Raw genomic sequence first — 110,953 nt, 5'->3', positions numbered from 1 at the left:
GTCGGGCCCCGGAATGATGTGGGGCCGGCGGTCGTTACACATGGTCCGCCGCCACGACGAGCCCTACGGGGGTTCGGGTGGCTGGCAGGAACCGGTGTGTGGGTCGCGATGAGCCCTCAGGGTCCGCGACCGCCCCCCAGACTTTCCCCTGGATCTCTTCGAGCGCCTGACGGTGCTTGCGCGTCGCCTGACCCCTATCGGGTGCCGCGCCAACCCCCGAATGGAGCTTCCCCATGAACTCGATGCTGCGTAAGAGTGTGCTGGGTATCGCTGGTCTGGCTTTCGCCGGTGGGATGGCCGCCGGTCCGCTCAATCACGCCGACACCACCCCCACCACCGCCCTGACCCCGGCCGCCGCCGTCCAGGCCGACAAGCCGGGCGTGGATGCCAAGGCGCTGATCCCGCACGGCGTGCAGGGCACCCAGTCGCACATCGACCTGAACGACGAGCAGACCGGCAACGCCAAGGCGATCATCGCCGCCACGAAGAAGGCCGGTCTCCCGGAGCGGGCCGCGGTGATCTCGATCGCGACGAGCCTGCAGGAGTCGAAGCTGGAGAACCTCGGCCACCTCGGCGACCGCAACGACCATGACTCGCTGGGTCTGTTCCAGCAGCGCCCGTCCTCGGGTTGGGGTTCGCCGGAGCAGATCACCGACCCCGCCTACTCCACCACCGCCTTCCTGAAGGGCCTCAAGCAGGTCGACGGGTGGCAGGACATGCCCCTGACCGATGCCGCGCAGACCGTGCAGGTCTCGGCCTACCCGGACGCCTACGCCCAGTGGGAGCAGCAGGCCGCCGACCTGGTCGCCCAGCACTGGAACAACTGACGCGTGAACGAACGCTGGCCGGCACCCTTGACGGGTGCCGGCCAGCGGCATGTCCCCGGTCAGAGACTCGCCGCACGCCGGGCCCCGGAAACGGCCCACGCGGGCGTACCCGGAAGATGCGCGACCGACGGACGGCAGCCCGACCACACGACGGGCTCGGGGGCGAGCGTCCCCGGCGCAGGGATCAAGCCTGACCGCCCGGAGCCGGGGACGCTCGCCCCCGAGCCCCCGACCGAAACACACGATCACCCCCAGATGGCCGCAGCCCACTCCGGATGATCGACGAACGGATTCCGGTTCCCCTGCCACCGCTCGTAGATCCGCTGGTTGCGCCGCTGCTCGAACGCGTCCGGCGGGTCGAGCCTGTTCCAGGACAGCAGCACCGAAAGCCGGCCCAGGTACGGCGCGGTGCCGTTGGTGACGGAGTCGTTCATCTCCAGGTCGGGCCAGCCGTCCTCACCCTCGTAGCGGACCGCCATATACATGATCATGCGAGCCACGTCGCCCTTGACGGCGTTGCGCGGTTCGAAGGAGTCCGCGTCGGTGTAGCAGCCGGGCGCCTCGGCCACCGCGCTGCCGCCGGCGTCGAAGTCCTTGTTGCCGCGCAGCGAGTTGACCGAGACGTCCTCGGGGCGCAGATGGTGCACGTCTGTGCCGGGGCCGGTGGTGGTGCCGAAGTCACCGTGCGACTTGGCCCAGACGTGCTCGCGGTTCCAGTCGTCCACGCCGCCGCCGTTGAGCGTCTTGCTCTGTGAGCGTCCGGTGTAGAGCAGGATGACGTTGTTGGCGTTGGCCGGGTCCTGGTCGGTGTCCTTGAGCGCCTCCCAGACCTGGTCGTAGCTGAGCTTCGTCTGGGTCCGGATGATCGCGTGCAGTGAGCTGCGCAGGGCGGTGCCGGTCTTGCCGACCGCCGTGGCGTAGTACGTCGAGTCGTACGGGCCGCTCGTCGAGGGCGCGGTGGGGGTGGGCGAGGGTGAGGTGCCGCCGCCGAGGCTCATCGCGGTGGGTGTCTTCAGGCCGCCGTGGCTGAAGTACGCGGTCAGCGTCCCGGTGGCGGTGACCTGCCTGCCGCGCAGCGTCGGGTTGGTGAGCAGGCCGAAGTCGGCCCGGTACGCGGTGGTGACCTGGAGGTAGAGCATCCGGGTGGTGCTGGTCTCGGCCGCGGTGTCGGCGATGGCGATCGCGGTGTCGGCGGTGTAGTTGCTCGTGATCACCGTGGTCGAGGCGGTCGGCTGGCCGATGACGTAGCCGGTGACCGTGGCGGTCCGGCCGTCCTGGGCGGCGAGGGCCTGCGCCACGGTCAGCGTGGTCGCCGCCGACGCCTGGCTGGCCACCGCGACGGGGGTGGTGACGGTGACGGCCAGCACGAACGCCGTGATCAGCCGCCCGGGTCGCGAGCGGGTGACGCTCTTCATATTCATGGATGGCGATGTTAGTCGGGTCGGGGTGAACTCCGGGAGATCACCGGGGCAACTCTTCGCCCTGCCCGGCCTCGAAGAGCACCGGCCACGGCCGCGCGGCGGACGCCAGCGGCGCCGGCCCGGGCGCCTCGGTGACGGCCAGGACCTCCGCCGCGAGCTGCGCGAACATCGGCGCCGCCGGATGCGCCGACCGGTCCGGCCAGGCCGCCGAGGTTCGCTTCACCAGCCGTACGCCGGCCAGCGGTCGCCAGGTCAGCCGGGGCTCCCGCCGGGCGAGGGTCTCCGGCTCGACGGCCACCCCGCCGCCGGCCAGCAGCAGCCCGAACAGGAACTCGGGGTTGCGCGCCGGCCGGACCCGTCCGGGGGTGAAGCCGTGTTCCCCGCACACCCGCAGCAGATGGTCGTGCCAGCCCGGCGCGGTCGCCCGGGGCGCGGTGACCAGGTCCAGCCCGGCCAGTCCGGCCAGGCTCACCTCGCGTTCGCGGGCCAGTGGTGACACCCGAGGCAGCAGTACGCCCAGCGGCACCTCCACCGCCGGGCCGAGGCGCAAGCCCGTGCCGTCCACCGGATGGTGCAGCAGCCCCACGTCGAGCCGTCCCTCGCCGAGCATCCGCACCTGCTCGGCGCTGGTCAGCTCGTGCAGGTCCACGTCGAGGCCGGGGGCCCGCGCGGTGAGCCGATCCAGCAGCGTCCGTAGGGTCACCGCCGGGGTCTCCGGCGGTACGCCCGCCCGGAGCACCCCCAGCCGACCGTCGCGTACCTGCCGGATCAGGTTGCGCAGCCGGCGTTCGGCGGCGAGCAGCTCGTCGGCCTCGCCGAGCAGGAGCTGTCCCGCGGTGGTCAGCCGCACCTGCCGGCGGGACCTGTCGAACAGCTCGACTCCCAGTTCCCGCTCCAGTCGTTGGATCGACTGGCTCAGCGGAGGCTGCGCCATGCCCAGGCATTCGGCGGCCCGCCCGAAGTGCAGCTCCCGGGCCACCGCCACGAAGTGCCCCAGGTGCCGCAGCAGATCCACCCCCCGACCCTACGGCGGGCCGGGATTAGCGTGAGGCCATGGACGTCGGGGAGCGGGTCGAGGAGATCTACGGGCGGGCGGGGATCAGCGGGGCCCTGCACGTGGTGGACGTCGACGCGCCGGCGCGGGAGGTCGCCGTCCGGGCCGACCAGCAGATCGTCATCGCGTCCGTGTTCAAGATCCTGCTGGTGCTGGAGTTCGCCCGGCAGGCCGTCGCCGGGCAGCTCGACCCGACCGAACGGGTGCTGGTGCGGGCCGTGGACCGGCTCGGCGGTTGGGGTGTGGCCGGTTGCGCCGACGACGTCGAGATCTCCCTGCGTGACCTCGCGTACTTCACCATGTCGGTCAGTGACAACACCGCCGCCGACCTGCTGCTGCGCCGGGTCGGGTCGGACGTGCCGGCGATGCTCGCCGCGGAGCTGGGGCTGCCCCGGACCCGGATCGTGGGTGGCCCCCGGCAACTGGTCGAGGTGATGCTCGCCGACGTGGGCGCCCGTGACGAGGCCGAGTTCGCCCGGATCTTCCCCACCCTCGACGCCGACCGGGTGCGTGCCATGCGGGTGTTCGACCCGGAGTGCGCCACGTCCAGCACCGCCCGGGAGATCACCCGACTGCTCGGGCTGATCTGGCGCGACGAGGCCGGGCCGCCGGCTGCCTGCGCGATGGTCCGCGAGCTGATGGGCCGTCAGCTGTTCTGGACCCGGCTCGCCGCCGCCTTCCCGCCCGGCGTCCGGGTCGCCGGCAAGACCGGCAATCTGCCCGGCCTGCACCTGGAGGCCGGCGTCGCCGAGTACCCGGACGGTCGCCGGTACGCGATCCTGGTGCACGCCCGCACCGAGCGGCTGAGCGTGCGGCGCATCGACGTGGACCTGGCGATGGGGACGGCGGCCCGGGTCGCGGTGGAGTCACTGCGCTGAATCAGCGCCGGTCCGGCGGGCGGGGCACCCTGCGTGACCTGCGGTGATATCCGGTCCGATATCGACCGTGCCACTGATCGATCTTGGACATGGTCGGCGGGCCGGTGGTGGGGTGGACGCACCGATCACCCAACCAACCGGGGGAGGACCCACCATGCTCGAAAACCGGCCGTACGGCCGTCGCCGTCTCCTGCGCGACGCCGCGCTCGGCGCCGCCGCCGTCTCGACCGCCGGCCTCGGCGCCACCGCCGCGTCCACACCGGCGCAGGCCGCGCCGCCGGCCGGCGCCACCCCTCGCCGCTCCGGCGCGGTCAGCTTCCGCTGGTGGGGTACGTCCGGCTGGCGCATCGACATCGGCGACCGGACCGTCCTGATCGACCCGTACCTGAGCCGCTACGACACCGGGCTGTTCACGGGTGCGTTCCACCAGGACGCGCCGTTGAGGGTGGCCACCGACGTGATCGACCCGCTGGTCGACCGGGCCGAGAACATCTTCGTCACGCACACCCACTGGGATCACTTCAACGACGTGCCGTACATCGCCGGGCGCACCGGTGCCCGGGTCTTCGGCACCCTGACCGCCTACCACCTGGGGTTGTCCTACGGGCTGCCGGTCGGGAAGCTCGCCCCGGTCAGGGGCGGGGAGGTGCTCGACTTCGGTGACTACACCGTCGAGGTGGTGGACACGCTGCACAGCCGCAACAGCTCCTGGTCGATGGCCTTCCCCGGCGTACGGGTCACCCCGCCGCCGAGGCCGGAGAAGATCTCCGACCTGCCCGAGGGGGACACCCTGGCCTTCCAGCTCCGGGTGGACGGCGGCCCGTCGGTGTTCTTCATGGGGGCGAGCGACCTCAACGAGCGCAACCTGACCGGGCTGGCCCCGGACGTGGCGATGGTCGCCACGGCGGCCACCACCTCGACCGCCGACTACGTGCCGCGGCTGATGGCGGCGCTGGACCATCCGAAGGTCGTGGTGCCGGTGCACTGGGACAACTTCGAGACCTCGTTGACCAACCCGCCGCGGGTGGAACCGAACGACCGCAGGCGCCTGGACGCACTGATCGAGGAGGTGCGGCGGGTTTCGCCGCGCAGCCGGGTGCTGCTGCCGGAGTACCACACCGCGTACCACTTCTGAGTGGCCCGGGAGCGGGGCCGGCCGGGCCGGCCCCGCGCGCGCTCAGCCGGCGGCCAGCTCCGCCAGCGTCCGTACGCTCTTCCAGTTGCGGGTGGTGCCCACCACGCCCAGCTGCTTCTCCAGGTGGGCGTTGGTGAACTTCGACCGGCCGTACCCGCCGTCGGGGAAGTGCTGGTAGACCTCCCGGCCGGCGATGGTGAACTCCACGTTCTCGGTGCCGGGCACGGCCAGCGCCGCCGCCTTCGCCTTCGCCGGCTGCTCCGCGAGGAACGCCACCAACAGCCGGGTCGGGTCGTCCTGGTCCGGGTACGGGTTGACCTCGACCACGGCCGTCAGCTCCGCGGCGGTACGGATCAGCACCGGCACGGTCAGTCCGAGCTGGTCGGCGATCGCCTTCTCGATGCCCCGGGCCAGCTTCGCCGGGTCGCGGGTCGGGCTGGCGAGGATCACGTTGCCGGACTGGAGGTGGGTCCTCACGTCCTCGTGTCCGAGGTCGGTGACCACCCGGCGCAGGTCGGCCATGGCGATCCGGGTGCTGGCGCCGACGTTGATCCCGCGCAGCAGGGCGACGTACCTGTCCATGCCGCCCAGCCTAGGCAGCCTTCCGCCGCCTTGCGCGCGGCCCACGCCGGTTCGCCGGCCGGTCGCGCCGGCCCCGACCGGCTACCGTCGTGGGCATGCGCGCTCACCCGCGGTACGCCACCGGCCTGGCCCTCGCCGGACTCGCCGCCGTCTGGTGGGCGGTCGGCGTGACCGAGCTGCAACCGCTGACCGAACCGCTCGGCCCGTGGTCGGAGCGGCTGCTCGGCGGCCACCCCTACTGGGCCCGGGAGCTGCGGTTCAGCACGATCTTCCTGGCCGCCCTGGCGCTGGTGCTGGCCGCCGGCGGGGACCATCGGTGGAGCCGGGCCGCCGTGCTGCTGGGCGGGGTATGGGTGGCCGCCGACATCGTCGTCGACCGGGTCGACCCGCAGGGCGTTCCGGCGACCGTGCTGCTGGTGGGCGCGGCGTGGGCGGGGACCGCGCTGGTCGTACTCCTGGGTGGGCGGAGGTGGGGGCGGCCCGGCGCGGTCGGCGGCTGGCGGGAGCGGCGGACCCTGACCGGCGCCGCCTGCGTGGCGGCGGTCCTGCTGGCCACCGTGGCCTGGCTGACCGCGCCGACCGGCCGGGAGCAGGCGCTGGACCCGGCGGCGTACGGCACCGGGGTGCTGGCCCTGGCCGTGACCCTGGGCTGCGCGCTCGCCGCCGCCCCCGCCGCCGGTCGGGCCCGCACCGGGATCGCGGCCGGTGCGGGCGTGGTCGCGCTGGTCCTGCTCTGGCTGGCCCGCACCCGGGTCTACGATCCGGGAGAGGTCCAGTTCGGACAGGGTGAGGCGCCGGACCGGCCGCTGATCGCCCTGGTCCTCGCTTTTCTGGCCCTGGCGGTCGTGCCGCTGCTGGCCTGGGACTGGCCGGGCGGTCGGCCGCACTGGCGATGGCACCTGCTGGCCGCCGGCGGCGTGCTGCTCGGCCTGCCCGCGGTGGCCGGGCTGGCCGGTGCCGCGGTCAGCGGACTGAGGCTGGGGGCGCTGGCCACCGCGCTGGCCGGCAACGTGGTGGTCAGCGGCCCGGACGGCACCGGTGACGTGCTCTTCTCCGTCGTCGGGCTGCTCACCGGACTGGTCCTCGCGCTGCTGCTGGCCTGGCCGAACGCCCTCGGCTACCGCCCGCCCGCCGGGGCTGCTGCGCCGGCGGGACCCACCGGCCCGCCACCGTCGACCGACGCCCTCGGGTGACCCTGGTGGATGTGGCTCACCACGCCGACCGGCGGCGGTAGCCGGCGACCACCACCAGCGCCGCGCCGAACGCCAGGGCGGCCCCGCCGGTGCCGGTGAGCAGGTGCAGCGACGTGATCGACGGGCCGGTACGCGGCAACTGCGGCCGGCCATGCCCGCCCCACTGGCCGTAGGCGCCGCCGGGACCGGTGCCCTGGCCGTACGCGGCACCCGGGCCGGTGCCCTGGCCGTACGCCTCGCCGGGGCTGGTGCCCTGGCCGATCTCGTCCGGTTCGGCCGTGCCGCGGCCGGGGCCCCGGGTCGCCCCGTCGGGGCGCATCGGGTCCACCTGGTCCGGGTCGACCGGCTGGCTGCTCTCCACCAGTTCGGTGAGCGCCGGTACGGCGTTCTGGCCGGCCTCCTCGGGGGCGGCGACGGCGGCCGGCGGGTTGGTCAGGGACAGGCACAGGCCGACGGTCGCGGCGGCCAGGTACAGGGTGCGGTTGCGGTTCGGGTTCATCAGCGGGTTCCTCGGACGGGGGACGACGTGGTCCCCACCATTCAAGAAGTTTCGCGTCGATTGTCCCTTTCGTTCCAGGGAATCGGTCGGGTCGTTCACCCGATCGGGTTGCCCGGTCGACCCGTCACTGGGCGACCGGCAGCACCACCTCGTTGCGGCGCAGGAACCACGGCTTCCACGGCGGGTCGAAGCGGGCGTAGCGCACCGCGCCGGTGGGGCTCAGGCCGGCGGCGGTGACCGCCCGCCCCAACGCCCGGGCCTGCTCGTCGAACCGCCGGGCCGACCAGCGGCCGGAGAACCGGGCCGCCGCGGCGAGCAGCTCGGGCACCTCGCGGACGGTGATCCGCGGGTCCTCCGGCTCGGGTGCGGTCGCGGCGGTCAGCTCGGCCGGCAGCACGAACCGCACCAGCCAGCAGTCGGGTTGGTCGCCCTCCTCCTGCACCACCGGGGCGGTCATCGCGATCTTCTCGGAGCCGCCGGGCTCCTGGACCACCGGGGCGGTCATCGCGATCGACCGGCGGGACCGGTTGGCGCCCCCGATGTAGCCGGCGAGCGGCCGGAACGCCTCGTTGCCGGCCTGCTCGAACGCGCCCTGCACCCGGACCTCGGCCACCAGGTGCGCCGGGTAGCGGCGCAGCTCGAATCCGGGGTGCTGGGTGAGCACCTGGTACGGCTGCTGTTCGGTCATCGGCATGCTCCCGGGCGTTCGGTCCTGGCTCCTGACGCTACCGCCCGCCGGGGGATTCCTCGCCGGGAAGCCGAAGCCACGACGACGACGGCCACGGCGAACCCTGCACCAGTCGCCGGCACCGGCGCGCAGCCCGGCGGGGGTGGTCAGCGCCGAGCCGGTGCCGGTGGCCGGGCAGCCGGGTCACCGCGTGCCCGGCTGCCCGGCGCACGGCTCAGGAGACCTCGCGCCGCAGCGCGCGCCACAGGCCGGCGGCGAGCGGCACGGCCACCCACACCAGCAGTGACACCGCCAGCCGACCCCACTGCAGGGCGGTCACCTCGCTGGTCACCAGCGGTTGCATGGTGGACGAGGTGTCCAGCCAGCGCGCCGGCTCGCGCAGTGCCCTGATCAGACCGGACAGGATGGTCCACACCGTCGGCAGCAGCAGGTAGGTCACGATCGCCAGCGGCGTGTTGAGCAACAGCAGGCCGAACCCGGCCCCCATCAGCACGCTGGCGATCTGGAACACCGCCGCGTGCGGCACGCTCGCCCACTCGAGGTCCCAACCGCCGGCCCCGCCGGTGGCGCGGGCGAGGAGCGTGAAGACGGCGGCCACCGCCAGGCTGACCAGCACGGAGGCCAGCGCGGCCAGCAGCACCGCGCCGAGCTTGGCCAGGATCACCCGTTCCCGCCGGGGGGTGAGCGTGAAGGTGGTCAGCGCGGTGCGCTGCGACCACTCCGCGGTGATCGACAGGATGCCGAGCACCGGCAGCAGCAGCGAGATCGGCAGCAGCGAGGGGTCGAAGAAGTTCTGGAAGGTCTGCTGGACGTCGTCCAGCACGAACAGCTGCACCACGGCGAGGGCCACCGCGATCAGGCCGATGGTGATCAGCAGCCAGCGGCCCGCCCGGGTGTCGACGAGCTTGCGCAGCTCCACCCCGGTCAGCCGGGCCAGGGACGGCGCCGTCACCGGGCTCGGGGTCACGACCCTGGGTTCGGTGGTGGTGGTCATCGGACGGCCTCCTTGGTCGACGCGCCGGCGGTGAGGGTGAGGAACAGCTGCTCGAGACCGCCGCTGCCGGCGGGTCGCAGCTCGGTGAGGACCAGACCGGCGTCCGCGGCGGCCTGCCCGACCGCGCCGGCCTCGGCGCGGACCACGAAACCGCCGTCGGTTCCGGCGGTGGCGTCCAGGCCGGCCCGGTCCAGGGTCAGCCGCAGCGCGTGCTGGTCGCGGGCCCGGACCAGGGTGCCGGTGCCGGCGAGCAGCTCGTCCTTGCCGCCCTGGGCGACGATCCGGCCGCCACCGATCACCACCAGCCGGTCGGCGACCGCTTCGACCTCGCGCAGCAGGTGCGAGGAGAGCAGCACGGTGCCGCCCCGGTCGGCGAAGTCGCGCAGCAGGCCGCGCATCCAGTAGATGCCCTCCGGGTCGAGGCCGTTGGCCGGCTCGTCGAGGATCAGCACCCGGGGATCGCCCAGCAGCGCCAGCGCCAGGCCGAGCCGCTGCCGCATCCCCAACGAGTACGCCCCGACCCGCCGCCTGGCGGCCACCGCGTTCAACCCGACCAGGTCGAGCACCGCGGCCACCCGGTCGGAGTCGACGCCCTGGGTGCGGGCGGCCAGGGTCAGCGCCTCCCGCCCGGTCCGGCCGGCGTGCTGCGCCGAGGCGTCGAGCAGTACGCCGATCTCCCGACCGGGATTGGGCAGCTGGCGGAAGGGCCGGCCGGCGACGGTGGCGGTGCCCGAGGTGGGCGGGGTGAGCCCGCAGATCATCCGCATGGTGGTGGATTTGCCGGCGCCGTTCGGGCCGAGGAAGCCGGTGACGGTGCCCGGTTCGCACCGGAAGGAGACGTCTTCGACGACGGCGTGCGGGCCGTACCGCTTGGTGAGGTGGTCGACTGCGATCATGGGAACGAGCCTGCCGGGGCCACCCGGCCATCCGCTGCGGCCGGCGGTCGAGAGCCGGGCCGACCTTGGTAGGCCCGTCGCGTCGACTTTCGTAGCTGGGAGCGCGCGGAACGGGTTCCTACCATGGGTGGGTGACCAGTGCCGCCGTACCCGACCACCCCTGGCTGCTGCCGGGCGCCCTGAGCCGCGGCGCGGCCGTGGCCCGGCGGACGCCGCGGGACTGGTTCGTCGACGTGCTCTGCTTCCTGCTGGCCCTGGGCTGGGCGGTGCTCGCCTGGCGCGACTCGGTACGGCCGGAGCCGGATTTCGCGCTGAACGCCGGCCCGGCGTGGCTCAACGAGGTCGACTTCCTGCTCAGCCTGCTGCTCTGCGCGGCGCTGTGGTTCCGCCGGCGCTGGCCGGTCGGGCTCGCCCTGGTCAGCCTGCCGCTCGCGTTCTTCTCGGTCAGCTCGGCGGCGGCCCTGATGATCATCCTGTTCACGGTGACCGTGCACCGGCCGCTGCCGGTGGCCGCGTCGATGATCGGGCTGAGCCTGCTCACCGTGCCGGTCTACGCCCGGCTGCGCCCCGACCCGACCCTGCCGCTCTGGCAGAACCTGGCCTGGACGGCGGTGTTCACCTTCGCGGTGCTGGCCTGGGGGATGTTCGTGCGGGCCCGCCGGCAGCTGGTGGCGTCGCTGCGCGAACGCGCCGAACGCGCCGAGGCCGAGCAGCAGCTGCGGCTCGCGCAGGCCCGGCAGCTGGAGCGCACCCGGATCGCCCGGGAGATGCACGACGTGCTGGCCCACCGGATCTCGCTGCTCAGCCTGCACGCCGGGGCGCTGGAGTTCCGGCCCGACGCGCCACCGGCGGAGGTCGCGAAGGCGGCCGGGGTGATCCGGGCCAGCGCGCACGCCGCGCTGCAGGACCTGCGCGAGGTGATCGGGGTGTTGCGCGCCGAACCGGCCGCGGCGGACAGCGGCGCGCCGGAGCGGCCGCAGCCCACCCTGGCCGACGTGCCGGCGCTGATCGACGAGTCCCGGGCCGCCGGAGTGCGGGTCGGGCTGGCCGAACGGGTCACCGCGGCGGCGACGCTGCCGGCGGGGGTCGGGCGCAGCGCGTACCGGATCGTGCAGGAAGGGCTGACCAACGCCCGCAAGCACGCGCCGGGAGCGGTGGTGCAGGTGCGGCTCGACGGGCGGCCCGGCGACGGGCTGACCGTGGAGATCCGCAACCCCTGGCCGGCCGGTGCGAGCGCCGCGACCACCCTGCCGGGGGCCGGCACCGGCCTGGTCGGCATCGCCGAACGGGTCACCCTGGCCGGCGGCCGGCTGGAGCACGGCCGGGACGCCACCGGCTCGTTCCGGCTGGCGGCGTGGCTGCCGTGGCCGGCATGAGCGGCGACACCGGGCCGGTCCGGGTGCTGATCGTCGACGACGACCCGCTGGTCCGGGCCGGCCTGTCGATGATCCTCGGCGGGGCGCCGGAGCTGGTCGTGGTGGGCGAGGCGGCGGACGGGTCGGAGGTGCCCGCCGCGGTCGCCGCCCATGCCCCGCACGTGGTGCTGATGGACATCCGGATGCCGCGGGTCGACGGTCTCACCGCCACCGAGGCGCTGCGATCGTCGCCCGCCCCGCCCGAGGTGCTGGTGCTGACCACCTTCGACGCGGACGACCAGGTCCTGCGGGCGCTCCGGGCCGGGGCCGCCGGTTTCCTGCTCAAGGACACGCCGCCCGCGGAGATCGTCCAGGCGATCCGGAGGGTGGCCGCGGGGGAGGCCGCGCTGTCACCCACGGTGACCCGGCAGCTGATCAGTCACGTCACCACCGGGCCGACCCCGGGTCCGGACCCGCGCCGGGAGCGTGCGCTGCGGCTGCTGGCCGCGCTGACCGAGCGGGAACGGGACGTCGCGGTCGCGCTCGGGCAGGGCCGGACGAACGCGGAGATCTCCGCGGAGCTGTTCATGAGCGTGGCCACCGTGAAGGCGTACGTCTCCCGGCTGCTGACCAAGCTCGACCTGAACAACCGGGTGCAGGTGGCGTTGCTGGTGCACGACGCGGGTCTGGTCTGAGCCGGTCCGTCACGGGCCGGATTGAACCGCCGACCGTCACGGTCCGTACCACTGGCCGAGGATGCGGGACGGCGGGTCAGCCGTCACCGCTGCCGAGCTGCGGGAGGCCTGCCGTGCGAGTTGGTGAGCAGTCTACGGATCCCATCGACCTGATCCTGGGTGAGGTGCCGGTGCCGGCGCCGCTGACCCCCGAGGACGTCCGGCTGGCGGTGCGGGCGGTGGTCGTGCACGCCGCCGAGGAGTGGCCGAACGGGCCGCTCTGCCGCAACGACGGCGCCGCCTACCCGTGCCGCCTGCACCGCTGGGGCCGGCGGGTGCTGGAGAACCACGGGCTCAACGAGCGTCAGATCGAGGCGCTGATCCGGCACGGCAACCCGTTCGTGCACGTACCCTTCCCGTTCGTCCTCACCGGTCCGGCGCCCGTGCGCACGGACCGTCCCGTTCCCCCCAGCCTGCGCGGCCAGGCCGGCCGGGGCGCCGCACCAGGGGTGCGGCCCGCCATCCGGCCCGGCGGTCCCGGACGGCCGGTGGCGCCCCCCGCCACCACGCCGCGCTGGCCCCGGGCGAGCTGACGACCGCGCCGGATCGCGCCGCAGCGGCAACCTCGGGGGTACGCCCGAGAGCTCGCCCGGGCCGACGCCGGCCCGACCCGGGAGCCCCCACCCCGGGCCGGGCCGGCGTCCCCGGTTCACCTGCCGCGGATGCCGCACCGCGACGCCGACCAGCTGGTCGTGTTCGAGGAACGGTCGGCGTCGTTCTCCCGACGGGAGTCGACGTGCACGTGGTCGTCGTGGTTCGGGTAGCCGGGGCCGTAGAGCCCGCTGAAGCCGTGGTTGCGGGCCTCCCGCGCGATCCGGCAGAGCGACGCGCCGCGGGAGGTCACGTCGGCGGCGTTGCCGTAGAGGTGCTGGCTGTCCCGGACGCCTCCGGTCCGGCCGTTGCAGGACGTGCTGCGGAAGCCGCTGATCACCCGCAGCGGCTGGTCGCCCAGGCTGCGGCGCAGCGCCTCCAGCTTCCACATGGTGCGCAGGGCGTTGGCCCGGGTGCGGGCGGTGGAGACCGGCCCGCCGTCGAAGCCGCTGCCGCCGCAGCCGTCGTCCAGCTCGCCGTAGGCGAAGTGCCGCGGCGTGCAGTCGTCGTCCTGGAGCTCGTAGAGCTTGCCGAACGTCCGCGGTCCGGCGATCCCGTCGACCCGCAGGCCGTACGCGGCCTGGAACCGCCGGACGGCGGCGACGGTCGTCGGCCCGTACCGGCCGTTGGTCTCCACGACGTTCCGGTAGCCCGCCCAGCCGGCGACCCGGATCTGGAGCTGACGGACGTCGTCGCCGGATCGCCCCTGCGACAGGGTGCGTTTCCAGGTGTAGCAGCCGTCCGCGTGGGCGGCCGGCGCCCCGACCACGGTGGCGATCGCGGCCCCCGGCAGGGCCAGGGCGAACGCGACGGCGACACGCTTGCAGATGCTGACGCGCACAGGAGTCCTCCTGGACGAAAGAGCGTGGACGGGGTGTCGGGCGGCCTGGACCGGCCTGTCCCGTCCCTCCACCATCGCAAGCACTTCGCGTCGTTGGCGGCGAATACCGGAATAGTCCTCATAATCTGCGGTTCCGGGGCGTTCGCCGGCAATTGCCGCCCTACGCCGGCCCGTCGGCGCCCCGGAGTAACCTCACCGGCGGGCCCACGGACGCGCGGAGGTGACGGTGGCTCGGGGAGGCGTCTTCTGCGTCGAGGGCCAGTGGCACCGCGACCTCAACGAACGCGGCTCGGTGCTGCCCACCCTCGAACTGCTGGAACGCCTCGGCCGGATCCGGTTCATCCACAAGGACGCCGCCACCCGCGACGAGCTCTTCTACTTCCTCGACCGGTGGCTGCTCAAGCAGTACGCCGACTACCGGGTCGGGTTCTTCGCCATGCACGGCGAGCCCAGCCGGCTCTGCCTCACCGACTGGGACTCCGTCGACCTGACCGACGTCGCCGAGCGGATGGCCGGCCGCTGCGACGGCCGCCGGCTCTACTTCGGCAGCTGCTCGGTGCTGCGCGCCCCCGACGCGGTGCTGCGCGACTTCCTCGACGTCACCGGCGCCGCGCTGATCTGCGGCTTCACCCGCGAGGTCGACTGGGTGGAGTCCGCGGCCTTCGAGACCGTGCTGCTCGACGTGCTCGCCAACGGCCAGCGGCACAACGCCGCCGAGCTGCGGATGGGCTCGGCGCACTGGGCGCCGCTCGCGTCGTACCTCGGCTTCCGGGTGATCTACGCCAACGGCCGGGCCTGGCGGCCCACCGTGCGCCCGCGGGTGCCGGCCCAGCCGACCGCGCGCCGCGCCGCCGGCCGCCCACGCTGACCGCCCTCGGCGCGGCGGCTCCCCGCCCGGCCTGGTAGAACCGGTGGCATGGCACGCAGCATCGCGACCAACACCAAGGTCGACCGGGACGCCCTCACCGAGTTCCTCCGCCCCCGGCACAAGGTCATCCTGATGACCACCCGCGCCGACGGCCGCCCCCAGTCCTCGCCGGTCTCCTGCGGCGTGGACGCCGAGGGCCGGCTGGTGATCTCCACCTACCCGGAGCGGGCCAAGGTGACCAACATCCGGCGCAACCCGCAGGTCTCGGCGTGCGTGCTCTCCGACGACTGGAACGGCCCCTGGGTGCAGGTCGACGGCACCGCCGAGGTGCTCGACCTGCCCGACGCCCTGGACCCGCTGGTCGAGTACTTCCGCAGCATCTCCGGCGAGCACCCCGACTGGGACGAGTACCGGGCGGCCATGGTCCGGCAGGGCAAGTCGCTGATCCGGGTCACCGTGGAGAACTGGGGGCCGATCGCCACCGGCGGCTTCCCCGCCCGCCTCGCCGACTGAGCCGGCTCAGTACGCGGCGGTGAACCGCATGTTCTCGAAGCGCGGGTTCTCGATCTCGTCGACCACCGCCACCGCCAGGTCCTCGTAAGTCAGCACCGACCGGCCCTGCGCGTCGGTCACCGGCTCCTCGGTGCCCGTCCGGTAGTGGCCGGTGCGCTCGCCGGGATGGAACTCCAGCGGCGGCGGGGAGAGGTAGGTCCAGGTCACCCCGTCGGCGCAGGTGCGGTACCAGGCCAGCGCGTCGGCCTGCCCCAACGCCGACTCCCGGTACTCCGCCGGGAAGTCCGGCTCGTCCAGGACCGGCGTGCCCTTCGGCGTGAGCAGGGTCGACCCGCCGCCGACGTGGATGATCCGGGGCGCCGCCGGGACGTCGCGCAGCACGGTGGTGAGGTTCTGCGCGGCGTCCCGCCACAACGCCCGGTCGCCGCCGCCCACCGCCACCACCATGACGTCCGCGTCCGGGGCCAGCTCCCGGACGCTGCGCGCCGAGGTGACGTCGCCGGTGACCACGCGTACGCCGGCCGGCAGGTAGCTGGTCGCCTCCGGGCGACGGACCGCGGCGATCACCCGGTGCCCCCGGTCGAACGCCTCCGCCGTGATCCGGGACCCCGCGGTGCCCCCGGCACCGAACACCACCACGTTGCTCATGGCTCCCACGTTAGGGAGACCGACGGCGGCGGCGGGCGGTAACGGCTCAGTCGACCAGCGCGGAGTAGACCAGCTGGCGCAGCTGCGAGCGCAGCGGGTACGTGCTCGACGGCATCAGCTGGGTGAACAGCAGGGCGGTGACCTCCTCCACCGGGTCCACCCAGAACGCCGTCGAGGCCAGCCCACCCCAGTAGTACTCGCCGACGCTGCTCGGCACCCGGGCCGGCACCGGGTCCTGGACCACGGCGAAGCCCAGCCCGAAGCCGATCCCGTCCAGCACCGTCTCGGCGAACCCGGCCGGCTCGAAGGAGGCCAGGTCGCCGCCGCCGGGCAGGTGGTTGCGGGTCATGAAGCGCACCGTGCGCGGGGAGAGCAGCCGGACGCCGTCCAGCTCACCGCCGCGCAGCAGCATCTGGGTGAACCGGTGGTAGTCCGCCGCCGTGGAGATCAACCCGCCGCCGCCGGAGCGGAAGAGCGGCTCGGTCAGCGCCGCCCGGCCGATCCCGTCGGCCCGGATCAGGCGCCCGGTGGCCGGGTGCGGGGTGTAGAGGGCGGCCAGCCGCTTCGCGTCGCCCTCCTCCACCCACCAGCGGGTGTCCGGCATGCCCAGCGGGCGCAGGATCCGCTCGCCGAAGAACCGGTCCAGGGACTGCCCGGAGACCACCTCGACCAGCCGGCCCAGCACGTCGGTGGCGACGCTGTAGTTCCAGCCGGTGCCCGGCTGGAACAGCAGCGGCAGCTTCGCCAACCCCACCGAGGCCGCCGCCAGGTCCTGACCCGGCGGCACCCACAGGTCGTAGCCGGCCGCCCGGTAGAGGCCGTCGACAAGCGTGGTCTGCGCGAAACCGTAGGTCAGGCCGGCGGTGTGGGTGAGCAGGTGCCAGACCCGGATCGGCTCGGTCGCCGGCACCGTGTACGGCTTGAGCAGCGAACCCTTGTCGTAGACCCGGACGTCGGCGAACTCCGGCAACCACCTGCTGATCGGGTCGGTCAGCTCGAACCGGCCCTCCTCCCACAGCATCATCGCCGCGACCGAGGTGATCGGCTTGGTCATCGAGTAGATCCGCCACAGGGTGTCCGGCTCCACCGGGGTGCCGGCCTCCACGTCCCGCTGGCCGTACGTGCTGGCGTGCGCGATCTCGCCGCGCCGGGTCACCACCACCTGCCAGCCGGCCAGCTTGCCGTCGTCGACGTACCGGCCGAAGTGCTCGTCGATCCGCGCCAGCCGCGCGGGGTCGAAGCCGATCCGGTCCGGGTCGATGGTTCGTGCCACAGTCACCCGCCGAACCTACCGGCCGGTACGCCGCCGCGGGAAGGGCGTCGGTGCTCCCCGCTAGCCTGGGCCGATGCCGGAGCTGACCGAGGACGCCACCTTCCACGACGAGGACTGGTATTCCGAGGAGCTGGTCGACCGGCACTTCGTCCGCTGCTCCTTCCAGCGGGTCGACCTGACCGAGGCGCTGACCCGGGGCGCGGTCTTCACCGAGTGCGACTTCGGCAACGTGAAGTTCAACGCCTCCCGGCACGTCGACTCGGCCTTCACCCGCTGCACCTTCCGGCGGTGCAACTTCTTCGACACCGAGTTCACCGGCTGCAAGCTGGTCGGCAGCGCCTTCACCGACTGCGACCTGCGCCCGCTGCGGGTCGACGGCGGCGACTGGTCGTTCACCACGCTGATCCGCGCCGACCTGCGCGACGCGGTGCTGACCGGCGTACGCATGCGCGAGACGGACCTGACCGGCGCCGACCTGACCGACGCCACGGTCACCCGGGTGGACCTCTCCGGCGCGCAGTTCGACGGGGCCCGGCTGACCGGTGCCGACCTGCGCGGCAGCGACCTGAGCGCGCTGGACCCGACGACGGTCCAGCGGGCCGGCGCGCTGGTCGACGCGGAGCAGGCGGTGGTGCTGGCCCAGGCGCTCGGCTTCCGGATCGGCTGACCCGCCCCGAACGACCGTCGGGGTGGCCGGCCAGGACCTAACGTCGGGCAGGTGGGAGACGCCGAGACGACGGACCGCTACCGGCGGCTGCGCTGGTTCAACGTGGTGGTCGGCCTCCTGCTGGCCGCCGAGGGGCTGTTCATGTGGGCGGCGAGCAACGACCTCGCCCTGCCGGTCACCGCGTCCTACCTGACCGCCGACCCGGTGACGTTGCGCGACGGCACCCTGCCGGAGACGGTGTTCCGGATCGCGATCGGACCGGCGGTCGCCGTGTTCCTGCTGCTGGCCGCCGTCGACCACTTCGCGGTGGCCGCGCCCGGGGTGCGCCGCTGGTACGAGCGGCGACTGGACCGCCGGGCCAACTACGCCCGGTGGATCGAGTACTCGGTCAGCGCGTCGATCATGATCGTGCTGATCGGGCTCTTCGTCGGGATCCGCGACCTGGCCGCGGTGATCGGGCTCTTCACCGCCAACACCGCCATGATCCTGTTCGGGCTGCTGATGGAGCGGCAGCAGCAGCCGGGCCGGACCGACTGGAGCGCCTTCTGGTTCGGTTCGCTGGTCGGGGCGGCGCCGTGGCTGGCGATCGCCATCTACATCGCCCAGCCGCCCGAGGTGCCGACCTTCGTGTACGCGATCACGGTGGTGCAGTTCGTGCTCTTCGCCGGCTTCGCGGTCACCATGGCCCTCCAGTACGCGCGGGTCGGGCGGTGGCGCGACTACCGGGTCGGCGAGGTGACCTACATCCTGCTCAGCCTGGGCGCGAAGTCGGCGCTGGCCTGGCTGATCTTCGCCAACGTGCTGCGGACCTGAGTAGGACGACCGTTCCCGCTTGGTAACGAACAGGACACGGCCACCGCCCGATCTGTGGCGAACCGGGCGATCCGGTGACAACGTGAGACGGCTCGAGGCGTCCTCGCGACCGCGGGACGGGCCGGCGGCGTGGCGGAGGTGCGGGTGGTCGAGGGGGAGCGCAACGGGTCCGGCGTACGACGGGTGGCCGGGGGCCGGCGGCGCCCGGCGGTGACGCCCCGGGCCGCGTCGCCGGCGTCGCACCGGTCCGTGGGGGCGACGCCGGGGCGCGGCCCGCACCGCCGGTCCGGCACCCATCTGCTGGTCGGGTTCCTGGTCCTCGGCTGCCTGGTCGCCCTGGTCTCCTACCTGGGCGCGGCCCGGGTCCCGGAGCCGGCCGGCACCGACCCGGCCGGTCCCGGCGTCGGCGGGGAGCGTCCCGGCGCCGCCTTCCCCGGCAACCCGACGATCGGCGTCGCGGCCCCCGCGTCGCCGGGGCTGCGCCCGCGCCAGCGACCCACCCGGCCACCGACCCCCACGCCGCGGCCCACCCCGACGGCCGCCCCCACCTCCCCGGCGATCACCGTGGTCGGGGCCGACGTGCCGGCGACGGTGGACCTGACCGCCGTCGGCGGCACCGACTGGGTGCACTGGGGACCGGTCGACGGGGTGGACGTCGTCCGCCGCCGCGGCGGCTCGGGGGAGATCGTCGACGAGGGCGGCCCCGGGCAGCGCGGCGGCTACGACGCCAACCCGGAGGGGTTCGGCTGGCGCGACGGCGACCCGGTGCAGCGGGTGGACTCCACCATGGCCGGGGCCAACTCCTGCGGCGTCGGCAACGGCTTCCGTCTCGCGGTCGCCGGCAACGGCGCGGAGCGCACGGTGCTGCTCTACGCCGGCGTGTGGATGGCGCGCGGGCGGCTGGACCTGCGCCTCTCCAGCGGCGGACCCACCACCAGCCTGCGGCTGGAGGACCCGCACACCAGCCACACCGCGCAGTTCACGGTCCGGTTCCGGGCCGCCGCGGGCGTGCGGCTGCAGATCGGCTGGACCGTCGAGGAATCCTTCACCGACTGCGGCAACGTGGGCCTTCAGGCGGTCGCGCTGCGCTGATCGGCGCCCCGTGGCCGGTCGGTCGCGGGTAGCGTGAACCGGACGAGCAGGCCAGATCCGGGAGGCGACGATGACGTCGAGCGAGCAGGTGCTGGACAGCCCCGAGGGCTGGGTGGCCGACCACATCCGGCGGTACGTCGAGACCGGCGGCGCGGAGGGGCACGAGTGGCGGCCGGGCGTCTTCACCCTGCTGCTGACCACCCGGGGCCGGCGCAGCGGCAAGCTGCGCCGCACGGCCCTGATCTACGGCCGCGACGGCGACGCCTACCTGGTGGTCGCCTCGCAGGGCGGCGCCCCGCAGCACCCGGCGTGGTATTTGAACCTGCTCGCCGACCCGCAGGCCGAGGTGCAGGTCGGCGCCGAGACGTTCCCGGTCCGGGCGCGCACCGCCGGCCCGGAGGAGAAGCCGCGGATGTGGTCCACGATGACCTCGACCTGGCCGGCGTACGACGAGTACCAGACCAAGACCGACCGGGAGATCCCGGTGGTGGTGCTGGAGCGCGCCTGACCCCCGCCCGGGGGAGCGGTCACCCCCGCCGGCGGGAGGGGCCGGCCGCCGGCCGCCGCGAGGCTGGACGGCATGCGACTCACCCGTCCCGTCCCCGCTGTCCTGCCGTCCGCCGTCCCGCCGCCCGCGGTCCTGCCCTACGCCGTGCTGGCCTGGGCCGTCGGCTACGGCGCGCTGCGGCTGTGGTGGGCGGCCACCGGCGGGCAGCACCACCCGCCGTTCGGCTCCGACCTGGTGTTGTTCACCGGCTGGTGGTCGGTCGGGCTGTGCGCCGCCGCCGGGCTGGTCGGCATCGGGCTGGCCGCTGCGCGTAGCTGGCGCCCCGCGCTGGCGGTGGCAGGGTGGGCGGTGTGCGGCGCGGTCGTGGTCGCCTGCGTGCTGCTTCTGCTCGACCTGGTCGGGCTGCTGATCCTGCACCCCACGCCGGCGTTCACGGTGGGTGGTTTCCTCGGCCGGCTGGGCTGCCTGACCGGCGGGCTGCTGCTGCACGCGGCCGTGCTGGACCATCGCCGCCGGTACCGGGGCGGCTGCCCCGAGTGCGGTCGGACCGGGCCGGCCCGGTCCGACCGGTCCCGGGTGCCCGGCTGGGCCCGGGCCGGGGCGTGGGCGGCCGTCGGCGGCTGCCTGCTGCGGCTGGCCGCCCAGGTCGCGGTGGGCTTCGACGGCGTGCCGCTGGCCCAGGGCGCCTCGATGCTGGCCTTCGAGGTCGGTTTCCTGCTGGCCGGGGTGCTGCTGCCGCTGGCGCTGGTGCACCGGTGGGGCCGGATCTGGCCGGGCTGGGTGCCGCTGCTGGCCGGCCGCCGGATCCCACCGGCACTGCTGCTGGTCCCGGCGACGGTCTTCGCCGTGGGGCTGGTCGGCTACTTCGGCGTGGGCCTGGTCGACCTGGCCGTAGAGACCGCAACCGGCACCTTCGACCCGGGCGACGGCCGCTTTCCACTGGCGTTCTTCTGGGTGGCCGAGCCGGCGTACTGGGTGTGGGGGTGGGGACTGGGCGTGGCGGCGGTGAGCTTCCGCACCCGCACCCGGCCGGTGTGCCCGAGGTGCGGGGGTTGAGCGGACCGCCGGGACAGTTTGTCCGTCGCGGCGCGTCGAGCGGGCCGTAACTTTCTGCTGTCGACATCCCGACGATCCCCTGTGGAGGCTCGTTCCGATGACCAGCAGTGCCGTCCGACCCGTTGCATCGACCGCCGGTCACGAGGTGCTCCGGGAGATCCCGTTGCCGCCGCACGTGACCGTCGAGGACGTCCAGTTCGCCGTCCGGGCGGTGGTGGTGCACGCGCCACGGCGCTGGTCCGGGGGCACGATCTGCCGCAACGACGCCCACCCGTTCCCCTGCCGGCTGCACCGGTGGGGGCGGCGGGTGCTGACGCTGCGCGGGCTGCGCCCGGCGGAGATCGACGCGCTGGTCGAGCGGGGCGACCCGGGCGCGGTGGTGGCGGCGCCCCGCCCCACCCGGCCGGTGGCCTGACGCCGGCCCGCCGGTGCCCCGTCCCGCCGACGGGGCACCGGCGGGAGCTCTCAGCAGGCGATCGGCTTCACCCAGGAGCACTCCAGGCCCTCCGGCACCCGCGGCGCGTCGGGCACCGCCGCCGGCGCCACCCGCGCCGTGGTCCCGCTCCGCTCCGAGTACGACGCCAGCGCGATCGCGATCTGGTCCTCCAGCCCCTTGACCGACGAGGCCAGATAGCTGTTCAGCACGATCGAGAAGGCCAGCACGTGCCCGTCGGCGTCGGTGGCGTAGCCGGAGAGGCTGGACGCGCCGGTCAGGCTGCCGGTCTTCGCGTGCACGTTGTCCGCCGCCACGGTTCCCCGCATCCGGCTGCGCAGCGTGCCGCCGACGAACCGTTCGGCGTTGCCGGCGACGGGCAGGGCCGCGTACCAGGTGGGGAACCAGGGCTCGGTGCGGACCGCGGCGAGCAGGTCGACGAACTCCGCCGGGGGGATCAGGTTGCGTCGGGACAGGCCGGAGCCGTCGCGCTGGCGCAGGGTGCCGGTGTCCATCCCGGCGTCGGCGACGTACTCGCTGATCGCGGCGAGACCGGTCGACCAGCTACCGGCGCCGGAGATGATCCGTCCGATCTCCTTGGTGAGCACCTCGGCGTGGCCGTTGTTGGAGAGCTTGAGGAACGGCGTCATCAGCTCGGCGAGGGTCATCGAGTCGTGTCGGGCGACCGGGGTGGCTTCGGCGGGGGTGGCCCGGCCGAGGACGGTCGACCCGAGCACCCTCACGCCGTGCCGGCGCAGCGCCGCCCGGAAGACGTCGGCGGCGTACCCGGTGGGCTCCCAGACCGTCATCCACTCGTCGACCGGGTCGTCACCGGCGGCGATCTGGCCGGTCACCACGATGGTGTTGGTGCCGTGCCGCCGCTCGATGGTGAGGTCGGTGCCGCCCCCGGCCACGGTCCGGGCCCGGTTGTCGATCCTCAGGTAGCCGTTGGGCGGGGTCATCGTCACGGCCGGCCGGTCGCCGACGGCGCCGCCCGGGGCGGCGTGCACGATCACGGTGCCGGCGTCGTAGTCGGTGTCCGGCGCCACGGTCAGCGCGGAGACCTGCGCCGCGTAGTAGTACGACTCGTCGTCCCAGGTCCAGTCCGGTCCGAGTCGGCTGTCGTCGTAGCGGGTGTCGTCGGCGACCAGGTTGCCGGTGACCACCCGTACGCCGTCCGCGGCGACCTGGGCGGCCAGCGCGTCGTAGTCGGCGGCGAGCATCGTGGGGTCGCCGCCGCCGCGCAGGTAGAGGTCGCCGGCGACCAGGCCGGCCCGCCGGCTGCCGGTGCTGCGCACGTCGGTGGTGAACCGGTGCCCGGGGCCGAGCAGGGCCAGGGCGGCGGTGGAGGTGAGCAGCTTGGTGTTGGAGGCGGGCACCAGCCGCCGGTCACCGTTGCGGTCGTAGAGGGTCTGCCCGGTGCTGGTGTCGACCACCACCACGCCGGCCTGCGCCCCGTCGAGCCGGGGGTCGGCGAGGACCGTGTCGATGGTGGCGTGCAACCGCGTCTGCGCGGGGCTGGGGGAGTCGGCGGTGGCGGGTACGCCGGTGGTGGCCGTGGCGAGCAGCAGCGCGGTCAGCGCCAACCCCCGCCCGTAGTGACGACGATGCATGCGTCGATGGTCGCACGGAGATTTCCGCCGGTGAACCCTCCGCGATGGAACTTTCTTACCGAGCGGCTCAGATGGTCTGCGGTGTCCGCCCGGGCGGCTCCTCCGGTTCCGCCCGGTAGTGCGTGTTCGCGCTGGTGAACAGGGGCGCCACCAGAGCGGCGAGCGCCCCGCCGAGCAGCGGGAAGACGATGAACACCCAGAGCTGGCGCAGCGCGGTCCCGCCCTCGAACACCGCCGGGCCGAACGACCGGGCCGGGTTGACCGAGGTGCCGTCCAGGGTGATGGCCACCAGGTGCGCGGCGGCCAGCGCCAGCCCGATCGCCAGGCCGGCGACGCCGGCGCGTTCCGCCCGACTGGTCACCACCAGCACCACCAGGACGAACAGGAACGTCAGGATCGTCTCCAGCACGGCCGCGCCGCCGCCATTGATGTGCCGGCCGTAGCCGTTGCTGCCCAACGCCCCGGTCTGGTCGACCACGTCACCCCATCGGGTCAGCGCCCAGATCAGGAAGCTGGCCACGGTGGCCCCGGCGAACTGGGCGATCCAGTACGCGACCGCGCCGATCGGCGAGATCTTCCGCGAGAGCAGCACCCCGAGGGTCACCGCGGGATTGATGTGGCTGCCGGAGAGCGGGCCGATCGTGTAGACCAGCGCCAGCATGGTGAAGCCGAACGCCAGGGCGACCACCACCACCCCGCCCTCCGCCCGGGCGAAGACGGCGCTGCCGACGCCGAAGAAGACCAGCAGCAGGGTGCCGAGGAACTCGGCGGCATAGCGACGGGCTGCGTCCATGGGCCGAGCATATGGATAAAAACGACAACCCGGGGTAGGAATGCCGAGCCGTCCGACCAGGTCGTACGGCCGCTGACCGCAACCGACGAGGAGTTCCGCGCATGCTCACCATGACCGACAACGCCGTGCTCGTGATCCGCGACCTCGCCGCGCAGCAGGACGTCGCCCAGTCCGGTGGGCTGCGCATCGCCGCCGACACCGAGGCCGGTTCGCTCACCATCGAGCTGGTGCCCGAGCCGGTGCAGGGCGACCAGGTGGTCGACAACCAGGGCGCCCGCATCTTCCTCGACTCCGACGCGGCCGAACTGCTCGGCGACACCTCGGTCGACGCCGAGGTGGACGACGAGGGCGTCGTCCAGTTCGGGTTCACCGAGAAGGAGTGATCCGCCGGGCGGCCCGCCCCCGGTCGGCGTCGCGGCCCGTCCGCCACGGCCCGGGGCTCTCGTCGGCCTCCGGGTCCGCCAGCGCACCCAGCACGTACGCCAGGTGGTGCGAGGTGCTCCACGCCGTCCAGTTCGCCGGGGAGCCGGCGCCGGCTCCCCGGCGGGCCCGGCGCAGCAGCTCGTGGTCGCCCCAGGAGAAGGCGGCTCCGGTGGTCGGCCAGTACGACGCCGACACCAGCTCCCGGCACAGGTCGGCGAAGCGCTCGTCGCCGCGCCCGCCGCGCCGCGCCCACCGGTGGACCCACCACTCCCCGTCGCCGGTGTACGGCACCGTGGGCAGCCGGTCACCCGACGGCTCGGCCCCCGGCACCGCGCTGCCCACCCCGTAGTCGCCGTACCCGACGCCCAGCTCGGACAGGCGCTGCCAGAGCAGCCAGTCCCAGCGGGGCAGCCGGACCGGCTCGTCGGTGGGCAGCCGGGACAGCGTCGGCGGCATCCCGCCCGCCGCCACGGTCACCGAGCGCCAGGCATGCCGGCGGGCCCAGTCCAGCAGTCGACGGACCCGGGGCTCGGCCTGCCGGACGTCCGCCGCACAGCACACGTCGCCCGCGTCGACCAGCAGGTCGCACTGCTCCGGCACCAGGCCGGTGCGCCGCCAGATCCGTTCCACGGCCGTCGTGGTGGCGTCCGGGCCGGCCCGGACCTGCTCGGTACGCAGCCGGACCACCGCCCGCCGGGCGTACGCCCGGGCGGCCACGCCGTGGGCCGACAGCGCCCGGTCGCCGCAGTCGGGGCCGATCACCGGCACCACGGGTACGCCCCAACCGGCAACCGCCCCGGCGGCGACCTCCGGCAGCAGGTCCACGTCGACCGCCGGGAGCAGCCCCTCGGGCAGCCGGCGCAGAGCATCCACAACGGACGTGTCCACGGTCGACAGTTCGACGATCGGGGCGAGCAGCGCGGCGGCGGCCCGGTCGAGGTGACCGAGCGCCTCCAGTTCGCCCCGACGTCCGGGGAGGATGGGGCGGTAGACCGGTTCCGCCGCCCGGCCCCCGTGGGCGGGCACCATACCTCAATGTAGCCAGGTGGTGGCGTTCGGCACAGGGCCTTCCGGTCCGAAACCCCTTCGGCGGCGGTGGATCCGGGCTCGGCCGGACAGCGGTGGGACCGGGTTTGACAGCGATCGACTCCGGTGATGGCATGTGCGGGCGGGCACTGCCGGGCATGGATGGGCACCCATGACCAGTCGACTCGGTCGACCCTGCCCGAAAGGCACCCCATGACCTCCCCGCGCAAGCGCGCCGGCCTCGTCGCGGCGCTCGCCGCCGCCGCCGTGGCCCTCCTGCTCACCGGCCAGCTTCCGGCCCAGGCGCTGGTCCCCGGCGACCCGCCCGCCCCGGTCACCGGCAACGCCACCCACTTCGACGGCCTCGGCGCCCCGTACGGCGGCTGTGGGCTGCCCCAGTCCGAGCTCGACTCGCCGCACTTCGTCGCCCTCAACGTCTACGACCTGCCCGGTGACTACACGTCGTACCCGGTCCGGCCGATCCCGCCGGGCCAGGCCGCGAAGATCGGGCTGTGGAACAACGGCCTCAACTGCGGCCGGTACGTCCGCGTCTCGATCGGCGACCACTGCACCGGCCTCAACGACGGCGCCCCCGGCCAGCCGTTCTGCCGCAACGGCTCCTGGGTCGCCGACGCCTACAACGGGGCCACCCTCACCATGCTGGTCGCCGACAGCTGCGGCGACGGCAACGCCTGGTGCCGGGACGACCCGTACCACCTGGACCTGGCGACCGCCTCGCTCAACCAGTTCACCCGTAACGGCACCGCCGTGGGGGACATGTACCCGAACCACTGGGGCAACCGGCACGTCTCCTGGTCCTTCGTGCCCGCCCCGAACTACTCCGGCGACATCCGGATCGGCTTCCTCCAGGGCGCCCAGCGGTACTGGCCGGCGATCGCCGTGTCGCACCTCGCCAACGGCATCCACGGGGTGGAGTACCTGGCCGACGGGGTGTGGCGGCGCGCCACGATGAACAGCGACATGGGGCAGTCGTACCTGCTCGGGGCCACCGCCTCCGGCGGGACGGACTTCCAGATCCGGGTCCGCGACGCGGCCGACACGCTGATCAACAACGGCCGGGTCTACAAGTTCTCGCTGCCCGGCTCGTGCGGTGGCAGCTGCTCCGCGGCGTACACCCAGGTCGCGTACACCACCTCGGACGGCACCGGCCCCACGGCGAACCCCAGCCCGACGACCAGCCCCAGCCCGACCACGAGCCCCAGCCCCACGACGAGCCCCAGCCCCACGACGAGCCCCAGCCCGACCACGAGCCCCAGCCCGACCGGCGGCACCGGCCAGGGTTGCACCGCGAGCTACCGGGTCACCTCGTCGTGGACCGGCGGTTTCCAGGCCGAGGTGACCGTCCGCAACACCGGTACGGTGCCGCTGACCGGCTGGACCACCGACTTCACCTGGCCGGGGTCGCAGAAGCTGTCCGGCTCGTGGAACGCCACGGCGAGCCAGTCCGGGCAGCAGGTCACCGGCACGAACGTGAGCTACAACGGGGGTGTCGCGCCCGGCGGCACCGCCAGTTGGGGACTCACCGTCAACGGCGACAACGCCGCGCCGTCCACCCCGCGCTGCACCGCCCGCTGAACCCGTCGGCCCGCCCGGTCACCGCACCGGGCGGACCGACGTCTTCCCAGGTCACAGCGTTGTCCGCTGTCCTAGATCGGACAGCGTCGGTAGTGGTCGGTCACCGGACCCGCGCAATAACTTCGATGACGTAGGGGCCCGATCACCGCCGATCGCCCCGGCTCACACGCAGGACCTCGGCCGGTCCGGGCCACGGCCGGCGGAGAAGGGACCAGCATGTCCAGCACCAGATCCAGGCGGGGGCCCGGCCAGCCCCGAGCGGACGCCGAGGAAACGCACCGGGCCGACTCCGAGGTGACCACCTGCGGGACGACCGGGATGCCGCCGAGCGCCCGGGTGCTCTTCGCCGTCGTCGGGGCCGACGGCACCCTCGTCCGCGGGCTCGGGGCCGCCTCGTCGGCCCGGCTCGCCACCGGGATGTACCAGGTCACCTTCGACCAGGACGTGACCCGGGCCGGCTACCTCGGCACCCTCGGCCGGGTCGACAACCTCGGCGTCTCCCGGGTCGGGGACATCGCCGTGGCCGGTCGGACCGGCATCCCCAACGGGGTGTTCGTCGAGACCTTCGCCGAGGACGGCAACCGCGCCGACCGGGCCTTCCACCTGGCCGTGCTGGCCTGACCCGGGTCGCCGGTCGCCGCACCGGCGGGCCTCCGCGGGCCAGCGCGGCGCCGGGCGGCCGTGGCAGCGTCGCGCTGCTGCTCGCCACGGCCCACCTGACTTGTCCGGTGTTCGGCGCGCCGGTCCTGCCGGCCGTGGAGACGAGCGCACGGCGCCGCCGGACCGGAATCCTAACGTCGCCGCGCTCGGCCGTCTCCCACCACCGCAGCCCCGACGGCGGTACGTCAGCGGGGACCTGGCACCGACCCGCGCGTTGACCCCGCGCCGGTCTGGAGGGCAGATGCCCGTCCTGACGCGGGGCAAACCTTGCCAGCGTGGGGAATTCCACCATTTGCCACTCCCGGCGTGATCGTCCGCCACACCGGGTATGAGCGCGCCATGGAGCATTACACGATCGCGACAGTGGCCGAGAAGAGCCCGGACTTCCGGCGGGTGCTGTGGACCGGCACCAACACCCAGCTGGTGGTCATGACCATCCCACCCGGCGGCGAGATCGGCGAGGAGGTCCACGAGGGCATCGACCAGATCCTGACCTTCGTCAGCGGCGCCGGCGAGGCCCGGGTGGGCGGCGAGAAGAAGGAGGTCGTCGCGGGCGACCTGGTGGTCGTACCGGCCGGCACGAAGCACAACTTCGTCAACACCGGGCCGAACCCGCTGGTGCTCTACACCGTCTACGGGCCGCCGGAGCACGCCGACCAGGTGGTGCACCGCACCAAGGAGGAGGCCGACGCGGCCGAGGCGGCCGGCGAGGACGAGCCGCCCACCGCCTGACCACCACCCGCCGGGACCGGCCCGCGTGATCCGGGCCGGCCCGGGTATCCCGACGGGCGTGGGGCAACCAGCGATCTCCGACTACGCCTTCCTCTCCGACTGCCGCTCCGGCGCACTCGTCGGCCGGGACGGCTCGATCGACTGGTGGTGTCCCGACCGGTTCGACAGCCCGTCGGTCTTCGGTCGGCTCCTCGACCCGGAGGCGGGCTACTGGCGCCTCGCGCCGCTGACCACCGGCCGGGTGGAGCGGGCGTACCGGCCGGACACGCTGGTGCTGCGCACCGTGCACCACACCCCGCAGGGCAGCGTCGCGGTCACCGACGCCCTCGCCGCCGAACTGGGCGCCCGCGGCCACGAGCTGGGGATGAACTCACCGGCCGTGCTGGTGCGGGTGGTCGAGGGGCTCAGCGGCCGGGTGCCGATGGAGCTCGACTTCGCCCCCCGACCCGAGTACGGCCTGCTCACCCCGTACCTGCACGAGCTGGACGACGGCGGGGTGCTGGCCGACGCCGGGCCCGTCGCGCTGACCCTGCGCGGTGGCGTCGGGCCGCTGTGCCCGGACCGGGACCGGGTCCGGCACACCTTCGAGATCGACGCCGGCCAGGTGGTCGGCTTCGACCTGGCGTACGCGCCGGCACACGGCCGTCCGGCCGTCCGCCTCGACCCGGTCACCGCCCTGAACGACACCGTCGCGGCCTGGGAGGCGTACCGGGAGACCCACGGCTACGACGGCCGGTACGCCGACCAGGTCCGGCACAGCGCGGTCGTCCTCACCGGCCTGACGTACGCCCGCAGCGGCGCGGTGGCCGCCGCGCTCACCACCTCGCTGCCCGAGCGGGTGGGCGGCGACCGCAACTACGACTACCGCTACGCGTGGCTGCGCGACTTCTCGATGACCATGCGAGCCTTCTGGGTGGCGGCCTGCCCCGACGAGGCCAACCGGCTCTTCGCCTGGGCGGCCCGCTCCATCGGCCGGATGGGGGACCGGCCGGTGCCGGTGCTGTTCGGCCTGGAGGGGGAGCGGGACATCTCCGAGCACGAGCTCGACCACCTGGCCGGCTGGGCGGGGAGCCGGCCGGTCCGGGTCGGCAACGACGCGTGGCGGCAACGGCAGCTCGACGTCCCCGGCGAGGTGATCTCGGCGGTGTGGCGGCTGCACGACTATCTCGGCGAGACGTTCGACGAGGAGCTGCGGGAGATGGTGGTCGGGCTGGCCGAACAGGTCGCCGCCACCTGGCGGCTGCCGGACCGGGGGATGTGGGAGACCCGGGACACCGAGCGGCACTACCTGTCGTCCAAGGTGCTCTGCTGGGTGGCCCTGGACCGGGCGGTGGAGCTGGCCCCCCGGCTCGGCGAGCGGGCCGACCCGCGCCGGTGGGCCGCGATCCGCGACGAGATCCGGGCCACCGTGCTGCGTGAGGGCTGGAACGACCGGATCGGGGCGTACACCGGGGCGTTCGGCTCGGCGGAGCTGGACGCGTCCGCGCTCTTCCTGCCGGTGCTGCACTTCCTCGACGCCCGCGACCCGCGGATGCGCTCCACCATCGAGGTGGTGGAACGGGAGCTGGGCACCGACGACGGGCTGGTCCGGCGCTGGGCCACCGACCCGGCCGGGTTCGTGCTCTGTTCGTTCTGGCTGGTCGAGTGCCTGGTGATGATGGGGGAGCAGAAGCGTGCCCGGGCGCTCTTCGAGAAGGTGCTCGGGCACGCCAACGACGTCGGGCTCTTCGCCGAGCAGATCGACCTGCGCACCGGCGTGCAGCTCGGCAACACCCCGCAGGCGCTGTCGCACATCGGGCTGATCAACGCCGCCTGGCGGCTCACCGAACCGACCACCGCCTGAGGGCCAGGTGTTAAGCGGGGGCCCCTGCTATACCGGAGGCGTTAAGAAGGGGCCCTTCCTTGCACGACCGGAACGGCGGAGACGTCGATCGTCTCCGGATACTTCAACCCGGCGCCGGTGTTGAGCACCAGCACCCGCTCGTCGGCCCGGATCCAACCGCCGGCCCGTAGGTGCTTCGCCGCGGTCAGGCAGGCCGCCCCCTCCGGGCAGAGCAGCAGCCCCTCCCGGGCCGCGAAGCCCCGCAGGTCGGCCAGGAGCTCGACGTCGTCGACCGCGACGGCGGTGCCGGAGCTCTCCCGCAGCGCGGTCAGGATCAGCTCGTCGCCCAGCGGCGCTGGCACGGTGATCCCGAACGCGACGGTGTGCGCGTCCTCCCACGGCGTGGCCCGCTGCTCACCGGCGGCGAACGCCCGCACGATCGGCGCGCAGCCGGTGGACTGCACCGCCACCAGCCGGGGCAGCTTGTCCCCGATCCAGCCCAGCTCGCGCAGCTCGTGCATGGCCTTGTGGATGGCGATCAGCCCGACCCCGCCACCGGTCGGATAGATGATCACGTCGGGCACCTGCCAGCCGAGCTGCTCGGCGATCTCGTAGCCCATGGTCTTCTTGCCCTCGAGCCGGTACGGCTCGCGCAGCGTGCCGGCGTCGAAGATGCCGCCCGCCGACTCGGCCACCAGCCCGGCCACGTGCCGGCCGGCGTCGCTGATCAGCCCGTCGATCAGCCGCAGGTCCGCCCCCGCGGCCACGCACTCCCGCCGGCAGATGGTCGGGGCGGACAGCGGCATGACGATGGTCGCGCCCAGCCCGGCCCGGGCCGCGTACGTCGCCCACGCCGCGCCCGCGTTGCCGTTGGTCGGCATGGCGATCCGCTGCACGCCCAGCTCCCGGGCCCGGCTCACCCCGACCGCCGCCCCGCGGGCCTTGAACGAGCCGGTCGGGATCAGCCCCTCGTCCTTGACGATCAGGTCCGCGATGCCGATCTCCGCCCCGTACGCCGGCGCCCGCAGCAGCGGCGTCCAGCCCTCGCCCAGCGTGGTGACGTGCCGGGGGTCGGCCACCGGCAGCAGCTCGCGGTAGCGCCACAGGTCGGCCGGGCGCAGCGCGAACCGCTCCGGGGTGACCGCCGCGCCGACCGCGCCGAGGTCGTAGCGGGCCAGCAGCGGTGAGCCGCAGCCGCAGAGGTTCACCAGCTCGTCCGCCGGATGTCCCGTGCCGCAGCGCGGGCACTCCAGGTGGGTCAGGTACACGTCGCTCCTCGGAAGTCTCAGCTCGCGTCGATGGTGCGCCAGTCGCGGCTGCTCCGACCCGGCTGGTAGGCCGAGTCCAGGCGTTTCGCCACCACCCCGGGCAGGCCCTGCTCCCGGGCTGCCCGCAGGGCGTCCGCCCCGCCGCCGGGGAACCACGGCGGAGTCTGCCAGTGCGGGCCGGCCAGCGCCAGACCGTCGAGCAGCTCCCGGCGTTGCGCGTACGGCAGGTCGACCGTGTCGGCGCCCTCCAGCCAGAGCAGGTCGACCAGCAGGAACTGGGCGTCCGGCGCGGCCCGCCGGGCGCTGCCCCGCGCCGGTCGTCCCCCGCCGGCGGGTCGGACCCGGCCGGCGGCGTCGATCCGGACCAGCACACCGTCCAGGACCGCCTCGACGGGCGCCAGCTCCTCGGCCAGCTCCCGCAGCCACGGGTACGCCGGGGTGACGTCCTCGCCGTCCGCCGAGCGCAGCAGCAGCCGGCCGCCGGAGACGTGGGCGACCGCGCGTACGCCGTCCCAGCGCAGCTCGTACCCCCAGGCGGCGTCGTCGGTCGGCAGTCGGCGGGCCGGCGTGGCGTGCATCGGCGCGACCCGCTCCGGCATGCTCGTCCAGCCCGGCGGCGGCGGGTCGGTGCGCCGGATCATCCAGTCCCGGCCACCGGTGGCGAAGAGCGCGTACCGGCCCCGGGTGCGGTCACCGGCGAGGACCACGATCACCTCGTCGTCGCGCCACTTCTCGGTGCGGTACGTCCCGGTGTCGTGGACGGTCATCCGACCGCCGCCGTACTCACCGGCCGGGATCTCGCCGTGGAAGGTGAGGTATTCCATCGGGTGGTCCTCGGTGTGCACGGCGAGGTGGTTGCGTCCGGTGTCCCGGGGCAGGCCGCGCGGCACCGCCCAGGAGACCAGCACGCCGTCGCGCTCCAGTCGCAGGTCCCAGTGCAGCCGGCGGGCGTGGTGCTGCTGGATGACGAACCGGGCCTCGCCGGCCCGCCGGGGCCGGCGAGGCGGGCGCGGCGGGACCGGCTCCGGCGTGCGCGCCGCGTCCCGCCGGCGGCGGTACTCCTCCAGCGGGTCGGCCACCTCCGCATTCTCCGCCCACCCGGGCATGCCCGCCGGGATGCCGGGTAGAACAGCCGCCATGACCAGCGCTGAACAGCCCACCGCCGCGCTCCCCGGCGAGGTCCGGATGCCCCTGCTCGGCTTCGGCACCTGGCAGGCCACCGGCGAGGCCGGGTACGACGCCGTGCTCGCCGCCATCGACGCCGGCTACCGGCACATCGACACGGCCACCATGTACGGCAACGAGAAGGAGGTGGGTCGGGCGGTCCGGGAGAGCGGCCTGCGCCGGGAGGACCTCTTCATCACCACCAAGCTGCCGCCGGACCGGGTGGGCCGGGAACGCGAGACCATCGAGGCGAGCCTCGCCGCCCTGGACACCGACCACGTCGACCTGTGGCTGATCCACTGGCCGCCGTCCGCGCCGGGCGACAGCATCCCGGTGTGGCGGGAGCTGCTCGCCGCCCGCGACGAGGGGCTGACCCGCGCGGTCGGGGTGAGCAACTACTCGGTCAGCCAGATCGACGAGCTGATCCAGTCCACCGAGGAGACCCCGGCGGTCAACCAGATCCGCTGGAGCCCGTCGCTGTACGACCGGCAGACGTACGCCGCGCACCGCGACCGGGGGGTGGTGCTGGAGGGCTACAGCCCGTTCAAGACCAGCGACCTGGCCGACCCGGTGCTGGTACGCATCGCCGCAGCGCACGACATCTCCCCGGCGCAGGTGGTGCTCCGCTGGCACATCGACCACGAGATCGTGGTGATCCCCAAGTCGGTCACCCCGGAGCGGATCCGGGCCAACGCCGACGTGTTCCGGTTCTCGCTGACCGCCGAGGAGATGCGCGACATCGACGCCCTCGGCGGCTGAGTGCCGCCGTACGCGCACGGGGCGCGGCCCGCAGGTGGCGGACCGCGCCCCGTTGGGCGTCGGTGAGGGTCAGACCTTGGCGCAGTTCACGCCGTTGAGGGCGAACGCGCTCGGCGCGGTGAACGCGCCACTGAGCGTGCCCTGGTAGCCGAAGGTCGTCGAGGCGCCCGGGGCGAGGGTGCCGTTGTAGTCCACGTTGCGGGCGCTGACCGCGCTGCCGCTCTGCGTCACCGTGGCGCTCCAGGAGTTGGTCACCTGCTGCCCGGCGGGCAGGTTGTAGGTGAGGTTCCAGCCGTTGATCGTGCTGGAGCCCTTGTTGGTGATCGCCACGTCGACCGTGTAGCCGTTGTTCCACACGCTGGTCGGGGTGTACTTCACCGTGCACGCGGTGCCGGCCGGCGGCGGGGTGCTGGTGGTCGGCGAGGGCGTCGGGTTGCCGGTCGGCGAGGTCGTCGGCGACGGGGTCGGCGACGGGTTGGTGCCGCCGGTGCGGACGTCCTGCGAGAAGGAGGTCACCGCGAGGCCGACGCCGCCCTGCCACGGCTCGAAACCGGCCTGGATGCTGGTCAGGTACCAGTCGTTGGTGATCGCGCCCCGGTTGCGGGTGTCGTTGATGAACTCCAGGGCGTCGAAGCTCATGCTCGGGATCGGCGACGACGCGACGTACGAGATCACGTTGTTCTGGCCGTTGCTGCCCCGCCAGACCTCCCAGCTGCGGCCGGCGAGGGTGGTGTTGCCGACCGGCGAGCCGATCGGCTGGATGGTGCCCTGACGGTTCATCCAGATCATGATCTCCATCTGGTTCACCCCGTCCTTCTTGGGCGTGGGGTCGAGCCAGATGTCGTACGCGGCGTCGTAGGTCGCGCCGCTGACGTAGTTCCAGCTGATGCTGGCCGGCGCGCTGCTGATGCTCTTGACCTGGATCGGCATGTTGGTGCCGGGGGAGCAGTTGGTGTAGTGGCAGCCGGCGAAGATCGACGGGTACGACACCGGGGCGCCGTTGGTCGGCGACACGCCGTCCTGGCGGGTGATCGAGAAGCCGGTCGCGGTCGCGTTGATGCACTGGGTGGCGGTGGTGCCCCAGCGGTTGTTCTGCACCACGTACTTGTTGCCGATGACCGTCGAACCGAACTGGTCACAGATCTGGGTGTCGGCCGAGGCGTTGCCGCCGAGGGCGACGGCGACGATCGTGCCGGCGGCCAGCAGGCCGGCGGCGGCGATGGCCCGGAGTGGACGTCTCATGATGCTCCTTGGCTACGGCGTGGGGGCGCCGGACGTGTCGGGAGATACGAGCGGGAGCGCTCCCAGGTTCAGCCGACACATTTACATGCCTGAAACAGTTGCGCAACTGTACCGGTTAAGTAATTTCATCTTCGCGGCGTCCGCGGCCCCTGATCGACGGGATGCCGAAGGCAGATGTCCTGGTCACCGGCGGCGGAGCGACGCGTCCACCCGGCCGAACGGCCCTGGCGTGCCCCGATTGCTCCGAGTAGTGTCTTGCCTCCAGCGCGTTCCGACCCCTCCGGAGGCGTACACCGCAATGCGTGGTTCAGCCCTGCGCGTCCTCGTCGTCGGCGCGGGCATCGCCGGTCTCGCCGTGGCCCGGGCCCTGCGGATGGCCGGCCTCCGACCCGACGTCACCGAGAAGCTCCCCCCGACGGAGCGCGGAGACGCCGGCCTCTACCTGCCCGGCAACGCCGAGCGGGCGCTGCGCCGCCTCGACCTCGACGGCCCCGTCGGCCGGCTCGGCCAGGTCATCCACCGGCAGCGCTTCCTCGACGCCACGGGGGCGCCGCTGTGCGAGGTGGACCTCGACGCGCTCTGGGCCGGCGTCGGCTCGTGCCGGGCCCTGCCCCGCCGGGAGCTGCACCGGGTGCTGCTGACCGGCGCCGGCGGCGCCGTCCGGCACGGCGCCGAGGTCAGCTCCGTCGAACCGCTGCCGGCCGGCGTCGGCGTCACCTTCACCGACGGCACCACCGGCGAGTACGACCTGGTCGTCGGCGCCGACGGCCCCCGCTCGTCGGTCCGCGCGCTGGCCGCCCTCGGCGGCCCGCCCCGCCCCGCCGGGCAGGTGGTCTACCGGGGCGTCGTCCGCGACGGGCCGCCCGTGCGGGACTGGACCGCCCTGCTCGGGCAGCGCTCCGGCTTCCTGGTGGTGCCGATCGGCGCGGGACGGCTGCACTGCTATGCCGACGAGGCCGGCGACACCCTCCCCGCCGACCCGCTCGGCCGGCTGCGCGAGCTCTTCGCCGGGTACGGCGGGCCGGTGCCCGAGGTGCTCGCCGCCCTCGACCAGGTCGACGTGGGGCTCACCGACGAGGTCGAGCTGGGCCGCTGGTTCCACGGCCGGGTGCTGCTGGTCGGTGACGCGGCACACGCCACCGCGCCCTCGCTCTCCCAGGGCGCCGCCATGGCCCTGGAGGACGCCGTGGTGCTCGCCGAGTCGCTGACCGCGGCCGGCGACGTCGACTCCGCGCTGCTGGCGTACGAGAGCCGCCGGCGCCCGCGTACCCGCTGGGTGCGGGACCGGACCCGGGACCGCAACCGGACCCGCGACGTGCCGCCGGCGCTGCGTGACCCGCTGCTGCGCGGGCGCGGCGGGCGGATCTTCGGCGAGCACTACCGACTGCTGGTCGGCCCGCTGTGAGCACGCACCGCACGCGGCGATCGTCCCACGCCACCCCGATCAGCGGTGCCACCTGCCGGGGACTATCCTCCTTGCGGATGACGGCTCGCAGATAACCACCGCGCGCCGAGCGGGACAACCAGAACCGGAGGCCATTCGTGACCACCGTCGCACCCAAGCCGGTCGTGACCCGGCCCTGGCCGGTCCGAGAGCCGGTCAAGGGGTCGGCCATCGCGCGGCTGCTGCGCACCACGGACGCGAAGCAGATCGGGATCATGTACATGGTCACCGCGTTCGTGTTCTTCATGGTCGGCGGCCTGATGGCGCTGATCATGCGTGCCGAGCTGGCCCGGCCGGGCCTGCAGTTCCTCTCGGCCGAGCAGTACAACCAGCTCTTCACCATGCACGGCACGATCATGCTGCTGTTCTTCGCGACGCCGATCGTGTTCGCCTTCGCGAACTACGTGGTGCCGCTGCAGATCGGGGCACCGGACGTCTCCTTCCCCCGACTCAACGCCTTCGCGTACTGGCTGTACCTGTTCGGCGGCACCATGGCGACCGCCGGCTTCATCAGCCCCGGTGGCGCGGCCGACTTCGGCTGGACGGCGTACACCCCGCTGAGCACGATCGAGCACTCGCCGGGCGTCGGCGCCAACATGTGGGTGGTCGGCCTGGCCATCTCCGGTCTGGGCACGATCCTCGGCGCGGTGAACCTGATCACCACGATCATCACCCTGCGCGCGCCCGGCATGACCATGTTCCGGATGCCGATCTTCACCTGGAACATGCTGGTCACCAGCCTGCTGGCGATCCTGGTGTTCCCGCTGCTGGCCGCCGCGCTCTTCGCGCTCGCCGCGGACCGCCTGCTCGGCGCCCACGTGTACGACCCCGCGACCGGCGGGCCGATGCTCTGGCAGCACCTGTTCTGGTTCTTCGGTCACCCCGAGGTCTACATCATCGCGCTGCCGTTCTTCGGCATCATCACCGAGATCATCCCGGTCTTCTCCCGCAAGCCGGTCTTCGGCTACAAGGGCCTGGTGGCCGCGACGATCTCCATCGCCGCCCTGTCGATGAGCGTGTGGGCGCACCACATGTTCGCCACCGGCCAGGTGCTGCTGCCGTTCTTCAGCTTCCTGAGCTACCTGATCGCGGTCCCGACCGGTATGAAGTTCTTCAACTGGATCGGCACCATGTGGCGGGGCCAGATCAGCTTCGAGACGCCGATGCTCTTCGCGGTCGGCTTCCTGGTCACCTTCCTCTTCGGTGGCCTGACCGGTGTGCTGCTGGCCAGCCCGCCGCTCGACTTCCACCTGCACGACTCGTACTTCGTGGTGGCGCACTTCCACTACGTGCTCTTCGGCACGATCGTGTTCGCGGTCTTCGGCGGCATCTACTTCTGGTTCCCGAAGATGTTCGGCCGGATGCTCGACGAGCGGCTCGGCAAGATCCACTTCTGGCTGACCATGATCGGCTTCCACACCACCTTCCTGGTGCAGCACTGGCTCGGCGCCGAGGGCATGCCCCGCCGGTACGCCGACTACCTGCCGGGCGACGGCTTCACCACGCTGAACACGATCTCCACGATCGGCGCGTTCATCACCGGTATCTCGACCCTGCCGTTCATCTGGAACTGCTGGAAGTCGTACAAGACCGGCCCGGTGGTCGAGGTCGACGACCCGTGGGGTCACGGCAACTCGCTGGAGTGGGCGACCAGCTCGCCGCCCCCGCTGCGCAACTTCGACCGGATGCCCCGGATCCGCTCCGAGCGGCCGGCCTTCGACGCGAAGTTCCCGGAGCTGGCCGCCGGCCAGAGCATCGCCGGGCCGCCGGAGGGTGGCGCCAAGCCGCTCACCAGCGAGTCCAACGGTGGCGCCAGCTACCAGGAGGACACCTCCAGCACCATCGACCGGAGCTGACGCTCCCGACGATCGTCCGACGGGCGCCGCACCCCTCCCCGGGGTACGGCGCCCGTCGCCGTTCCCCCCTCCGCCGCCCGGTCACGCCGATGTGTGGCACGTAGGGCCGTCGGCGGGGTTGGGTCGGCTCGGAGGCTGGGTTCCACGGGACTGCTGGGTTCCACGGGACTGGTGGATGCCGGCGAGCGTGATACCTGAGAGGAATAGATATGACTCTGAGGTATCACGCTCGAAAGCGGCGTCGCCTCCGGTCTGAGCCCCTTTAGCGATCGGGCACCCCGGCCGCGGTGCGGGTCCACCGGGCATGTCGCGCCGGTGGACGGAGCCGGCCGGCGCTGGACGAGGTCAGGCGGCGGTGGGGGAGGCCAGCTCGGCGGGACGGTCGGCGGGCGCGTCCGCCACCGGGGCCGGGGACTCGCCGGCGGTGCGGCGGCGGCGCAGCTCGACCGGGAGCACCAGCAGGGTGACCAGCAGCCCCACCGCGCCGGTGACCACGAAGCCCCAGAACGGCGCCGAGGCGTCGATCACCACCCCGGCCAGTGGCGCCCCGACCGCGATGCCGACCGTGACGGCCGAGCCGTGCAGCCCCATCGCCATGCCGCGTACGGCGGGCGGGGCGAGCCGGCTGACGGCGTCCGAGGTGGCGGCCAGGGTGGGCGCGCAGAGCGCGCCCGCGGGAATCAACGTCAGACAGAGCAGCCACCAGTGGCCACCGCCCAGGCCGACCGGGATGGTGCACAGGCTCAGCGCGGCGGCCAGCATCAGCGGCGAGAAGGAACGGCTGACCGCGCCGTACGCGAAGCCACCGACCAGCGACGCGACCGCCCACATGGCGAGCACGGCGCCGGTCCAGCCGACCTCGCCGTCGGCGCGCAGCACGGCGACCACCGCGACGTCGGTGCCGCCGAGGACCAGGGTCGCGCCGGCGCTGACCGCCAGCACGGCGAGCAGCCGCGGGGTCAGCCACTCCCGCCGGGGGATCCGGGGCAGCGGTCCGGCCGCCTCGTCGACGCCGCGGGTCGGTGGGTTCAGCACCACCAGCGCGATGCCGGAGGCGACGATGCCGGCGCCCACCGCCCAGAGCGTGCCGCGCGGGGACACGGCGGTGGCCAGGGCGACGGCGAGCGCCGGGCCCACCATGAACGACAGCTCCACCGACATCGAGTCCAACGCGTACGCCGGGCGGCGCTGGCTCTCCGGCACCAGCGCGGCGATGGACTGGCGGATCACCGAGAAGACCGGCAGGGCCAGCAGCCCGGCGAGGAACGCGGCGGGCAGCAGCAGCGCGTAGTCCAGCATCGGCGCGGTGGCCCAGAAGACCGCCTCGGCGGCGGTGGTCACCAGCAGCACCGGCCGCAGGCCGTACCGGTCGACCAGCCGGCCGAGCAGCGGTGAGCCGAGCGCGTTGCCGACGGTCAGCGCGGCGCCGACCAGGCCGGCGGCGCCGTAGCCGCGGCCCAGGTCGAGCACCACGAAGAAGGTGAGGGTCACCCCGGTCGCGGTGAGCGGGACACGGGCCAGCACCGACACCAGCAGCAACGACCGCAGACCGGGCAGGGCGAGGGCACGCCGGTAAGGCGTCAGGTTCATGATGGTCCGTACCTCCGGCCGTTCATCCTCGGCCGGGGGTACGACATCGGCAAGCGATTACCGGGTCAAGCGGCCCTGATCACAGGCTCCCCGCGCATGGTCACCCCGGCGCCGTCGAGCGCCCGCAGCGCCACGTCGAGGGTGGCCGGGGCGACCGCCGCGGTCAGGTCCAGCAGCACGGTGGTGGCGAAGCCCGCCCGGGCGGCGTCCAGCGCGGTGGCCCGCACGCAGTGGTCGGTGGCGATGCCGACCACGTCGACCCGGTCGACGTCGCGCCGGCGCAGCCAGTCGGCCAGACCCTCGCCGTCGTCGGCGTGCCCCTCGAAGCCGGAGTACGCGGCCGCGTGCTCGCCCTTGTGGAAGATCGCCTCCACCCGGCCCGTCTCCAGCTCGGGGTGGAACTCGGAGCCGGGGGTGCCCACCACGCAGTGCGCCGGCCAGGAGTCGACGTAGTCCGGCGGATCGCCGAAGTGCGCCCCCGGGTCGACGTGGTAGTCCTTCGTGGCGACGACGTGGTCCCACCGGCCCGGCTCCGTGGCGAGCAGCCGGGAGATCCCGGCCGCCACCCCGGCGCCGCCGGCCACGGCGAGGGAGCCGCCCTCGCAGAAGTCGTTCTGTACGTCGACGATGATCAGCGCGTTCGCCATCGGTGCGTCCCTTCCTCAGCTGGCCGGTACGACGGTGACCGGGACGGCCGGGTCGCCGCCGGAGAGCTTCAGCCCCTCCCACGGGATGGAGATCAGGCACTCCCGCAGGTGTTCCCGGGACTCGTCGAGCGAGGGCAGCGACACCGGCTCACCGTCGACCACGAACGAGCGCTGGAGCATCCGGTCGTTGGGCTTCCGGTCCGGTACGCCCTGCGGCACGATCACCTCTTCGGTGGCTGTGCCGGTGGGCTTGTGCCGGCGTACGGCCACCTTGCGCCCGCCGATCGTCGCCTTGTGCTCCGAGCGCTTGACCACCGGGCGCCCCTCCACCTCGACCAGCTTGTAGACCAGCCCGGCGGTGGGCGCGCCGGAGCCGGTGACCACGGCGGTGCCGGCGCCGTACATGTCGACCGGCTCGGCGGCGAGCGAGGCGATCGCGTACTCGTCGAGGTCACCCGAGACGATGATCTTCGTCTCGGTGGCGCCGAGCGAGTCGAGCAGCTCCCGGGACTGCTGGGCGATCACCGCCAGGTCGCCGGAGTCGATCCGGACCGCCCGCAGCTCCGGCCCGGCCACCTCGATCGCGTTGCGGATGCCCTGGCTGATGTCGTACGTGTCGACCAGCAGCGTGGTGTCCTTGCCCAGCGTGGCGACCTGCGAGGCGAACGCGGTCTTCTCGTCGTCGTGCAACAGGGTGAACGCGTGCGCGGCGGTGCCGGCGGTGGGGATGCCGTAGCGCTGCCCGGCGGCCAGGTTGGAGGTGAACCGGAAGCCGGCGAGGTAAGCCGCCCGGGCCGCGGCCACGGCGGCCTCCTCGTGCGCCCGGCGCGACCCCATCTCGATCAACGCCCGGCCACGGGCGGCGGTCACCATCCGGGCGGCGGCCGCGGCCACCGCGCAGTCGTGGTTGAGCACGGAGAGCACCAGCGTCTCCAGCACCACGCACTCGGCGAAACCGCCGGTGACGGTGAGGATCGGCGAGCCGGGGAAGAAGAGCTCACCCTCGGCGTACCCGTCGATGTCGCCGGTGAAGCGGTAGTCGGCCAGCCACCGGGCGCCCGCGTCGTCGACCACCCCGGTGCGGCGGAGGAAGTCCACCTCCGCCTCGTCGAACCGGAAGTCGCGGATCAGGTCGATCAGCCGCCCGGTCCCGGCGACCACCCCGTAGCGGCGGCCGGCGGGCAGCCGCCGGCTGAACACCTCGAAGGCGCAGCGGCGGTCGGCGGTGCCGTCGCGCAGGGCGGCGCTGACCATGGTCAGCTCGTAGTGGTCGGTCAGCAGCGCGGGGCGAAGGGTGCTCACCCGTCCCAGCCTAGAGTTCACTCCGGTTCCGCGCCGGTCCGGCCCGCGATCGCGCGCAGCGCGGCCGGCAGCTCCGCGCGCCCGCTGACTCCGAGCTTGCTGTAGACCCGTTGCAGGTGGTTCTCCACGGTGCGGCTGGACAGGTAGAGCCGCTCGGCGATGACCCGGCTGCTGGCCCCCTCGGCGGCCAGCCCGGCGATCTCCCGCTCCCGGCCGGTGAGGGTCGGCCGGACCAGCCGCAGCGCCGGGGTGTCCAGCCGGTCGCAGCCGGCGAGCAGGGCACCCAGCCGCTGGTGCGCCGCGCCGGCCGCCCCGGACCGGCTGCGCCGCAACCGGTGCAGCGCCATCGCGGTGGCCTCCGCCGCGTACACCGGCAGCCCCAGCCCGGCGAAGTCCTCGGCGACCGCCAGCAGGTCGGCGGGGGAGTCCTCGACGCAGGCCCGGGCCTGCCGGGCCAGCAACGGCGCCAGCGGGCCGTCGACCCGTTCGCTGAGCTCGGCGAGGCGCTGGGCGACGCTGCGCCGACCGCCGTCGGTGCAGGTCGGGCCGACCGGCGCGGCCGACCGGTCGTACCGGACGAGATCGTGCAGCACCAGCACCTCGTGCCCGGCCAGCCCGTCGGCGCGGAGCCGGTCGGCGAGCCCGGTCAGCTGGGCGGTGGCCGCGGCCAGGTCACCGGCGGCGGCCAAGGTCGCCCCGCGGGCCTGCTCCAGCCACGGGTAGAGCACGGCCATGCCGGGGGCGTGCGTGCGGTCCGCCTCGGCCATCGCCTCGGCGGCGTGCCCGGCGTCGCCGCGCAGCGCCGCCGCCTGGGCTCGCTCGGCCTGGGCGAGGCCGGCGTAGACGCGGCTGGTGGCGAGCACGGCGCAGGCCCCCAGGCTGGTCCTGAGCGCGTCGTCGCTGCGTCCGCGCAGCCGCTCCGCGTACGCCCGCAGGACGGCCAGGTAGCCGGTGCCGAGCCGGAAGTCGCCCGCCCCGGCCAGGTCGGCGAACTCGTCGGCCACGATCGCGTCGATGCCGGCCAGGTCGCCGGCGAGGGCCAGCCGGGTGCCCCGGGCCAGTTCCATGGCGAGTTGCAGGTAGGGCATGTCGTTGCGCCAGGCCGGCGCCTCGGCCGCCACCCGGGCCACCGCCTCCGCGCTGCGCCGGAAGTGGCCCTGCGCGGCCTGGAGGTGCGCGATCGTGCAGCGGGCCAGCTCCCGCGCGGCCACGCTGGCGGCGGGGCGGTCCAGGACGCCGCGGCCGAGCCGCAGCGCCGTCTCGGTGTCCATCCGGTGCAGCCGCATGATCGCCTCGAAGGCGCGGACCCGGGCCAGGTCGCCGGGGTCGGTCAGCTCGTCGGCCCGGGCGGCGATCTCCTCCACCGTGGACTCCTGACTGAGCCCCCAGTAGTTGACCATTCCCCGTACGGTCAGCCAGCGGGCCCTGCGGCGGTCACAGCCCAGGTCGTCGGCGACCGCGTCGAGCACCCGCAGCGCCTCAGTGGGCCGGTCGGCGAACATCAGGATGGTGGCGAGCAGCTCGGCCGCGTCGTACCCGCCGTCGGCGTCCAGCGCGGCCCGGGCCAGCCGGGTGGCCAGCGGCACGTCGTAGCGGGTGAACGCCTGCACGGCCGCGTCCAGCAGCAGCGCCGGGTCCTGCACGGTGCCCGAGTCCAGCCGCCACACCGCCACCCGGAGCAGGTCGTCGCGGCGCCGTTTGCCGGCCTTCTCGATCAGGTCGGCGAGTCGGGCGTGCAACCGGCGGGTCCGGCTGACCGGGCAGCGCCGGCGCATCACCTCGCCGTAGAGCGGGTGGGCCAGCCGTACGTTGACCCGGCGGTCGTGGCGGACCACGGTGATCAGGCCGCGTTCCTCGGCGGTCTCCACGTCGGTCGGCGCCACGGCCTCGTTGAGCAGTTGCAGCCCCAGGGGCTCGCCGAAGGCGACCAGCTCCACCACGGTACGGACGCCGGCGCTGAGCTGGCCGACGCGGGTGTCGATCAGCTCGGTCAGGTTGGGCGCCAGCTCGAGCCGCCCGGTCCAGCTCCACGCCCCGTACCTGCGGTGCAGTTCCCCGCCACCGGTGGCGGCGAGCACCAGCTCCCGCAGGAGCAGGGGGTTTCCCCCGGAGAGCCGCCACAGCCGCTCGGTGGAGCCGTCGTCCACCGGACCGTCCAGGATGGCCGCCAGCAGGGCGCCGGTCTCGGGGCGGCCGAGCGGGGTGAGCTCGGCCAGGTCGACCAGGTCGTCGGTCCAGAGGGCGCGGATCGGCAGCGGCAGCTGCTCGCCGTCGCGCAACGTGCCGACCACGGTGGTGTTCTCGGTGCGGGCCAGCAGGTGCACCAGCGCCGCGGACGGGGGGTCGAGCAGGTGCGCGTCGTCGATGGCCAGCACGACCGGCCGGCCGGCGGCCTGCTCCCGCAGGGCCTGCACCGCCCAGCGCAGCAGGCCGGCGGGGGAGAGTCCCTGGGGTTGTTCGGCGGGGAGCACCTGCACCAGGCCGCCGAACGGGAGCGCCGCGGTGGTGGCGCTGGCCGCGACGGTGAAGATGGCGTACCGGTCGGTGGGGAGGGTGACCAGTCCCTCGCGGAGCAGCCGGCTCTTGCCGATCCCGGCGCTGCCGTTGAAGAAGATGCCGCGCCGGTCCGCGTCGGCCACCGCCGACCGTAACCGGCCCAGTTCCACCGTTCGGCCGACGAAGCTCCACCGACTCATCCGAGCAGCATATCGATGCGATTCGGTACGCGCGGGCACCGTCACGCAGTGAAGTTGAGTAGTCTTGCCGTTACTGGTGAGTACCGGAGGTAATCGTCGCGGCGCGATCCCGCTCCGTAGGCTTTCGTCATCCGGTCCTCACCACCGGACATGTCCACGCGACCGCCCACGGCCGCCCCTCCCGGAGGGCACCGGATGAAGCCCCGTCCCCTTCCCACGGTCTACCGGTCGGAGACCGCCGCCGCCGCTGCCGTCGACGACGACGACGAGACGACGATCGAGCTGCCGCGCTGCGTACCGCTACCCGCCCGGCTCGGCGTGACGGCGCCCGGACCGGACGAGCCGCTCGCCGTGGTGACCGCCGGGCCGGCCGGCGCCCGCCGGCAGGAGGTGCTCGCCGCCCTGCTCGGCCAGCCGACCGGCATGCTCGCCGTCCCACCCGGCGCCTGCCTGGTGGTCCGGCACGCCCGGGAGGCCACCCGGGCGGCGTACGTGCCGGGCTACCGTCAGCCCCTGGGGTACGGCGCCGACCAGGTGGCGGCCGGTCCGGCGCTGGCCCGGCCGCCGCGACGGGTGGAGCTGGGGCTGCCGGTGCCGCTGCTGCGGCACTTCGCCGTGCTGGACACCCCGGACACCGGTTCGCTGGGCGTGGCCGGTGGTCGGCTGCTGCTCGACGCCACCGGCCGGGGTGGCGCGCTGCTCTTCGTGATCGCCGCCGACCAGGCGTTCAGCGCCGCCGAGCTGGACCTGCTGGCCGAGATCTCCCGCTCGGCGGTCGAGGTCTTCTTCGTGGTCACCCCCGGGGCGGCCGACTGGGAGCCGGGGCCGGACGGCGCGGCGACGGGGGACACGGGGGCGTCCGTCCCGCCGCCCGTCCGGCCCGTCGCCCCCACCGACGGGGTCGAGTTGAGCGCCGAGGCGCACCGGGCCGCCCTGCTCGCCGCGGTGCCGGCGCTGGCCGGCGCGCAGTGGTTCCCGGCCCGACGGCCGGATCTGCCCGCCCTCCAGCGGGCGCTGGTCGGCTGGTCGGCCGGCGAGGGGCTGCGCCGGGCCAGCGTCGAGCCGCCGGTGCTGGCCGGCGAGCACGGGCGGGTGCCGGTGGCATCGGAGGCGGCCCGCGGCGAATGGGCCGACCAGCTGGAGCGGCAGGCCCGCGCCTGCGCCCAGCGGATCCGCCAGGACCTCGCCCTGGAGCTGGCGAACGTGCACCTGCGAGTCGTGCAGGAGATCGTCTTCGGGGTGGGGTGCGCCGGCCTGCCGCAGCTGCTGGACCGCGAGATGGAGGCGCTGTCGGCGCTCGCCACCGCCCAGTGCGACCTGGCCGTACGCCGGTTGCTCGACGAGGCGGCGGGCCAGGTGCTCGGAGCGCCGCTGGCCGAGGGGGTGCGTCGGCGGATCGTCACCGCGGTGCGCTGGGAACTGGCCGACCACGTCGCCGGGCAGGAGCTGGACCGGGTGCTCCTGGTCACCAGCACCGCGGGGGTGGCCGGCCTGGCCGGTGCGGGCGCGATCGACGCGCTGGCCGGCTCACCCGGTGCCCCGCGTGCGGAGGCGCTGCCGCCGATCGCGGTGGCCCTCTCCGGCGGCTGCTGGCAGCACTGGCGCAGCCCGGTCAACGACGACCCGGGCGGCGCGCGGGCCTGGGCGCAGCGGGCGCTGCGCGAGGTCGAGCTGGAACTGACCCGCGAGGTCTCCCGCCGGTTCGAGGTGATCCGCCTCTCGATCTCCACGGTGCTCGCGGATGCGATCGACCACGGCATCCTGCTCGCCTGAGCGCGGCGCCGCCCACCCGGGCAGGGGGTCCGTTCCGGCCGCCCGGGGCGCCGATCCCGACCCACCCGGCGTTCCGGTTCATCGGTTCGCCGAGTCCGGTGGCACGATGGGGGGCATGGCGGCTCCGCAGGTTGCACCGGTCGAGACGCCGGACACCGAAGAGGTGCCGGTCTCCGACCGGCCATGGGTGACGATCGTGTGGGACGACCCGGTCAACCTGATGACGTACGTGACCTGGGTCTTCCAGAAATGCTTCGGCTACAGCCGGGAGAAGGCCGAGAAGCTCATGTTGGACGTGCACCACAAGGGGCGCGCGGTGGTCTCCACCGGCGCCCGGGAACGGATGGAGCACGACGCGTCGCAGCTGCACGCGTACGGGCTGTGGGCGACGGTGGACCGGTCGTGAGCGCGAGGAGTGAGCCGGTGTTGCGAGCCCCGCGGTCGCGATCAGGGGTGGCGCTGTGAGCATGTTCCACCGCCAGGGCGAGCGGTACGTCGCCAGCTTCGCCGTCGACGAGGTGCGGGTGCTGCGCAAGGTCGCCGGCGAGGTGGTCGGCCTGCTCACCGACGGCTTCGACCACGGGGACCCGGTGGTCGGCCGGCTCTTCCCGGAGGTCTACCCGGACGACTCCGCGGGTACGGCCGAGTTCCGCCGCTACACCGAGGGCGACCTGAAGACCGCCAAGATCGATCAGGCCGGGGCGATCCTCGCCGCGCTGCCCGACACGACCGACGCCGGTGGTGAGGTACGTCTCGACGCCGAGGCGGCCGAGGCGTGGCTGCGGGCGCTCAACGACGCCCGGCTGGCGATGGGGGTCCGGCTCGACATCTCCGACGGCACGGACCTCGGCGAGGAGCTCGACGAGGCGATGGCCCTCGACCCCACCTCGTCCCGGGTGTTCCAACTATCGGTCTACGCGTATCTCGGATATCTCCAGGAATCCCTGCTCAACGCCCTGGTCGACTGAGTGGTGAGGGTCGCCACCTCGCGGCCCGGGTGGCTCAGGCGCTAGGCTTGCCGACGTGCTGAGCATCGACCGGTCGATCGTCGACGCGATCGTCGCCCACGCCCGCCGGGACCATCCGGACGAGGCGTGCGGCGTGGTCGCCGGTCCCGTGGGCAGCGACACCCCCACCCGGCACATCCCGATGGAGAATTCCGCCCGCTCGATGACGTTCTACGAGTTCGACTCGATGGAGCACCTGCGGGTGTGGCGGGAGATGGACGACCGCGACGAGGAACCGGTCGTCATCTACCACTCGCACACCGCGACCGAGGCCTACCCGTCCCGGACGGACATCTCCTTCGCCGGTGAGCCGGGAGCGCACTACCTGCTCGTGTCGACCCGTGAGCCGGACACGGAGGAGATCCGCTCCTTCCGGATCGTCGACGGCGTGGTCACCGAGGAGCCGGTGCGGATCGTGGAGCCGGCCGTGGACCCGCACGCCGTCCAGTCCTACATGTTCGGGCAGAGCCCGGCGACGGTCGACTACGAGTGTTCCGGCCGCTGACCTCCAGCGCCCGTTCACCCTCTTCCTTCCCGTCACCGCGGCACACCCGTTCCAGGAGGACGTCACCATGGCCATCGAAGTTCGCATCCCCACCATCCTGCGCAGCTACACCGGCGGCGCGAAGGTCGTCGAGGGCGCCGGGGACACCCTCGGTGACCTGCTCACCGACCTCGACTCCCGGCACGCCGGGCTGAAGGGCCGGCTGGTCACCGAGGCCGGCGCGCTGCACCGCTTCGTCAACGTCTACGTCAACGACGAGGACGTCCGCTTCCTCGGCGCGCTGGACGCCAAGCTCAACGACGGTGACAGCGTCACCATCCTGCCGGCCGTCGCCGGTGGCGCGTTCGGCTTCGCCGCCGCCGCGGCGATCAGCCAGCACCGTGCCGCGGCGGCCGCGATCAGCCAGCACCGTGCGGCGACCGTCGCCGCCCGCGACGCGGCCGTCGCCGCCCGCTGAGGGCGGTCACCATGGCGCGGTACGAAAGCCTGCTCGACGCGTGTGGCGGCACCCCGTTGGTGGGGTTGCCGCGGCTCTCGCCGACGGTGCCCGAGGGGGCCCCGCCGGTGCGGCTCTGGGCGAAGCTGGAGGACCGGAACCCGACCGGCAGCATCAAGGACCGGGCGGCCCTGTTCATGGTCCGCGCGGCGGAGGAGGGCGGCCGGCTCCGGCCGGGTGACACCATCCTGGAGCCGACCAGCGGCAACACCGGCATCTCGCTGGCCATGGTGGCCAAGCTGCGGGGTTACCGGCTGGTCTGCGTGATGCCGGAGAACGTCTCCACCGAGCGGGTCCAGCTGCTCCGGATGTACGGCGCGGAGATCATCTTCTCGCCGGCGGCCGGCGGTTCGAACCAGGCGGTCGCCACCGCGAAGCAGATCTCGGCGGAGCACCCGGACTGGGTGATGCTCTACCAGTACGGAAACGAGGCCAACGCCCGGGCGCACTACGAGACCACCGGTCCCGAGCTGCTGCACGACCTGCCCACGATCACCCACTTCGTGGCCGGACTGGGCACCACCGGCACCCTGATGGGCACCGGACGCTACCTGCGGGAAAAGGTCGACGGCATCCAGATCGTCGCCGCCGAGCCCCGCTACGGCGAGCTGGTCTACGGCCTGCGCAACATCGACGAGGGGTACGTCCCCGAGCTCTACGACGCGACCGTGCTGAACCGCCGGTTCTCGGTGGGCACCCGGGACGCCGTGCTGCGTACCCGTCAGCTGGTCGACGTGGAGGGGATCTTCGCCGGCTTCTCCACCGGCGCGATCCTGCACGCCGCGCTCGCCGTGGCACACGAGGCGGTGCGGGACGGCCGGGCCGCCGACGTCGCCTTCGTGGTCTGCGACGGCGGCTGGAAATACCTTTCCACCGGCGCGTACGGCGGCACCCTCGCCGACGCCGAGGACGCGTTGGAAGGCCAGCTCTGGGCCTGACCGGGCAGCGACGGGCCGGCCGGGCACGCCCGGCCGGCCCGCTGCGCTCCGGGCCGGGCCGGATACGCCCGGTGACCCCGACCCTGTGTCACCTTGATGACAACTTCGGCCAGATGATTCTGGCTGGCCGTCGACGGAGCGTAGGCTGCGCAGCGTGGCGTACGCGTCGGTAGAGATCATCGGCGGCACGAGGGCCGGGCTGGCGACTACGGCGCGTGACAATAGGGCGACCGGATGCGACTAACCGTCCTGGGCTGCGCCGGGAGCTTCCCGGGCCCCGAGTCCCCCTGCTCGGCCTACCTGATCGAGGCGGACGGCTTCCGGCTGCTGGTCGACTTCGGCCCCGGCTCGTTGTCCAACCTCCAGCGTTACGCCGGGCTGCACGCCCCCGACGCCATCCTCCTGTCCCACCTGCACTGCGACCACATCCTCGACGCGCTCAACTACGTGGTGGTCCGCCGGTACGCCCCGGACGGCCCGTATCCGCCGCTGCCGGTCTACGCCCCGTCCGGCGCGCCGGACCGGCTGACCACCGCGTACGGGCAGGAGGACAGCACGCTCGAGGACGTCTACCAGTTCTACGGCCTCCAGCCGGGCACCTTCCCGATCGGCCCGTTCACCGTCACCGTCGACCGGATGAACCACCCGGTGGAGACGTACGGGGTGCGGCTGGAGCACCAGGGTCGGGTGCTCTGCTACTCCGCCGACACCGCGCCCTGCGAGGCGCTGCTGCGGCTGGCCCAGGACGCCGACGTGTTCCTCTGCGAGGCCAGTTACCTCGACGGTGTGGACAACCCGCCCGACCTGCACCTGACCGGCCGGGAGGCCGGCGAGTTCGCCACCAAGGCGGGGGTGGGCCGGCTGCTGCTGACCCATCTGGTGGCGGCGTGGGGCAGCGAAGCGCACACGGTCGAGTCGGCCGCCGCCGCGTACGCCGGCCCGCTGGAGGTCGTCCGGCCCGGCGCCGGCTACGACGTCTGACCTCGGCGGACCCGACCGGAATCGCCGCCTACCGGGCTGATCCACCGCAGGCGGGGCACCCGGGCACCGGTCGATCATCGCACCGCATAGGGTGCAGGCATGGCGCGACCTGACGGGCGGCAACCCGACCAACTCCGACCGGTGACGCTGACCCGGGGCTGGAGCACCCACCCGGAGGGCTCGGTGCTCGTCGAGTTCGGCGGCACCCGGGTGCTCTGCACGGCGAGCGTGACCGAGGGGGTCCCCCGCTGGCGCAAGGGCTCCGGGCTCGGCTGGGTGACCGCCGAGTACGCGATGCTGCCCCGGGCCACGAACACCCGCTCGGACCGGGAGAGCGTGCGCGGCAAGATCGGCGGCCGGACCCACGAGATCTCCCGGCTGATCGGGCGCAGCCTGCGGGCCAGCATCGACCTCAAGGCGCTCGGCGAGAACTCGGTCGTGCTCGACTGCGACGTGCTCCAGGCCGACGGCGGCACCCGCACCGCGGCGATCACCGGCGCGTACGTGGCGCTGCACGACGCGGTGACCTGGCTGGCCGGGCGCAAGGCGCTGGCCGGCAGGGTGGACAAGGTGATGCACCGGTCGGTGTCCGCGGTGAGCGTCGGCATCATCGCCGGTGAGCCCCGGCTGGACCTCTGCTACACCGAGGACGTGGCCGCCGAGGTGGACATGAACGTGGTCTGCACCGGCGAGGGGGAGTTCGTCGAGGTGCAGGGCACCGGCGAGGACGGCGTCTTCTCCCGGGCCCAGCTCGACGCCCTGCTCGACGTGGCGACGTTGGGCTGCATGGAACTGGCCGAGGCGCAGCGGAAGGCACTCGCATCATGAACAAGGTCCTGCTCGCCACCCGTAACCGCAAGAAGCTCGTCGAGTTGCAGCGGATCCTCGACGGCGCGCTCGGCGCGCACCGGGTCGCCCTGATCGGCCTGGACGACGTCGAGGAATATCCGGAGCTGCCGGAGAGCGGCCTCACCTTCGGCGAGAACGCGCTGATCAAGGCCCGGGAGGGCTGCCGGCGTACCGGCCTGCCGACCATCGCCGACGACTCCGGTCTGGCCGTCGACGCGCTCAACGGCATGCCGGGGGTGTTCAGCGCCCGCTGGGCCGGCTCGCACGGCGACGACCAGGCCAACCTCCAGCTGGTGCTGGACCAGATCGCCGACCTGCCCGACGAGCACCGAGCCGCGTCGTTCGTCTGCACGGTCGCGCTGGTGCTGCCGGGCGGCAAGGAGCACCTGGTCGACGGCCGCCAGGCCGGCCGGCTGCTGCGGGCGCCGCGCGGCGAGGGCGGCTTCGGGTACGACCCGATCTTCCTCGGCGACGGTCAGGAGCGGACCAACGCGGAGCTGATCCCGCAGGAGAAGGACGCGATCAGCCACCGCGGCAAGGCGCTGCGCGAGCTGGCGAAGCTGGTCGCGAAGGTGCTCCCGCCGAACGCCGGCTGAGCCGTCGAGCGTACGCGTGGGCCGGCTGTTCGTGGCGCAGCTCGACGACGCCGGTTCCGCCGTTCACCGGGAGCGCAATTTTGCTACACCTCGTGACCGACCGGCCGGGGAGCAACCCACCACACCGGACGCTTTGCTCTGCTGCCACGGACGCAACAGGCACGCACGGCAACCGGTAGTTGATCGTGCCGCCGGTCGACCGGAGCCATCGTTCCTGCTCAGGGCCGTGTTGCGTATGGTGCAGCAGAGCAAAGCGGGGTGGGGGTTCTATCGCACCGGGCGCCGGAGGTGACGAAGGGTGAGCCTCCACCCTTCGTCACTCTCGGTGTCGCCCGTGGCTCCGTCCGCCCGGGCGCACACGGGCGCGGCGGATCCCGGTCAGGCCAGCGGGCCCACCTCGCGCTCGATCGCCGCCCGCAGTTGCGGCCCCGCGACCACCGCCCGGGCGGCCTCCATCACCGGGGCCAGGAACACGTCCGGTCCCGGCTCGCCGGCCGCCGCGGCGAGCGCCGCCACGGCCGCCTGCCCGGCCGGCGACGGCTCCAGCGGGGCGCGCAGCTGCAACCCGCGTACGGCAGCCAGCAGTTCCACCGCGAGCAGGCTGGTCAGGTTGTCCAGCACGGTGCGCAGCTTCTTGGTCGCCGCCCAGCCCATCGAGACGTGGTCCTCCTGCATGCCGCTGGTGGGCAGCGAGTCCACCGAGGCGGGCGCGGCGAGCCGACGGTTCTCCGCGACGATCCCGGCGGCCGTGTACTGGGCGATCATCAGGCCGGAGTTCACCCCGGCGTCGGGGGAGAGGAACGCCGGCAGCTCCCGGTTGCGGGCCACGTCGAGCAGCCGGTCCACCCGGCGCTCGGCGATCGCACCCACCTCGGCGGCGGCGATGGCCAGGTAGTCGGCGGCGAAGCCGAGCGGCGCGCCGTGGAAGTTGCCGGTCGACTCGACCCGCCCGTCGGGCAGCACCACCGGGTTGTCCACCACCGACAGCAGCTCCCGCCCGGCCACCGTCTCGACGAAGTCCAGGGTGTCGCGGGCCGCCCCGGCCACCTGCGGGGCGCAGCGCATCGAGTACGCGTCCTGCACGGCGTGCGCCAGGTCGTCGCGGTGCGAGTCCATCACCGCCGAGTTCTGCAACAGCTTGTGGATGTTCGCCGCCGAGGCGGCCTGGCCGGGGTGCGGGCGGATGGCGTGCAGCTCGGGCAGGAACGGCCGCTCCGAGCCGAGCATCGCCTCGATGGCCAGGGCGGCGGTCACGTCGGCCATGGCGAACAGGTGCCGGGCGTCGTGGATCGCCAGCAGCAGCATGCCGAGCATGCCGTCGGTGCCGTTGATCAGCGCCAGCCCCTCCTTGGCCGCCAGCGACACCGGGGCGAGCCCGGCCCGGCGCAGCGCGTCGGCGGCGTCGAGCCGCTCGCCGGCCGGCCCCAGCACCCACCCCTCGCCGAGCAGCACCAGCGCGCAGTGCGCCAGCGGAGCCAGGTCGCCGGAGGCGCCGAGCGAACCGTGCTCGGGCACCCACGGGGTGACGTCGTGGTTGAGCAGGTCGACCAGGGCCTCGGCGAGCAGCGGGCGGACCCCGGAGCGGCCCAGCGCCAGCGACCGGACCCGCAGCAGCATCATCGCCCGGACCACCTCGCGCGGCATCGGGGCGCCCACCCCGGCGGCGTGCGAGCGGATCAGAGCGTGCTGCAACTCGGCCCGCCGCTGCGGGGCGACGAAGGTGTTGGCCAGCGCGCCGAAGCCGGTGGAGACCCCGTAGACGGGCCGGCCGGCGGCCTCGATGCCGTCGACGATGCGCCGGCTGGCGGTCATCGCCTCGACGGCGGTCGGGTCGAGCACCACCTTGGCGCCGCCCCGGGCGACGGCGAGCAGGTCGGCGGGGGTGATCCCGGTGGACTGGACGGTCAGTGAGGACATTGCGGCACTCCGTTGTGCAGGACCTGGCGGATCAGCGGAACACCGGGCCGGTAGGCCAGGTGCAGGTGGGACGGCGCGTCGAGGATCATGAGGTCGGCCCGGGCGCCGCGCCGCAGCACCCCGACGTCGTCGCGGCGCAGCGCCCGCGCGCCGCCGGCCGTCGCGGCCCACACGGCCTCCGCCGGGGTCATCCGCATCTCGCGTACGGCGAGGGCGATGCAGAGCGGCATCGACGAGGTGTACGACGACCCGGGGTTGCAGTCGGTGGCCAGCGCCACGGTCACCCCCGCGTCGAGCAGCCGGCGGGCGTCCGGGTAGGGCGACCGGGTGGAGAACTCCGCCCCGGGCAGCAGGGTGGCCACCGTCGCCGAGCCGGCGAGCGCGTCCACGTCGGCGCCGGTCAGGTGGGTGCAGTGGTCGACGCTGGCCGCACCCAGCTCCACCCCGAGTCGTACGCCCGGCCCGGGGCCGAGCTGGTTGGCGTGCACCCGCACCCCCAGGCCGGCGGCCTGCCCGCCGGCGAGGATGGCCCGGGTGTGGTCGACGTCGAAGGCGCCCCGCTCGCAGAACACGTCGATCCACCGGGCGTGCGGTGCGGCGGCGGCCAGCATCGGCCCGCACACCAGCCCGACGTAGTCGTCGGGGCGGTCCGCGTACTCGGCGGGGACCACGTGGGCGCCGAGGAAGGTGGTGTCCTCGCTGAACTCGGCGGCGATCCGCAACGACCGGGCCTCGTCGGCGACGGTGAGGCCGTACCCGCTCTTGATCTCGATGGTGGTGGTGCCCTGCCGCATCGCCTCGCCGTGCAGCCGGCGCACGGTGGCCCGCAGCTGGTCGTCGGAGGCGGCGCGGGTGGCGCCCACGGTGGTCCGGATGCCGCCCCCGGTGTACGGCTCGCCGGCCATCCGGGCGGCGAACTCGGCGGCCCGGTCCCCGGCGAAGACCAGGTGGGCGTGGCTGTCCACGAAGCCGGGCAGCACGGCGGCCCCCTGCGCGTCGAGTCGCCGGTCGGCGGCCGGTGCGTAGCGGGCCGGCCCGACCCAGGCCACCTCCCCGTCCTCGACGAGCAGGGCGGCGTCGCGGCGCACACCGAGCGGGTCGCCGGGGCGGGCGTCGTTGGTGACCAGCTCACCGATGTTGTCCACCAGCAGGCTGCTCATGGGAGGGTCACCGCCGCGATCGCGTCCCGCAGTTCGGTGGGCACGTCGACGGTCAGGTGCCGGCCCTCGGCGACCACGGTCCGCCCGTCGACCACCACGTGGGTGACGTCGGCGGCGGTGGCCGCGAAGAACACCCCGACCGGCGGCACCCCGGCGGTACGGGCGCTGTCCAGCCGTACCGTCACCAGGTCGGCGCGGTCGCCGACGGCGAGCCGGCCGGCGTCGCCCCAGCCCAGCGCGGCGTGCCCGCCGACGGTGGCGGCGTGCAGCAGCTCGGCGGCCGTGAAGTGGCCCCGCCGGCGGGTGCGCAGCCGCTCGTCCAGCTCCACCGCCCGGGCCTCCTCGAAGAGGTCCACCACGGCGTGGCTGTCGCTGCCCAGGCTGAGCGGGCTGCCCGCCTCGACCAGCCGCCGGACCGGGCCGATCCCGTCGGCCAGGTCCCGCTCGGTGGTGGGGCAGAGACAGACCCCGGTGCGGCTCTCCCCGAGCAGCGCCACGTCGGCGCCGGTGGGGTGGGTGGCGTGCACGGCCGTGGTGTGCGGGCCCAGCACCCCGTGCTCGGCGAGCAGCCGGGTCGGGGTGACCCCGTGCGCCGCCCGACAGGCGTCGTTCTCGGCGGGCTGCTCGGACAGGTGCACGTGCAGCGGCACCCCGGCCCGGTCGGCCAGGTTCGCCACGGTGGCCAGCTGCTCGGCGGGCACGGCCCGGACGGAGTGGATCGCCGCGCCGACCCGGGCGTGGTCGTCCTCCGGCGCGAAGGCGGCCACCCGCTCCGCCCAGCGCAGCGCGTCGCCGTCGCCGAACCGGCGCTGCGGCCCGGCCAGCGGCGCACCGTCCACCGTGGCGGTCAGGTAGCAGGCGTCCAGCAGGGTGAGCCGGATCCCGGCGTGCGCGGCGGCCTCCACCAGTGCCGCCGACATGGCGTTCGGGTCGTCGTACGGCGTCCCGTCCGGCCCGTGGTGCAGGTAGTGGAACTCGCCCACGCAGGTGATCCCCGTGAGCGCCATCTCCGCGTACGCGGCCCGGGCCAGGGCCAGGTAGGAGTCCGGGTCGAGCCGGCCGGCGACGGCGTACATCGCCTCCCGCCAGCTCCAGAAGTCACCCCGGCGGGCGTGGGTACGCCCGCGTAGCGCCCGGTGGAAGGCGTGCGAGTGGGCGTTGGCCAGCCCCGGCAGGGTCAGCCCGGGCAGTCGTACGGCGTCGCCGAGCACCTCCACCCCGGCCGCCGGGGCGCCGCCCCCGACCAGTGGGGTGACCGCGGTGATCCGGCCGTCCACCGCCTCGATCAGCACGTCCGGGGTGGGTTCGGCGTGCTCGGGCAGCCAGGCGTACTCGGCGAGCCAGCGGGTGGCGGTCATGGTGTCGACTCCCTGTCGAGCTGAATCGTCTGCGACATCACCCGATCATGGCCGCGCCGAATCGTCTGCGACATCAGCTCGACAGCGCAGAACGCGTTCCCCTCCGCCCGGCCCCGGCCCGCCGCCGTCGGCCCGGTCGACCGGGCCGGACTCACCGACATGCCAGCTCCTCCAGTACCCGGGCCAGGGCGGTCACCCCGGCCGCGCAGTCGGCGTCGGTGGCGGACTCGGCGGGGGAGTGCGACACCCCTGTCGGGTTGCGGACGAAGAGCATCGCGGTCGGCAGGTGCGCCGCGAGCACCCCGGCGTCGTGTCCCGCCCCGGTGGGCAGCACCGGCGCGTCGAGCAGCTTCGCCAGCCGGTCGGCCAGCCCGCCGTCGAAGGCCACCAGCGGGGTGGCCGACTCCTGGGTGCAGGTCAGCCCGGTGCCGTCCCGCTTCGCCCGCTCGGCGGCCTTGGCGCGTACCGCCTCGACCAGGCCGTCCAGGGTCGTCGCCTCGGCCGCCCGGGCGTCCAGCCAGCCGGTGACCTTCGCCGGGATCGCGTTGGTGGCGTTGGGCTCGACGGCCACCCGGGCCACGGTGGCGTGCGCGTCGCGCAGCCGGGCCTCCTTGTTCGCCGCGAGCACGGTGAACGCGTAGGTGAGCATCGGGTCGCGGCGGTCGGCCATCCGGGTCGTACCCGCGTGGTTGCCCTCGCCGTGGAAGTCGAAGCGCCAGCGGCCGTGCGGCCAGATCGCGCTGGCCACCGCGACCGGCGCGGCCTGGTCGACCAGCGCGCGGCCCTGCTCGACGTGCAGCTCCACGAAGGCCGCGAAGCGGCCGAGCAGGCCCGCGTCGGCGCCCGCCGGCCGGTCACCCAGCGCCTCGGCGAAGCTCACCCCGGCGGCGTCGCGCAGCCCGGCCGCGCGGTCGACCGCGATCTCGCCGGTGAGCAGCCGCGACCCCAGGCAGGGTACGCCGAACCGGGCCCCCTCCTCCTCCACGAACGCGGCCACCACGACCGGCCGGACCGGGGTGACCCCGGCGGCCCGCAGCTCGTCCACGGCGAGCAGCGCGCTGACGATGCCGAGCGGACCGTCGTACGCCCCGCCGTGCGGCACCGAGTCGAAGTGGCTGCCGGTGAGCACCGCGTCCCCGGCGTCCGGGTCACCCCACCAGGCGAAGAGGTTGCCGTTGCCGTCCTCGGTCACCGCCATGTCCCGGGTCCGCGCCTGCCCCCGGAACCACTCCCGCAGCCGCAGCTCCGGGTCGGTCAGCGCGTAGCGCAGGTAGCCGCCGCTGCCGGCGTCCCGCCCGACCGGGGCGATCTCGTCCCACAGCTCCCGGAACCGGGCGGTCAGGTCCGTCATGAGGCTCCCTCGGCCATCGGCACCCGGACGCCGGTGCGGGTGGCGACCTCGCGGGCGTCGTCGTAGCCGGCGTCGACGTGCCGGATCACGCCCATCGCCGGGTCGTTGGTGAGCACCCGCTCGATCTTCTGGCCGGCCAGGGCGGTGCCGTCGGCGACGCAGACCTGCCCGGCGTGGATGGAGCGGCCGATGCCGACCCCGCCACCGTGGTGGATGGAGACCCAGGACGCCCCGCTGGCCGTGTTGACCAGCGCGTTGAGCAGCGGCCAGTCGGCGATCGCGTCGGAGCCGTCGGCCATCGCCTCGGTCTCCCGGTAGGGGCTGGCCACGCTGCCGCAGTCCAGGTGGTCCCGGCCGATCACCACCGGCGCGGAGAGCTCACCGGAGGCGACCATCTCGTTGAACCGCACCCCCGCCCTGTCCCGCTCGCCGTAGCCGAGCCAGCAGATCCGCGCCGGCAGGCCCTGGAAGGCGACCCGCTCGCCGGCCATCCGCATCCACCGGGCCAGGGACTCGTTCTCGGGGAAAAGGTCGAGGATGGCCTTGTCGGTGGCCGCGATGTCCTTGGGGTCGCCGGAGAGGGCCGCCCAGCGGAACGGGCCCCTGCCCTCGCAGAACAGCGGCCGGATGTACGCCGGCACGAAGCCGGGGAAGTCGAAGGCCCGCTCGTACCCGCCGAGGCGCGCCTCGCCGCGGATCGAGTTGCCGTAGTCGAAGACCTCCGCCCCGGCGTCGAGGAACCCGACCATCGCCTCGACGTGCTTCGCCATCGACGCCCGGGCCCGGTCGGTGAACTCGGCCGGCTTGGCCGCCGCGTAGTCCCGCGCGTCGCCCAGCTCGACCCCCTCCGGCAGGTACGACAGCGGGTCGTGCGCGCTGGTCTGGTCGGTCACGACGTCGATGGCGACGCCCCGGCGCAGCAGCTCGGGGAAGACGGTGGCCGCGTTGCCGACCACGCCGACGCTGAGCGCCCGCCGGTCCCGCTTCGCGGCGAGCACCCGCCGCACCGCGTCGTCCAGGTCGTCGGCGACCTCGTCCAGGTAGCGGTCGTGCGCCCGCCGCTCCAGCCGGGTGCGGTCCACGTCGACGATCAGGCAGGCGCCGCCGTTCATGGTCACCGCGAGGGGCTGCGCCCCGCCCATCCCGCCGCAGCCGGCGGTGAGGGTCAGCGTCCCGGCCAGCGAGCCGTTGAACCGCTTCTCGGCCACCGCCGCGAACGTCTCGTAGGTGCCCTGGAGAATGCCCTGGGTGCCGATGTAGATCCACGAGCCGGCGGTCATCTGGCCGTACATGGTCAGGCCGAGGGACTCCAGCCGGCGGAACTCCGGCCAGGTGGCCCAGTCGCCGACCAGGTTGGAGTTGGCCAGCAGCACCCGGGGCGCCCACTCGTGGGTACGCATGACACCCACCGGGCGGCCGGACTGCACCAGCATGGTCTCGTCGTCGCGCAGCTCGGTCAGCGTCCGCACCAGCGCGTGGTACGACGGCCAGTCCCGGGCGGCCTTCCCGGTGCCGCCGTAGACCACCAGGTCGTCGGGGCGCTCGGCCACCTCCGGGTCGAGGTTGTTCATCAGCATCCGCAGGGCGGCCTCCTGCGGCCACCCCTTGGCGGTGCGTGTGGTGCCGCGGGCGGCGCGGACGGGCTGGTGCATCTCGTACTCCTCTCAGCCGAGGAACAACTGACGGCGGGCGGCGGACGACTCGAACGCCTCGAGCCGGGCCTGGGTCTCGGCGGGGGTGGCGTCGCAGATCGCCTGGAGCACCACCATGGCCAGGGTCATCGGGGCGGTGTGCAGGTCGAAGACGAGCCCGGTGCCGACGGCGGCCGGGAGGACCAGCTCGGCGTACTCGGCGGCCGGGCTGACCGGGGAGTCGGTGATCGCCACGACGGTCAGCCCGGCGTCGCGGGCCTCCCGCAGCGCGTCCAGGGTCTCCCGGGGATAGCGGGGCAGGACCAGCGCGAGCAGGGTGGTCGCGCCGGCCGCGGCGGCCTGCTCCAGCCGGTCGGTGAGCAGGCTGCCGCCGTCGTCGAGCACCCGCACGTCGGGGTGCACCTTGGCCGCGAAGTAGGCGAAGTAGGCGGCCAGCGGCGCGGCGGCGCGCAGCCCCAGCACGGGCAGCGGCCGGCTGGCCGCCAGCAGCCGGCCCGCCTCGGCGATCCGCTCCCGGTCGCCCAGCTCACCGGCGAGCCGGTCCAGGTTGCCCATCTCGGCGCGGACGGCCCGTTGCAGCTCGTTGCCGGCGCTCCCGCCGTCGGGCACGCCGGTCGGGGCGATCTCCCGCAGCCGGCGGCGCAGCGCCGGGTAGCCGTCGTGGCCGAGCGCCACCGCGAACCGGGTCACCGACGGCTGGCTGACCCCGGCCAGCTCGGCCACCTCGGCGGCGGAGAGGTACGCCGCGGCGGCGGCGTGCTGCACCAGGCAGTGCGCGATCCGCCGCTGGGTCGGGGTGAGCCGGATGCCGTGGAACAGGTCGAGCACCCGGTCCGGCGCCGTGGCGACCCCTCCTTCATTCATGCCGTGACTCTATGCATGAAAACTTTCAGCGGGCAAGCGTCCACCCGCTCCCGGCCCACGGACCACGGGCGAGAAGGTGAGCCCCTTCTCTGTACTATCCGCACGGCGGGCGAGCAGAGGAGTCTTGGCATGCAGCCGGTAGGTCCGTACAGATTCACCGAGGCGTTCGGCGTCTGTCAGGTGGGTACGGCTTGGTGGGCCCTCGACGGGCAGGACCGGCTGGTCACGGTGGCGGTGCTGGAAGGCGCCGCGGCCAACGATCCACCGTGGCGGCAGGCGTTCGCCAACGCCGCCAACACGATGGCCCAGACCCCCACCGGCCCCCGCTATGTCAACGCCGACCTGAACGCCGCCCAGCCCTGGGTGGCGTACCCCTCCGAGGAGGGGTTGGGCGCCCAGCGTCTCTTCCAGACCCTCGGCATGGACCTGCACCCGGCGGAGGCGCAGGCCACCGTGCTGATCCCCGCCACCGGCGCCGTCACCGAGCCGCCGCGACCGGTCTCCGGCGTACCCACGTCCGGCTCACCGGCCCCCACCTCCGGCCCGCCGCAACTGCCGTGGGCGATGCACGCCGCCACCGCCACCCCGCAGCAGGGCACCACCGTGCCGCAGCAGGCGCCGCAGTCACCCGCACCGTCCATGGTGTCCGGCCCGCCGGCCACCGATCCGTTCGCCCACCCCGCCCGCCGCATCCAGCCCACGCCGGCCGGCGGCGGCACCGCCCGGGACGGCGCCACCTGGCTCACGGTCGCCGCGCTGGTGCTCGGGATCCTCGCCGCGGTCGGCGGCGTCGGCCTCACCGCGGGTGGGGACGACACCGGGGCGCAGGCGCCGGGGCCGGTGACCGAGTTCCCGACCACGGCCCTGACGCAGCCCGGCCTGCGGCCGTGGGCCGACTTCGCGCCGGGCAGCCCGCAGGAACGGGCGATCGCCGTGGCCGGACCGTCGCTGGTCTTCATCGAGTCGGTCTTCACCGGATACCTCCGCGACCGGACCACCAACCGGCCGGTGCGGACCACCCCGATCGTCTTCAGCCGCCGCTGCACCGGCTTCGTCGTCGACACCGCCGGACACGCGCTGACCAGCAGCTCCTGCGTCAAGCCCGGTGAGGAGTACGCGCGCCGGATCGCCCTGGACGCGGTGGCCCGGATGATGGTCCGGGAGGGCAAGCTCACCGACGCCCAGGTGGACGGCTACATCACCACGAACCTGGAGCGGACCCGGTTCACCGGCGTGGACACCGGCACCGACCCGAGCGCCCAGCTGTACGCGCAGCTGGGCGAGGCCAAGGGCAACGTGACCGACAGCCCCGCCATCCCCGGCCAGGTGGTCGCGGCGCAGACCGAGGAGACCGGCAACGTCGCGCTGGTCAAGCTGGAGCGGGGCAACCTGCCCGTCGCCGAGATCGACACCCGCGCCGACGTCACCGGGGTCGGCAACCTGCTGATCCTCGGCTTCGCCACCACCGACTCCGACTTCCGGGCCGCCACCTACCGGCCGCGCACCCTGTTCGCCAAGATCGCCGGCACCGGCCGGCGGGGTGACCTGTCCATGTGGCGGATCGGCGAGGACCTCGGCAACACCTCGTACGGCGGCATCGCCGTCGACCCGGCCGGCCGGGTCGTCGGCATGCTCGACCAGGACCTCGCCCGGCCGGACCGGGCCAACCGGGTGGTGCTGCCCGCGTCGGCCTTCTCCGGCCTCCTCGGCGACGCCGGGGTGCAGGCCGGCCCGGGCGACTCCGACCGCCTCTACCGGTCCGGTCTGGACGCCTACTTCACCGGCCGCTACCCGAGCGCCGTGGACCAGCTCGGGACGGTGGCGCGGCAGGTGCCCGACAACCAGCTCGCCGGCTCCTACCGGCAGAACGCCGACAACCGGCGGCAGCTGGAGGGCGAACCGTCCGGCCGCCCCGGCTGGGCCCGCTGGCTGCTCGTCGGCGCCGGCAGCGCGCTGCTGGTCGTCCTGGTCCTGCTGGTCGTGTCGCGCGCCAGGCGACGCGGGTGAGCACCACCGCCACCACCCTGCCGCCGGCCCGCCGCGCCGCCGGCCCCACCCGCTCGCTGTCGCACCTGCTGTCGGTGGCGATCGTCGTGGTCGTCGGGATCCTGCTGGTGCACGTCCTCGTGGAGACCTGGGCCCAGGTGCTCACCGGGCCGACCAGCGAGGACCCCCGGGTCAACCTGGAGAACGCGGCCCAGTGGCCGAAGCAGCTCAAGACCCTGCTCTACCTGACGCTGGCCGGGCTGGCCGTGGCCAGGGTCGCCGTCGACCGGCTCTGGCACCGGTTCCGTACCGGAGCCGACCTCGCCCTGGTCGTGCTCGGCCTGGTGATGGTGCTCGCCGGCCTGGTCAACGACTCGTCGGCCGGCCTGATGGGTCAGGCGCTCTTCGTCTACTTCCGCGGGGTGCTGGTCTTCTACGCCCTGCGGGCCGCCGACCTGGAAGCCGGGATGGTGCGCCGGCTGCTCCAGGTCGTGGCCGCCGTGGTCGGCCTGAACGTGCTCTTCGCCCTGGTGCAGATGGTGGTCGGTGCACCGGCCTACCGGGCGCTGGGCTGGGTGGACATGACCTGGGCGGAACAGAGCCGCGCGCAGGGCCTCCAGCCGCACCCGAACCACCTCGGGCACCTGCTCGGGCTGACCCTGCTCGGCTTCGTCGCCTGGGTCGCGGTCCGGCCCTCGGTCCGCCCCGCCTGGTGGGCGGTGGCCGGCGTGGTGGCGCTGGCGCTGTCGGCGAGCCAGTCACGGGAGTCGCTGCTCGGTGTGCTGGGCGCCGCCGTGCTGATCGCGATCCTGGTGCGGGGGAGCGCCCGCCGGGTGCTCGCCGTCTGCCTCGTCCTGGTGCTCTGCACCGCCGCCCAGATCGCCGCCCGCCCCGACAACCGGGCCGAGTGGGAGCGGCGGGTGGGCAACGCCTTCAGCGGCTTCCTCCACCCGGCCGGCAGCGAACACCGGGCCGCCCCCGCGACCGCCACCGGATCCCCGGGGAAGGCCGCCGCGCCCTCGGCCAGCCGGTCGCCCTCGCCGCGCCCGAAGCCCTCGGCCAGCCGGTCGGCCTCACCGAAGCCGAAGCCGTCGGCCAGCCGGACCGCCTCCCCGAAGCCGAAGCCCTCCGGCGGTCGTACGCCGGCGGTGACCGCGGCGCCGTCGCGCCCGGCGGCCAGCCCGTCACCGGCGCCGGTACGCGAGATCCGGGTCCTCTATCTCCAGCAGGCCGCCGACATCCTGCCCCGGCAGCCGTTGCTCGGCTTCGGCATCGGTCAGTTCGGTGGCGTCGTCGCCGAGAAGAACAACCCGCAGTGGCACAAGAACCCGAAGTTCGGCCCCAAGGGCTTCAACCGGTACGGCTTCCAGGCGGTCCAGATCGACTCGTTCTGGCTGCACCTCACCATGGAGGCCGGCATCCTCGGGCTGATCGCCTTCCTGGTCTGGCTCTTCTTCGTCGTCCGGCCCCTGCTGGCCGCGACCTCCCGGCGCCGGAACCCCGACGGCCCACCGCCGTCCGCACCGGTGGTGTGGGGGATCGCCGCGATGGTCTTCGCCGGCTTCGTGGCCTTCCTGTCACCCGCCTTCGAGGACCCGCTGCTGCCGGCTCTGCTGTGGACGATCATCGGCCTGGCCTGGTGGGCGTGCCGGCGCTCGCGGGAGGAGGCCGCGTCGGTCTACACCGCCCCCACCGAGATGCTGTCGGTTATCCGTCGCTCCGGCGACACCGACGCCCGCACCCACATCCTCACCACCGACGAGATCCTGGACGTCGCCCGACGGTCCCGCCGCCCGGCACCGACGCCGACCTGGGACGATGCGCCCCGCCCCGGCGCCGGGCCGGGACGGGCCGACGACCCCGGACCGGAGCAGCGACCGCCGTGGGGCGCCGACCGACGCTGACACGGACCGTTCGGCGGAACTCGGCCCGCCGGACCGGTGCATAGAATCCGCTTTGCCATGTGACGACGCGCGTCGATCGGATGCTGCCCGCTGCCGTTGCGGTGCGGCGTCCGGCCGGTGCGGCGTCGTCCCGACAACGCACACGGGGGCGACGAGAGGTATGGACGCACGGGACGACCAGGCCCAGAACGCGATCACGGCGGCCGGTGACGCCGGTCCATGATGGTGCGACCCCCTGATGTCCGCCCTCAGGCGTCGACCCACGCCCCGGCGCCCCACGCCGCCGCCCGGCAGGTCGCACCGGCCAACGCCCGCCACCATGGACGGACCCCACCCACCACGCCGGCCATCTCGGTCTGCATCGCCGTTCGGAACCGCCCCGAGCTGCTGGTCAAGTCCGTGCGCAGCGTCCTGTCCGGCGGCTTCGCCGACTTCGAGGTGGTGATCGTCGACGACGGTTCCGCCACCCCGGTGCAGGAGGGGCTGGCCGCCGCGGGCCTGCTCGCCGACGACCGGATCCGGCTGGTCCGGCAACCGCCCGCCGGGATCAGCGCCGCCCGGAACACCGCGTTGCAGGTGGCCCGCGGCCGGTACGTCACCGTCCTCGACTCCGACGACGAGCTGGCCCACGACGGGCTGAGCCGCATCCACGAGCAGTTCGACCGCACCGGGGCGCGCTGGATCTACACCGACTACGAGGAGCTCACCGCCGCGGGGAGCCGGGTCATCCACCTGCCGTCGTTCGACTCGCCGCGACGGATGCTCTGGTCGGTGCTCAGCCGCCCCCGCCTGCCGTTCAAGCACTCCGGCATGTCGATGGAACGCGACCTGCTCGCCGGCATCGGCGGGTACGACGAGGGCACCCCGATCAAGGTGGACGTGGAGCTGGTGCTCCGCGCCCTCGCCAACGGCGTGCACCTGGTCCACCTGGCGCACCCGGTGGTGCGGTTCCACCGGCACGACACCAACATCAGCCGGCAGCGGCTGGCCGGCCTGCGGGTCTGGAACCGGCTGATCAGGACGTACAGTCCGACCCGGGTCCCGGGCCCCGCCCTGGGCATCATGCTGGTCCGCTCGGCGAGCGAACTCGGCAAGGCGCTGGTCACCGCCGTGGGCCGCTGAGGACTCCGGGGTCGCGACCACCCGGCCCACCGGTGCCGTCCCCGCCTCGGACGGCACCGGTGGGCCGGTCAGCGGGCCAGCACCCGCCGGTACACCGCGTCGATCCGTTGCGCCACCAGCCGCTCGTCCAGCCACGCGTTGCGCTCCCGCCCGTCGGCGCGGCGCCCGTCCCGCAGCACCTCGGCCGCCCGGTCGGCCAGCTCCAGCACCAGCCGCTGCCGGTTCTCCCCCTCGACCGGCCCGTCGGGGAACCCGACGACCGCACCCGGGCGTACGCCGGCCAGCACCTCGGCCACGTCACCGACGTCCACCGACACCACGGGAAGCCCCATCGCGGTGGCCTCCTTCACCACCGTCGGCGACCCCTCCTTGCCCCGCCGTGAGGTGAACAGCAGCAGGTCGGCGGCGTCGAACTTGCGGACCAGGTCGGTCTGCAACTGGCCGGGCGCGTGCAGGACCAGCTCCCGCACCGCCGGGTCCCGCCGGTGCAGCTCCGCCAGCACGTCCCGGAAGACGTCGTACCCCTTGACCTGCCGGGCCGGGTCGGCGGCGAAGAGCACCACCCGGGCCCCCTCCGGGATGCCGAGGCGGCGCCGGGCGTCCGCCCGGTCACCCGGCCGGAAGAAGGAGAAGTCCACCCCGTTGGCGATGATGTCGCCCTCGGCGTCGCCGGCGGTCTCGGCGAGCCGGTGCGAGACGTAGATCCGGGCCCGGGTGCCACCCCAACCGACCTTGGTCATCATCCGCTGCCGGGGGACGTTGACGTCGCTGCCGTACAGCGACAGCACGGTCGCCGGGTGGTTGGCGAGCCGGGCTGCCGGGGCGGCCATGCCGTAGTGCACGTGGACGATGTCGTAGCCACCCTCGGCGACCCGGCGGCGCACCCGGGGGCCGGCGGTCAGGTAGTCGAGCTTGCCCCGGGACTGGGCGATGACCTCCACGTCGACCTGGTGTCCGAGCGCCCGCAGGGCGGTCACCTGGCGTTGCACGAAGATCCCCCGATAGCTGGTGGGATCCTCCGGCCAGAGGTTCGTCACCGCGAGCACCCGCAACGGGTGGGTGGGGCCGGCCGGATCGGCGGGATGGGTCACCTGTTCTCCTAGCAGAGTCGGGGGTCAGATCGTCCGGGCCGGCCGGCGCCCGCGCAGCACCGCCAGCAGGCCGGCCACCTCCCGGCGCAGCAGCGCCAACGCCACCAGCGGCGCGCCGACGGCAAGCAGCCCGGCCGGCCAGGACCAGTGGCGGACCGGCCCGAGGCTGGCCAGCAGCATGCCGGCGGCCATCAGCACCAGGCAGCGGGCCAGCGTGCCCGCCCAGGCGAGCCGGTGCAGCCGCCACACCGTGACCACCGGCACCAACGCGGTCACCGCCGTGCCGACCAGGTAGCCGAGGCCGACGCCGACCGCGCCGAGCGGCCCCGCCGCGACGGCCACCACCGCGAGGCCGACCAGGCATCCCAGCACCGCCGAGGCGACCGGCACCCGGCTCTGCCTGGCGGACCCGCTGGCCAGGGCGTTGACCGCGGGCACCTGGAGGATGCCGAAGGACGAGGCGCAGAGCATCAACCGCAGCACGGGCGCCCCACCGGCGTACCCGCCGCCGCCGAAGAGCTGGAGGACCAGCGGGGCGGTGGCCAGGCCCACCAGGAACACCGGGGTCATCACCACCGCCAGCGCCCGGGTCGACACGTCTACCTGCTGGCGCACCGCCGAGTGGTCACCGGCGCCGTGCGCCCCGGCCATCGCCGGGAACAGCGCCAGCGCCATCGCCCGGGGCAGGAACCACAGCGGCGCGATCAGGGCGACCGCGGCCACCAGGTAGGCCACCTCCGCGGGCGCCGCGAAGTGCCCGGCCAGCAGCTGGGTGGCCTGGAGGAAACCGGCGCTGGCCAGCGTCCCGACGCTGGCCAGCACGGCGAACGACAACACCTGCCGGCGGTCGAAGGCACCCCCGGCCCCGGGGGCCTCCCGGCGCCGGTGCCGGCGGATCTCCCGCCGGGCCAGCAGCACGAAACAGCCGTAGCCGAGGCAGAGCGGCAGCAGGTAGAAGGTCCGCCCGGTGACGATCACCGCGACCGTGGCCGCCACGGCCAGCACCGACGTGCCCAGCTCGATCCGGGCGTACCGGGGGACCAGGCCGTGGCCGTACATCGCCGACTTGTCCACCGTGTACAACGCGTAACTGGCGGTCAGCACGGCCACCGACACCGTGTCGACGGCGTCGAGCGGATGCAACCGCCGCAGCACCAGCGCGGTGACCAGGCCCAGCAGGAGCGACGAGAACAGCCCCAGGCGGGACAGGAACCGGTGCACCGCCCAGGCGCCCGGCAGGTCCGCGGCGCCGCGGTGGAACGCCACGAACTTCGACATGCCCGCGGACACCCCGCCCGGCAGCAACAGGCTGGCGATCATGCTCGCCGCCAGCATGATGCCGACCAGGCCGTACCGCTCCCGGTCGGTGGCGTGGCTGGTCAACGAGCCGTGCACCAGCCGGGTCAGGCCGACCGCGAGCAGGGCCAGCATCGACAGCGCCCCGGCCCTGACCACCGAGGCGGACCGGCCGGCGGCCGGTGGGTCCGCCGGGGTCTCCGCGCCCGCCGCGGTCTCCGCGGTCTCCGTGGCGGGCGGCCGGCGCGCCGCGCCGTACACCCGGCCGGGGCCGGCGGGTCGCGCGGTCGGCGCCGGCGCGGGCCGCGGGGCGGAAGCGGGCTGCACGGTCAGACCACCGGGCCCGTCGCGAACCGCGGAGACGTCCGCAATGCCCGGCTGGGCCGGGAACGTGACGGTCGACAGGGGACGGTGGGGCACGGGCCGTAGGATGGGCCGGCTCCCGGTCGCTTCTCGTCACGTCCGTAACGCACCCGAGGATGGTAATGGCCGAAGACGCTCCCGGCGGTACCGTGCCGGCCGGCGGCCCGCGCGGCGGCCGACCGGACCCGGCCGTCGCGGCGTGGGCCACCGAGGGTCACCGTCCCGCCGTCCGAGCGCGGCTGCCCCGACCGTGGTGGGCCGCCCTCGCCGGAGCCGTCGCGCTGCTGCTGGTCGGCGCCCTGTCGGTCGCCTGGTCCCGGAACGACCCCGGCGACGACCCGGTCGCCGCCGGCTGGCACGCCGCGGCCACCCCGGACCGGCCGACCCTGCGGGAGTACGCCCCGCACACGGTGCGCATCGGCACCGCCGTCAACGCCCGGATGCTCGACGACCCGGCCTACCGGGCCGTCCTGGCCTCCGACTTCACCGCGGTGACCGCCGAGAACGCCATGAAGTGGCAGGTCCTGCAACCCACCCCCGGACGGTACGACTGGACCGCCGCCGACCGGATCGTCGGGATCGCCCTCGACAACGGTCAGGCCGTCTACGGGCACACCCTGGTCTGGCACAGCGGCACACCGGCCTGGGTGTCCGAGTCGTGGCCCCGGGAGAAGCTGCGGGCCCTGCTCCGCGAGCACGTCACCACGGTGGTGTCCCGCTACCGGGGCAAGGTCTGGGCGTGGGACGTGGTGAACGAGGCCCTGGCCGACGACGGTTCGCTGCGCGACACCATCTGGCTGCGCAGGCTCGGGCCCGGCTACATCGCCGACGCGTTCCGCTGGGCCCACCAGGCCGACCCGGACGCCCGGCTGTTCATCAACGAGTACGACACCGAGGGCCGCACCCGCAAGGCCCACGCCCTGTGGCAGCTGGTCCACCGGTTGCGCGCCGACGGCGTACCGATCCAGGGCGTCGGGTTCCAGAGCCACCTGCGGGCCAGCAAACCGCCGCAGGACATGACCGGCAACCTGCGCCGGTTCGCAGCCCTCGGCGTGGCGGTGGCCGTCACCGAACTGGACGTCCGGGTGCCGCAGCCGGTCACCCCGGAGAAACTGGCCAGCCAGGCGCTGATGTACCAGTACGTGCTCGGGGCCTGCCTGGCCGTGCCGACCTGCGAGTCGTTCACGGTGTGGGGCTTCACCGACGCCAGCAGCTGGATCCCGCACCGCTACCCCGGCTACGACTCGGCCTGCCTCTTCGACTCCACGATGCGGCCCAAACCGGCCCACTCGGCGCTGGTCACCGAACTACGCACCCACCCGCCGGCCTCACCTGGCTGACCGTCGCGGAGAATCCGGGCGGATCGGTCCTCATCGGCCGAACCGCCGATGGTCCGCCCGGCCCGCCGCGCGTACGGTGCACGTCGCGTTCTCCCGACGGGGGCTGACGAAGGAAGGACGATCGTGTCCCTGAACACCCAGGTCCCGGCGCCCCGCGCCGGGCGACCCACGCCGCCCGACGCCGGTGTCATCGCACCCTCCCACGGCTACGCCCGGGCGGCCTTCGGCCGCCGGACCACGCCCCGGGTGATGTGGCACCGGCCGTACATCCTCTGGCTGCTCGTGCTCGACCTGCTGGCCGCCCTCGCCGCCAGCCAGACCGCCGTCGCCCTGCTCGACAAGGCCGACGCGGGCTTCCAGGACCCGGCGGCGCCCGGCGGCGTCGACGGCATCTTCGTCCTGGTGGCGAATCTCGGCATCCCGCTCGGCTGGGTGCTGATCCTCGCCGCCTGCGGTGCGTACGACCGGCGGGCGCTGGGCACCGGCACCGAGGAGCTGAAGCGGGTCCTGCGCGCCGACATCGCCATGGCCGCCACCGTGTCGCTGCTGGCGCTGGGCTTCAAGAAGGACCTGTCCCGGCTGACCGTGCTGCTGGTGGTCACCGCCGCCCTGGTCTACACCCTGGTCGGCCGGTTCCTCGCCCGCCTCGTGCTGCACCACCTGCGCCGCTCCGGGTCGCACGCGTCGCAGAAGATCCTGCTGGTCGGCAAGCTCTCCGACGCCCTGGCCCTCTACGACGTGGTCACCCGCAACAAGGCCGCCGGGCTCTGCCCCATCGCGATCCACCTGCCGCAGCACCCCCGGCCCGGCGAGACGGTGACCGCCCCCGTGCCCGTCTACGTCGGCTGGGAACTGGTCCCCCTGGTCCAGGAGATCGGCGCCGACACCATCGCCGTCTGCGGCCCGGCCAGCCTGGAGTCGTACGAGCTGCGCAAGCTGGCCTGGCAGCTGGAGGGGACCGGGCTGGACCTGGTCGTCGTCCCGCAGGTCACCGACGTGACCGGCCCCCGCATCCACGTCCGACCGGTCGACGGGATGCCGCTGCTCACCGTCGAGGAACCCACCCTCTCCGGGCTGTCACTGGTCACCAAGAGCGCCCTGGACCGGCTGACCGCCCTGGTCGGGCTGATCCTGCTCAGCCCGCTCCTGCTCGGCATCGCCGCGGCGATCAAGTTCACCGACCCGGGGCCGGTGATGTTCCGGCAGCGCCGCATCGGCTACCAGGGCAAGGCGTTCAAGGTCTGGAAGTTCCGCACCATGTACACCGACGCCGAACAGCGGCTCGCGGCCCTCCAGGACCAGAACGAGAGCGACGGCCTGCTGTTCAAGATGAAGGACGACCCACGGGTCACCCCGATCGGCAAGCACCTGCGGGCACTGTCGCTGGACGAGCTGCCCCAGCTGATCAACGTGCTGGTGGGGCAGATGTCGCTGGTCGGCCCGCGCCCGCTGCCGACCGAGGACGACGACTACCAGGGCGACGTCCGCCGCCGGCTGCTGGTCCGCCCCGGCATCACCGGCCTCTGGCAGGTCTCCGGGCGCTCCGACCTCACCTGGGACGACGCCGTCCGGCTCGACCTGCACTACGTCGACAACTGGTCGCTCACGTACGACATCGGCATCCTCTGGCGCACCGCCAGCGTGGTGCTGGCCCGGCGCGGCGCGTACTGACCCCGACGGCCGGGCCCCGGGGCGCGACGATCCGCGAACCCGGGGCCCGGCCCGCCGGTCACTTCTTCTTCGCGCCCAGCTGGAGGATCTGCGGGACGTCGTCGCGGCGTACCGCGTCGTAGAAGGCGTGCGCCCGGTCGGCGTCGGCGAAGACCACGCTCTGCCCACCGGCCGTCCCGGTGCCCTTCGTCGGGCTGGTCAGGAACACCACGTTGCTGCCCCGCACGCCCCGCAGGTCACCGGCCATCGACAGCAGTGACATCTTCTCGTCCACCGAGACGGCGCTCGACGTGGCCTTGACGAAGTCGTCGAGCTTGCCCGGGTTGGTCATGATGCCACCCGAGGCCGCCTCGTCTAGGATCGCCTTGATCACCTGCTGCTGGTGGCGGATCCGGGCGAAGTCACCGTCGGCGAACTGCTTGCGCTGCCGGGCGTAGTCCAGCGCCGCCGCGCCGTCCAACCGCTGCGGGCCGGCCGGGAACGTCCGGAACGGCGGGTGGATCGAGGTGAACTTCTTCTCCGAGGTCACCTGGATGCCGCCGAGGGCGTCGACGATCTCCTTGAACCCGGCGAAGTCCACCATCATCACGTGGTCGACGCGTACGCCGGTGAACTTCTCGACGGTCTGCACCATGAGCGGCACACCGCCCCAGGCGAAGGCCGCGTTGATCTTCGCCTTCCGGCCGCCGTGCGCGCCGTCGGCCGACTTCGGCACCTCCACCCAGGTGTCCCGGGGAATCGAGGTCAGCTGCGCGCTCGAGTGGTCGGCCGGGATGTGGGCCAGGATGATCGTGTCGGTACGCGAGCCCGTGCGCTTCTCCGGGTCCCGCGAGTCACTGCCCAGGATCATGATGTTCATCGCGCCCTGCGCCCCGCCCTGCGGACGCTCCGCCTCCGGGACGCCGGCGAAGGCGTCGACCCGGTCGACGCCCTTCTCCACCGACTTCAGGTAGAAACCACCCGCGACGGCGCCCCCGCCGACCAGCAGCACCAGCGCGAGCAGGCTGAACAGGACGATCCGACGCCACCGACGACGCTTGGGCGGGGGAGCGGCCGCGGGCGGGTCCTCGGACGGCCCGTCACCCCAGCGGGCCGGCTCGGGCTCCGCATACTGCTGTGGATACATGGCCGGGATGCTACTGATCCTCGCGTTCCCCGACGTACCCCCGCCCGTCCGGGCATCACCACCCCCACGGGCATCCGTCGCCGCCGCTGGGCCGAGGGACCACCCACGCGCATCCACAGTGGTAGAAACAGCACCATGACCCACCCCGCGGCGCCCCACCTCGCCGCCGTCCACACGTACCCGGTCAAGGGCTGCCACCGGCTCGACCACGACGTGGCGCAGGTCGAACCGTGGGGCCTGGCCGGTGACCGGCGCTGGATGCTGGTCGACGCCGACGGCGTCGGCGTCACCCAGCGCGAGGCCACCGACCTGGTCCGGCTGCGCGCCCTGCCCCACCCCGACGGCCTGCTCCTCACCGCCGCCGGCCGACCCGACCTGCACGTTGCCGATCCGACCGCCGACCCGGTGCAGGTGCGGGTCTTCACCAGCCGCTGGCCCGTCGACGCGGTCCCGGCCGGCCCGGCCGCCGACCACTGGCTCGGCGAACTCGTCGGCCGGCCGGTCCGCCTCGTCCGACTGGCCCGGCCCGCCCGGCACCTGGACCCGGGCGAGCGCGCCCACGACCCCGGCGACCAGGTCAGCTTCGCCGACGAATACCCACTGCTGCTGGCCAGCTCCGCCTCCCTCGACGCGCTCAACGGTTGGCTCGTCGAGGCCGGTGCCGACCCGGTGCCGATGAGCCGCTTCCGCCCCAACCTGGTCGTCACCGGCACCCCCGCGTGGGCCGAGGACGACTGGGCCGGCCGCCGCTTCCGCATCGGCGCCACCACCTTCCGCGCCGCCGGGCCGTGCGACCGCTGCGTGGTCACCACCACCGACCAGGAGACCGGGGTACGCGGCCACGAACCGCTGCGCACCCTCGCCCGGCACCGCAACATCGGCCGCAAGCTCCTCTTCGGCCTGCACGCCGTCCCCGAGCAGACCGGCCGGGTCGCCGTCGGCGACCCGTTCACCCTCCTGCCCCCACCCGCCGACCAGGCCGATGATGGCCGATAGGCGACCTTCGACGAGGAGTCGACGATGCAGGTGATCCACCACTCCCGAGTGGCCTGGGACACGGCCCGGGCCCTCGTCGCCGCGGCCGGCGACGACGAGCTGCGCCCTCACCAACCGCCCCGACCTGGCCGACCCGCTGCGCGACCTCACCGCCATCGCCACCGGTCGGCTCCGCGGCAGGCGCGCCGGCCTGGCCGCCTGAGCGGCGCCGGTCGCCCGGCTTAACTTTCGCTGAGGTCGCTTGTCCGGCGCCGCCCCGGTCCGGCAGCATCGACGGACGTGACCGACCCCGGCAGCCCACCCACCCCGCCCCGCCGGCCCGGCCGACGACGCGCGCCCGGCGTCCCGTCCACGCGGACCCTCGCCGGAGCCGCCGCCGCCGCGCTCGCCGCCCTGCTCGGCATCACCCTCGCCCTGCGCGCCGGCGACGCGCCGGCCTGCGCCGCGCCCCCCGCCGGCGGGACCACCCACACCGGCAGGGCCACCTTCTACGACTCCCACGGCGGCGGCGGGAACTGCTCCTACCCGAGCGCCCCCGCCGACCGCCGCTACGTCGCGCTCGGCCCCACCGAGTACGCCGCCGGCGCCGCCTGCGGCGGCCAGCTCGACGTCACCGGCCCTAGGGGCACCGTCCGGGTCCTCGTCACCGACCAGTGCCCCGAATGCGAACCCGGCCACCTCGACCTCTCCGCCGAGGCGTTCGCCCGGATCGCCGACCCCGTCCAGGGCGTCGTACCGGTCAGCTACCGCGTCGTCGTCGACCCGCCCCTGCCCGGCCCGCTCACCTTCCGGATCAAGGAAGGCGCCTCCCGGTGGTGGTTCGCCGTGCTCGTCGGCGACCACGGCAACCCGCTGCGCTCCGTCGAGGTCCGCCAGGGTGGCTCGTGGCGCCCGACCGTCCGGCAGGACTACAACTACTGGCTGCTCGAATCCGGCGCCGGGCCCGGGCCGTACACCATCCGGGTGACCGACGTACGCGGCCACCGGGCCACCGCCACCGGCATCGGGATGGCGCCGGGCCGGGTGCAGCGCAGCGACACACGGATGTACGGGGGCGTCTCGGCACGACCCTCGGTCGTCCAGCGGTCGCCGTCGCCGTCGCGCTCCGTTCGGGCCAGCGCGACCGCCCCACCCCGGCGGAGCCCGTCGGTCAGCCCCTCCGCCGGCCCGGCGTCGTCCCACGCCGCACCCGCTCCTGCGCCGATCGGCGCGACGGTCGTGGCGGAGCCGCCGTTGGCCGCCGTACCGGTCGCCGGCTGCACGGGCTGAGACGCGTCTGACACGGCCGTCTGGTGCGGGAGAGGGGACTCGAACCCCCACGTCCTCTCGGACACGGGTTCCTAAGACCCGCGCGGCTGCCTGGTTACGCCACTCCCGCCGACCCGGTGATTCTAGAGCGTCCCGCCTCGGCTGTGGTGGGCCCTGCCTCGCGGAGAATCAGCGTTGCCGGTGAGGGCGAAGCGGAGGCGGTCTGCCGAACGTGGTGGCCCGGGCACGACAACCTCAGTCGAGGCCGAGGTCGCGGCGCAGCTTCGCCACGTGCCCGGTGGCCTTGACGTTGTAGAACGCGTGCTCGATCTTGCCGTCCGGGTCGATGACGAAGGTGGAGCGGATGACGCCGGTGACGGTCTTGCCGTACATCTGCTTCTCGCCGTACGCGCCGTAGGCGGTGAGCACGGTCTTGTCGGTGTCGGCGACCAGCGGGAAGGTGATGGCGTCGCGCTCGCGGAACTTCGCCAGCTTGGCGGGCTTGTCCGGGGAGATGCCGACCACCTCGTAACCGGCGGCCTGGAGCGAGGCGAGTGAGTCGCGGAAGTCGCAGGCCTGCTTGGTGCAGCCGGGGGTCATCGCGGCCGGGTAGGCGTACAGGATGACCCGGCGGCCGCGCAGGTCGGCCAGGGAGAGGGTGTCGCCGGTGTCGGTCGGGAGGCTGAACTCGGGCGCGGGGTCGCCGGGGCTGAGGCGGTCGGTCATGGCGCCGACGATACCGCCGGCGTCCGACGCCCCGGCGTCGCCGACCCGTCGCCACGCCGCCCCACGTCGCGACGCCCTGACCCTTCGGGCGAGGTGATCAACGACTCGGGTTGTTGCCAAGGATTGGCAACAACCGGCGGCGGGAAATAGGCTGACCCCTGCCGGGCGTGGACCTGCCATGCCGTGCGGGGAGGTCGAGTGGAAACCCTGGCGATGCACATCTCGAACGGGATCATCAACGGTCCCGTGGCGGCGGTCTTCGCCGCGTTCGCCCTCGCCGTGTTGGCGTTCTGCGTGCTGCGGGCCCGCGCCGACCTGGACGACCGTCTCGCGCCGATGGCCGGCCTGGTCGCGGCGTTCATCTTCGCCGTGCAGATGCTCAACTTCCCGATCCTCACCGCCGGGGTGAGCGGTCACCTGCTCGGCGGCGCGCTGGCCGCGCTGCTGGTCGGCCCGTGGGTGGGCGCGCTCTGCGTCGCGGTGGTGCTGGTGGTGCAGGCGCTGGTCTTCGGCGACGGTGGGGTCGCGATGCTGGGCCTGAACATCACCAACATGGCCGTGCTCGGCACCGCGGCGGCGTACCTGCTGATCGCGGTGCTGCTGCGGGTGCTGCCGCGTACCCGGGCCGGGCTGGGGGTCACCGCGTTCGTCTCCGCCCTGGTCAGTGTGGTGGTCGCGAGTCAGGGCTTCGTGGTCGAGTACGCCCTGGGTGGCACCACCGACCTGGGCGGCAACCTGACCGGGTTGGCCGGCACGATGGCCTTCGTGCACCTGCTGATCGGCATCGGCGAGGGCCTGATCACCGCGACCACCGTGCTCACCGTCGCGAAGGTCCGCCCCGATCTGGTGTACGCGCTGCGCGCCCTGAAGTCGGCCACGCCGCCGGCCCCCTCCGTTCCCGTCGCCGGAGGCGCCCGATGAGCAGGCGCCCCTGGGGTTTCGTGGCCGCCGGTCTGCTGGTCGCCCTGCTGCTGGCCGGGGTGGTCAGCAACTACGCCTCGTCGCACCCGGACGGGTTGGACTCCTCCCTGCTCAAGGGCTGCACGGTGAACTCCGACGGGGAGATCACCGGCGGCAGTTGCCCGGCGCAGCGGGCCGAGGACCACGAGTTGTCTGACAGTCCGCTCGCCGACTACGGCATCGCCGGCATCGACAACGGGTTCCTCTCCACCGGGCTGTCCGGCGTGGTGGGCGTGCTGCTCACCTTCGCGATCGGCGGCGGCGCCTTCTGGCTGCTGCGCCGCCGCACCCCGCAGCGCAGCGACACACCCGCGAACCAGGGCGGCTGAGCGGTGGGCGCCGGACACGCGCACGTCCTGCACCAGGAGCGGGACACGCCGGTGCACCGCCTCCCGCCGGAGGTGAAGGTCGTGGCGATGGTGGTCTTCACCCTGGCGGTGGTGGCCACCCCGCGTGAGGCGTTCTGGGCCTTCGGCGGGTACGCCCTGCTGGTCGCCGCCGTGGCGACGCTGGCCCGGGTCGGGGCGCGCTGGCTGCTGGTACGCACCACGATCGAGCTGCCGTTCGTGCTCTTCGCCTTCGTGCTGCCCTTCCTGGGCGCGGGGGAGCGGGTGGAGTGGGCCGGCCTGAGCCTGTCGGTCGACGGCCTGTACGGCGGCTGGAACATCCTGGCCAAGGGCACGCTGGGCGTACTCGCGTCGTTGCTGCTGGCGGCGACCACGACGAGCCGGGACCTGATCCTCGGCCTGGACCGGCTGCGCTGCCCGCAGGTGCTCACCCAGATCGCCTCGTTCATGCTGCGTTACCTGGAGGTGCTGGTCGGCGAGGCCCGGCGGATGCGGGTGGCCCGGCTGTCCCGCGGCGACGACCCGCGGTTCCTGTGGCAGCTGCGCGGCTTCGCGGCCGGGGTGGGTGCGCTGTTCCTGCGCGCGTTCGAGCGCGGCGAGCGGGTCTACCTGGCGATGCTGTCCCGGGGCTACGCGGGCCGGATGCCGGCGGTCTGGTCCGGCACGGGCACGGCGGACGCCGGGCAGTGGGCGGTCGCCGCGGTGGTGCCCGTGCTGGCGGTGGGCATCGCCGCCGCCGCGCTGGTGCTGACATGATCTCCGACGTGTCGACCATCCCACCGTCGCTGGACGTCCGCGGTCTCCAGCACACCTACCCGGACGGGCACGTGGCGCTGCGCGGCGTCGACCTGACGGTGCCCCGGGGTGACCGGGTGGCGCTGCTGGGTCCGAACGGCGCCGGCAAGACCACCCTGGTGCTGCACCTCAACGGCGTGCTCACCGCGACCGCGGGAACGGTTGCCGTGGGTGGGCTGTCGGTGAGCCGGGACCGGGCCACCCTGGCGGAGATCCGCCGCCGGGTGGGCATCGTATTCCAGGACCCGGACGACCAGCTCTTCCTGCCCACGGTCGCCGAGGACGTGGCGTTCGGCCCGGCGAACCTGGGGCTGCGCGGCGCGGAGCTGGCGCAGCGGGTGGACGAGGCGCTGGCGGCGGTGGGGATGTCCGAGCACCGGGAGCGGGCGCCGCACCACCTGTCGTTCGGGCAGCGGCGCCGGGTGGCGGTGGCCACGGTGCTGGCGATGCGGCCGGAGATCCTGGTGCTCGACGAGCCGTCGTCGAACCTCGACCCGGCGGCCCGCCGCGAGCTGGCCGAGATCCTGCGCGGCCTGCCGGTCACGCTGCTGATGGTCACCCACGACCTGCCGTACGCGGCGGAGCTGTGCGCGCGGTCGGTGATCCTGGACGACGGCCGGGTGGTCGCCGACGCGCCCACCGTGGACGTGCTCGCCGATCAGGAGCTGCTCGCCACGCACCGGCTGGAGCTGCCGTACGGGTTCAGCCCGCACGCCGTTCGACGTCCCTGACCGGCGCCCCGACGGGCCCGCCGGGCACCGCGCGGGCGGCGGCGTGCAGCCGAAGGATCCCGGCGCCCAGCGCGCCGGCGCCGGTGGCCAGCGCCAGCACGACCAGCACCCGGGCGGCGGTCGGTGGCCAGGGCATCGGCAGCACCGGGCGGGACAGCACGGCGACGTTGGCGAACCCGCCGAAGAGGGCGAGGCAGGCCCCGGCGAGGGCGAGCGCGAAGTCCGCCGCCGGTCGGCGGGCCACCGCGAAGACGCCCGCGGCGATCGAGCCGAGCCCGGTCACCAGCGACCAGACCTGGTCGGTGAACAGGGCGGCGAGCACCCCGCCGAGGCTCTGCGTGCCGGCGTCGAGCGCGCGACCGAGCACGAGCACCACGAGCCCGGCCCCGCCGAGCGCCAGCAGCGCCCCGACGGTGGACAGCCCGCGCGCGCCGGCCGGCCGGGCGGCGGGCAGCAGGCCGGCGGCGCCGACGGCCAGGAAGCCGAGCGTGGCGGCGACCCACCAGGGGTACGGGTCGGGCGGCGGCACCCAGGTCAGGTCACCGCGAACGGTGACCGGGGTGGTGCCGTCGAGCAGGGGGACGGTCCAGTCCCGGACCCGGTGTTCGCGGGTCGGGTCGGCGGTGGCCTGCGGGGGTGGGCTGTCGTCGAGCCAGCGGGCCCGCTGGTCGTGCCAGCGGACGGCGGTGCCGTCGTCGACCCGCCGCCAGACGGGGGTGGCGGCCGGGTCGGCGTCGGGGGAGAGCCCGGTGTCACCGGCGAGGGTCTGGTTCAGGTAGGTGGCCGGGGAGCGACGGTTCTCGTACACCCCGGCCGGGCCGACCCGCAGGTAGGGCTCGCCGGAGTAGCCGATCACCACGATGTCGCGGCCGGTGTGGTTGACCAGTTCCAGCCGGGCGCCAGCCTCCACGGCGTGGACGGTCAGCCCGGGCGGGGCGGGGGTGAGGCCGGTGACCTCGGTGCGGTAGTCGGTGCCGGCGGGGGCGTCGCCGCCGTGGGCGGCGGCCGGGGCGGCCAGGGCGAGAGTGGCGGTGAGCACGGCGGCGGCGACCAGCCCCGCCCGGCGCAGCGTCGGGAGGATCACTTGCCGGCCGCCTCCACCGCGGCGGTGATCCCCTGCGGGGAGCGGTCCGCGACGTCCTTGCCGTCGACCTTGATGGTGGGGGTGCCGGTGACGCCGGCCCGGCCCGCCTCGTCGGTGACCTTCTCGGTCCACGGCTTGTACGTGCCGTCCCTGACGCAGGAGCCGAAGTCGTCCCGGTTGAGCCCGACCCCGGCGCCGATGTCGATCAGCTCGTCGTTGCTCAGCCCGGCGCTGCCCTCGGCGGGTTGGCGGGCGAAGAGGGCGTCGGTGAACTCCTTGAACTTGCCGCCCTTGGCGGCGCAGCCGGAGGCGGCCGAGGAGCGGGTGGAGTACTCGGTGGTGGAGAAGCGGTTGAGGAAGGCCACCGGGTGGTAGACGACCCGGGCCTTGCCGTCGGTGACCAGCTTGTCGATGGTCGGGCCGCTGGTCTCCTGGAACTTCCGGCACACCGGGCAGAGGTAGTCCTCGTACAGGTCGATGGTGACCTTGCCGCTGCCGAGCACGATGCCGGTGCCGGCGTCGTTGGCGCCCGGCGGGGCGGTGAACGTGTCGGACTTCTGGCTGTTGAAGACGCTCCAGCCGATCAGGCCGGCGATCACCAGCACGGCGACCGCGGCGACGGTGGCCCAGAGCGCCCGCTTGCGCCGCCGTTCCCGGGCGATCTGCTCGCGGACCACGCGGGCGGCGTCCCTCTGCCCCTTGCGACTACTCATCCTCGTCCTCCGTGGGAGGTTCGCCCGCGATGAAGCCGTCCACCGAGACGGGGGTGCGGGGCCAGGCAAGCAGGATTCCGGCCAGTGCCAGGAATCCCAGGTCCCGGAGGATCTCCGGGAGGTAGCTCGGTGACCGGCCGGCGGCGAGCTGCCCGCCGCTGCCGAAGCAGCCGCAGTCGATGGCCAGGCCGCGCGCCCAGGCCGAGGCGATGCCCGCGACGAAGACCACCAGCAGCGCCGCGGAGACCCCGGCGGCCAGTCGGGTGGCCAACCCGAGGAGCAGGAGTACGCCCAGCGCCAGCTCGACGAAGGGCAGCGCCGCGCCGATCGCGGTGGCCAGGTCGTACGGCATCACCTGGTAGGCGTTGACGGCCCGGCCGGAGGCGGCGAGGTCACCCACCTTCGCGCCGCCGGCGATCAGCCAGACGGCGGCCAGGCCGAGCCGGGCGGCAGTGGCCACCCAGAGCCGGAGGGCGGGCCAGCGGAGGGAACGCGTGGCGGTCACGGTCATTGGTCGTCCGGTCACCGGGAGAAGTTCCCGTTCAGCCGTGCAGCGCGTCGTCGACGGCCGCGACGAGGTCGTTGCGGGCCCGGGCCACCCGGGAGCGGATGGTGCCCACCGGCACCTCCTCCACGGCGGCGGCCTCGGCGTACGACAGGCCGAGCAGTTGGGTGAGCACGAACGCGCCGCGCCGCTCGGCGGGGAGCCGACGGACCAGGTCGGCGGCGCCCAGTTGGCCGGCCGGGTCGGGGTGCGGCCGGTCGGTCCACGCGTCGGCGGCGAGCCGCTGGTCGAGCCGGCGCCGGCGGACGACGGTGCGCAGGTGGTCGGCGCAGGTGCGGCGGGCGATCCCGAGCAGCCAGGTACGCACGCTGGAGCGTCCCTGGAACGTCGGCAGCGCCCGGAACGCCCGCAGGTACGTCTCCTGGGTGAGGTCGTCGGCGCTGTCCCGGTCGACCAGGGCGGCGGTGAACCGCCACACCTCCGCCTGGGTGGCGCGGACGAAGGCGGCCTGCGCGACGGGGTCGCCGTCGCGGGCGGCCAGGGCCCAACGGGTCGCCGACTCCCGGTCGGCGTCGCCGGTCGGGGCGGGCCCGACGGCGGCGTCACGCGGGGCGGGGATCACGACAGTGAAGGTTACGCGCCGCTTCCGTCCGGAGCAGGGTCCTTCGGCTCTTCCATGGTCCGCGCCACGTCGGGAACTTTCCCCCGTCCCCGGTCGACTACCCGCTCATGACATGCGACGACGTACGCCTGGCGCTGTCGGCGCGGCTGGACGGGGAGGACCCTACGGTGCCGCCCGCGGCGCTGGACGCGCACACCGGCTCCTGCCCGGGCTGCCGGGACTGGCTGGCCCGCGCCGAGCGGGTGACCCGGCTCACCCGGTTGCAGGCGGTCGACGTGCCGGACCTCACGGCGCCGGTGCTGGCGGCGGTCGCCGCGGACCGGGCCGCGGGCCGGCGGGCCGCCGAGGCGGCGGCGCACGGCCGACGGCAGGTGCTGCGGGCGGCGGTGGCGGTGGCCGCCGTCGCCCAGCTCGCGGTCGCCCTGCCGATCCTGCTGACCGGGCCGGGCGGGTCGCTCGACCCGCACGTCAGCCGGGAGATGGCCTCGTTCGACGTGGCGCTCTCCGTCGGTTTCGTGCTGGCCGCGGTGCGGCCGGAGCGGGCCCGGGCGTTCGTGCCGGTGGCGCTGGTGCTGGCGGTCTGCCTGGCGGTGACCAGCGCCTGGGACATCGCCAACTCGACCACCGCGCTGGTGCACGAGGTGGGTCATCTGGCCGCCGTGGTGCAGGCCGGGCTGCTCTGGGCGCTCGGCCGGGTCGACGCCGCGCCGCGCCGCCCGTTGGCGGCGGTGGTCACCCCGGGGCGCGGATGAGGTCGGCCCGGGTCGCCGGCACGGGGGGTTGTCGGCGAGCATGGCCGTCATGACTTCCGCCGCCCGCCGCGCCCGCGCGTGGCTCATCCGGTTCGGCGCCGCCGTCGGCCTGCTGGTCGCCGTCGTCGCCCTGCTGCTGGCTCCGGCCACCCCCGCCAGCGCCCACGCGGTGCTGGTCAGCACCAGCCCGGTCGGCTCCGCGGTGGTGCCGCAGGCGCCGGCCGAGGTGGTGCTGACCTTCAGCGAGTCGGTGCGCAAGGTCAGCGGCAAGATCCGGGTGATCGCCCCGGACGGGTCCCGCGCCGACCGGGGTGAGCCCCGGTTCTCCGGCGCGGTGGTGACCGTCCCGGTCGACTCGTCCGGCCCGCGCGGCACCTACCTGGTCACCTACCGGGTGATCTCGGCGGACAGCCACCCGGTCTCCGGCGCCTTCACCTACTCGGTGGGCGCGCCGTCGACGCCGCCGACGGACACCGGCAACGACGTGCGGGCCGACCCGGTGGTGGGCGTCGCGGTGAAGGTCGCCAAGTATCTCGGCTACACCGGTCTGCTCCTGCTGGTGGGGCCGGCGCTGGTGCTCGCCGCGCTCTGGCCGCGCCGGCTGTCCCGGCGCGGGCCGGCCCGGCTGGCCTGGGCCGGGTTGGGGCTGCTGGCCTTCGCCACCCTGGCCGACCTGTGGTTGCAGGTGCCGTACACCGCCGGTGGGGGGATCCTCGACGTCAGCGGGTCGGGGCTGGGGGAGGTGCTGGGCAGCACGTTCGGCGCCGCGCACCTGGTCCGGCTGGGTCTGCTCGCGGCGGCGGCGTTCCTGCTCCGGCCGCTCTTCGCCGCCCCCGCCGGCCGGACCGACCTGATCATCCTGGCCGTGCTGGGCGGGGCGGCGCTGTTCACCTGGCCGCTGGCCGGGCACGCGGCGGCCTCGCCGGCCCCCGCGGTCTCCGTGGTCGTCGACGCGGTCCACCTGGGCGGCATGGCGGTCTGGCTGGGCGGGCTGGTGATGCTCGCCGGGTTCCTGCTGCGCCGGGCCGACGAGCGGGAACTGGACGCCATCCTGCCGATCTGGTCGCGCTGGGCGGCGCTGGCCGTGTCGGCGCTGCTGCTCGCCGGCACGGTGCAGGCGCTGATCGAGGTGGCCACCCCGAAGGCGCTTGTCGACACCACGTACGGGCGGCTGGTGCTGGCCAAGATCGTGCTGCTGGCGGTGGTGATCGCGGTGGCCGCGTACTCCCGGCAGCTGGTGCGGCGGCGGACCGCGGCGGGGCGGCCGACCCCGATGCGCCGCGCGGTGCTCGCCGAGCTGGCGGTCACCGCGGTGGTGCTCGGGGTGTCGGCGACCCTGGTGCAGACCACCCCGGCACGCACCGCCGAAACCCAGGTGGCCGGTACGCCGTCCGGCTACTACTCGGCCACGTTGACCAGTTCGCTCTACTCGTTGCAGGTGGAGCTGGACCCGGCCGAGCGGGGCCCGAACACGCTGCACCTGTACGCCTACACCAGGGACAACAAGCCGCAGCGGGTGGCGGAGTGGAAGGTCACCGCCGCGCTGCCGGCGGCCGGGATCGAACCGATCGACGTGCCGCTGCTGCCTTTGACCGACAACCACGTCACCGGTGAGGTGAGCCTGCCCGCGGCCGGGCAGTGGGAGTTCCGCTTCACCCTCCGCACCACCGACATCGACCGGGCCACGGTGACCGCCACCGTGCCGATCCGTTAGGAAGGCTCTCGCACATGATCCGTTTCCGGCGTACCGCCGCCGCGTTCACCCTCGCCGCCGTGGGCGCGGCCGTGTTCGGCCTGGCCGGTCCGGCCTCGGCGCACGTCACGGTCGACCCGAAGCAGGCGACCCAGGGCGGGTACGCCCGGGTGGCGTTCCGGGTGCCGAACGAGAGTGACACCGCCGCCACCACCAAGGTCGAGGTGGTGCTGCCGGAGAACGCGCCGGTGGGTTCGGTGTCCACGCTGCCGGTGCCGGGCTGGACGGTGGCGGTGGAGAAGGCGAAGGTGGACCCGCCGATCGAGGTGCACGGCAGCCAGCTAACCGAGCGGGTGTCGAAGCTGACCTGGACGGCCGCGGCGGACGCGACGATCAAGCCGGGCACCTTCGGAGAGTTCCCGGTCTCGATGGGGCCGCTGCCGCAGGTCGACACGATGGTCTTCAAGACCCTCCAGACCTACTCCGACGGCAACGTGGTCCGCTGGATCGACGAGCCGACGCCGGGTGGTGCGGAGCCGGAGAGCCCCGCGCCGGTGCTCACCCTGACCGCCGCCGCGGCGCCCTCCGGGTCCGCTGCTCCGGCCGCCGCGCCCGCCGACTCGGACGACGCGGACGACGACTCGTCCGGCCTGGCCATCGGTCTCGGCGTGGCTGGCCTGGTCGCCGGGCTGGCCGGGCTGGTCCTCGGTGGCCTGGCGTTCCGGCGTACCCGCGGGGCGGCCCCCACCGCCTGACCGATCCCGGGCCGGCCGGGCACTGTCCTGCGCCGGCCGGGCTGGGCGCGAACATCTCCACGAGCGCGATACCTCAGAGTCATTTTGATACCTCTGAGGTATCGCGCTCGTTCTCTTGTTGCTCCGTCAACCCGTCAGCCCGCCAGGTGCGGGAACCCGGGTTGCCGTGGATATCCGCTGATCGCCCGGTTTGCCTCGGTAAGGTCGGCCGGGTAGTCGGCGACGGAGGGGGACTGAACGGATGCGTTTCGTGCGCGCGCTGGCCGGACTGCTGCTGTTGATCATCGGGATTCCGGCGCTCCTCGCCGGCGGGACGCTCGCCGTCGTGGCCCGGCACGCCGACCCCGGCGGCAGCTTCGGCGCCCGTTTCGAGCAGGTCCACACCGACGGTCAGGCCGTCGTCGTCCCCGACCTGGACGCGCTGCTGCACACCGAGGCGCCGTTCGCCCGCACCGACCGGTCCCGGGTCCGGCTGACCGCGGGCACCGCCGACGGCCCGGCCTTCCTCGGCCTCGCCCCCACCGAGGAGGTGCGGCGCTGGCTCGGGCCCGTCCCGCACGCGACGATCACCCGGGTGACGCCGGCCCGCGGCCCGCTCCCGGTCCGCCTGGCACCGGCCGGCCCGCCGATGGGCGCCCCGTCCGCCGCCGGCGCCGGCACGCCGGTCAGCAGCACCATCTGGGTACGCGAGGGGATCGGCGCCCTGGAGTGGAGCCCCGCCGACCTGGCCGGCCCGCCGCTGAGCCTGGTGGTGATGCGCCCCGACGGGCGGGCCGACCTGACCCTCGACCTGCGGGCGGAACTGCGCGCCGGCTGGTTCGGTCCCGTCACGTACGGGCTGCTGGGCGTCGGGATCCTGCTGGTGGCGATCGCCGCGCTGGTGTTGCTGCGCCCGATCCGCCCCCGCGAGGTGATCTTCGTGGTGGAGCCGGACCAGGTGCCGGTGCTCGCCGGCCGGCTCGGGGTCAGCTCGCTCAGCGGCCTGGCCTCCGTGCCCGGGTGGGAGCCTCCGCCGGTGCGCGAACGGGAACTGGTCGGCGTGGGCGCGGGCGGCGCCCGCTCGACGCTCGGGGCGGTCGCGCCGGGCCGTCCGGCCAGCCTGGCGGACCTGCCGCCCGCCGGTACGGCCGAGGGCGCCGCGCCGCCCGCCACCCGGCTCGCCCCGCCCGACGTGGCGCTCGACCTGACCTGGCCACCGGCCGGGGCGGAGGAGCCCCGGCGGCCGGCGTCGGTGCCCGCGACGCTGCGCCCGGCGGCTCCCGACGGCGGGGCGCCGACCGAAGACCGGTCCTGACCCGCGGCTACCCGCCGGGCGGGAGGTCGCGCGCCCGGTCCCGGATCGGCAGGGTGGCCAGCAGCAGCAGCCCGAGCAGCACGTAGGCGTTGCGGAGCAGGAACTCCACCGGGTCGTCGGTGCGGCGCGGGGCGACTCCCCAGTCGGCGAACGTCACCACCCCGACCACGATCACGGCGGTGGTCAGGGCGGCCAGCCCGTACGACCGGCCGCGGCGACGCGTTCCGGCCGGGCCCGGGTCGGCGGAGAGGCCGGCGTCGACCAGGACCACCACCGCCGGGATGAACCAGTAGATGTGGTGGGTCCAGGTGATCGGGCTGATCAGGGCGCCCACCAGCCCGGTCAGGGTCAGCCCGGTGAGCGGGTCCCCGGCGCGCGCGGCGCGGGCCGCCCGCCACAGCCCGTAGCCGGCGATCGCCGCGACGAGCAGCAGCCAGAGTGGCCGGGGCGGCAGCTGCGGGGTGGTGAAGCGGCTGAGCAGCCCGTACAACGACTGGTTGCCGGTGTAGTCGGTGCGTCCGACCCGGTCGGTGGCCCACAGCTCGTGGGTCCAGAACCGCCAGGAGTCGGCGGGTGCGACCGCCGCGGCGATTCCGGTGGCGACGGCGGCGGTCGCCCCGGCCACCACGGCCGCCCGCCAGCGCCGGGCGGCCAGCAGGTAGACCAGGAAGATCCCCGGGAAGAGCTTGAGCGCGGTGGCCAGGCCGACGCCCACCCCGGCCCACCGCCGCCCCTCGGGTACGGCGAAGAGCAGGTCGGCCAGGATCAGCACCACCAGCAGCATGTTGATCTGACCGAAGGTGATCGTCTCGCGGGTGCTCTCCACGGCGAGCACCAGCAGCACCGCCACGGTCGTGGTGAACACCCGGGGCAGGCCGTGCCGGGCGATCAGCGGCCGGACCAGCCACCACGTGGTCACCAGCACGCCGAGCAGGGTGAGCGCCGTGAAGATCGTGACGGTCGCGCCCAGGGGCAGCGCCGCGAACGGGCGCAGCAGCAGCGCCGCGAACGGCGGATAGGTGAAGTACAGCGCGCCCTGCACCCGGTCCGGCTGGACGTAGTCGTAGAGCGGGTGCCCGGCCGACCACCAGTCCATCGCCCGCATGTAGATCTTCAGGTCGAAGAAGTCGTGCGCCCGCCCCGGCAGGTAGAGCATCGGCAGCAACGCCGCCACCGCCAGCACCGTGACCACCCGGCGGGCCGTACGCCCCCGCTGCTCGTCGGCGACCACGGTGGGTGGGTCGGCTGGTTGCGCTGGCACTCCGAAACCCTAGCGGTCGGCCGGGCCGATGGTGCCCAGGCGCGGGCGGGCGGGCTGCGCGTAGTCTGTTGCGGTGGCTGACCTCCTTGTCTGGATCGACTGTGAGATGACCGGATTGGACCTCGGCCGGGACGCCCTGATCGAGGTGGCGGCCCTGGTCACCGATCCGGATCTGAACGTGCTCGGGGACGGTGTCGACGTGGTGATCCACGCCGACGAGGCGGCCCTGGCGGGCATGCCGGAGATCGTCTCGACGATGCACGCCAAATCGGGTCTGACCGAGGAGGCGCGGCGCTCCACGGTCACCCTGGCCGAGGCGGAGGACATGGTCCTGGACTATGTCACCGCGCACGTCAAGGACCCGCGTACGGCCCCGCTCTGCGGCAACTCGATCGCCACCGACCGGGGCTTTATCACCCGGGACATGCCGCGCCTCGACGCGCACCTGCACTACCGCATGATCGACGTGTCGTCGATCAAGGAGCTCACCCGCCGCTGGTACCCGCGGGTGTACTTCGGCCAGCCGCAGAAGGGGCTGGCGCACCGCGCCCTGGCCGACATCCGGGAGAGCATCCGCGAGCTGGAGTACTACCGGCGGACGGTCTTCGTGCCGCTGCCCGGGCCGGACGTGGAGACCGCCAAGGCCATCGCCGCCGGGCTCTAGACCGCGCGAAGGTGAACCCGCTGGACGGGTCGGGCGGGGGTGTGGCTATTATTAGTCCGCGCCGCCGGGCCTGCCCGAGCGGAGAGCATGGTGGCTGTAGCTCAGTTGGCAGAGCACCGGGTTGTGGTCCCGGTTGTCGTGGGTTCAATTCCCATCAGTCACCCCAATGACGAAGGCCCCCTCCGGTCGGAGGGGGCCTTCGTCATTCTGGCCGGTGGAGCCCGCCCCGCCCACCGGACCCGGTCTCCCGGGCCCGGCGGCGCGGTCGGCTCAGTTCGCCGGGGTGTACGGCAGGGCGCTGCCCTTGACGTACTCGTCCCAGCTGATGTTCCAGTCGGTCCAGCCGTTGCCGAGTTGCAGCTTCCGCTCGGTGCCCCTGACGGTGATCGGGTCACCCATCCGGGTGTTGGCGAACAGCCACGCCCCGTCGGCCATCGACACGTTCACGCAGCCGTGCGAGACGTTGACGCTGCCCTGCTGCCCCTCCGACCAGGGCGCGGCGTGGATGAACTCGCCACCCCAGGTCAGCCGCTGGGCGAAGTCGATGTCCGTGCGGTAGCCCTCCTCCGGGCCGAGCTCCGCACGGGTGTCGAAGACCGTCTTGCGCAGCTTCTCGATGACCACCATCGTGCCGCTGGAGGACGGGGTGGTCTTCTTGCCGAGGCTCACCAGGATCGTCTTGACGACCTTGCCGTCCCGGGTGACCGTCATCTTCTTGGTGGCGTTGTCCACCGTCATCACGAACGACGGACCGATCTTGATGTCGACGCCGAAGTCGGAGCGGCCGTACCAGCCGTCGCCCATCGGCACGCCCTTGGCCCGCACCTGGTACGACACCTTGCTGCCGGCCTTCCAGAAGGTCTTCGGCCGGTACCGGATCTCGGTGGGGCTGGCCCAGTGCCAGACCCCCTCCTGGGCGGGGACCGAGGTGACAGTCATCCGGCGCTCGACGTCGTCCCGGTAGTCCGCCGGGATGGCCCGGCCGAACCGGACGATCAGCGGCATGCCCACCCCGACGACCTGGTTGTCGCCGAGGAAGCTGCTCACCCGGACCAGGTTCGGCTGCTTCATGACGGTGAACTTGCTGGTCGCCGTGAACGGCTTGTCGTCGTCGCCGGTGGCGGTGACCGTCGCCGTGTACGTCTCGCCCCACTTCAGGGCGTCCGTCGGGGTGAACTTCCGGCCGTCCTTGGCCAGCTTGCCCTCGACCTGCTCGCCGGCGGAGTCCTTGAGCGCGAACTCGGTCTCCTGAGCCTGCTCGGCGGTGAACGCCACGGTGGTCAGGGCGGGCACGTCGGCGGCGTTGGCGGCCGGGGCGGTGATGGTGGCGGACGCCTTGGGCGGTTGCTCGCTCGGGCTCTGCCACGTCGACGGCTTGTCGCCGTCCTTGCTTCCGCCGCCGCCGCCGCTGTCGGTGCAGGCGGAGGTGAACGCCAGCGCGACGGCGAGCAGTCCCGCCGCCCACCCGCGGCGTCGTCCGGCGCGCCGGCGGTCGCGCCGGCTCAGCTGGTCCTGGTCAGCTCGCATGATTCCCTCACAGTTGTGTCCCCGTCCCATCGTCTCTCACCGACGTGCGGGGGCGGGTGACGGTTGCCGGGGGTGAGCCGGAACACCCCGACCATGATGTACCACCAGCGCCCGTCGGGGGCATCGGGATACCGACATATGTATCACTTTGCGTATCGATGACCAAGCGTGGGGTAATTTTCGGGCGGTCAGCGCAGGGCCGGACCGGCCCCACCGGTCGGCACCGGCAGAGCGCTGCCCTTCACGAACTCCGCCCAGCTCAGGTTCCACGCCGTCCAACCGTTGCCGTGCGCCAGGCGGCGCTCGGTGCCGCGTACGGTGACCGGGTCGCCGACCTTGGTGTTCGCGAACAGCCAGCGGCCGTGCGCCATGGAGACGTTCACGCAGCCGTGCGAGACGTTGCGTCGGCCCTGCTGCCCCTCCGACCAGGGCGCCGCGTGGATGTACTCCCCGCCCCAGGTGAGGCGCTGCGCGAAGTCGATCTCGGTGACGTACTGGTTCTCCGGGTCCGGCTCGTCGCGGGTGTCGAAGGTGGTGTGCTCCTTCTTCTCCATCACCACCATGGTGCCACTGGAGGAGGGGGTGCTCTTCTTGCCCAGGCTCACCGGCAGGGTTCGGATCACCTTGCCGTCCTCGTACACGGTCATCTTCTTGGTGGCGTTGTCCACCTTCATCTCGAAGGCCCGGCCGATCTTCACCGTCGCCGTGCGGTCGACGTTGCCGTGGCGGCCGTTGCTCAGCGGCACGCCGGCCAGCGCGATCCGCACGTCGATGGTGGTGCCGGGGCGCCAGTACTCCGGGGCCCGGTAGTACGCCTGGGTGCCGTTGGAGAACCAGTGCCAGGCGCCGGGCTGCGGCGGGTCGGTGCGGACGAACATCCGCCGCTGCACCGCCGCACGGTCCTTGGCCGGGATGCCCGGGTGGAACTCGGCGACCACCGGCATGGCCACCCCGTACGTCCGGCCGTCGGCGAGGTAGAGCCCGGAGCCGATCAGCGAGCCCGGCTTGGCCATGGTGGTGAAGGTGCTGGTGCCCCTGCGGGCCGCGCCGTCCGGGCCGGTTCCGGTGACCGTGGCGGTGTAGCGGGTGGCGTACCTCAGCGGCTCGGACGGCACCCACGACGAGCCGTCGACGCGCCACCGGCCTGGCACCTTGTCGCCGTTCGCGGCGACCAGGGTGACCTCGCCGAGCTCGCCGCCGCTCGGGGCCTTGGCGCTGATCTCCGTGCTGATCGGGCGCCGGGTCGCGCCGTTCGCGGGCGTGAGCCGCAGGGCCGGCGCCGCGGACGCCGTCGGCGCCGGAGCTCCGGACGCCACCGGACCGCCCGACGGTCCCGGAGCGCCGGATGTCGGCGCGGCGGTCGTGTCGGCGACCGCACCCGGCCCACCGACGAAATCGGCCTGCTTGCGATCCCCACCGCATCCGGTCAGCGTCAGTGACGCCGCCAGGACCAGGACGCCCACCATCGCCCCGGCCCGCGTGAACCTGCCCATCCCCACCCCTGTCCTCGCGCGCTTGGCGGACATCGTGCCGTACCGGGACGTCGGCTTCCGCCCCGTGGCCCGCCGGAGGGAGGCTTTGCGGGGATTCGCCGGATAATCCGAGCCGAAGGGGGGAGCGGGGAACCGGTTGGAAGCAGGCTCCGCGCCCGTGCTAATGTTCTCTCCGTTGCCAACGAGCGCCGCTAGCTCAACTGGCAGAGCAGCGGACTCTTAATCCGCGGGTTCGGGGTTCGAGTCCCTGGCGGCGCACCAACGATCAAGACCCTGACCTGGCGGTTTCCACCCGGTCAGGGTCTCTCGCATTTCATGACGAGGGTCCGGTCCCGAGCGGTACACCGGCTGGCCGGGTGTGGGGCCCTCGGCGGTTACAGGGGCCGAGCACCACGTCGGGTCCGGCGTCCATCGCTCAGGCGCGGTCAGCCGGCCTGGCGGACGGTGACCGTGGCCGAGCCGGTGTCGTCCGCCCACGGGTCGAGCACGAGGGTGTACGTGCCGCCCCTGGGCAGTGGATCCGTCTCGAACCGGCCGACCCCGCCGATGACGCAGCCGCTGCCCACCGTGTCGCCGTCCGGGCCGTTCACCAGCAGGATCCCGCACCGGTCGGGCAGGTCGGCGGCGGTCACCTCGACGGTGAGACGACGACCGGCGTTCGCCGCGAAGCGCAGCCGGCTCACCGCGCCCGGCCGGCCGGCGGTCACCGTGGCGACCCGCCCGTCGGCGACGGTGTCGGCCTGCTCGTCGTGGGCGTCGCGCAGCCGCACGTCCGCCGAACCGGTGTCGGTGGAGGTCCCGTCGACCTCCAGGACGTACCGGCCGGTGGCCGGCAGGACGAATCCGTCGACGTATCCCTGGCCGCCGATCACGCAGCCGGTGGCCACCTCCTGACCGGCCGGGTCGCGCAGGCGCAGCAGGCCGCACCGGTCGGGCAGGGTGGCGCCGGTGACCTGGAGGAAGACCTTCTGGCCGGCGCGTCCGTCGAACGCCAGGCGACTCACCGCACCCGGCTGGGCAAGCGTCGCCCGCACCGCCGGCCCGTCGACGGTGAGCGCCCTGTCCTCGTCGGTGACGGTGACGACCCGTACCGTCGCCCGGCCGAGGTCGGTGCCCCACGGGTCGAGCGCCACCTGATGGTCGCCGGTCTCGGTCAGCGTGGTGGTGTCGATGAAGCCGACCCCGGAGATGACGCAGCCGGTCGCCAGTTGCCGGCCCTGCGGGTCGAGCAGCAGCAGGATGCCGCACCGGTCCGGTGTGGTGGCCGCCGGCGCCTCGACGAAGATCTTCTGACCGGCTCGGCCGGGCACCTTCAGGGCGGCGGTGGCACCGGGCCGGCTCACCTCCAGGGTGACGTCGCCGGCACCGGGAGCGGCGCGCTGGGCACGGGCGGCGTCGGTGGCGAACACCACCTGCCCGGTGAGGCCGACGTCGATGACACAGTCGGCGAGGCTCTGCGGGTCGGTGACGCCGGCCCGCCGGCAGATGAGTTCGGCGGTGGCCCGGTTGGGCAGGTCACCGACGGTGAGCGGCTTCGCCGGGAAACGCCGGTCGGTGAACGTGCCGGTGTCCTGACCCGGCTCGTAGTCGAACAGCGACCGCGGGGCCGCCACCCGCCAACTGTCGGCGAAGCCGGGGTACAGCGCCGTGAAGGCGGGCGGCTGCGCGACCTTCCCTCCGTCGTGGACGGTCAGGTCGTCGCCGGGGTCACCGTCGTGGTCGCCGAGCAGGCCCTCCAGCTTCCCGGCTCGGGCGGTCGGCGCGCCGATGCTCACGCTCAGCCCCCACACCCCCAGCGGGTGCGCGGTCAGTTGGGTGCCGTCCGGCCAGTCCACCGTCACCGTGCGGTCGTACCAGGTGGTGACGGTGCCGCCGCGCGGCAGCTTCGTCCCGGTCGGCGCGGCGGGTGAGGGCGCGCCGTTGACCCGGACCACCGGGCCGTCGGGTGTCGCGTAGACGCCGACCCGGTCGCCGGCCACCCGCGCCGCGACGGCGGAGTTGACGGAGGCCACCGTACTGCTCGGGAACATCGTCTGGCGGGTCTGGACCTCGAAGTCGTCGGTGGTCGAGCGGCTGAGCACGAACTCCCCGGCGGCCTGGAAGTCGTACCGGAGGCCGTCGTAGGTGACCAGGTGCGGGTCGCCGTTGCTGTTCGCGCAGCGGTAACCCTTACCGATCACGGAGATCGAACAACCGCCACTGGGCTTCCGGGGGGCGGGCGGGTCGCAGTCCTTGCCGTTGTCCGGCAACTTCAAACCGCTGTACGTCGTGCGCAGCGGCACGCCGACGGCCTTGCGGTAGGCGTTCTCCGCCAGCACCGCGTGCACCTCGGCGGGATCGACGGGACTGGCCTGCTTGAAGCCCTGAGTGCAGAAATCACCCCGGTCGGTGCCGTTGGCGTAGTCCAGGGCGTGGTTCATCTCGTGGATGAGGGTCGCGCACTGGTCCTCGGTGAAGCCGGGACCCTCGCCCGGCAATGATCGCCCGTCGTTCTCCGGCACCCAGTTGATCTGCACGTCACTGCCCGGGACGTAGGTGGTGGTGTCGCTCTCCGAACCGAAGATGGGCCTGCGGACCTTGATCTCCTTGCCGGAGGCCTCCAGCGCGTCGAGCACCGCGCCGTTGCCGGAGCTGCGGATCTGCCCGACGCAGCCCGCGTACTCCGTCTGCACGTCGGAATTGACGGTGACCACGGCGGACGCCGCCTGGGGGGCCAGCAGCACCAGCACCGCCGCCAGGACCACGCCCAACCGGATCGCGCGCACGCCGCTCACCCGCCCCTCACCTCGAATTCGACCGTGCCCTGCTCGGTCGTCGCGGCGCAGGCGTCCGCCGGCACCCTCCGCAGCGGCGCCCGCAGATAGCCCACCACCAGCTGGTACGCCCCCGGCTGGTCGACCGGCCACCAGGTGACGGTGGCCCCGCCGCGCCCGTCCGGGGCGGCGGTGGTCAACGCCGCGCCGACGGGGCTCTCCGGGTCGCTGCCGAGGGTCACCTCCACCGACCCGCGCGGTGGCACCGTGACCAGGTTCTCGACGAGGTACGCGGTGAAGTCCCGGTAGGCGGCCGCGGTACCGGTGGCGGGGGCGACCGGCGTGCCGTCGCGGGTGAGCGACATGACCGTCACCGCACCGGCCGCCACCCGGCTCAGCCGGCACTCGGTGTCGCGGTTGTTGACCAGCCTGAGCCGCAGGTCGACCCGCTCACCAGGCCGGTAGACGGGCTGCGAGGCGCGGACGGTGAGGCCGACCGTCGCGGCAGCGCCGGTGGGGGTCGGCGCGGGCCGCGACCGGCGGCACCCGACCGTCGTGGTCAGCAGCAGCAGGACGAGGCCACCGGCGAGCGCCGTCCGGCCCACCAGCCCTGCCCGGGGTACGCCCATGGGCCGTGCCTCCTCCGGCCGACGTCCGTCGTCGGCGCTCCCGGCCAGCCTGCGCCGCGGATGCCGGGATCGCTGTCATGATCCGGCCCGGCGGATGTCCGCTTGCCGACCGCGGGGGCGACCGACCGGCGATCGTGGCGGGCGGGCCACGATCGTCAGCTGGCCTCGACGAGGGGGCGCACGCCCGCTCGCCACCTCGGCCCGTTCCTGCGATCATGGGCCGATGCGGGGAGCGGCATGAGCATCACGTCGGTGATCAACTACAAGGGTGGCGTCGGCAAGACCACCATCACCGCCAACCTGGGTGCCGAGCTCGCCGCCCGTGGCCGCCGGGTCCTGCTGGTCGACCTCGATCCCCAGGCCAGCCTCACCTTCTCGTTCTACTCGGCGGAGGACTGGGAGCGGGACCTCGCGTACGAGAAGACCATCCTGCAGTGGTACGGCTCGGTGCTGGCCGACGAGCCCACCGACCCGCTGCACCCGTACGTGCTGACCCCGGAACCGGCCAACGCGCTGCTGCCCGACGGCGGCCGGCTCGACCTGATCGCCTCGCACCTGCAACTCGTCGACGTCGACCTGGACCTCGCCGCGGCGCTCGGCGGGTCGCGGTTCCAGCACGGCAGCCCGCACTTCCTGCGGCTGCACCGGGCGCTCGCCGACGCGCTCGCCGCCGACGAGTTCGCCGGGTACGACGACGTCCTGATCGACTGCGCGCCGAACTTCACCATGGTCACCCGCACCGGCATCGTGGCCAGCGACCACATCCTGACCCCGGCGAAACCGGACTACCTGTCCACCCTCGGCATCGACTACCTGCGCAGCAAGGTCTCCGAACTGGTCCGCGACTTCAACCGGGTCGCCGCACCCGGGCCGACCATCGACCCGCAGTACCTGGGCGTGGTGTTCACTATGATCCAGTACGCCGGGAGCGGCCCGATCACCGCTTCCCGCAACTACATGGCGCACACCGACAATCTCGAGGTCCCGGTGTTCCGGCAGACCATCCGGGAGAACAAGACTCTCTTCGGCACCGCCGGTGAACGGCGGCTGCCCGCCGTGCTGGTGCCGAACGCCAACGAGAAGGTGCAGTACGAGCTGCAACAGCTGGCCAGCGAGTTCCTGGCCCGCACCCGCCCCTAGAAGGAGAGCCACCCGGTGACCGACCCCGCCGACCTCGCCCACGCCGTACTCCTGCGGGTGGCGGAGTTCGTCCGTGCGCTGCCCCCCGACCAGCTCGCCGCGTTGGCCGACGGCACGGCGAAGCTGGCCGTGGTCGACCGGACCCGCCGCGCCGCCCGGCCGGCCGCCGCCCCGGCGCCGGCCGGGGTGGACGCCGACCGGGTCCGCACCGACCTGGCGGCGATCGGCGACCGGACGGCCGGCGCCCGCTACCTCGCCGACCTGAAGCTCACCGTGGCGAAGCTGCGGGCGCTGGCCAAGGAACTGGGCATCGCCGTGCCCAGCAAGGCCAAGAAGGCCGACATCGAGCACGACATCCTCCAGTGGACGGTGGGGCGCCGGCTCGACTCGGCCGCCATCAGTCGTCCGCCGGCCGCCCGGAACTGACCCCGTCGGCGGGCAGCAGCTCCCGGATCTCGGCGAGCACGTCGGCCCAGAACGCCGGCGGGGCGGCGCCCCGCAGCTGACCGGCCAGGTGCTCGGCCAGCCGGTGCGCCTCCCGCCGGGTGAACGCCACGTCCGGCTCGACCAACGGCGGGCGGGGACGGACCGGCGCGTCCAGCGGCACCGGGTCACCGGTGCAGACGATGTCGAGGTGTCCGGTGGTGCGGGTCAGTGCCACGTAGAGCAGCCGGTGCCCGCGCTCGTCGCTGGCCACGATCTCCACCGGCTCGACCACCACCACCGCGTCGAACTCCAGGCCCTTGGCCTCCTGCGGGCTGATCAGGTTGACCGCGCCGCCCAGCTCCCCCCGGTCGGCGCTGCTCCACGCCACGCCGTTCGCGGCCAGCGCCGCCTCCACCGGCCGCCGTTGCCGGGGCGGGCAGACCACCCCGACGAACCGGCCGGCCTCGGCGTGCTCCCGCGCCACCGCCACCGCCCGGCCGGCCAGCTCGGCCAGGCCGACCCGGTGCACGCCGGTCTCCGCCGGGCCGTCCCGCACCACCTCCACCGGCGCCACGCCCGGCGCGGCCACCGGCAGCAGCGGCGCCGCCGTCGCGTACGCCTGCCGGGGTACGCGGTAGCCGTAGCGCAGCGCGGTCACGGTGGCCGGGTGGACGGTCGGCAGGTGGGCGAGCACCTCGTCCCACGAGTCGCGCGCCCAGCTCCCGGTGGACTGGGCCAGGTCACCGACGACCGTCAGCGACCCTTCGCTGCGCCGGGCCACCGCGCGCAACTGCATCGGGGAGAGGTCCTGCGCCTCGTCGACCACCACGTGCGCGTACCGCCGGCCCGGCCCGTCGATCAGGTGCGCCAGCTCGTCCAGCAACGGCAGGTCCGCCGCCGACCAGGTCTCCCGGGACAACCGGTCCGCGCCCCGCCGGTGCAGCGCCGCGACCTCGGCCGCGGTGAACTCGCCCCCGGCGGCCGCCCGCAGCCGCGCGGTGGAGCCGAGCAGACCGCGCAGCAGCCCCGTCGGGGTCTGCTGCGGCCAGAGCCGCTCGGTGAGGTTGCCGACCGCGTCCGCCCCGGCCCCGGCGACCCCGGTCCGGGCCGTCACGAGGGCGGCGAGCCGGTCGCGCAGCAGCCGACGCCGACCCGCGTACGGCAGGGCGGCCGCCCGCACCGCGGCGAGCGCCTCCGCGACCTGCGCACCGGGCAGCGTGACGAACCGGCCGCCGACCAGCAGCCGCTCGGCCGGATCGGGTACGCCGACCCGGGCGTCCAGCGCGCGGGCCAGCAGACCCGCCATCCGGGCCTCGCCCTTGATCCGGGCCACCCCGTCGGGCTCGGTGCGGCCCCTCGGCACGTCCGGACCGAGCCGGCCGACGTCGCGCAGCTCCACCCCGTCGTCGCCGAGCGCCGGCAGCACCTGGCCGATGTAGCGGACGAAGGTCGGGTGCGGCCCGACGACAAGCACGTCGGCGGCGGACATCTCCTCCCGGTGGTTGAACAGCAGCCAGGAGACCCGGTGCAGCGCCACCGCGCTCTTGCCGGTGCCCGGACCTCCCTCGATCACCAGCACCTGGTCGCGGGGCGCGCGGACCAGCGCGAACTGGGCCGCCTGGATGGTGGCCACGATGTCCCGCATGCTGCCGGTACGACCCCGGGCCAGCTCGGCCAGCAGGCGCGCGTCCACCGCCTCGGCGATCTCGGCGAGGATCGTGTCGGTGAGCTCCTCGATGGTGTTTCCGGTGCAGGTGAAGGCGCGCTTGCGGCGTACCCCGGCGGGGTTCTCGGGGGTGGCCGCGAACCAGCCGGCGGCGGCCGGCGCGTGCCAGTTGACCACCAGCACCTCGCCCTCGGCGTCCCGGATCAGGTGCCGCCCGACGTACAGGCTGTCACCCGCCTCGGCGTCCACCCGGCCGAACGCCACCGCCTCGTCGGCCGCGCCCAACGCCCGCTGCGCGTCCTCGGCGTACCGGCGCAGGTGCGCGGCGGCGCCGGAGTGGGCGGCGGCGGACGGCAGCTGCCGCAGATGGTCGCGGCGCCGGTCCCGGTGCGCCGCCGCCGTGTCGAAGTATGCCTGCTCGGCCGCGATGTCGGCTGCCCTGGACGTCACGAACCCTCCCCACACCCGCCCGGCCGCCGGGACCGACGGGATTCGATCCGGCCACCGTACCGGCTGGGTCCGACCGGGCGTCGGCTGTGGAGGGTCGCCCACCGACCTTGCCCCTGCCGCGATACTGGGACCGTGGCTGTCCTTCGTCGGGTGCTCGGTCGGATCCGTGACGCACACCGGGCCCGCTGGCTGCGGCGCGTCCTGCTGGTCGCGGCCATCGGTGCGCTGGTGGCCGGGGGGACCACCGGCGGCAGCGTGGTCTGGGTACGCTCCGGCGCGGCCGGCCACACCTTCACCGTCGACGACGTTCCCGAGGCGCCGGTGGCGCTGGTGCTGGGCGCCCAGGTCGACCCCGACGGGCAGCCCTCGGCGTTCCTGGCCGCCCGGCTGGAGATCGCGCGGCAACTCCTCGCCGCCGGCAAGGTCCACGCCATCCTCGTCTCCGGCGACCACATGGACTGGGGCTACGACGAGCCGGGCGCGATGCGCCGGTGGCTGGTCGACCGGGGGGTGCCGGACCGGAAGGTGGTGCTCGACCACGCCGGCTTCGACACCTACGACTCCTGCGCCCGGGCCAGGCGGATCTTCGGCGTACGCAGCGCCACCGTGGTCACCCAGTCGTTCCACCTCGATCGGGCGGTGACCCTCTGCCGGTCTCTCGGCGTGCAGGCCAACGGGGTCGGCGACGAGACGGCCAGGCGCTACGCGCCGCTGTGGAGTCGCGGGGTCGTACGCGAGTACGGCGCCGCGGACAAGGCGGCGTGGGACGTGCTCTCCGGGCGCGACCCGGTGCACCTGGGCCGGCACGAGACCGGCGTCGAGGACGCCCTGCGGAGCTGAGGTGCCCGTTTCCAGGGGCGGTCGGGGGGCTGCTATCGTTTCTCCCCGTTGCCGATGAGCGCCGCTAGCTCAACTGGCAGAGCAGCGGACTCTTAATCCGCGGGTTCGGGGTTCGAGTCCCTGGCGGCGCACCAAAGATCAAGGCTCCGACCTGGTGGTTCACACCTGGCCGGGGCCTTGATCGCGTTCGTGGCCGGTCAGGGCGGCCGCCTTGCGCACCAGCACGGACCGCTCACGCCGGTTGGCGCAACGCCGGGCGGCCAGCTCCAGCTCGGCGCGCGCCTCCGCCCGCCGATCGAGCCGGGCCAGCAGCTCCCCGCGTACGCTCGGGACCAGATGTGAGCCGGGGAGCCGGTCCAGGGCGATCAGCTCGTCGACGATGGCCAGGGCCTGCGTCGGGCCGGAGCCCATGGCGACGGCGACGGCCCGGTTGAGCTCGACCACGGGCGAGGGGGCGACGCGGCCCAGCGCCTCGTAGAGCAGCACGATGCGGTCCCAGTCGGTCGCCTCGACCGAGGGCGCGGACGCGTGCGCGGCGGCGATCGCGGCCTGCAGGCCGTAGGGCCCCAGGCCGCGCCTCGACGCCCTGACCAGCGCGGCCAGCCCCCGGCGGACCGCCGAGTGGTCCCAGCGGCGCCGGTCCTGGTCCGCCAGCAGGACCGGCGAACCGTCCCTGGCGGTCCGGGCCGGGAAGCGCGCGGCCGTCAGCTCGCAAAGGGCCAGCAGGCCGTGCACCTCCGGCTCGTCCGGAAGCAGGGCGGCCAGCGTGCGGGCCAGCCGGATGGCCTCGTACGCGAGATCGGGACGCAGCAGGCGGTCGCCGGAGGTGGCCGTCGACCCCTCGGTGAAGATCACGTAGAGGACGCTGAGCACCCCGCCCAGGCGCTCCCGGCGCTCGTCCGCCTCGGGCAGCGCGAACGGCACTCCGGCCGCCGCGATCGTCTTCTTGCCCCGGGTGATGCGGGCCTGCACCGTCGGCACCGGCACCAGGAACGCGCGGGCGATCTCCTCGCTGGACAGGCCGCCGACCACGCGCAGGGTCAGCGCCACCCGGGCCTCGCGGGAGAGCACCGGGTGGCAGCTGACGAACATCAGCGCCAGGACGTCGTCGTCGATCCGGTCGGGGTCGGCGTCGTCGCCGTCGACCGCCGGGTCGCTCGCCGCCAGCAGGGCGTACCGGTCCCGCAGCGCGGCCCGGCGGCGGATCATGTCGATCGCCCGGCGCCGGGCCGTGGCCATCAGCCAGCCGGCCGGACTGGCCGGCGCGACCCGCGGCCACGACACCAGCGCCTCGGCCACCGCCTCCTGGGCGGCGTCCTCGGCCAGCCCGAAGTCGCCGGTGAGTCGGGTCAGCGCGGCGACGATCCGCGCCGACTCGATCCGCCACACCGCCTCGACGTCGGCCGGCCCCATCAGACCCGGCCGGCGCCCCGGCTGCCGACCCCTTCCGCGGCGACCTGCTCACGGTCCTGCGGCAGCTCGTCCTCCCCGGCCACCCGCCGGACCTCGATCTTCGATCCGGGAGCCGCCGGGACCCGCCGGGCCCACTCGACCGCCTCCTCCTTCGAGGCGACGTCGAGCAGGAAATAGCCCCCGAACAGTTCCTTGGTCTCCCCGTACGGCCCGTCGGTGACCACCGGGACCTCGCCGCCGAAGTCGACCACCACGCTGCGGCTCGCGTCGTCCAGGCCCTCGGCGGCGAGCAGGACACCGGCCTTGACCATGTCCCCGATGAACTCCCGCGTCGCGGCCATCAGATGCTCGATGTCGGCCATCATCGCCGCGTTCGACTGGTCGGTGCCCCGCATGATCAGCATGTACTTCGACATCCGCTTCTCCTCACCGGCCGGGTCGCCTCTCGACCCTCGCACCCTCAGGTCGAACGGGCGGCCCGTCGATCGACACCGCCCCGGAGGAATTTCCGCCGCGCCCTGGCCGGGTGCGATGCTCAGGCGCCGCGCAGTTCCCGGCCGGCCCGGTTGAGCCACGCCAGGGCCCGGACGCTGTCGTAGGTACCCGCCTTCAACTGCGCCGCGGCGTTCGACGCGCTCTGGTACAGGCGCTCCGCCTCCGGCGTGCCCTTGCACTCGATGGCGAGCACGGCGAGCGCTTCCACGCTCTCCCAGCTGCCCGGTTTCAGGGACGCGGCTGCTTCCAGGGCACGTTGCAGCGGCGGGCGCTGGTCGTGGCGGTTTCCGAACATGAGTTTCCCCTGCCGTGAACTGAGTTGGTCGGACGGCGTGCCGGGTCGACCCTAGAGCCCGCTCAGGCCGGCTGTCGCTCCCGCAGTTCGTCGGCGAAGACGGTGAGCACCCGGCGCAGCTCGTCGCGCACGTCGGGGCGTACGACGAGACCGTCGTCGCCCACGGCGTCGCGCGGCACGACCAGCCGGACGCTCGCGGCCTCGCTGAGCTCGGCGGCGACGTAGCCCAGGACGAGCCGCAGGGTGGCCTGCGCCCCGTCGCCCCGGCCCGGGGCGGCGACGTTGAGGCTGGCCACCGGCCTGCCGTCGAGCTGGCCACCGCCCACCGTCCAGTCGAGCAGGTTCTTCAGGCTGCCGGGCAGGGTGCCCGCGTACTCGGGGGTGCAGAGCAGCACGCCGTCGGCGGCGTCGAGCCGGGCCCGCAGCCGGGCCACGGCCGGGGGCAACTGCACCGACTCCCGGTCGTCGTCGGGGTTGAACGCCGGCAGGGCGGCCAGCTCGTCGTAGAGCTGGGTGTGGACGCCGTCGGGGGCGACGGCGGCGACGGTCCGCAGGGCGGCCGAGTTGGTGGACGCCGCCCGGGTGCTGCCGGAGATCAACAGGATGGTCGGCGGTGGGGTGTCGGCGGCGTACCGCAGCTCGTCGCCGTCGGTGCCGGTGTGCCGGAAGCCGGCGCGTTCCAACACCCGCCGGCTGGGCCGGTTGCCGGCCTCGGTGCCGGCGACGACCCGGCGCACCTCGGGGCGGGACAGCAGGTGCCGGGTGAGCGCCGCGACCACCTCGGCGCCGTGGCCGTGTCCGCGGTGGGGGGCGGCCAGTCCGTACCCGATCTCGATGTCGCCGTGCTCGTCGGCCGGCCCGTGCACCCCGCAGTCGCCGATGACGACGCCGTCGAGGGTGACCAGCCAGCCGAAGGAGTGGCCGTCGGCGATGCCGCCCAGGCCGTCCAGGGTGTCGTCGTGCGGCCAGCCGTCGGCGACGGTGAGGCCGGCGAGGTCGCCGGCCCGGACCGCGCTGGCGGCCGGGCCGTCCAGGGGTTCCAGCACCAGACGTCCGGCGACCAGCCGGGGTACGGATTTCGAGATCATGGGATCACGTTCTAGTCCGCATGGCCGCGCGGCGCCAGCGGGTTTCGGGGTGCCGACCGGGTCCCTGCCGGAGGCCCGGTCGGCGCCGCTGATGTCTCAGTCGCAGCCCAGCGCGCTGCGGTATCCGGCTGGCCGGTCTCCGTCGGCCACCTTGTCGGCGTACTCCCAGAACACCTCGGGATAGTCGCCGGCCTCGTTCATGTCGTGCAGCACCTTCCATTTGTGGCTGCTGCGCAGCGCGTCGACGGCGCGCTTCGCGGCGGCGTCGTCGCCGGCCTTGCGGGCCCGCAGCCATTCCTCGATCCAGCCGCAGCCGACCCGGGCGGTGACCTGGGCGCCGAACTGGTAGGAGTCGTTGACGCCCAGCTCGCTCAGCGCGGCCTTGTCGAAGCCCGGGGGGAGTGGCACGTCGGCGAGGACGGTGGCCGCCCGCTCCTCGATCCGGTCCGGGGTGACGATCTCCGCGGGCAGCGCGGCCAGCCAGGTCCGGACGTCGACGCGCACCACGGCGGCCAGCATCCGGTCGAACTCGGCCCGCCGCATCCCGCCGGCGCGCAGTTCGACGAAGGAGCCGTCGCGGGGGCGCAGCATGACGGCGAAGTCGTTCCCGCTGTAGCGGAACAGGTCCGCGGGTTGACCGTCCACGGTGACCTTCTCCGGCTTGCTGACGCCGAGCCGGTCCCGGTAGTAGTTCTGGTGTTGCTCGGCCGGGTACCAGTTCATCTCCACCTGTCGGTCGCCGTTGGTGAAGCCGATCGTGCCCTGCTTCTCGGTGAACCCGTAGACGGTGGTGGCCTTCCAACCGGGCTGGTCGATCAGCAGGCGGGGGTTCTGCTCGGCGGCCTTGAGCACCATCGCCGAGTAGGCGACCGCCTGCGGCCCCGCCGAGGCGGTGACGGGGGTGACCGGGGACGCCTGGCGGCCGTCCGGGGGCGCGGGCCGCAGGGCCGTGGCGGCGACGAAGCCGGTGAGCAGGACGGCGGCGACACCCGCGGCGGCGAGGCCGCTCACCAGCCCGCGGCGGGCCGGTCGTGGCGGGGGCGGTTCTTCGGTGGCGGGGGCCAGGGTCGGCGTGGACATGATCTCCTCCAGGAGATGTTGCGCGACCCCGTCGAGGTGCCGGACGGCCTCCGGCCGGTACGGGTCGGCGTCTCGGACCATCCGGTCCAGGTGCTCGTCGGTCATCTGCCCTCCTCGGGGATGCGTACGGCCATGACACCGGGTTCATGTCCGGCCGGCCCGGCTTCGTCACGGAGGATGTCGCGTAGCCGGGCCCGGGCCCGGCTCAGTCGGGTGCGGACCACGGCCGGGCTGACCCGCAGCACCGTGGAGATCTCCCGCGGCTCCAGGCCCTCCCAGAAGGTCAGCATGAGCACCTCGCGGTCCAGTTCGCCGAGGCGGGCCAGCGCCGATCGGACGGCGAGTCGCTCCGGGACCTGGCTGCCGGGGTCCGCCGGTGGACCGCCGCGCAGCCGGTGCCGCAGCCGGTCGCCGAGCCGTTCCCGGCGCTGGGTGCCGCGGTGGTGGTTGGCCAGCACCCGCCGGGCCACGCCGTAGAGCCAGAGCCGGGTCTCGGGTTCCGGTGGCACGTCCCGGCGACGCCAGGCGACGAGGAAGACCTCGGCCACCACGTCCGCGGCGTCCTCGGGCTGCGCGACCCGGCGCAGCGCGTACGCCAGGAGGCGGTCGAAGTTGGCCGCGTAGACCTGGCGGAAGAGGTCCTCGTGCTCGATGCCGGCGCTCACGTCCCTCCCATGTCCGGACGGGCATCCATCGTGACAGCCCGATGCCGACAGTTTCGTCAACCATAGGTTGACGCAGGGGCATCGTCAACCTATGGTTGACGCATGACGGAACCTTCGCAGCAGATGAGTCACCCCATCCGCCTCGACGACCTGATCGCCGGGATCAAGAAGGCGCGGCCCGACGCGCTCGACCAACTCTCCGACGCGATGGTGCTGGCCGAACACCTCGGGGACGTCGCCGACCACCTGATCGGCCACTTCGTCGACCAGGCCCGCCGCTCCGGCGCGTCCTGGACCGAGATCGGCAAGAGCATGGGGGTGAGCAAGCAGGCCGCACAGAAGCGGTCCGCGGCCAAGTCGGACTCGGCCGCCGCCCTCGACCCGAACGCCGGGTTCGCGCGCTTCACGCCACGCGCGCGCAACGTGGTGATCGCCTCCCAGGAGGAGGCGCGGGCCGCCGGAACGCCGGAGATCGGCCCGGCGCACCTGGTCCTCGGCCTGCTCGCCGAGCCCGAAGCGCTGGCCGCCAAGGCGATCGTCGCCGCCGGCGTCGCCCTGGACGACGTCCGGGCCGCGGCCACCGCCGTGCTGCCACCGGCCGTCGAGCAGGTGCCGGACCTCATCCCGTACGACGGCCGCGGCAAGAAGGCGCTGGAGTTGACGTTCCGGGAGGCGCTGCGACTCGGGCACAACTACGTCGGCACCGAGCACGTCCTGCTCGCGCTGATCGAGGAGGAGAACGGCGACGGCCCGTTGACCGGCCTCGGGCTGACCAAGGAGTCGGTCGAGAAGTGGGTCGCCGCCGCGTTGAAGCAGGTCACCATCGGCCAGTGACCGCGCGGGGGAGTGGGTTCCCCCGCGCCGGGGATCACTCGGACGGCGGCGTCGGACAGGGTCGGTCAAGGACCTTCACCGACAGGAGCACGCCGATGACGACCGTGAGCATTTCGAGAGGCACCGCCCGGCCGGTCCCACGTTGGGCGGAGTGGGCAGCACGTGCCGTGCCGTGGCTGGTGCTGCCCTCCGGCCTGTGGCGGATCGCGTTGGGGCTGGGTGTCCCGGTGGGGTTCACCGGCGAGCTGGCCCGGCTCTTCCACGGCCCGGGTTGGATCACCCCGTACGTGATCGCCCTGACCGCGCTCGCCGAGGCCGCCGCGCTGCTCACCCTCGGGCTGGTGCGGCGGTGGGGTGAGGTGCTGCCCCGCTGGGTGCCGTGGTTCGGCGGCCGGGCCGTCCCGGTCGGACTCGCGGTCACCGTCGCCGCCCTCGGGGTGCTGGCGCTGACCGCGCTCGCCGTGCCCACCGTGGCGGCATGGAACGGCCCGCAGAACATGGGGGATCCGGACGCGCCGCAGGGCCTCGCCGGTGCCGTGATGACCGCCTGCTACGCCCCGCAGCTGGCGTGGCCGCCGCTGCTCGCCGTCGTCACGTACGCCTACTGGCGGCGGCGCCGGGGCGAGGGTCAGTCGGCGGTGGGGAAGCCGTAGCGGGCCGCGTGCTCCGGGTCGGCCGGGTCGACCTGGCGGATGCCGGCGTCGGCGAGCCGCTTGTTCACCTCGTCGAGCTGTTCCCGCACCAGCCGGGCCTCCTCCTCGGTGACCCGGCCCCGGTGCGGTCGGCCGGCGTGCTCGATGGTGCCGTAGTCGATCTTCTCGGCGGCCCGGCGGGCCTTCGGTGGCCTCACCCGCTCGGCGGTACGCAGCAGCTGGGCCATCGGCACGTCGGTGGCCATCGCGTCGAACTCGCTGGCGGTGAGCACCACCCGACGCGGCTCGCCGCCGCCGTGCCGGTCGTGGATCTCCACCACGGCCACGTCCAGCGCGGCGTCGTCGATGCTCTCCACCTCGATCGCGGTGGCGTCCAGTTGCACGGGTCCGGCCACCAGGTCGGGGTGCTCCAGCACGACGACCTTGACCACCTCGTCGTCGGTCCCCAGCACGGTGCCGGTGAAGTCGGAGACGTGGATCGTCTTCTTGCCCATGCGCGGAGCATCTCCCGTCGTACGCGAAATTTCGGACCAGAGGACGCTACCCGACAGGTGTGCGAAGGCCGTGCGCGGAGCGCCGCGGTGTGTCGTCGCTTTCGCTGCCGCTCTCGCTCACAGACTGCCCTGCGGCGCCACCCACTCCATGGGCTGCCCGGTGAGGCCGCCGATCCGGTCGTAATCGGCGTCGTAGTGCAGCACCGTCGCGCCGTGTGTCTCCGCAGTCGCCGCGATGATGAGGTCCGGCAGGCGGAAGTTCCGGTGCTGGCTGTCCGCGGCCAGCATCCGATGAACTTCCGGTGCCCGATCCATGGCGGAGGACGTCACATCGATCCACCGGTGGCCGTGCAGGGCCTGCCAGAGGATCTCGTAGCCTTTCGGGTGCGGCGCGTTGTTCAGGTACTCCAGCCAGGTCAGCTGGCAGGCCGCCAGGCGCCCCTCGGCGAGGAGGGTCTCGAACCGTCGCCGCACTGCGGCATGCCGTCCCTGGAGGACGTAGACCGACGTGTCGGCCAGGTATATCTGCCCAGCCATCACGCCGCCCCCGCGCCCCGCGCGTCCTCCGTCAGGCGGCTCAGGTCACGCCCGCCGCCGTGTCGCCACGCCTCGATCGAGCCGGAGAAGTCCATCTCCACCTGGTCGAAGGCGGCGACGATCTCCTTGGCGTGACGGCGAAGCGCGACGGCGTGGAGGGCGGCGTTGATGGTGGCGACCTTGGTGTCCGTCCCCAGCACCTCTCGCGCGGCATCGAGCCACTCGTCGTTGACGTCCACGGTGATGCGTGTCATGAGGCCGGAGGTACACCAGAAATCGTCGCTTGGGCGCACCAAAATGCGGTCACCGATGGTGCGTCAGTGGGCGGTGAGGCCGCGCCGGGTGGAGGTGCCGGCGGGCAGGGCGTTCAGCTCGGCCCAGGACGGCGAGTCGCCCGAGCGAGCCTCCCGGTACGCCGGCTGGGCCGGGAACCGCCCGGCGGCCATCGCCACCTCCCAGGCGCGGTCGGTGTCCTGCTGGTACCGGTCATTCGACTGATTAGGCATGACCATTACCGTCCCAAAGGAAGTTGTACATGTATGGAAATAGATATGACGCACCGTCGATGTCTCCGGTTCCGCGCGGGCGTGACGCGGGTGAGGTATCGGTGATGTTCGGTACGTCTACCCGGCCGACCGGCGGTCCAACCGACGGTCGAGGTTGTTTCGGTTGTCGTCGGGCAACCGCCCGGGAGTGACCGACGTCGCTTTGCTAATACCCCTAGGGGGTATACCGTGGCGGGCATGGAGAACCGGAACCTCACCCGGCTGGCCGTCGCCGCCACCCTGCACTGCCTCACCGGCTGCGCCGTCGGCGAGGTGCTCGGCATGATCGTCGGCACCGCGCTCGGCTGGCACAACCTCGCCACCGTCCTGCTCTCGGTCGCGCTGGCCTTCCTCTTCGGCTACGCGCTGACCATCCGGCCGGTGCTCCGCTCCGGCCTGCCGCTACGCTCCGCCGTCGGGGTGGCGCTCGCCGCGGACACGGTGAGCATCCTGGTGATGGAGGTGACCGACAACGCCGTCATGCTGGGCGTCCCCGGCGCCATGGACGCCGGCCTCACCAGCTGGCTGTTCTGGGTCAGCCTGCTGCTGGCCCTCGCGGTGGCGTTCGCGGTGACCGTGCCGGTCAACCGGGCGCTGATCGCCCGGGGCCGCGGTCACGCGGTGGCGCACCGGTACCACGGCGGCCACGCCGACCACGAGCACCACGCGGATCAGGGCGGACGAGCCGACCAGGACAGCCGTGGCGGCCACGTCCAGCACGGCGGTGGCTCCCGGGCCTGATCGGGCGTCGCCCGCACGCCGCGGGCGTACCCTGATCTTGAAGGATCCGGATCGAGCGGGGGGTGACCAGGTGCTGGACCGGCGACTCCACCTGCACCTGGCCACCTGGCTCGGGCAGTGGCCGGCGGGCCCGGGGCTGCACGTGGTCCGCTCCCGCCGCCGTGACCTGCCGGCCTGGGACGGCCGGCTCCGGCCGGCGCTGGCCGTCGGCGCCCCCGGCAGCGTGGTGCTCTCCGTCGGACCGAGCCGGGTCGACGCGGTCCGGGCCCTGGCCCGCCAGGGCGAGGAGCGGCTCCTCGCCGGGCTGCCCGCCGCGGTGGGGCATCCGGAGTGGGTGACCCACGACGGATCGTTCCGCTGGTGCGTGGCCCCCGCGCCGCTGCCCGACGCGGGGGAGTGGGTGGCGTCCACCGAACCCGGATTCCCGCGCTGGCTGCGACTCTTCGGCCCGGAGGTGCTGGTGGCCCGGGACGCCGACGGCGGCTACCTGGCCGGGGTCGGCGTCAAGCGGCACGACGCGCACGGACACGAGCTGGCCGTCGGGACGGCCCCGGAGGCCCGGGGTCGGGGACTGGCCCGGCGGCTGATCGCGCAGGCCGCCCGCCGGGTGCTCGACGAGGGCGCGATCCCCACCTACCTGCACGACGCCGGCAACCGGGCCTCCGCCCGGGTCGCCGAGGCGGCTGGTTTCCCGGACCGGGGCTGGCGGTCGTTCGGGGTCTTCCCGCCCTGAGCCGACCCCGGGTGTGGCGGCCGACGGCACTGGGTAGGTGGCGGGGTCATGGCAGAGCAGCGCGATCCCGAGCCGGAATCCGTCCCGCCCGCCCGCCGGGCAGCCGACACCGAAGCGGCGGGGCCGCCGGGCGCCGACACCGTGGCGGAGCCGACCCGGCGCCGCGACCGCACCCGCTACCTCTACCTGGCGGTCATCGCCGCCGTGCTGGCCGGCATCGCGGTGGGATTCCTCTTTCCCGACTTCGCGAAGTCGCTCAAGCCGCTCGGCACCGGCTTCGTCAACCTGATCAAGATGATGATCGGCCCGGTGATCTTCTGCACGATCGTGCTGGGCGTCGGCTCGGTCCGCAAGGCCGCCCAGGTCGGCAAGGTCGGCGGGCTCGCGCTCGGCTACTTCCTCACCATGTCGACCGTCGCGCTGGCGATCGGGCTGGTCGTCGGCAACCTGATCCACCCCGGACAGGGCCTCAACCTCGACGACTCGCTCGCCGCCGCCGGCCAGAAGGCGGCCGGCGGTGAATCCGAGGGGACCGTCGACTTCCTGCTCGGCATCATCCCCACCACCCTGTTCTCCGCGCTCACCGAGGGCGAGGTGCTCCAGGCGCTGCTGGTGGCGCTGCTGGTGGGCTTCGCCGTGCAGAGCCTCGGCCGTCGCGGCGAACCGGTCGTCAACGCCATCGCCGCCCTGCAACGGGTGGTCTTCAAGGTGCTCGCCATGATCATGTGGCTGGCACCGATCGGCGCGTTCGGCGCCATCGCCGCCGTGGTCGGCGAGACCGGCGTGGACGCGCTGAAGAGCCTCGCCCAGATCATGCTCGGCTTCTACGCCACCTGCGCGATCTTCGTCTTCGCCGTGCTCGGCGCGCTGCTCTGGTTCGTGGCCCGCATCTCGATCTTCAAGCTGCTGCGCTACCTGGGCCGCGAGTTCCTGCTGATCCTCTCCACCTCCTCGTCCGAGTCGGCGCTGCCCCGGCTGATCGCCAAGATGGAGCACGTCGGCGTCGCCCGGCCCGTCGTCGGCATCACCGTGCCGACCGGCTACTCCTTCAACCTCGACGGCACCGCCATCTACCTGACCATGGCGTCGCTGTTCATCGCCGACGCGCTCGGCAAGCCGCTCTCGATCGCCCAGCAGATCTCCCTGCTGGGGTTCATGATCATTGCCTCGAAGGGTGCGGCCGGGGTGACCGGCGCCGGTCTGGCCACCCTGGCCGGTGGCCTCCAGTCGCACCGCCCCGAACTCGTCGACGGCGTCGGCCTGATCGTCGGCATCGACCGGTTCATGTCCGAGGCCCGGGCGCTGACCAACTTCGCCGGAAACGCGGTGGCCACCGTCCTGGTCGGCACCTGGACCGGGCAGTTCGACCGGGACCGCGCCCAGGCGGTGCTGGCCGGGCGGGACCCCTTCGACGAGCTCACCATGCTCGACGAGGACGACGCGCACGGCGCGCCCGCCACCCCGGGCGACGAGACCGAGGCGGACGCCCGGCTGGCCGACCCGCGGGTGCCGGTGCCCCGCTGACCGCAGCGGCGCGGACCGTGGATCCCGGGCCGGATCCACGGTCCGCTGCCTCATCCCCAGACCCCTCCGTGGCGGACCGGTGGCTGACCACCGCCGCTACCGCTGCTGACGCTACGTATCGGCAGGATCGGCTGACAAGCGGCCAACCGTGCCTTGCTGCTGTCCGTTAGTGGACTTGACCTGCGAAAAAGGGAGGAGTGGCGGCGCCGGTACCGATCACCGAGGGTGCCGGCGTACCGCGCAACCGGGGCCTCCGGGAAGGCCCGGCGACCGGTCGCGCCGGCCGTGGTCGATCCGCCAGCGCAGCCGGTATGGTCGACCAACGGCTGCCCGCTGCCGGGCGGTCACAACTCCTTCTCTTTCTCCCGATGGGGTGGCCCATGGACGTGGACGTGCGGGACGCCGCAGGCGGTCGGGTCATCCTGAGCCCGGCCGGCGAACTCGACCGGGTCGCGGCCGACCACGTCGAACGGGCCTTCCTCGACGCCGTCGGACGGCCCGGCGCCCGCGAGGTCCTCGTCGACCTGACCCGGGTGAGCTTCCTCGACTCCACCGGCATCCGGGTGCTGCTGCGCGCGGCGGACGCCGCCACCGAGCGAGGCGTCCGGCTCCGGGTCACCGACCCGCAACCGGTGGTCGCCCGGATCCTGCGGATCACCGCCGTGGGCCCGGTGCTCGGCTGGGCCGACGACGAGGCGTACCGGCCGGCGGGAGGCGTCCCGCAGTGGCGCCGCCTCGGCTGAGCCACGACCCGTCAGGGCACCGACCGGTCGGCCGCCGCCGGTGACCACTGCACCAGCAGCAGCGTGGCGTCGTCGGCCAACTCACCCGCCTGGTGGTCGGCGACGGCGTGGCTGAGCCTGCGCAGCGTCTCGGCCGGAGGGAGCGCCGAGCCGGTGTGCCGCTCCGCGAGGTCGGCCAGCCGGGCCGCACCGAACAGCTCCCCGGCCGCGTCCCGCGCCTCGGTGACCCCGTCGGTGTACAGCAGAAGCCGATCCTCCGGTTCCCAGCGCAGCTCCGCCGGCTCCGGCGCCGGCCCGGACAACCCCAGCGGCAGGCGCCGGCCGCCGGTGAGGTCGTGCACGGCGTGCCCCCGGCGCAACAGCAGCGGCGCCGGATGACCCGCGTTGACGTACCGCAGCACACCGGTGGCCGGGTCGAAGGTGGCCAGCACCCCGGTGACGAACCGGGCGTCGGCCCACTCGGCGCGGACCGCATCGTCGACCGCGCGCGCCTGCTCCAACAGACCACCCCCCGCCCGCCGGGTCGCCCGGATCGCCGCCAGCGCCACCGCGGTGGTCAGCGCGGCCGGTAGGCCGTGCCCCACTCCGTCGAGGATCGCCAGGGAGATCACCCCGTCGTCCAGCGCGTAGTCGAAGGCGTCGCCGCCCACGTCGTAGCAGGGCTCCAACAGGCCGCTGATCACCGTATCGCCGGTGGCGAAGGTCAGTGGCGGCAGCAGCTCCCACAGCAGCTCGGCGGAGACCGCCATCGGCCGGCTCCGGGTGGCCCGGCGCAGGTTGTCGCCGTACGCCCGCTTGCTGGTCACCAGGTGGCCGATCAGCCCGGCGACCAGCCGGCAGCCGTCCCGGACCGACCGGTCCGCGGGGTCCGTGCCCGGCGGCAGCGACACCTCCAGCAACCCCAGCCGGTCGGTGCCGTTGACCACCGGCACCCAGAGCCGGGCCGGCTCACCCTGCGCCGCGTACGGCTCGAGCAGGGTGAACGCGCGGCCCGGCAGGCTGCCGTCGATGGACAGCGGATCCCGCGCCGGGCGGGCCGGGTCGGGCAGCGGCCGCAGCCGGTGCTGCTCCACGTCGACCAGGTAGACCGTCACGGCGACGCCCGAGCCCGCCAGGGCGGTGTTCACCGCCATGGTCAGGTCGTCCGGCGCGAGCCGGTGCGCCCGGTCGACCAGGTCGGCCACCGCCCGCTGCCAGATGTCGGAGTCGGTCATACCGGTGCCCAGTACCCGCCGGTCGGCCGGTTCAGACCAGCCCGAGCACCTCCGCGGCGGCCCGCCCGTTGGCGTGGCTCGCACCGTAGGTGGTGACGAAGGCCCGCGCCCCCGCCGGCCGCCAGGCCGCCGGCCAGCCCATCTCCACCACCGTCGTCGGATGCGCGGCGGCCAGCGCGGCCACCAGGTCCGATGCGCCGGGCAGCCGGTGCAGGTGCCGGCCCACCAGCACGATCGGCCGGGCCCCGGCGAGCCGGCGCAGCTCCTGCGGGTCGGCCTCCTCGGCCACCA

At 73.9% G+C, this 110,953-nt stretch carries 109 protein-coding genes and 4 tRNA genes (1 of these 113 running past the window's edge); 60 read left to right on the top strand and 53 right to left on the bottom strand.

The window, feature by feature from the left end; all coding sequences use genetic code 11:
* Window positions 1–233 precede the first annotated feature (233 nt).
* On the top strand, window positions 234–827 hold the full coding sequence (locus GA0070564_RS01890) for a hypothetical protein (protein WP_091601537.1): 594 nt from the start codon (window positions 234–236) through the stop codon (window positions 825–827).
* Between the two features lie 245 nt (window positions 828–1,072).
* Here GA0070564_RS01890 and GA0070564_RS01885 read toward each other — a convergent pair whose 3' ends face one another.
* The gene (locus GA0070564_RS01885; RefSeq protein WP_091601534.1) at window positions 1,073–2,248 is read right to left on the bottom strand and encodes an endonuclease; all 1,176 of its coding nucleotides are present in this window, start codon (window positions 2,246–2,248) and stop codon (window positions 1,073–1,075) included.
* 40 nt (window positions 2,249–2,288) lie between these two features.
* Window positions 2,289–3,263 carry a LysR family transcriptional regulator gene (locus tag GA0070564_RS01880; protein WP_091601531.1) on the bottom strand — a complete coding sequence of 325 codons (975 nt, stop codon included), beginning with the start codon at window positions 3,261–3,263 and terminating at the stop codon, window positions 2,289–2,291.
* A gap of 38 nt (window positions 3,264–3,301) precedes the next feature.
* Between GA0070564_RS01880 and GA0070564_RS01875 the strand changes: the two genes are divergently transcribed.
* Complete coding sequence (locus GA0070564_RS01875; RefSeq protein ID WP_091601529.1) at window positions 3,302–4,180, top strand: serine hydrolase; 879 nt, start codon at window positions 3,302–3,304, stop codon at window positions 4,178–4,180.
* 154 nt (window positions 4,181–4,334) lie between these two features.
* The gene (locus GA0070564_RS01870) at window positions 4,335–5,315 is read left to right on the top strand and encodes an MBL fold metallo-hydrolase (RefSeq protein ID WP_091601527.1); all 981 of its coding nucleotides are present in this window, start codon (window positions 4,335–4,337) and stop codon (window positions 5,313–5,315) included.
* Window positions 5,316–5,357: 42 nt separating this feature from the next.
* On the opposite strand, the gene GA0070564_RS01865 is transcribed toward GA0070564_RS01870, so the two are convergent.
* Window positions 5,358–5,897 carry a DUF1697 domain-containing protein gene (locus GA0070564_RS01865; RefSeq protein ID WP_091601525.1) on the bottom strand — a complete coding sequence of 180 codons (540 nt, stop codon included), beginning with the start codon at window positions 5,895–5,897 and terminating at the stop codon, window positions 5,358–5,360.
* 95 nt (window positions 5,898–5,992) lie between these two features.
* On the opposite strand from GA0070564_RS01865, the gene GA0070564_RS01860 reads away from it, so the two are divergent.
* On the top strand, window positions 5,993–7,090 hold the full coding sequence (locus GA0070564_RS01860; protein ID WP_091601522.1) for a hypothetical protein: 1,098 nt from the start codon (window positions 5,993–5,995) through the stop codon (window positions 7,088–7,090).
* Between the two features lie 16 nt (window positions 7,091–7,106).
* Here the strand turns inward: GA0070564_RS01860 and GA0070564_RS01855 are convergent, their stop codons facing one another.
* The 4 genes from GA0070564_RS01855 to GA0070564_RS01840 form a co-directional block, all read right to left on the bottom strand.
* Window positions 7,107–7,589 carry a hypothetical protein gene (locus GA0070564_RS01855; RefSeq protein WP_091601520.1) on the bottom strand — a complete coding sequence of 161 codons (483 nt, stop codon included), beginning with the start codon at window positions 7,587–7,589 and terminating at the stop codon, window positions 7,107–7,109.
* A gap of 124 nt (window positions 7,590–7,713) precedes the next feature.
* The gene (locus tag GA0070564_RS01850; RefSeq protein WP_091601518.1) at window positions 7,714–8,277 is read right to left on the bottom strand and encodes an SOUL family heme-binding protein; all 564 of its coding nucleotides are present in this window, start codon (window positions 8,275–8,277) and stop codon (window positions 7,714–7,716) included.
* A gap of 214 nt (window positions 8,278–8,491) precedes the next feature.
* Window positions 8,492–9,271 carry an ABC transporter permease subunit gene (locus GA0070564_RS01845; protein WP_091601516.1) on the bottom strand — a complete coding sequence of 260 codons (780 nt, stop codon included), beginning with the start codon at window positions 9,269–9,271 and terminating at the stop codon, window positions 8,492–8,494.
* Window positions 9,268–10,167: an ABC transporter ATP-binding protein gene (locus tag GA0070564_RS01840; protein ID WP_091601514.1), complete on the bottom strand. Its 900-nt coding sequence runs from the start codon at window positions 10,165–10,167 to the stop codon at window positions 9,268–9,270. Before GA0070564_RS01840 ends, GA0070564_RS01845 begins: the two co-directional genes overlap by 4 nt.
* A 131-nt stretch (window positions 10,168–10,298) precedes the next feature.
* On the opposite strand from GA0070564_RS01840, the gene GA0070564_RS01835 reads away from it, so the two are divergent.
* The 3 genes from GA0070564_RS01835 (at window position 10,299) to GA0070564_RS01825 (ending at window position 12,789) form a co-directional block, all read left to right on the top strand.
* Window positions 10,299–11,543, top strand: a complete 1,245-nt coding sequence (locus GA0070564_RS01835; protein ID WP_091601512.1) for a sensor histidine kinase — start codon at window positions 10,299–10,301, stop codon at window positions 11,541–11,543.
* Window positions 11,540–12,217, top strand: a complete 678-nt coding sequence (locus tag GA0070564_RS01830) for a response regulator (RefSeq protein ID WP_091604365.1) — start codon at window positions 11,540–11,542, stop codon at window positions 12,215–12,217. Before GA0070564_RS01835 ends, GA0070564_RS01830 begins: the two co-directional genes overlap by 4 nt.
* A gap of 113 nt (window positions 12,218–12,330) precedes the next feature.
* Complete coding sequence (locus GA0070564_RS01825; protein WP_091601510.1) at window positions 12,331–12,789, top strand: hypothetical protein; 459 nt, start codon at window positions 12,331–12,333, stop codon at window positions 12,787–12,789.
* A gap of 116 nt (window positions 12,790–12,905) precedes the next feature.
* Here the strand turns inward: GA0070564_RS01825 and GA0070564_RS01820 are convergent, their stop codons facing one another.
* Window positions 12,906–13,688 carry a D-Ala-D-Ala carboxypeptidase family metallohydrolase gene (locus GA0070564_RS01820; protein WP_091601508.1) on the bottom strand — a complete coding sequence of 261 codons (783 nt, stop codon included), beginning with the start codon at window positions 13,686–13,688 and terminating at the stop codon, window positions 12,906–12,908.
* 226 nt (window positions 13,689–13,914) lie between these two features.
* Here GA0070564_RS01820 and GA0070564_RS01815 point away from each other — a divergent pair, with 226 nt between their 5' ends.
* Both GA0070564_RS01815 and GA0070564_RS01810 read left to right on the top strand, forming a co-directional pair.
* A complete protein-coding gene (locus GA0070564_RS01815) occupies window positions 13,915–14,556 on the top strand; it encodes a DUF6642 family protein (protein WP_088973551.1) in 642 nt (213 codons plus the stop codon).
* A 48-nt stretch (window positions 14,557–14,604) separates the two neighbouring features.
* Window positions 14,605–15,069: a PPOX class F420-dependent oxidoreductase gene (locus GA0070564_RS01810; protein ID WP_091601506.1), complete on the top strand. Its 465-nt coding sequence runs from the start codon at window positions 14,605–14,607 to the stop codon at window positions 15,067–15,069.
* 6 nt (window positions 15,070–15,075) lie between these two features.
* On the opposite strand, the gene GA0070564_RS01805 is transcribed toward GA0070564_RS01810, so the two are convergent.
* Window positions 15,076–15,717, bottom strand: a complete 642-nt coding sequence (locus GA0070564_RS01805; RefSeq protein WP_091601504.1) for an NAD(P)-dependent oxidoreductase — start codon at window positions 15,715–15,717, stop codon at window positions 15,076–15,078.
* Between the two features lie 46 nt (window positions 15,718–15,763).
* Window positions 15,764–16,996, bottom strand: coding sequence for a serine hydrolase domain-containing protein (locus GA0070564_RS01800; protein WP_091601502.1), 1,233 nt, complete (start codon window positions 16,994–16,996; stop codon window positions 15,764–15,766).
* Window positions 16,997–17,063: 67 nt separating this feature from the next.
* On the opposite strand from GA0070564_RS01800, the gene GA0070564_RS01795 reads away from it, so the two are divergent.
* The 6 genes from GA0070564_RS01795 to GA0070564_RS01770 all read left to right on the top strand — a co-directional run bounded on the left by GA0070564_RS01795 (window position 17,064) and on the right by GA0070564_RS01770 (window position 21,541).
* Window positions 17,064–17,657 (top strand): pentapeptide repeat-containing protein, encoded by a 594-nt coding sequence (locus GA0070564_RS01795; RefSeq protein ID WP_091601500.1) that lies wholly within the window; start codon window positions 17,064–17,066, stop codon window positions 17,655–17,657.
* Between the two features lie 51 nt (window positions 17,658–17,708).
* A complete protein-coding gene (gene heR / locus GA0070564_RS01790; protein ID WP_091601498.1) occupies window positions 17,709–18,470 on the top strand; it encodes a heliorhodopsin HeR in 762 nt (253 codons plus the stop codon).
* A gap of 129 nt (window positions 18,471–18,599) precedes the next feature.
* Window positions 18,600–19,562 carry a hypothetical protein gene (locus tag GA0070564_RS01785; RefSeq protein ID WP_245669782.1) on the top strand — a complete coding sequence of 321 codons (963 nt, stop codon included), beginning with the start codon at window positions 18,600–18,602 and terminating at the stop codon, window positions 19,560–19,562.
* Between the two features lie 70 nt (window positions 19,563–19,632).
* Window positions 19,633–20,070, top strand: a complete 438-nt coding sequence (locus tag GA0070564_RS01780; protein ID WP_091601496.1) for a nitroreductase family deazaflavin-dependent oxidoreductase — start codon at window positions 19,633–19,635, stop codon at window positions 20,068–20,070.
* 72 nt (window positions 20,071–20,142) lie between these two features.
* A complete protein-coding gene (locus tag GA0070564_RS01775) occupies window positions 20,143–21,126 on the top strand; it encodes a hypothetical protein (RefSeq protein WP_091601494.1) in 984 nt (327 codons plus the stop codon).
* Between the two features lie 97 nt (window positions 21,127–21,223).
* Window positions 21,224–21,541, top strand: coding sequence for a hypothetical protein (locus GA0070564_RS01770; RefSeq protein WP_091601492.1), 318 nt, complete (start codon window positions 21,224–21,226; stop codon window positions 21,539–21,541).
* Between the two features lie 50 nt (window positions 21,542–21,591).
* On the opposite strand, the gene dacB is transcribed toward GA0070564_RS01770, so the two are convergent.
* Both dacB and GA0070564_RS01760 read right to left on the bottom strand, forming a co-directional pair.
* Window positions 21,592–23,172, bottom strand: a complete 1,581-nt coding sequence (gene dacB / locus GA0070564_RS01765; RefSeq protein ID WP_091601490.1) for a D-alanyl-D-alanine carboxypeptidase/D-alanyl-D-alanine endopeptidase — start codon at window positions 23,170–23,172, stop codon at window positions 21,592–21,594.
* Window positions 23,173–23,239: 67 nt separating this feature from the next.
* On the bottom strand, window positions 23,240–23,965 hold the full coding sequence (locus tag GA0070564_RS01760; RefSeq protein WP_091601488.1) for an MIP/aquaporin family protein: 726 nt from the start codon (window positions 23,963–23,965) through the stop codon (window positions 23,240–23,242).
* A gap of 101 nt (window positions 23,966–24,066) precedes the next feature.
* On the opposite strand from GA0070564_RS01760, the gene GA0070564_RS01755 reads away from it, so the two are divergent.
* Window positions 24,067–24,348: an iron-sulfur cluster biosynthesis family protein gene (locus GA0070564_RS01755; protein ID WP_091601486.1), complete on the top strand. Its 282-nt coding sequence runs from the start codon at window positions 24,067–24,069 to the stop codon at window positions 24,346–24,348.
* On the opposite strand, the gene GA0070564_RS01750 is transcribed toward GA0070564_RS01755, so the two are convergent.
* Window positions 24,332–25,417, bottom strand: a complete 1,086-nt coding sequence (locus GA0070564_RS01750) for a beta family protein (protein WP_176730526.1) — start codon at window positions 25,415–25,417, stop codon at window positions 24,332–24,334. The two genes, GA0070564_RS01755 and GA0070564_RS01750, sit on opposite strands and share 17 nt — an antisense overlap.
* 210 nt (window positions 25,418–25,627) lie before the next feature.
* On the opposite strand from GA0070564_RS01750, the gene GA0070564_RS01745 reads away from it, so the two are divergent.
* From GA0070564_RS01745 to GA0070564_RS01730, 4 genes are all read left to right on the top strand, one after another.
* Window positions 25,628–27,010: a cellulose binding domain-containing protein gene (locus tag GA0070564_RS01745; RefSeq protein WP_091601484.1), complete on the top strand. Its 1,383-nt coding sequence runs from the start codon at window positions 25,628–25,630 to the stop codon at window positions 27,008–27,010.
* A gap of 216 nt (window positions 27,011–27,226) precedes the next feature.
* The gene (locus GA0070564_RS01740) at window positions 27,227–27,631 is read left to right on the top strand and encodes a hypothetical protein (protein ID WP_091601482.1); all 405 of its coding nucleotides are present in this window, start codon (window positions 27,227–27,229) and stop codon (window positions 27,629–27,631) included.
* Between the two features lie 378 nt (window positions 27,632–28,009).
* Complete coding sequence (locus GA0070564_RS01735) at window positions 28,010–28,402, top strand: cupin domain-containing protein (RefSeq protein ID WP_088970078.1); 393 nt, start codon at window positions 28,010–28,012, stop codon at window positions 28,400–28,402.
* 58 nt (window positions 28,403–28,460) lie between these two features.
* Window positions 28,461–30,245, top strand: coding sequence for a glycoside hydrolase family 15 protein (locus GA0070564_RS01730; protein WP_091601480.1), 1,785 nt, complete (start codon window positions 28,461–28,463; stop codon window positions 30,243–30,245).
* A gap of 41 nt (window positions 30,246–30,286) precedes the next feature.
* On the opposite strand, the gene GA0070564_RS01725 is transcribed toward GA0070564_RS01730, so the two are convergent.
* Window positions 30,287–31,492 carry a threonine synthase gene (locus GA0070564_RS01725; RefSeq protein ID WP_091601478.1) on the bottom strand — a complete coding sequence of 402 codons (1,206 nt, stop codon included), beginning with the start codon at window positions 31,490–31,492 and terminating at the stop codon, window positions 30,287–30,289.
* A gap of 17 nt (window positions 31,493–31,509) precedes the next feature.
* Window positions 31,510–32,571, bottom strand: coding sequence for a DNA polymerase ligase N-terminal domain-containing protein (locus tag GA0070564_RS01720; RefSeq protein ID WP_091601476.1), 1,062 nt, complete (start codon window positions 32,569–32,571; stop codon window positions 31,510–31,512).
* A 58-nt stretch (window positions 32,572–32,629) separates the two neighbouring features.
* Between GA0070564_RS01720 and GA0070564_RS01715 the strand changes: the two genes are divergently transcribed.
* Window positions 32,630–33,415: an aldo/keto reductase gene (locus GA0070564_RS01715; RefSeq protein WP_091601474.1), complete on the top strand. Its 786-nt coding sequence runs from the start codon at window positions 32,630–32,632 to the stop codon at window positions 33,413–33,415.
* Window positions 33,416–33,484: 69 nt separating this feature from the next.
* Here the strand turns inward: GA0070564_RS01715 and GA0070564_RS01710 are convergent, their stop codons facing one another.
* Window positions 33,485–34,657 carry a glycoside hydrolase family 12 protein gene (locus GA0070564_RS01710; protein WP_091601472.1) on the bottom strand — a complete coding sequence of 391 codons (1,173 nt, stop codon included), beginning with the start codon at window positions 34,655–34,657 and terminating at the stop codon, window positions 33,485–33,487.
* Between the two features lie 298 nt (window positions 34,658–34,955).
* On the opposite strand from GA0070564_RS01710, the gene GA0070564_RS01705 reads away from it, so the two are divergent.
* Complete coding sequence (locus GA0070564_RS01705; protein WP_091601470.1) at window positions 34,956–36,062, top strand: FAD-dependent monooxygenase; 1,107 nt, start codon at window positions 34,956–34,958, stop codon at window positions 36,060–36,062.
* A gap of 137 nt (window positions 36,063–36,199) precedes the next feature.
* Entirely contained in the window at window positions 36,200–37,957 is a 1,758-nt protein-coding gene (gene ctaD, locus GA0070564_RS01700; protein ID WP_091601468.1) for an aa3-type cytochrome oxidase subunit I, read from the top strand.
* A gap of 345 nt (window positions 37,958–38,302) precedes the next feature.
* Here the strand turns inward: ctaD and GA0070564_RS01695 are convergent, their stop codons facing one another.
* From GA0070564_RS01695 to GA0070564_RS01680, 4 genes are all read right to left on the bottom strand, one after another.
* Window positions 38,303–39,547: an MFS transporter gene (locus tag GA0070564_RS01695; protein ID WP_091601466.1), complete on the bottom strand. Its 1,245-nt coding sequence runs from the start codon at window positions 39,545–39,547 to the stop codon at window positions 38,303–38,305.
* Window positions 39,548–39,612: 65 nt separating this feature from the next.
* Window positions 39,613–40,194, bottom strand: a complete 582-nt coding sequence (locus GA0070564_RS01690; protein ID WP_091601464.1) for an isochorismatase family protein — start codon at window positions 40,192–40,194, stop codon at window positions 39,613–39,615.
* 15 nt (window positions 40,195–40,209) lie between these two features.
* Entirely contained in the window at window positions 40,210–41,496 is a 1,287-nt protein-coding gene (locus GA0070564_RS01685; protein WP_091601462.1) for a nicotinate phosphoribosyltransferase, read from the bottom strand.
* A 17-nt stretch (window positions 41,497–41,513) separates the two neighbouring features.
* Window positions 41,514–44,192, bottom strand: a complete 2,679-nt coding sequence (locus tag GA0070564_RS01680) for a LuxR C-terminal-related transcriptional regulator (RefSeq protein WP_091601460.1) — start codon at window positions 44,190–44,192, stop codon at window positions 41,514–41,516.
* 195 nt (window positions 44,193–44,387) lie between these two features.
* Here GA0070564_RS01680 and GA0070564_RS01675 point away from each other — a divergent pair, with 195 nt between their 5' ends.
* From GA0070564_RS01675 to rdgB, 9 genes are all read left to right on the top strand, one after another.
* Window positions 44,388–45,965, top strand: a complete 1,578-nt coding sequence (locus GA0070564_RS01675; RefSeq protein WP_245669781.1) for a P-loop NTPase family protein — start codon at window positions 44,388–44,390, stop codon at window positions 45,963–45,965.
* 115 nt (window positions 45,966–46,080) lie between these two features.
* Window positions 46,081–46,371, top strand: coding sequence for an ATP-dependent Clp protease adapter ClpS (clpS, locus tag GA0070564_RS01670; protein WP_091601458.1), 291 nt, complete (start codon window positions 46,081–46,083; stop codon window positions 46,369–46,371).
* A gap of 61 nt (window positions 46,372–46,432) precedes the next feature.
* Complete coding sequence (locus tag GA0070564_RS01665; protein WP_176730576.1) at window positions 46,433–46,933, top strand: DUF2017 domain-containing protein; 501 nt, start codon at window positions 46,433–46,435, stop codon at window positions 46,931–46,933.
* Window positions 46,934–46,988: 55 nt separating this feature from the next.
* Entirely contained in the window at window positions 46,989–47,477 is a 489-nt protein-coding gene (locus tag GA0070564_RS01660; RefSeq protein ID WP_091601453.1) for a M67 family metallopeptidase, read from the top strand.
* A gap of 67 nt (window positions 47,478–47,544) precedes the next feature.
* Window positions 47,545–47,934: a MoaD family protein gene (locus GA0070564_RS01655; RefSeq protein ID WP_091601451.1), complete on the top strand. Its 390-nt coding sequence runs from the start codon at window positions 47,545–47,547 to the stop codon at window positions 47,932–47,934.
* An 11-nt stretch (window positions 47,935–47,945) separates the two neighbouring features.
* Window positions 47,946–48,911, top strand: coding sequence for a PLP-dependent cysteine synthase family protein (locus tag GA0070564_RS01650; RefSeq protein WP_091601449.1), 966 nt, complete (start codon window positions 47,946–47,948; stop codon window positions 48,909–48,911).
* 234 nt (window positions 48,912–49,145) lie between these two features.
* Window positions 49,146–49,892: an MBL fold metallo-hydrolase gene (locus GA0070564_RS01645; protein ID WP_091601447.1), complete on the top strand. Its 747-nt coding sequence runs from the start codon at window positions 49,146–49,148 to the stop codon at window positions 49,890–49,892.
* Between the two features lie 99 nt (window positions 49,893–49,991).
* Entirely contained in the window at window positions 49,992–50,720 is a 729-nt protein-coding gene (gene rph, locus GA0070564_RS01640; protein WP_091601446.1) for a ribonuclease PH, read from the top strand.
* Window positions 50,717–51,337, top strand: coding sequence for an RdgB/HAM1 family non-canonical purine NTP pyrophosphatase (gene rdgB / locus GA0070564_RS01635; protein WP_091601444.1), 621 nt, complete (start codon window positions 50,717–50,719; stop codon window positions 51,335–51,337). The genes rph and rdgB overlap by 4 nt, the downstream gene beginning before the upstream one ends.
* A gap of 378 nt (window positions 51,338–51,715) precedes the next feature.
* Here rdgB and hutH read toward each other — a convergent pair whose 3' ends face one another.
* From hutH to GA0070564_RS01605, 6 genes are all read right to left on the bottom strand, one after another.
* On the bottom strand, window positions 51,716–53,254 hold the full coding sequence (hutH, locus tag GA0070564_RS01630) for a histidine ammonia-lyase (RefSeq protein WP_091601442.1): 1,539 nt from the start codon (window positions 53,252–53,254) through the stop codon (window positions 51,716–51,718).
* Window positions 53,242–54,414 carry an imidazolonepropionase gene (gene hutI, locus GA0070564_RS01625; RefSeq protein ID WP_091601440.1) on the bottom strand — a complete coding sequence of 391 codons (1,173 nt, stop codon included), beginning with the start codon at window positions 54,412–54,414 and terminating at the stop codon, window positions 53,242–53,244. The genes hutH and hutI overlap by 13 nt, the downstream gene beginning before the upstream one ends.
* The gene (locus tag GA0070564_RS01620) at window positions 54,411–55,772 is read right to left on the bottom strand and encodes a formimidoylglutamate deiminase (RefSeq protein ID WP_091601438.1); all 1,362 of its coding nucleotides are present in this window, start codon (window positions 55,770–55,772) and stop codon (window positions 54,411–54,413) included. Before GA0070564_RS01620 ends, hutI begins: the two co-directional genes overlap by 4 nt.
* Window positions 55,773–55,923: 151 nt before the next feature.
* Window positions 55,924–57,123 carry an allantoate amidohydrolase gene (locus tag GA0070564_RS01615; protein ID WP_091601436.1) on the bottom strand — a complete coding sequence of 400 codons (1,200 nt, stop codon included), beginning with the start codon at window positions 57,121–57,123 and terminating at the stop codon, window positions 55,924–55,926.
* Window positions 57,120–58,775, bottom strand: coding sequence for a urocanate hydratase (gene hutU, locus GA0070564_RS01610; protein WP_091601433.1), 1,656 nt, complete (start codon window positions 58,773–58,775; stop codon window positions 57,120–57,122). Before hutU ends, GA0070564_RS01615 begins: the two co-directional genes overlap by 4 nt.
* A 12-nt stretch (window positions 58,776–58,787) precedes the next feature.
* Window positions 58,788–59,639: a MurR/RpiR family transcriptional regulator gene (locus GA0070564_RS01605; RefSeq protein ID WP_091601431.1), complete on the bottom strand. Its 852-nt coding sequence runs from the start codon at window positions 59,637–59,639 to the stop codon at window positions 58,788–58,790.
* A gap of 129 nt (window positions 59,640–59,768) precedes the next feature.
* On the opposite strand from GA0070564_RS01605, the gene GA0070564_RS01600 reads away from it, so the two are divergent.
* The 3 genes from GA0070564_RS01600 (at window position 59,769) to GA0070564_RS01590 (ending at window position 64,651) form a co-directional block, all read left to right on the top strand.
* Window positions 59,769–61,646: a trypsin-like peptidase domain-containing protein gene (locus GA0070564_RS01600; RefSeq protein WP_091601429.1), complete on the top strand. Its 1,878-nt coding sequence runs from the start codon at window positions 59,769–59,771 to the stop codon at window positions 61,644–61,646.
* Window positions 61,643–63,529 carry an O-antigen ligase family protein gene (locus GA0070564_RS01595; protein WP_091601427.1) on the top strand — a complete coding sequence of 629 codons (1,887 nt, stop codon included), beginning with the start codon at window positions 61,643–61,645 and terminating at the stop codon, window positions 63,527–63,529. Before GA0070564_RS01600 ends, GA0070564_RS01595 begins: the two co-directional genes overlap by 4 nt.
* A gap of 399 nt (window positions 63,530–63,928) precedes the next feature.
* On the top strand, window positions 63,929–64,651 hold the full coding sequence (locus tag GA0070564_RS01590; RefSeq protein ID WP_245669780.1) for a glycosyltransferase: 723 nt from the start codon (window positions 63,929–63,931) through the stop codon (window positions 64,649–64,651).
* A gap of 68 nt (window positions 64,652–64,719) precedes the next feature.
* Here GA0070564_RS01590 and GA0070564_RS01585 read toward each other — a convergent pair whose 3' ends face one another.
* Together GA0070564_RS01585 and GA0070564_RS01580 are read right to left on the bottom strand one after the other, a co-directional pair.
* Complete coding sequence (locus tag GA0070564_RS01585) at window positions 64,720–65,742, bottom strand: glycosyltransferase (RefSeq protein ID WP_091601423.1); 1,023 nt, start codon at window positions 65,740–65,742, stop codon at window positions 64,720–64,722.
* Between the two features lie 24 nt (window positions 65,743–65,766).
* Window positions 65,767–67,458: a lipopolysaccharide biosynthesis protein gene (locus tag GA0070564_RS01580; RefSeq protein WP_091601421.1), complete on the bottom strand. Its 1,692-nt coding sequence runs from the start codon at window positions 67,456–67,458 to the stop codon at window positions 65,767–65,769.
* A gap of 65 nt (window positions 67,459–67,523) precedes the next feature.
* On the opposite strand from GA0070564_RS01580, the gene GA0070564_RS01575 reads away from it, so the two are divergent.
* Complete coding sequence (locus GA0070564_RS01575) at window positions 67,524–68,741, top strand: endo-1,4-beta-xylanase (protein ID WP_176730524.1); 1,218 nt, start codon at window positions 67,524–67,526, stop codon at window positions 68,739–68,741.
* Between the two features lie 123 nt (window positions 68,742–68,864).
* On the top strand, window positions 68,865–70,412 hold the full coding sequence (locus GA0070564_RS01570; protein WP_245669779.1) for a sugar transferase: 1,548 nt from the start codon (window positions 68,865–68,867) through the stop codon (window positions 70,410–70,412).
* Window positions 70,413–70,470: 58 nt separating this feature from the next.
* On the opposite strand, the gene GA0070564_RS01565 is transcribed toward GA0070564_RS01570, so the two are convergent.
* On the bottom strand, window positions 70,471–71,538 hold the full coding sequence (locus tag GA0070564_RS01565) for an LCP family protein (protein WP_091601416.1): 1,068 nt from the start codon (window positions 71,536–71,538) through the stop codon (window positions 70,471–70,473).
* Between the two features lie 135 nt (window positions 71,539–71,673).
* Between GA0070564_RS01565 and GA0070564_RS01560 the strand changes: the two genes are divergently transcribed.
* Both GA0070564_RS01560 and GA0070564_RS01555 read left to right on the top strand, forming a co-directional pair.
* Window positions 71,674–72,534 (top strand): MOSC domain-containing protein, encoded by an 861-nt coding sequence (locus tag GA0070564_RS01560; RefSeq protein WP_091601414.1) that lies wholly within the window; start codon window positions 71,674–71,676, stop codon window positions 72,532–72,534.
* Between the two features lie 279 nt (window positions 72,535–72,813).
* Window positions 72,814–73,803 (top strand): expansin EXLX1 family cellulose-binding protein, encoded by a 990-nt coding sequence (locus tag GA0070564_RS01555; protein WP_091601412.1) that lies wholly within the window; start codon window positions 72,814–72,816, stop codon window positions 73,801–73,803.
* A gap of 21 nt (window positions 73,804–73,824) precedes the next feature.
* On the opposite strand, the gene GA0070564_RS01550 is transcribed toward GA0070564_RS01555, so the two are convergent.
* Both GA0070564_RS01550 and bcp read right to left on the bottom strand, forming a co-directional pair.
* Window positions 73,825–73,912, bottom strand: a tRNA-Leu gene (locus GA0070564_RS01550).
* A gap of 125 nt (window positions 73,913–74,037) precedes the next feature.
* Window positions 74,038–74,508, bottom strand: coding sequence for a thioredoxin-dependent thiol peroxidase (gene bcp, locus GA0070564_RS01545; RefSeq protein WP_091601410.1), 471 nt, complete (start codon window positions 74,506–74,508; stop codon window positions 74,038–74,040).
* A 198-nt stretch (window positions 74,509–74,706) separates the two neighbouring features.
* Here bcp and GA0070564_RS01540 point away from each other — a divergent pair, with 198 nt between their 5' ends.
* From GA0070564_RS01540 to GA0070564_RS01525, 4 genes are read left to right on the top strand one after another with little or no spacing between them, the layout of a single operon-like run.
* Window positions 74,707–75,429 (top strand): energy-coupling factor ABC transporter permease, encoded by a 723-nt coding sequence (locus GA0070564_RS01540; RefSeq protein ID WP_091601408.1) that lies wholly within the window; start codon window positions 74,707–74,709, stop codon window positions 75,427–75,429.
* Entirely contained in the window at window positions 75,426–75,797 is a 372-nt protein-coding gene (locus tag GA0070564_RS01535; protein ID WP_091601406.1) for a PDGLE domain-containing protein, read from the top strand. Before GA0070564_RS01540 ends, GA0070564_RS01535 begins: the two co-directional genes overlap by 4 nt.
* Before the next feature lie 3 nt (window positions 75,798–75,800).
* Complete coding sequence (cbiQ, locus tag GA0070564_RS01530) at window positions 75,801–76,571, top strand: cobalt ECF transporter T component CbiQ (RefSeq protein WP_091601404.1); 771 nt, start codon at window positions 75,801–75,803, stop codon at window positions 76,569–76,571.
* Window positions 76,568–77,341: an energy-coupling factor ABC transporter ATP-binding protein gene (locus GA0070564_RS01525; protein WP_091601402.1), complete on the top strand. Its 774-nt coding sequence runs from the start codon at window positions 76,568–76,570 to the stop codon at window positions 77,339–77,341. The genes cbiQ and GA0070564_RS01525 overlap by 4 nt, the downstream gene beginning before the upstream one ends.
* On the opposite strand, the gene GA0070564_RS01520 is transcribed toward GA0070564_RS01525, so the two are convergent.
* From GA0070564_RS01520 to GA0070564_RS01505, 4 genes are read right to left on the bottom strand one after another with little or no spacing between them, the layout of a single operon-like run.
* Entirely contained in the window at window positions 77,313–78,425 is a 1,113-nt protein-coding gene (locus GA0070564_RS01520) for a hypothetical protein (protein ID WP_342672520.1), read from the bottom strand. The two genes, GA0070564_RS01525 and GA0070564_RS01520, sit on opposite strands and share 29 nt — an antisense overlap.
* A complete protein-coding gene (locus tag GA0070564_RS01515; protein ID WP_091601400.1) occupies window positions 78,422–79,138 on the bottom strand; it encodes a DsbA family protein in 717 nt (238 codons plus the stop codon). The genes GA0070564_RS01520 and GA0070564_RS01515 overlap by 4 nt, the downstream gene beginning before the upstream one ends.
* The gene (locus tag GA0070564_RS01510) at window positions 79,131–79,649 is read right to left on the bottom strand and encodes a MauE/DoxX family redox-associated membrane protein (RefSeq protein ID WP_091601398.1); all 519 of its coding nucleotides are present in this window, start codon (window positions 79,647–79,649) and stop codon (window positions 79,131–79,133) included. Before GA0070564_RS01510 ends, GA0070564_RS01515 begins: the two co-directional genes overlap by 8 nt.
* 31 nt (window positions 79,650–79,680) lie before the next feature.
* On the bottom strand, window positions 79,681–80,265 hold the full coding sequence (locus tag GA0070564_RS01505; RefSeq protein ID WP_091601396.1) for a sigma-70 family RNA polymerase sigma factor: 585 nt from the start codon (window positions 80,263–80,265) through the stop codon (window positions 79,681–79,683).
* Between the two features lie 107 nt (window positions 80,266–80,372).
* On the opposite strand from GA0070564_RS01505, the gene GA0070564_RS01500 reads away from it, so the two are divergent.
* The 4 genes from GA0070564_RS01500 to GA0070564_RS30415 all read left to right on the top strand — a co-directional run bounded on the left by GA0070564_RS01500 (window position 80,373) and on the right by GA0070564_RS30415 (window position 84,759).
* Window positions 80,373–81,017: a zf-HC2 domain-containing protein gene (locus GA0070564_RS01500; RefSeq protein ID WP_091601394.1), complete on the top strand. Its 645-nt coding sequence runs from the start codon at window positions 80,373–80,375 to the stop codon at window positions 81,015–81,017.
* A gap of 49 nt (window positions 81,018–81,066) precedes the next feature.
* Window positions 81,067–82,731: a copper resistance CopC/CopD family protein gene (locus tag GA0070564_RS01495; protein ID WP_091604348.1), complete on the top strand. Its 1,665-nt coding sequence runs from the start codon at window positions 81,067–81,069 to the stop codon at window positions 82,729–82,731.
* Between the two features lie 14 nt (window positions 82,732–82,745).
* Entirely contained in the window at window positions 82,746–83,465 is a 720-nt protein-coding gene (locus GA0070564_RS01490) for a YcnI family copper-binding membrane protein (RefSeq protein WP_091601392.1), read from the top strand.
* A gap of 241 nt (window positions 83,466–83,706) precedes the next feature.
* Window positions 83,707–84,759 (top strand): hypothetical protein, encoded by a 1,053-nt coding sequence (locus GA0070564_RS30415; protein WP_425412396.1) that lies wholly within the window; start codon window positions 83,707–83,709, stop codon window positions 84,757–84,759.
* Window positions 84,760–84,766: 7 nt separating this feature from the next.
* On the opposite strand, the gene GA0070564_RS01480 is transcribed toward GA0070564_RS30415, so the two are convergent.
* Entirely contained in the window at window positions 84,767–86,020 is a 1,254-nt protein-coding gene (locus GA0070564_RS01480) for a glycosyltransferase 87 family protein (RefSeq protein ID WP_091601391.1), read from the bottom strand.
* A 73-nt stretch (window positions 86,021–86,093) separates the two neighbouring features.
* On the opposite strand from GA0070564_RS01480, the gene orn reads away from it, so the two are divergent.
* Together orn and GA0070564_RS01470 are read left to right on the top strand one after the other, a co-directional pair.
* Window positions 86,094–86,684 (top strand): oligoribonuclease, encoded by a 591-nt coding sequence (gene orn, locus GA0070564_RS01475; RefSeq protein ID WP_091601389.1) that lies wholly within the window; start codon window positions 86,094–86,096, stop codon window positions 86,682–86,684.
* Between the two features lie 90 nt (window positions 86,685–86,774).
* Window positions 86,775–86,850: transfer RNA gene (locus GA0070564_RS01470), tRNA-His, on the top strand.
* Between the two features lie 104 nt (window positions 86,851–86,954).
* Here the strand turns inward: GA0070564_RS01470 and GA0070564_RS01465 are convergent.
* Complete coding sequence (locus GA0070564_RS01465; protein ID WP_091601386.1) at window positions 86,955–88,211, bottom strand: L,D-transpeptidase; 1,257 nt, start codon at window positions 88,209–88,211, stop codon at window positions 86,955–86,957.
* Between the two features lie 188 nt (window positions 88,212–88,399).
* A complete protein-coding gene (locus GA0070564_RS01460) occupies window positions 88,400–89,704 on the bottom strand; it encodes a L,D-transpeptidase (protein ID WP_091601384.1) in 1,305 nt (434 codons plus the stop codon).
* A 185-nt stretch (window positions 89,705–89,889) separates the two neighbouring features.
* Between GA0070564_RS01460 and GA0070564_RS01455 the strand changes: the two genes are divergently transcribed.
* Window positions 89,890–89,965 (top strand) — tRNA-Lys (locus tag GA0070564_RS01455).
* 164 nt (window positions 89,966–90,129) lie between these two features.
* On the opposite strand, the gene GA0070564_RS01450 is transcribed toward GA0070564_RS01455, so the two are convergent.
* Both GA0070564_RS01450 and GA0070564_RS29125 read right to left on the bottom strand, forming a co-directional pair.
* Window positions 90,130–92,478: a VWD domain-containing protein gene (locus tag GA0070564_RS01450; RefSeq protein ID WP_091601382.1), complete on the bottom strand. Its 2,349-nt coding sequence runs from the start codon at window positions 92,476–92,478 to the stop codon at window positions 90,130–90,132.
* Window positions 92,475–93,086, bottom strand: coding sequence for a hypothetical protein (locus GA0070564_RS29125; RefSeq protein ID WP_176730523.1), 612 nt, complete (start codon window positions 93,084–93,086; stop codon window positions 92,475–92,477). The genes GA0070564_RS01450 and GA0070564_RS29125 overlap by 4 nt, the downstream gene beginning before the upstream one ends.
* A 237-nt stretch (window positions 93,087–93,323) precedes the next feature.
* On the opposite strand from GA0070564_RS29125, the gene GA0070564_RS01440 reads away from it, so the two are divergent.
* Together GA0070564_RS01440 and GA0070564_RS01435 are read left to right on the top strand one after the other, a co-directional pair.
* On the top strand, window positions 93,324–94,226 hold the full coding sequence (locus GA0070564_RS01440) for a ParA family protein (protein ID WP_091601378.1): 903 nt from the start codon (window positions 93,324–93,326) through the stop codon (window positions 94,224–94,226).
* Between the two features lie 15 nt (window positions 94,227–94,241).
* Complete coding sequence (locus GA0070564_RS01435) at window positions 94,242–94,652, top strand: hypothetical protein (protein ID WP_091601376.1); 411 nt, start codon at window positions 94,242–94,244, stop codon at window positions 94,650–94,652.
* On the opposite strand, the gene GA0070564_RS30125 is transcribed toward GA0070564_RS01435, so the two are convergent.
* On the bottom strand, window positions 94,624–96,768 hold the full coding sequence (locus GA0070564_RS30125) for a HelD family protein (RefSeq protein ID WP_141714682.1): 2,145 nt from the start codon (window positions 96,766–96,768) through the stop codon (window positions 94,624–94,626). The two genes, GA0070564_RS01435 and GA0070564_RS30125, sit on opposite strands and share 29 nt — an antisense overlap.
* A gap of 132 nt (window positions 96,769–96,900) precedes the next feature.
* On the opposite strand from GA0070564_RS30125, the gene GA0070564_RS01425 reads away from it, so the two are divergent.
* Together GA0070564_RS01425 and GA0070564_RS01420 are read left to right on the top strand one after the other, a co-directional pair.
* Window positions 96,901–97,608, top strand: a complete 708-nt coding sequence (locus GA0070564_RS01425) for a SanA/YdcF family protein (RefSeq protein ID WP_245669778.1) — start codon at window positions 96,901–96,903, stop codon at window positions 97,606–97,608.
* 58 nt (window positions 97,609–97,666) lie between these two features.
* Window positions 97,667–97,742, top strand: a tRNA-Lys gene (locus GA0070564_RS01420).
* A 25-nt stretch (window positions 97,743–97,767) separates the two neighbouring features.
* Here GA0070564_RS01420 and GA0070564_RS01415 read toward each other — a convergent pair.
* The 6 genes from GA0070564_RS01415 to GA0070564_RS01390 form a co-directional block, all read right to left on the bottom strand.
* Window positions 97,768–99,021 (bottom strand): RNA polymerase sigma factor, encoded by a 1,254-nt coding sequence (locus GA0070564_RS01415; protein WP_091601372.1) that lies wholly within the window; start codon window positions 99,019–99,021, stop codon window positions 97,768–97,770.
* Complete coding sequence (locus GA0070564_RS01410; protein WP_091601370.1) at window positions 99,021–99,437, bottom strand: YciI family protein; 417 nt, start codon at window positions 99,435–99,437, stop codon at window positions 99,021–99,023. Before GA0070564_RS01410 ends, GA0070564_RS01415 begins: the two co-directional genes overlap by 1 nt.
* Before the next feature lie 119 nt (window positions 99,438–99,556).
* Entirely contained in the window at window positions 99,557–99,811 is a 255-nt protein-coding gene (locus GA0070564_RS01405; RefSeq protein WP_091601368.1) for a hypothetical protein, read from the bottom strand.
* Between the two features lie 62 nt (window positions 99,812–99,873).
* Window positions 99,874–100,899 carry a GNAT family N-acetyltransferase gene (locus tag GA0070564_RS01400; RefSeq protein WP_091601366.1) on the bottom strand — a complete coding sequence of 342 codons (1,026 nt, stop codon included), beginning with the start codon at window positions 100,897–100,899 and terminating at the stop codon, window positions 99,874–99,876.
* A gap of 96 nt (window positions 100,900–100,995) precedes the next feature.
* The gene (locus GA0070564_RS01395) at window positions 100,996–102,084 is read right to left on the bottom strand and encodes a hypothetical protein (protein ID WP_091601364.1); all 1,089 of its coding nucleotides are present in this window, start codon (window positions 102,082–102,084) and stop codon (window positions 100,996–100,998) included.
* Entirely contained in the window at window positions 102,081–102,644 is a 564-nt protein-coding gene (locus GA0070564_RS01390) for an RNA polymerase sigma factor (protein WP_091601362.1), read from the bottom strand. Before GA0070564_RS01390 ends, GA0070564_RS01395 begins: the two co-directional genes overlap by 4 nt.
* A gap of 102 nt (window positions 102,645–102,746) precedes the next feature.
* Here GA0070564_RS01390 and GA0070564_RS01385 point away from each other — a divergent pair, with 102 nt between their 5' ends.
* Both GA0070564_RS01385 and GA0070564_RS01380 read left to right on the top strand, forming a co-directional pair.
* Window positions 102,747–103,478: a Clp protease N-terminal domain-containing protein gene (locus tag GA0070564_RS01385; RefSeq protein WP_091601360.1), complete on the top strand. Its 732-nt coding sequence runs from the start codon at window positions 102,747–102,749 to the stop codon at window positions 103,476–103,478.
* Window positions 103,479–103,582: 104 nt separating this feature from the next.
* A complete protein-coding gene (locus tag GA0070564_RS01380) occupies window positions 103,583–104,131 on the top strand; it encodes a hypothetical protein (protein ID WP_218104866.1) in 549 nt (182 codons plus the stop codon).
* On the opposite strand, the gene GA0070564_RS01375 is transcribed toward GA0070564_RS01380, so the two are convergent.
* The 4 genes from GA0070564_RS01375 to GA0070564_RS01360 form a co-directional block, all read right to left on the bottom strand.
* Window positions 104,107–104,625, bottom strand: coding sequence for a hypothetical protein (locus tag GA0070564_RS01375; protein ID WP_091601356.1), 519 nt, complete (start codon window positions 104,623–104,625; stop codon window positions 104,107–104,109). The two genes, GA0070564_RS01380 and GA0070564_RS01375, sit on opposite strands and share 25 nt — an antisense overlap.
* Before the next feature lie 117 nt (window positions 104,626–104,742).
* The gene (locus GA0070564_RS01370) at window positions 104,743–105,162 is read right to left on the bottom strand and encodes a PIN domain nuclease (RefSeq protein ID WP_091604342.1); all 420 of its coding nucleotides are present in this window, start codon (window positions 105,160–105,162) and stop codon (window positions 104,743–104,745) included.
* Entirely contained in the window at window positions 105,162–105,416 is a 255-nt protein-coding gene (locus GA0070564_RS01365) for a DUF2191 domain-containing protein (protein WP_091601354.1), read from the bottom strand. The genes GA0070564_RS01370 and GA0070564_RS01365 overlap by 1 nt, the downstream gene beginning before the upstream one ends.
* A 63-nt stretch (window positions 105,417–105,479) precedes the next feature.
* Window positions 105,480–105,668 (bottom strand): DNA repair protein, encoded by a 189-nt coding sequence (locus GA0070564_RS01360; protein ID WP_091604339.1) that lies wholly within the window; start codon window positions 105,666–105,668, stop codon window positions 105,480–105,482.
* Between the two features lie 237 nt (window positions 105,669–105,905).
* On the opposite strand from GA0070564_RS01360, the gene GA0070564_RS01355 reads away from it, so the two are divergent.
* The 4 genes from GA0070564_RS01355 to GA0070564_RS01340 all read left to right on the top strand — a co-directional run bounded on the left by GA0070564_RS01355 (window position 105,906) and on the right by GA0070564_RS01340 (window position 109,448).
* Window positions 105,906–106,448 carry a DUF4396 domain-containing protein gene (locus GA0070564_RS01355; protein WP_091601352.1) on the top strand — a complete coding sequence of 181 codons (543 nt, stop codon included), beginning with the start codon at window positions 105,906–105,908 and terminating at the stop codon, window positions 106,446–106,448.
* Between the two features lie 70 nt (window positions 106,449–106,518).
* Window positions 106,519–107,181, top strand: a complete 663-nt coding sequence (locus tag GA0070564_RS01350) for a GNAT family N-acetyltransferase (RefSeq protein WP_091601350.1) — start codon at window positions 106,519–106,521, stop codon at window positions 107,179–107,181.
* 48 nt (window positions 107,182–107,229) lie between these two features.
* On the top strand, window positions 107,230–108,705 hold the full coding sequence (locus tag GA0070564_RS01345; RefSeq protein WP_091601348.1) for a cation:dicarboxylate symporter family transporter: 1,476 nt from the start codon (window positions 107,230–107,232) through the stop codon (window positions 108,703–108,705).
* A 380-nt stretch (window positions 108,706–109,085) separates the two neighbouring features.
* Window positions 109,086–109,448, top strand: coding sequence for an STAS domain-containing protein (locus tag GA0070564_RS01340; RefSeq protein ID WP_176730521.1), 363 nt, complete (start codon window positions 109,086–109,088; stop codon window positions 109,446–109,448).
* 11 nt (window positions 109,449–109,459) lie between these two features.
* Here the strand turns inward: GA0070564_RS01340 and GA0070564_RS01335 are convergent, their stop codons facing one another.
* Together GA0070564_RS01335 and GA0070564_RS01330 are read right to left on the bottom strand one after the other, a co-directional pair.
* Window positions 109,460–110,662 (bottom strand): PP2C family protein-serine/threonine phosphatase, encoded by a 1,203-nt coding sequence (locus GA0070564_RS01335; RefSeq protein WP_091601344.1) that lies wholly within the window; start codon window positions 110,660–110,662, stop codon window positions 109,460–109,462.
* 31 nt (window positions 110,663–110,693) lie between these two features.
* Window positions 110,694–110,953, bottom strand: partial view of a glycoside hydrolase family 3 protein gene (locus GA0070564_RS01330; RefSeq protein ID WP_091601342.1) — the end only. The gene runs 1,186 nt beyond the window's last position; only the last 260 of its 1,446 coding nucleotides appear in the window; the start codon falls outside the window, past its right edge; the stop codon is at window positions 110,694–110,696.

It is taken from the genome of Micromonospora mirobrigensis (genome assembly GCF_900091555.1).
Lineage (GTDB): Bacteria > Actinomycetota > Actinomycetes > Mycobacteriales > Micromonosporaceae > Micromonospora > Micromonospora mirobrigensis.
Note: the sequence above shows the minus strand (reverse complement) of the source record. Positions and strands in the feature narration are given on the sequence as shown.

Bases quoted from the DNA above. Each gene is read 5' to 3' on its own strand.
- GA0070564_RS01890 (WP_091601537.1), top strand. From the start codon at position 234: ATGAACTCGATGCTGCGTAAGAGTGTGCTGGGTATCGCTGGTCTGGCT.
- GA0070564_RS01885 (WP_091601534.1), bottom strand. From the start codon at position 2,248: ATGAATATGAAGAGCGTCACCCGCTCGCGACCCGGGCGGCTGATCACG.
- GA0070564_RS01875 (WP_091601529.1), top strand. From the start codon at position 3,302: ATGGACGTCGGGGAGCGGGTCGAGGAGATCTACGGGCGGGCGGGGATC.
- GA0070564_RS01870 (WP_091601527.1), top strand. From the start codon at position 4,335: ATGCTCGAAAACCGGCCGTACGGCCGTCGCCGTCTCCTGCGCGACGCC.
- GA0070564_RS01865 (WP_091601525.1), bottom strand. From the start codon at position 5,897: ATGGACAGGTACGTCGCCCTGCTGCGCGGGATCAACGTCGGCGCCAGC.
- GA0070564_RS01860 (WP_091601522.1), top strand. From the start codon at position 5,993: ATGCGCGCTCACCCGCGGTACGCCACCGGCCTGGCCCTCGCCGGACTC.
- GA0070564_RS01855 (WP_091601520.1), bottom strand. From the start codon at position 7,589: ATGAACCCGAACCGCAACCGCACCCTGTACCTGGCCGCCGCGACCGTC.
- GA0070564_RS01850 (WP_091601518.1), bottom strand. From the start codon at position 8,277: ATGACCGAACAGCAGCCGTACCAGGTGCTCACCCAGCACCCCGGATTC.
- GA0070564_RS01845 (WP_091601516.1), bottom strand. From the start codon at position 9,271: ATGACCACCACCACCGAACCCAGGGTCGTGACCCCGAGCCCGGTGACG.
- GA0070564_RS01840 (WP_091601514.1), bottom strand. From the start codon at position 10,167: ATGATCGCAGTCGACCACCTCACCAAGCGGTACGGCCCGCACGCCGTC.
- GA0070564_RS01830 (WP_091604365.1), top strand. From the start codon at position 11,540: ATGAGCGGCGACACCGGGCCGGTCCGGGTGCTGATCGTCGACGACGAC.
- GA0070564_RS01810 (WP_091601506.1), top strand. From the start codon at position 14,605: ATGGCACGCAGCATCGCGACCAACACCAAGGTCGACCGGGACGCCCTC.
- GA0070564_RS01805 (WP_091601504.1), bottom strand. From the start codon at position 15,717: ATGAGCAACGTGGTGGTGTTCGGTGCCGGGGGCACCGCGGGGTCCCGG.
- GA0070564_RS01795 (WP_091601500.1), top strand. From the start codon at position 17,064: ATGCCGGAGCTGACCGAGGACGCCACCTTCCACGACGAGGACTGGTAT.
- GA0070564_RS01780 (WP_091601496.1), top strand. From the start codon at position 19,633: ATGACGTCGAGCGAGCAGGTGCTGGACAGCCCCGAGGGCTGGGTGGCC.
- GA0070564_RS01775 (WP_091601494.1), top strand. From the start codon at position 20,143: ATGCGACTCACCCGTCCCGTCCCCGCTGTCCTGCCGTCCGCCGTCCCG.
- GA0070564_RS01770 (WP_091601492.1), top strand. From the start codon at position 21,224: ATGACCAGCAGTGCCGTCCGACCCGTTGCATCGACCGCCGGTCACGAG.
- dacB (WP_091601490.1), bottom strand. From the start codon at position 23,172: ATGCATCGTCGTCACTACGGGCGGGGGTTGGCGCTGACCGCGCTGCTG.
- GA0070564_RS01760 (WP_091601488.1), bottom strand. From the start codon at position 23,965: ATGGACGCAGCCCGTCGCTATGCCGCCGAGTTCCTCGGCACCCTGCTG.
- GA0070564_RS01755 (WP_091601486.1), top strand. From the start codon at position 24,067: ATGCTCACCATGACCGACAACGCCGTGCTCGTGATCCGCGACCTCGCC.
- GA0070564_RS01750 (WP_176730526.1), bottom strand. From the start codon at position 25,417: ATGGTGCCCGCCCACGGGGGCCGGGCGGCGGAACCGGTCTACCGCCCC.
- GA0070564_RS01745 (WP_091601484.1), top strand. From the start codon at position 25,628: ATGACCTCCCCGCGCAAGCGCGCCGGCCTCGTCGCGGCGCTCGCCGCC.
- GA0070564_RS01740 (WP_091601482.1), top strand. From the start codon at position 27,227: ATGTCCAGCACCAGATCCAGGCGGGGGCCCGGCCAGCCCCGAGCGGAC.
- GA0070564_RS01735 (WP_088970078.1), top strand. From the start codon at position 28,010: ATGGAGCATTACACGATCGCGACAGTGGCCGAGAAGAGCCCGGACTTC.
- GA0070564_RS01715 (WP_091601474.1), top strand. From the start codon at position 32,630: ATGACCAGCGCTGAACAGCCCACCGCCGCGCTCCCCGGCGAGGTCCGG.
- GA0070564_RS01710 (WP_091601472.1), bottom strand. From the start codon at position 34,657: ATGAGACGTCCACTCCGGGCCATCGCCGCCGCCGGCCTGCTGGCCGCC.
- GA0070564_RS01705 (WP_091601470.1), top strand. From the start codon at position 34,956: ATGCGTGGTTCAGCCCTGCGCGTCCTCGTCGTCGGCGCGGGCATCGCC.
- GA0070564_RS01695 (WP_091601466.1), bottom strand. From the start codon at position 39,547: ATGAACCTGACGCCTTACCGGCGTGCCCTCGCCCTGCCCGGTCTGCGG.
- GA0070564_RS01690 (WP_091601464.1), bottom strand. From the start codon at position 40,194: ATGGCGAACGCGCTGATCATCGTCGACGTACAGAACGACTTCTGCGAG.
- GA0070564_RS01680 (WP_091601460.1), bottom strand. From the start codon at position 44,192: ATGAGTCGGTGGAGCTTCGTCGGCCGAACGGTGGAACTGGGCCGGTTA.
- GA0070564_RS01675 (WP_245669781.1), top strand. From the start codon at position 44,388: ATGAAGCCCCGTCCCCTTCCCACGGTCTACCGGTCGGAGACCGCCGCC.
- clpS (WP_091601458.1), top strand. From the start codon at position 46,081: ATGGCGGCTCCGCAGGTTGCACCGGTCGAGACGCCGGACACCGAAGAG.
- GA0070564_RS01665 (WP_176730576.1), top strand. From the start codon at position 46,433: ATGTTCCACCGCCAGGGCGAGCGGTACGTCGCCAGCTTCGCCGTCGAC.
- GA0070564_RS01655 (WP_091601451.1), top strand. From the start codon at position 47,545: ATGGCCATCGAAGTTCGCATCCCCACCATCCTGCGCAGCTACACCGGC.
- GA0070564_RS01650 (WP_091601449.1), top strand. From the start codon at position 47,946: ATGGCGCGGTACGAAAGCCTGCTCGACGCGTGTGGCGGCACCCCGTTG.
- GA0070564_RS01645 (WP_091601447.1), top strand. From the start codon at position 49,146: ATGCGACTAACCGTCCTGGGCTGCGCCGGGAGCTTCCCGGGCCCCGAG.
- rph (WP_091601446.1), top strand. From the start codon at position 49,992: ATGGCGCGACCTGACGGGCGGCAACCCGACCAACTCCGACCGGTGACG.
- rdgB (WP_091601444.1), top strand. From the start codon at position 50,717: ATGAACAAGGTCCTGCTCGCCACCCGTAACCGCAAGAAGCTCGTCGAG.
- hutH (WP_091601442.1), bottom strand. From the start codon at position 53,254: ATGTCCTCACTGACCGTCCAGTCCACCGGGATCACCCCCGCCGACCTG.
- hutI (WP_091601440.1), bottom strand. From the start codon at position 54,414: ATGAGCAGCCTGCTGGTGGACAACATCGGTGAGCTGGTCACCAACGAC.
- GA0070564_RS01620 (WP_091601438.1), bottom strand. From the start codon at position 55,772: ATGACCGCCACCCGCTGGCTCGCCGAGTACGCCTGGCTGCCCGAGCAC.
- GA0070564_RS01615 (WP_091601436.1), bottom strand. From the start codon at position 57,123: ATGACGGACCTGACCGCCCGGTTCCGGGAGCTGTGGGACGAGATCGCC.
- hutU (WP_091601433.1), bottom strand. From the start codon at position 58,775: ATGCACCAGCCCGTCCGCGCCGCCCGCGGCACCACACGCACCGCCAAG.
- GA0070564_RS01605 (WP_091601431.1), bottom strand. From the start codon at position 59,639: ATGAATGAAGGAGGGGTCGCCACGGCGCCGGACCGGGTGCTCGACCTG.
- GA0070564_RS01600 (WP_091601429.1), top strand. From the start codon at position 59,769: ATGCAGCCGGTAGGTCCGTACAGATTCACCGAGGCGTTCGGCGTCTGT.
- GA0070564_RS01575 (WP_176730524.1), top strand. From the start codon at position 67,524: ATGGCCGAAGACGCTCCCGGCGGTACCGTGCCGGCCGGCGGCCCGCGC.
- GA0070564_RS01565 (WP_091601416.1), bottom strand. From the start codon at position 71,538: ATGTATCCACAGCAGTATGCGGAGCCCGAGCCGGCCCGCTGGGGTGAC.
- GA0070564_RS01560 (WP_091601414.1), top strand. From the start codon at position 71,674: ATGACCCACCCCGCGGCGCCCCACCTCGCCGCCGTCCACACGTACCCG.
- bcp (WP_091601410.1), bottom strand. From the start codon at position 74,508: ATGACCGACCGCCTCAGCCCCGGCGACCCCGCGCCCGAGTTCAGCCTC.
- GA0070564_RS01535 (WP_091601406.1), top strand. From the start codon at position 75,426: ATGAGCAGGCGCCCCTGGGGTTTCGTGGCCGCCGGTCTGCTGGTCGCC.
- GA0070564_RS01525 (WP_091601402.1), top strand. From the start codon at position 76,568: ATGATCTCCGACGTGTCGACCATCCCACCGTCGCTGGACGTCCGCGGT.
- GA0070564_RS01515 (WP_091601400.1), bottom strand. From the start codon at position 79,138: ATGAGTAGTCGCAAGGGGCAGAGGGACGCCGCCCGCGTGGTCCGCGAG.
- GA0070564_RS01510 (WP_091601398.1), bottom strand. From the start codon at position 79,649: ATGACCGTGACCGCCACGCGTTCCCTCCGCTGGCCCGCCCTCCGGCTC.
- GA0070564_RS01500 (WP_091601394.1), top strand. From the start codon at position 80,373: ATGACATGCGACGACGTACGCCTGGCGCTGTCGGCGCGGCTGGACGGG.
- GA0070564_RS01495 (WP_091604348.1), top strand. From the start codon at position 81,067: ATGACTTCCGCCGCCCGCCGCGCCCGCGCGTGGCTCATCCGGTTCGGC.
- GA0070564_RS01490 (WP_091601392.1), top strand. From the start codon at position 82,746: ATGATCCGTTTCCGGCGTACCGCCGCCGCGTTCACCCTCGCCGCCGTG.
- GA0070564_RS30415 (WP_425412396.1), top strand. From the start codon at position 83,707: ATGCGTTTCGTGCGCGCGCTGGCCGGACTGCTGCTGTTGATCATCGGG.
- GA0070564_RS01465 (WP_091601386.1), bottom strand. From the start codon at position 88,211: ATGCGAGCTGACCAGGACCAGCTGAGCCGGCGCGACCGCCGGCGCGCC.
- GA0070564_RS01460 (WP_091601384.1), bottom strand. From the start codon at position 89,704: ATGGGCAGGTTCACGCGGGCCGGGGCGATGGTGGGCGTCCTGGTCCTG.
- GA0070564_RS29125 (WP_176730523.1), bottom strand. From the start codon at position 93,086: ATGGGCGTACCCCGGGCAGGGCTGGTGGGCCGGACGGCGCTCGCCGGT.
- GA0070564_RS01440 (WP_091601378.1), top strand. From the start codon at position 93,324: ATGAGCATCACGTCGGTGATCAACTACAAGGGTGGCGTCGGCAAGACC.
- GA0070564_RS01415 (WP_091601372.1), bottom strand. From the start codon at position 99,021: ATGGGGCCGGCCGACGTCGAGGCGGTGTGGCGGATCGAGTCGGCGCGG.
- GA0070564_RS01410 (WP_091601370.1), bottom strand. From the start codon at position 99,437: ATGTCGAAGTACATGCTGATCATGCGGGGCACCGACCAGTCGAACGCG.
- GA0070564_RS01405 (WP_091601368.1), bottom strand. From the start codon at position 99,811: ATGTTCGGAAACCGCCACGACCAGCGCCCGCCGCTGCAACGTGCCCTG.
- GA0070564_RS01400 (WP_091601366.1), bottom strand. From the start codon at position 100,899: ATGATCTCGAAATCCGTACCCCGGCTGGTCGCCGGACGTCTGGTGCTG.
- GA0070564_RS01395 (WP_091601364.1), bottom strand. From the start codon at position 102,084: ATGACCGACGAGCACCTGGACCGGATGGTCCGAGACGCCGACCCGTAC.
- GA0070564_RS01385 (WP_091601360.1), top strand. From the start codon at position 102,747: ATGACGGAACCTTCGCAGCAGATGAGTCACCCCATCCGCCTCGACGAC.
- GA0070564_RS01375 (WP_091601356.1), bottom strand. From the start codon at position 104,625: ATGGGCAAGAAGACGATCCACGTCTCCGACTTCACCGGCACCGTGCTG.
- GA0070564_RS01370 (WP_091604342.1), bottom strand. From the start codon at position 105,162: ATGGCTGGGCAGATATACCTGGCCGACACGTCGGTCTACGTCCTCCAG.
- GA0070564_RS01365 (WP_091601354.1), bottom strand. From the start codon at position 105,416: ATGACACGCATCACCGTGGACGTCAACGACGAGTGGCTCGATGCCGCG.
- GA0070564_RS01360 (WP_091604339.1), bottom strand. From the start codon at position 105,668: ATGCCTAATCAGTCGAATGACCGGTACCAGCAGGACACCGACCGCGCC.
- GA0070564_RS01355 (WP_091601352.1), top strand. From the start codon at position 105,906: ATGGAGAACCGGAACCTCACCCGGCTGGCCGTCGCCGCCACCCTGCAC.
- GA0070564_RS01345 (WP_091601348.1), top strand. From the start codon at position 107,230: ATGGCAGAGCAGCGCGATCCCGAGCCGGAATCCGTCCCGCCCGCCCGC.
- GA0070564_RS01340 (WP_176730521.1), top strand. From the start codon at position 109,086: ATGGACGTGGACGTGCGGGACGCCGCAGGCGGTCGGGTCATCCTGAGC.
- GA0070564_RS01335 (WP_091601344.1), bottom strand. From the start codon at position 110,662: ATGACCGACTCCGACATCTGGCAGCGGGCGGTGGCCGACCTGGTCGAC.